Genomic DNA, 114093 nt, shown 5'->3' with positions numbered 1-114093 from the left:
CGGCAAAACCGCTCAACATCGAGGACCTGTCGTCGCAACGGCTTGGCGGCATGGCCGACAATTCCGGCAAAGGACCAGCCGATAAGGATCCCGTGGTCACCGGAGCCATCGTCCAATGATCGCTGGATTTCCAATGCGCGCCAAACTTCCGTCGGTCGGCAAATTGCTGAAGCGCCGCGCACGGACCGGCGAGGACGGCTCCATCGTGGTCGAAGGCGCGCGCAAGGCGACCGGCGGCAAGGCCAAGACCCGCATCGTGATGACGATGGCGGTGTTCTTCGGCATCTATTCGACCATCGCCGGGCGGCTGGTCTATCTCGGTTTCCAGTCCCCCGACATGTCGAATGGGCCGCAAAGCCGGGTGACGGCGTCGCGTCCCGACATCGTCGACCGCAACGGCGAGGTGCTGGCGACCGACATCAAGACGGCATCGCTGTTTGCCGAGCCGCGCCGCATCGTCGATGCCGACGAGGCGATCGAAAAGCTGTCGACCATTCTGCCAGATATCGACCCCGAGCAGACCTATCACAAGCTGAAGAGCGGCGCCGGCTTCGTCTGGCTGCAGCGGCAGCTGACGCCCAAGCAGCAGGCCGACATCATGCAGCTCGGCATTCCCGGAATCGGCTTTCGCACCGAAAAGCGCCGCTTCTATCCGGCCGGCGTGACCTCGTCCTACATTGTCGGCCTCACCAACATCGACAATCAGGGCATCTCCGGCATGGAGAAATACATTGACGAGCAGGGCTTAAGCGACCTGCAGGCCTCAGGCCTTGCGATCGCCAAGGATCTGAAGCCGGTTCAGCTGTCGATCGACCTGCGCGTCCAGCATGTGGTGCGCGACGAGATTGCCGCCGGCCTCGAGCGCTATCGCGCCATGGGCGCCGGCGCCGTCGTGCTCAACATCAAGACCGGCGAAGTGGTGGCGATGGCCTCGGTGCCGGATTTCGATCCGAACAATCCCTTCAATGCGCAGGACAAGGATCGGCTGAACCGCATGTCGGCCGGCCTCTACGAGATGGGCTCGACCTTCAAGAGCTTCACCTCGGCCATGGCGCTCGATTCCGGCAAGGCGAACATGAACAGCCGTTTCGACGCCTCGCACCCAATCCGGGTCGGCCATCAGGCGATCCACGATTTCCACGGCAAGAACCGCGTGCTGTCATTGCCGGAGGTGTTCCTTTACTCCTCCAACATCGGATCGGCGCGTGAGGCCGAAATGGTCGGCATCGAGGGGCACCGCGAATTCCTGCATCGCCTTGGCCTTCTGGACAGGATGCAGACCGAACTGCCTGAGGTCGCGCGCCCGACCGAACCGAAGGTCTGGAAACAGGTCAACTCCTTCACCATCGCCTTCGGCCATGGCGTGTCGACGACGCCGCTGCAGGCGGCCGTTGGCTGCGCGGCGCTGATGCAGGGCTACCTGATCCCGCCGACTTTCCTGGTCCGCAGCGAGCAGGATGCCATGGCGGTGGCCAAGAGAGTGGTCAGCGAAAAGACTGTGGAGGGCATGCGCTACCTCTACACGCTCAATGCCGAGAAAGGCTCGGCCAGAAACGCCAGAGCGCCCGGCTACCGCGTTGGCGGCAAGACCGGAACCGCCGAGAAGGTCATCAATGGCCGCTACTCGAAGGAACTGAATTTCAACACCTTCGTCGCCGCCTTCCCGATGGACGATCCGCAGTATCTGGTGTTTACGATCGCTGACGCTCCGCACCCGGAAAAGCCAGGAATGACCGACGTTGCCGCCAACAATGCGGGTGTCATGGCCGGAAACATCATCAGGCGGGCAGCCGCCATGCTTGGCGTGAAGCCAGATTTCAGCCATGAAAATGGCGCAACGCTGGTTTCCTATCAGTGATTCTTAGGGCGCGCCGGCAACTGCGCGCCATTTTGTTGAGATAAACGGGGTTCGATGCACCTGAGAGATTTAGCCGGTATCCTGCCTGTCGAGGGAACATCTTCCCGCGATGTGGAGGTAACCGGGATTTCGTCGGATTCCCGCACGGTCAAGACCGGCGTGGTCTTTTTCGCGCTCGCCGGCAGCAAGGCGGATGGTTCGGCCTATGCCGCCGATGCGGCAAAGCGCGGCGCAGCGGCGGTTGTCGTGGGCAAGGCCAGCGCCGTTTCCGGCCTGTCCGTCCCGGTGCTCAGCGTCGACGACCCACGCCTGGCGCTGGCGCTGAGCGCGGCACGTTTCTTCGGCAGCCAGCCGGAGACCATGGTCGCGGTTACCGGCACCGCAGGCAAGACCTCGGTCGCCGCCTTCACCAGGCAAATCTGGGAGCAGGCCGGCTTTGCCGCCGCGTCCATCGGCACCACCGGCGTGGTGGCGCCGGGCCGCAACGATTACGGTTCGTTGACCACACCCGATCCAGTGGCTTTGCACCAGTTGCTCAAGGAATTGGCGGAGGCCGGCGTCACACACGCCTCGATGGAGGCTTCCAGCCATGGTCTCGACCAGCGCCGTCTCGATGGCGTCAAGCTCGCCGCGGGCGGTTTCACCAATCTCGGCCGCGACCATATGGACTATCATCCGACGGTCGAGGACTACCATCGCGCCAAATTGCGCCTGTTCGACACGCTGCTGCCGAAAGGCGCGCCGGCGGTCATCTTTGCCGACGATCCGTGGTCGGCGCCGACCATTCAGGCTGCGCAGGCCGCGGGGCTCAAGGTGCTGACTGTCGGCCGCCATGGCGATTTCCTGCGCCTGAAGCGGGTCGAGCACGAGCGCCACCGCCAGCGCGCCGAGGTCGAAGCCGACGGCGTGCTCTACGAGATCGACCTGCCGCTCGCCGGCGACTTCCAGATCGCCAATGCCCTGGTTTCGGCAGGGCTGGCCATTTCCACCGGAACGCCGGTCGCCAAAGCTTTGATGGCATTGGAGAAACTTCAGGGGGCACCGGGACGGCTCGACCTTGTCGGCGCCACCGCCAATGGCGCGCCCGTCTATGTCGACTATGCCCACAAGCCGGATGCGCTGGAAAATGTGCTGGCCGCCGTGCGCCCGTTCACCACCGGTCGCGTCATCGTCGTGTTCGGCTGCGGCGGCGACCGCGACCGGGGCAAGCGGCCGATCATGGGCGAAATCGCCACGCGGCTGGCCGACGTCGTCATCGTCACCGACGACAATCCGCGCTCGGAAGTGCCGGAAACGATCCGTGCCGCGATCCTGGCAGCCGCGCCCCGCGCGATTGAAATCGGCGACCGCCGCAAGGCGATCCACGAAGCGGTCGCCATGCTCAAAGCGGGCGATACGCTGATCGTTGCCGGGAAGGGCCATGAAGAGGGCCAGACCATCGGCGCCGAGACGTTTCCCTTCTCCGACCACGAAGAAGTCCGCTCGGCGCTGCGGGAGCGGGCCGCATGAGCGTGCTCTGGACTTCCGAGGCGCTGGTCGACGCCATGGGCGGTCGGCCGCTCGGGCCGATGCCGGAGGGAATTTCGGGGATCTCGATCGACAGCCGCAGCCTGCAGCCGGGCGACGCCTTCTTCGCCATCAAGGGCGAGGCGATGGACGGCCATGACTTCGCGACCGCGGCGATCAAGGCCGGCGCCGGCGTGCTGATCGTTGCCGAGGGCAAGTTGCCGTCGCTTGGGCGGCTGACGGCGCCGATGATCGTCGTGCAGGATGTGCTGGCAGCACTGGAGAAACTCGGTGTTGCGGCCCGCGCCCGTTCCAGCGCAAAAATCATCGCGGTGACCGGATCGGCCGGCAAGACCACCACCAAGGAGGCGCTGCGTCATGTGCTGTCGGCCGTCGGCACGGTGCATGCTTCGGCGCAGTCCTTCAACAATCATTGGGGCGTGCCGCTGACGCTGGCGCGCATGCCCGGCGATTGCGACTATGCGGTGTTCGAGATCGGCATGAACCATCCGGGCGAGATCCGGCCGCTGGTCAAGATGGTCCGGCCACATGTGGCCATCGTCACGATGATCGCCGCGGCGCATCTCGGCTTCTTTAGAAATCTCGACGAGATCGCCAAGGCCAAGGCCGAGATTTTCGAAGGCATCGAGCCCGGCGGTGCGGCCTTGCTCAACCGCGACGATGCGCGCTGGAAGCTGCTCGACAAGATGGCGCGGACCGCCGGCGTCGAACATGTCTTTGGCTTCGGTGAGAATGCACGGTCGACCTACAAGCTGACCAAATGCGAGCTGCATGCCGATCATTCCGACATCACCGCCAGGATCGGCGGGCAGGATGTAGTTGCCCGGATCGGCGCGCCCGGCCGCCACATGGTGCAGAATGTGCTCGCCGTTCTTGGCGCGGCGCATCTCGTTGAAGCTGACATCGCAAAGGTGGCGGAAGCGCTGGCCGATCTCTCTGCGGAGCGTGGCCGCGGCAAGCGCCATATGCTTCGCCACCCCAAGGGACCGATCACACTGATCGACGAGAGCTACAACGCCAATCCGGCCTCGATGGCTGCTGCCATGGCGCTGCTCAACGCGACGCCTGTCACGGGCGAGGGCCGGCGCATCGCCGTGCTCGGCGACATGCTCGAGCTCGGCGACCATTCGGCCAAGCTCCATGCAGCCCTTGCCGAGTTGATCGTCGGCACCGGCACAAACACGGTCTTTCTCGGCGGTCCGGAAATGCGGGCGCTGGCAGACATCCTGCCCGACGAGATCAAAACGGAATACCGCGCCGGCGCCGAGGAATTGAAGCCGCTGCTTTTGTCGACGCTGAAGGCCGGCGACGTGGTGATGATCAAATCGTCGAAAGGCATCGGCTTTTCAAAGCTGGTCGAGGCCTTGCTCGGCAAATATCCGGCGGAAGCCGCAGGCACGAAACAGAACTAGTCCGGGGAACGGAATCGTATGTTTACATTGCTCGTCGATTTTGCGGACAAGGTCTCGGTCTTCAATGTCTTCCGCTACATAACTTTCCGCACCGGCGGTGCGCTGATCACCTCGGCGCTGATCGTCTTCATCTTCGGGCCGACCATCATCAATTCGCTTAGGCTGCGACAAGGCAAGGGCCAGCCGATCCGCGCCGATGGCCCGCAGACGCATTTCAAGAAGGCCGGGACGCCGACGATGGGCGGGCTGATGATCCTGTGCGGCATCGTCGGCTCGTCGCTTCTATGGGCGAACCTCTCCTCGATCTATGTCTGGGTGGTGCTCTTGGTGACGCTGGGCTTCGGTTCGATCGGCTTTTACGACGACTATCTCAAGGTAACCAAGCAGTCGCATCTCGGCTTTTCCGGCAAGGCGCGGCTGGCGTTGGAATTCGTCATCGCCGGCATCGCCGCCTGGGCGATCATGCATAATGGCCAGGCGCCGTTCTCGTCGTCGCTGACCTTCCCCTTCGCCAAGGAATTCATCATCAATCTCGGCTGGTTCTTCGTGCCGTTCTCTTGCTTCGTCATTGTCGGCGCCGGCAATGCGGTGAATTTGACCGATGGCCTCGACGGGCTGGCGATCGTGCCGATCATGATTGCGGCGGCATCCTTTGGCGTCATCGCCTACCTCTCCGGCAATGCGGTGTTCGCCGAATATCTGCAGATCCATTTCGTGCCCGGCACCGGCGAGCTGGCTGTCGTGCTTGGCGCCGTCATCGGCGCCGGCCTCGGCTTCCTCTGGTTCAACGCCCCGCCGGCGGCGATCTTCATGGGCGACACCGGTTCGCTGGCCATGGGTGGCCTGATCGGTACGGTCGCGGTCGCCACCAAGCACGAGATCGTGCTGGTCATCGTCGGCGGATTGTTTGTCGTGGAAATCCTGTCGGTCATCATTCAGGTCGGCTACTTCAAGATGACCGGCAAGCGCGTGTTCCTGATGGCGCCGATCCATCATCATTTCGAAAAGCTCGGCTGGACCGAAAGCCAGGTGGTGATCCGCTTCTGGATCATCGCCGTCATCCTGGCGCTGGTCGGCCTGTCGACCCTCAAGCTGAGATAGGAACCCGCTTGATCCCCGCCGCATCCTTTTCGGGCAAACGCGTTTCGCTCTTCGGGCTCGGTGGCTCGGGGATCGCCACGGCGCGCGCGCTGATCGAGGGCGGCGCCGACGTGCTCGCCTGGGACGACAATCCCGATAGCGTCGCCAAGGCCGCTGGCCAAAGCATTGCGACCGCCGATCTGCGCGGCGCCGACTGGTCGAAATTCTCGGCCTTCGTGCTCTCGCCCGGCGTGCCGCTGACGCATCCCAAGCCGCACTGGACGGTGGAGTTGGCGCGTGGCTCCGGCGTCGAGGTGATCGGCGATATCGAATTGTTCTGCCGCGAGCGGATTGCGCGCGCGCCTGATGCGCCGTTCATCGCTATCACCGGCACCAACGGCAAGTCGACGACCACGGCGCTGACCGCGCATATCCTCAAATCGGCAGGGCGCGACACGCAGATGGGCGGCAATATCGGCCGGGCCATCATGACGCTCGATCCACCGCAGGCTGACCGGGACTATGTCGTCGAGTGTTCGTCCTACCAGATCGATCTCGCGCCCTCGATCAACCCGACGGCCGGCATCCTGCTCAACCTGACGCCCGACCATCTCGACCGCCACGGCACCATGCAGCACTACGCTTCGATCAAGGAGCGGCTGGTCGCCGGCAGCGAGACAGCCATTGTCGGCGTCGACGATAGCTGGTGCGCGCAGATCGCCGACCGGCTGGAGAGGGCGGGCCGACAGGTGATCCGCATCTCCAAGCGGCTGCCGCTGACCGACGGTTATTTCGCCGATGGCTCCGATCTGATGGAAGCCGTGCATGGCCGCTACAGCCGCGTCGCCTTCCTCGAAGGCATCGGTTCGTTGCGCGGCCACCACAATGCGCAGAATGCGCTTGCCGCTGTTGCCGCCTGCCTCAGGGTCGGCTTGAGCCTGGGCGAGATCCAGGCGGGACTGGAGAGCTTTCCAGGCCTCGCGCATCGCATGGAGCAGGTCGGACGCAAGGACCACGTGCTGTTTGTCAACGATTCCAAGGCGACCAATGCCGATGCGGCGGCACCCGCGCTGTCGAGTTTTTCGCGCATTTACTGGATCGCCGGCGGACTGCCCAAGGAAGGCGGCATCGAGCCGCTGCGCGGTTTCTTCCCACGCATCGCCAAGGCCTATCTGATCGGCGAGGCGGCACCCGCGTTCTCGGCGACGCTCGGCGAAGCCGTGCCCTATGAAATCTCGGGCACGCTGGCCGCCGCGGTCGACCATGCCGCGAAAGACGCGGCCAAGGATGACAGCGGCGAGGCGGTGGTGCTGCTGTCGCCGGCCTGCGCCAGTTTCGACCAGTTCAAGAATTTCGAAGTTCGCGGCGAAGCCTTCAGGCAAGCTGCGAATGCTATCGAGGGCGTGAAACCCATCGGAGGGGCACGATAATGCAAAGCCGTCTCGACAAAAGCCCGGTTGCAACCTGGTGGTGGACGATCGATCGCTGGTTCCTGGCGGCGTTCCTGTCGCTGATGGGGCTTGGCATCGTCTTGTCCTTTGCGGCAAGCCCGGCGGTGGCCGAACGCATCGGCCTCGACAGTTTCCACTTTGCCACCAGGCAGATCATCTTCACCGTGCCGGCCCTCGGCGTGATGCTGGCGGTGTCCTTCCTGGAATCGCGGCAGATCCGGCGCATGGCGCTGATCATCCTGGGCATCATGCTGGTGCTGATGGTGGCCGTGCTCTACATCGGCGTCGAGGTGAAGGGCGCACGGCGCTGGGTGTCGTTTGTCGGCATGTCGATCCAGCCGTCGGAATTCCTGAAACCCGCCTTCGTCATCGTCTGCGCCTGGCTGTTCGCAGAACACAAGCGCCAGCCCGACATTCCGGGCAATTTGTTTGCCATGCTGCTGCTGATCCTGGTCATCTCGCTTCTGGTGGCGCAGCCCGATCTCGGCCAGACCATGCTGGTGACCGGCACCTGGGGCGTCATGTTCTTCATGGCCGGCCTGCCCTGGCTATGGATCATCGCGCTTGGCGCCACCGGCGCCGGCGGCCTGTTTGCCGCCTATACGGTGTTCCCGCACGTCGCCGCACGCATCGACAAATTCCTAACCGGCGAAGGCGACACGTTCCAGGTCGACATGGGCCGCGAGGCGCTGATCAACGGCCACTGGTTCGGCGTCGGGCCGGGCGAGGGCACGGTCAAGCGGGTCATTCCCGACGCGCATGCCGACTTCGTGTTTTCGGTCGCCGGCGAAGAGTTCGGGCTGATCATGTGCTTCTTCATCATGTCGATCTTCGCCTTCATCGTGCTGCGCGGCTTGAGCACGGCATTGAAGGAACATGATGATTTCACCCGCTACGCCGTCGGCGGTCTCGTCACCGTGTTCGGCCTGCAGTCGGTCATCAACATGTGCGTCAACCTGCAACTGATGCCGGCCAAGGGCATGACGCTGCCTTTCATCTCCTATGGCGGCTCCTCGCAGATCGCCATTGCCATCTCGATGGGCATGGTGCTGGCGCTGACGCGCAAGCGACCGGAAAAGCGCAAGCAGATGGGCTTTGCCCTGTCGCAGCGCGCCCTGCCGGCGGAGTGATATGGCGCGGGGTGTCATCCTTCTCGCTGCTGGCGGAACAGGCGGACATCTGTTTCCGGCCGAGGCGCTGGCGCATGAGCTGATCGAGCGCGGCTGGGGCGTGCATCTGGCGACGGACGACCGCGCCGAGCGCTTTGCCGGCCATTTCCCGGCCGCCGCCATCCATCCGATCCAGTCGGCGACGATGGGCTCGAAAAACCCTGTCGCGCTGCTTGGCGCGTTCTGGAAGATCTGGCGCGGCGTGCGCCAGGCCTCCGCCGTCATCGCCAGGATCAAGCCTGATGCGGTCGTCGGCTTTGGCGGTTATCCGACCTTGCCACCGCTCTATGCCGCGACGCGGCGCAAGCTGCCGACGCTGATCCATGAGCAGAACGCAGTGATGGGCCGCGCCAACCGGGCGCTGTCCGGGCGCGTCGATGCCATCGCCGGCGGATTCCTGCCGCAAGATGAAAGTGCCACAGGCGCCAAGACGGTGACGACAGGCAATCCGGTCAGGCCGCCAATCCTGGAGGCGGCCAAGACGCCCTACACCGCATCCAAAGGGGCGGATCCGTTCAGGCTCCTGGTGTTCGGCGGCAGCCAGGGCGCGCAGTTCTTTTCCGACGCCATGCCGACGGCGATCGCACTTCTGCCGGAGGCGCAGCGCAAGCGGCTGGTGATCACCCAGCAGGCCCGCGCCGACGACGTGGCGCGGGTGAAGGCCGGCTATGCGGCACTCGGCGTCCATGTCGAGGTCTCGCCCTTCTTCACCGACATGGCACAGCGCATGGGCGCGGCGCATCTGGTGATCTCGCGCTCCGGCGCCTCGACGGTTTCGGAGATCGCCGTCATCGGCCGGCCGGCGCTGCTGGTGCCTTATCCCTATGCGCTGGATCACGATCAGGCGGCGAACGCAGCCGCCCTTGCCGCGGCGGGCGGCGGCGAGGTGCATCCGCAATCGTCACTGTCGCCGGAGCGCATCGCGGCTCTCATTGGCGGGCTGATGGACACTCCCGAGCGGCTGACGGCCATGGCTGCCGGAGCGAAGTCGGCTGGCCGGCCGAACGCGGCACGGTTGCTCGCTGATCTCACAGAGGCTATTGCGTCCAGAAAAACCGTTTCGGATTTCAGGAAAGGGACGCATTGATGAAGATGCCGCAGACCATCGGCCTTGTGCATTTCATCGGCATTGGCGGCATCGGCATGAGCGGCATCGCCGAGGTTCTGCACAATCTCGGCTACAAGGTGCAGGGTTCGGACCAGGCCGACAGCGCCAATGTCCAGCGGCTGCGCGACAAGGGCATCGAATGCTTTGTCGGCCACAAGGCCGAGAATATCGGCGCGGCCGAAGTGGTGGTCGTCTCCACCGCGATCAAGAAATCCAATCCCGAGCTGAAGGCCGCGCGCGAAAAACTGCTGCCGATCGTGCGCCGGGCCGAGATGCTGGCCGAACTGATGCGCTTCCGCCAGGCGGTCGCGATCGGTGGCACGCATGGCAAGACCACAACCACGTCGATGGTGGCGACGCTGCTCGATGCCGGCGGGCTCGACCCGACGGTGATCAATGGCGGCATCATCAATGCCTATGGCACCAATGCCCGTATGGGCGATGGCGAGTGGATGGTGGTCGAAGCCGACGAAAGCGACGGCACCTTCCTCAAGCTGCCGGCCGAGATCGCCGTCGTCACAAACATCGATCCCGAGCATCTGGACCATTATGGCAGTTTCGACAAGGTGCGCGAGGCGTTCCGGCAATTCGTCGAGAACGTGCCGTTCTACGGTTTTGGCGTGATGTGCACCGACCATCCGGAAGTACAGGCGCTGGTCAGCCGCATCGAGGACCGCCGCGTCATCACCTATGGCGAGAACGCGCAGGCCGATGTGCGTTTCACCAACCACCGGATGGCCGGTGCCGTCTCGGCATTCGACGTGGTGATCCGCGACCGCAAGACCGGCGGCCAGACGACGATATCGGATCTGCGGCTGCCGATGCCCGGCCGCCACAACGTCTCCAACGCCACCGCCGCAATTGCGGTCGCGCATGAACTCGGCCTATCGGCCGAAGCGATCAAGAAAGGGCTGTCGTCCTTTGCCGGCGTCAAGCGGCGCTTCACCCACACCGGCTCGTGGAACGGCGTCGACATCTTCGACGATTACGGCCACCACCCGGTCGAGATCACGGCGGTGTTGAAAGCGGCGCGCAGCGCCACCAAGGGCCGCGTCATCGCCATTGCGCAGCCGCACCGCTTCACCCGGCTGCACGATCTGTTCGACGAGTTTTCGGTCTGTTTCAACGATGCCGACACGGTGATGGTGGCGCCGGTCTATGCGGCGGGCGAGGAGCCGATCGACGGCGTGACCTCGGAGGCGCTGGTGTCGCGCATCCGCTCCGGGGGCCATCGCGATGCGCGCTACGTCGAAACCCCTGCCGCGATTTCGCCCGTCATCCGCGCGTTGGCGAAACCGGGCGACTTCGTCATCTTCCTGGGCGCCGGCAACATCACCCAATGGGCCTATGCGCTGCCTGGGGAACTCGGCGGTACCGTCTCATGATGCGCGGCCAGGACCTGTTCGACAAACTTGGCGACCGGCTTGCCGGCCTGCGCGGCCGCATCACGCCCAATGCCGAGATGGACAAGATCACCTGGTTCCGCGCCGGCGGTCTGGCGGACGCCCTGTTCCAGCCGGCCGACGAGGAGGATCTGGCTGCCTTCCTGCGCGCCGTGCCGGAGGACATCCCGCTCACCATCGTCGGTGTCGGCTCCAACCTCCTGGTGCGCGACGGCGGCATTCCGGGTTTCGTCATCCGGCTTTCGGCCAAGGGCTTTGGCGAAGCCGAGGTGGTTTCGCCGACCGTCATCAAGGCCGGTGCTGCGACGCCCGACAAGCGCGTCGCGGCCGTCGCTTATGAGGCCGGTATTGGCGGCTTTCATTTCTATCACGGCATTCCCGGCGCCATCGGCGGGGCGCTGAGGATGAATGCCGGCGCCAATGGCGTCGAGACGCGGGAACGTGTCGTCGAGGTTCGGGCGCTCGACCGCAAGGGCAATCTCCACACCCTCAGCAATGAAGACATGGGCTATGCCTATCGTCACTCGGCCGCACCTGCCGGGCTGATCTTCACCTCCGCCGTTTTCGAAGGTGTTCTGGAAGACCAGGAGGCGATCAAGGCGGCCATGGACGCCGTCCAGACGCATCGCGAGACGGTGCAGCCGATCCGCGAGAAGACCGGCGGCTCGACCTTCAAGAATCCGGAAGGCACCTCGGCCTGGAAGGAAATCGACAAGGCCGGCTGCCGCGGGCTGATGATCGGCGGCGCGCAGATGTCGCCGATGCACTGCAACTTCATGATCAACACCGGAACAGCGACCGGATACGACCTCGAATATCTCGGCGAGACGGTGCGCGCCCGCGTGCTTGAAAATTCAGGCATCCGCCTGCAGTGGGAAATCAAGCGGCTCGGCAATTTCCGCCCCGGCCATGCCGTGCAGGAATTCCTCGGACAGCTTCTTTAGCGCAAGCTGAAGTTCATGTGATGCTTGAACTTCAAACGGTCTGAAACAACAGCGCCACCGTTGCTCCAAAGACTCACAACACGCTTTTTCCGGCCGTTTTCGCGGAAAGTGAATCTGTCGGAATCATAAGCACTTGCCAGCGAATCAACTCTCTGATTCTCTGCCTTAAAGCGTTTCCTGATTTGAGTCGTTCGACGCGTCGACCGCGTTTTCCGTCTGGGGGGGGCAACCTGCCGGGAGACTCGGACTCAATCTGGTCGCTGAATGCGTGGTTGCGGGCCCGCCGTGAGAGGGATGACGGGATATGAAGAACAAGCATGTGGCTGTCCTCCTGGGCGGATTCTCGTCCGAGCGGCCCGTGTCTCTGTCTTCGGGAAAGGCGTGTGCGGATGCGCTTGAGAATGAAGGCTACCAGGTTACCCGCGTCGATGTTGCGCGCGATGTCGGCGCCGTGCTCACCGAACTCAAGCCCGATGTCGTCTTCAACGCACTGCACGGCCCGTTCGGTGAAGACGGCACCATCCAGGGCATCCTCGAATATCTGGCCATTCCCTACACCCATTCGGGCGTGCTCGCCTCGGCGCTCGCCATGAACAAGGAGCAAGCCAAGAAGGTCGCCAAGGCTGCCGGCATCGCGGTGGCGGAATCGAAGGTTGCCAGCCGCTTTGCCATCCAGAACAAGCATCCGATGAAGCCGCCCTACGTGGTCAAGCCGGTCAATGAAGGCTCAAGCTTCGGCGTCGTCATCGTGCATGAAGGGCAGTCGCATCCGCCGCAGGTCATCGGCTCGTCCGAATGGAAATATGGCGAGACCGTCATGGTCGAGCGCTACATTCATGGGCGCGAGCTGACCTGCGCCGTCATGGGCGACGTGGCGCTCGGCGTCTGCGAGATCATTCCGACCGGCCATTCCTTCTACGACTATGATTCAAAATACGTCGCCGGCGGATCAAAACACGAAATCCCTGCTAAAATTTCATCAAATATTTACCAAAAAATACAGACACTGGCGCTCAAGGCACATCTGGCTATCGGCTGCCGGGGCGTTTCCCGATCGGACTTCCGCTATGACGACCGTCACTCCGAAAACGGCGAGATTGTCTGGCTCGAGATCAACACTCAGCCGGGCATGACGCCGACGTCTTTGGTGCCTGAAATCGCCGCCCAGGCCGGGCACTCGTTTGGCAAATTGTTGAGTTGGATGGTGGAGGACGCTTCGTGTCTGCGTTGAAATGGGGACAGGACAAGGGCAGGGGCGGCGCCGGGCCGGCGCTGTTCGGCATGCCGTTGTCGTTCGACCATTTCGTGCTGCCGCGCGTGCTGCGCCGGCCGGTGCGCGTGCTGGCGCGCCTGGGCGGCGGCGACTTCGTCGCGCCGCGCTTTTCCGCGGCCATCCTGTCGGCTTCGCTCATTGCATCAAGCAGCCTCTATGGCGCCATTCTCGGCGGTCATGCCGACGACATCGTCCAGAGCATCACCGCCCGGACCGGCTTTGCCGTCGACCAGATCAAGGTGGTCGGCAACCGCCAGACTTCGGAGATCGACATATTGGACCGGCTCGAGCTCGACGGCTGGACGTCACTGATCGGCTTCGATGCCGAGGCCGCGCGTGAACGTATTGATACCTTGCCCTGGGTCGAAGTGGCGGCGGTGCGCAAGGTCTATCCACATACGCTGGAAGTGCGTGTCGAGGAGCGCGAGCCCTTCGCGCTCTGGCAGCAGGGCGCGGAGCTTTCGGTCATCGAACGCTCCGGCGCGGTGATCGCGCCGTTCTCCGGCGGCAAGCAGGCGCTGCTGCCGCTGATCATCGGCACCGGCGCACCGGCCAAGGCGCCCGACTTCGTGGCCAAGATCAAGAAATTTCCCGAGCTCGCGGCTCGGGTCAAAGGCTATATCCGCATCGGCGAACGGCGTTGGGACCTGAAGCTGGAAAACGGCATCACGATCAAGCTGCCCGAGGATGGCGAGGATCAGGCGATCGCCGACCTGGTTCGGATGGACCACGACAACGGGCTTCTGACGCGGGACATCGCCGCCGTCGACATGCGCATCTCCGATCGCCTGGTGGTGCAGCTGACGCCGGAAGCGGCGACGCAGCGCCAGGCCGCGCTCAATGAAAAGCCGCAAAATCTGAAGCGCAAGTCGGGGACGAAGATATGAGCTGGCTTGGCGGCAACAGCGATGCCTCTTCGCGGCGTTCCGGCACGCTCACCGTGCTGGATGTCGGCTCGAGCAAGGTTTGCTGCGTGGTGGCGAAACTGAAGCCGCGCGAGGACGGCAAGCTGTTGCGCGGCCGCTCGCACCGCATCCAGGTAATCGGCATCGGCCACCAGAAATCGCAAGGCGTGAAGTCGGGCGTGGTCGTCGATCTCGACCGTGCGGAGCACGCCATTCGCCTGTCCGTCGACGCCGCCGAACGCATGGCGGGACTGACGGTGGATTCGCTGATCGTCAACATGACGGCGGGCCGGCTGAAGAGCGAAACCTATTCGGCCACGATCAATCTCGGTGGCCATCAGGCCGACGAAGCCGACATCAAGCGCGTGCTTGCCGCCGGCGCCAAGCAGGCGCTCAAGGCCGAACGCGACGTGATCCATTCGCTGCCCGTCGGCTTTTCGCTGGACGCCGAGCGCGGCGTGCGCGATCCGCGCGGCATGGTCGGCGACCAGCTCGGCGTCGATATGCATGTGCTGACGGGCGATGCCGCGCCGCTGCGCAATCTGGAGCTCTGCATCAACCGCTCGCATCTTTCGGTCGAGCGCATGGTGGCGACGCCCTATGCCAGCGGGCTTGCGGCCCTGGTCGACGACGAACTGGAAATGGGTGCGGCCTGCATCGACATGGGCGGCGGCACGACGACCATCTCGGTGTTTTCGGAAGGCAAATTCGTCCACGCCGATGCCATTGCCATCGGCGGCAATCATGTGACGCTCGATATGGCCAAGGGCCTGTCGACCTCGCTCGACGCCGCGGAGCGGCTGAAGGTGATGCATGGTTCGGCGCTGCCTGGCAGTGCCGACGATCGCGACCTGGTCTCGATCCAGCCGATCGGCGAAGACGGCGAGATGCCGCTGCAGATCCCGCGCTCGGTGATGACGCGCGTCATCCGCGCCCGCATCGACGAGACGCTGGAACTGTTGCGCGACCGGCTGAACAAGTCGGGCTACGGCAATGCCGTGGGAAAACGCGTCGTGCTGACCGGCGGCGCCAGCCAGCTTGCGGGTCTCCCCGAGGCGGCGCGCCGCATTCTGGGACGCAATGTGCGCATCGGACGCCCGCTCGGCGTGGCGGGCCTGCCGGAAGCTGCCAAGGGGCCGGCTTTCTCGACGGCGGTCGGGCTGCTGATCTATCCGCAGATGGCGAGCTTCGAGAGCCATCCGGCGAAAGGAATTTCCGGTCTCAGGATGACCGGGACGGGCGGAAAACTGCATCGCATGAGTCAGTGGTTGAGAGACAGTTTCTAATTGACGGGGACAGCCCCATAGGCGGCCGCGGCGGCGAAGCGGCGGGAAAGGCAAAGGACGGAGACAATGACGATCAATCTGCAAAAGCCGGACATCACCGAGCTCAAGCCGCGGATCACCGTATTCGGTGTCGGCGGCGGCGGCGGCAATGCCGTCAACAACATGATCACCGCGGGCTTGCGCGGTGTCGAGTTCGTCGTGGCCAACACCGATGCACAGGCGCTGACCATGTCGAAGGCCGAGCGGCTGATCCAGCTCGGCGCGCATGTCACCGAGGGGCTCGGCGCCGGCTCGCAGCCTGAAGTGGGCCGTGCGGCGGCGGAAGAGTGCATCGATGAGATCATCGATCATCTCTCCAACACCCATATGTGCTTCGTCACCGCCGGTATGGGTGGCGGCACCGGAACCGGTGCGGCTCCCGTGGTTGCCCGCGCGGCGCGCGAACGGGGTATCCTCACCGTCGGCGTCGTCACCAAGCCGTTCCATTTCGAAGGCCAGCGCCGCATGAAGACGGCGGATCTCGGCATCGAGGAGCTGCAGAAATGTGTCGATACCCTGATCGTCATCCCCAACCAGAACCTGTTCCGGCTGGCCAATGACAAGACCACCTTTGCCGACGCCTTCGCCATGGCCGACCAGGTGCTCTACTCCGGTGTTGCCTGCATCACCGACCTGATGGTCAAGGAAGGTCTGATCAATCTCGACTTCGCCGACGTGCGTTCGGTGATGCGCGAAATGGGCAAGGCGATGATGGGCACCGGCGAAGCTTCGGGCGAGGGCCGCGCGATGGCCGCCGCCGAGGCGGCGATCGCCAATCCGTTGCTCGACGAGACCTCGATGAGGGGCGCCAAGGGCCTGCTGATCTCGATCACCGGCGGCCGCGACCTGACCCTGTTCGAAGTCGACGAGGCCGCGACCCGCATCCGCGAGGAAGTCGACCAGGACGCCAACATCATCCTCGGCGCCACCTTCGACGAGGAACTCGAAGGCGTCATCCGCGTCTCGGTGGTCGCCACCGGCATCGACAAATCGGCAGCTGAAATCGCCGCGGCGCCGATCTCGATCCGGGCCGTGCCGCCGCAGCAGAAGCCGGTCAGCCGCCCAGCGGCTCCGGGGGCGGAAGGCCGTCCGGCACCGGTCCAGCAGCAGACCTATGAGCAGCGCGCGGCCGATCCGGTGGCCGAGGCGATCCAGCTTGCCGAGGCCAATGCGGCGGCAATGGCTCGTCCGGCGCCGATGGCCCAGGCGGAAGATTTCCGCCCGCAGAGCAAGATCTTCCAGGCCCCGCCTGCCCAGCCGCAGCCTGTCGTGCAGCAGGTGATGCAACCGGCGCCGATGCGGGAAATGCCGCAGCCGGTGGCTGCCGTACCGCAGCGCATGCCGCGGGTGGAGGATTTTCCGCCGGTGGTGCGGGCCGAGGTGGAAGCCAAGGGCCGTCCGGCCGACCATGAAAACAGCGGGCCGATGGGGCTGCTCAAGCGGCTGACCAACGGGCTGACGCGCCGCGAAGAAGAGCCGGCCCGGTTGCAGCCGGCACAGCCGCGCGAACCGAAACTGCGCCAGGCGGCGCCGGAAATGCGCCGCCTTGCCAGCCAGGATCCGCAGCTTTACGCGCCGCGCCGCGGCCAGCTCGACGATCAGGGCCGGTTGACGCCGCAGACCAGGTCGACCCAGGAAGACGACCAGCTGGAGATACCGGCTTTCCTGCGCCGCCAGGCCAACTGAGCCGTTAACGGTATGTAACACTTGTTAACAGGCAGACGAGAGATTGTCTGCCTGTTAACGTTTAAAGTGGTTTAATAACAAGGCGTTACGATGTGACGCTCAAGGTCTGTCGCGGTTACACAGAGTAAGAAACCGTGATTTGGAGTCTCCCTGACAGACCATTATCTTTGCCGCAGCACTTTCGGTGTGCTGGGATTCGGGGAAGTGGCCCTGCCTGCCGATAAAAAAGAGCCGCGCCTTTTGGGTTAAAGCGGACTTAGGCGTTTGGGCTATGGGGTTTGTCTTGCAAGACTATCAGACGACACTGAAATCGCGTGCAACGCTGACCGGTACCGGCGTTCACAGCGGCAAACCGGTCACCGTCAATTTCCTCCCTGCGGACGCCGACACCGGCGTGCTCTTCCACCTTTCGAACGGAAGCGAGAGCCGCGAGTTCCGCGCGCTGGTTGCCGAAGTCGGCGCGACCGATCTCTGCACCATGCTCGGCGATCCGGCAGGCGAGCATATCGCCACCGTCGAACATCTGATGGCGACGCTTTTCGGGCTCGGCATCGACAACATCGTCATCGAGATCGACGGTCATGAGGTTCCGATCCTCGATGGCAGTGCGGTGGCGTTCGTGGAAGCCATCGACCAAGCCGGCATCGAGACGCTGGCGGTCAAGCGCCGCTACATCAGGGTGGTCAAGCCCGTCCGCATCGAGAATGGCGCGTCCTGGGCCGAGTTCAGGCCCTATAGCGGCACGCGCTTCGAGGTCGAGATCGATTTCGAAAGCCCGGCGATCGGCCGCCAGCTATTCGCCTCCGACATCAACCCCGACATCTTTCGCCAGGATATCGCGCGCGCCCGCACCTTCGGCTTCATGAAGGATGTCGAGCGGCTGTGGGCGGCCGGCTATGCGCTGGGCTCCTCGCTGGAGAACTCGCTGGTGATCGGCGACGACAACCGGGTGATCAACATGGGCGGCCTGCGCTACCCCAATGAGTTCGCTCGCCACAAGACGATGGACGCGATGGGCGATCTGGCGCTGGCCGGCGCCCGTTTCATCGGTTGTTTCCGCTCCTATCGCGGCGGTCACCGGATGAATGCGGCTGCTTTGCGGCGGCTTCTGTCCGACCGTTCGGCCTTCGAGGTCGTCGAGACCACGCGCCGCGAGCGCGGCCGCACCGCCGAGATGAGCGCCGTCACCGGCCCTGTCTTTGCACCTTGGGTGATCTGATTCTTAACGATTTTCTGGCTTTCTGAGCGCGGGCTGGTGTTGCATGAATGCATCACCGGCGGGTGAAAGCGCATAGCGTTCGAGCCAACACCAAGTCGCCACAAAAATGTGCGATTGGCTAGACATAGCGTTGCTGGGCAAGGCAGTTATGGTTTATGGCTGCTGCCGTGTGTTAGGCGCATGTCGCTCAAAAGTGGGGATCAGTTTTGAGGGAACGCCATGCGAAAGGCATTGAACTAACGCCGAAAGGGCGCAATCCAATCATGTTCTTCAAGCGAGTTGGTCAATCGAAAGCGCCGTATCGGGCTGTTTTCCTGGCGCTTTCGGTGGTTGTGCCATCGCTGTTCCTCTCGGCCTGCATGTCGTCCGAGAAAGACGTCGACCTGTCGACCTATGTCGACCAGACCGAACCGGCCGACGTCCTTTACAATCAAGGCCTTGCCAATCTCAATGCCGGCCGCCTGGATGAGGCGAGCAAGAAGTTCGACGCCGTCGACCGCCAGCACCCCTATTCGGAATTCGCCCGCAAATCGATGGTGATGGGCGCCTTCGCCGACTATCGCGCCGGCCGTTATGACGAAGCAATCGGCTCGGCCAAGCGCTATCTGACGCTTTATCCGTCGACCGACGACGCGGCTTACGCCCAGTATATTATCGGGCTGAGCTACTACAAGCAGATCAAGGACGTCACCCAGGATCAGAAGGAAGCACGCCAGACCGTGCAGACGATGCAGGATCTGGTGACGCGCTGGCCGACGTCGGAATATGTCGACGACGCCAAGGAAAAGATCCGTTTCGCCAACGACCAGCTGGCCGGCAAAGAGATGCAGATCGGCCGCTATTATCTCGAGCGGCGCGAATACATTGCTGCCGTCAAGCGCTTCCGCAACGTGGTCGAGAACTATTCCAACACCCGCCATGTCGAAGAGGCGCTGGCGCGTCTGGCCGAAAGCTACTACGCGATGGGCTTGACCTCGGAAGCGCAAACCGCCGCTGCGGTGCTCGGCACCAATTATCCCGACAGCCAATGGTACAAGGATACCTACAAGCTGTTGCAGAGCAACGGGCTTGAGCCGCGCGAGAATGCCGGATCGTGGATATCCAAGGCCGGCAAGCTGATCACCGGCGCCTGACGCCCGAGCATCGACTGAGGCGGACGCGCTTTTCGGATTGATCCGACGCTCAAACAAAAAGATAGTGCGGCGCTGCGACTCCATCGGTCGCATGCCGCTTCACAGCGGTTCAGTGGTTTGATTGAGGCGCTGAACCGTCCTAACTTTTTGTTCTACGCAATTCCGGACGGAAAACCGCTACGCACTTTTCCTGGAATTGCTTGAGGTCCGGGTTCTGATGCTTTCCAGACTGTCGATCCGCGATATCGTCCTGATCGAGAAGCTGGATATCGACTTCCAGCCCGGCCTTTCCGTGCTGACCGGTGAAACCGGCGCCGGCAAATCCATCCTTCTCGACGCGCTGTCGCTGGCGCTTGGCGCCCGCGGCGACGCCTCGCTGGTGCGGCACGGTGCTGCCCAGGGCCAGGTCATTGCCGTCTTCGATGTGCCGCGCAACCACCCGGTGCGCGCGCTGCTGGCCGAGAACGCCATCGAGGATGACGGCGACATCATCCTGCGCCGGCTGCAGACGGCGGATGGCCGTACCCGTGTCTTCGTCAACGACCAGCCGTCCAGCGTCACGCTGATGCGCGACATCGGCCACGCGCTGGTCGAGATCCACGGCCAGCATGACGAGCGCGCCCTGGTCGATCCAGGCGCGCATCGCGAATTGCTGGACAGTTTTGGCGGCCATCTCGGCGCCGCCCGCGCGACCGGCGAGGCGTGGCGCTACTGGCGTGGCGCCGAGCAGGAGTTCGTCAGGCACCGCGCCAAGGTCGAGGCGGCGGCGCGCGAGGCCGATTACGTCAGGGCCTCGGTGGCGGAACTGGCAAAGCTCGATCCGCAGCCCGGCGAAGAGACACAGCTGGCGGAATTGCGTGCAACGATGATGCGGGCGGAAAAGATCGCCTCGGAAATACACGATGCACAGGATGTGCTGTCAGGCCCGTCCTCGCCATTGCCGCAACTGGCCAGCCTGCTGAGGCGCCTGCAGCGCAAGGCCAGCGAAGCGCCGGGACTGCTCGAGGATGTGGTGAAGTCGCTGGACGAGGCGATGCTGTCGCTGGATGCGGCGCAATCGGGCGTCGAGGCGGCACTGCGCGCCACCGAATACGACCCGCAGCGGCTGGAGAAGGCGGAGGAGCGGCTGTTTTCGCTGCGTGCGGCCTCACGTAAGCACAGTGTGGCCGTCGACGATCTGGCGCAACTGCGCGACACCATGTCCGCCGATCTCGCCGATCTCGATGCCGGCGAGGGGCGCCTGCATCTCTTGGAGAAGCAGGCCGCCGCCGCGCGGGAAGCCTACGATATTTCCGCAGCCCAGCTGTCCTCGCTTCGCCACGCCGCCGCGGTCGGGCTGACCAAGGCTGTCATGGCCGAGCTGCCAGCGCTGAAGCTGGAACGGGCCGAGTTCATCGTCGGGCTGACCAGCGATGGCGAAAACCGCACGGAAGAGGGCATCGACCAGGTCGAGTTCTGGGTGCGCACCAATCCCGGTACCAGGCCCGGCCCGATGATGAAGGTCGCCTCCGGCGGCGAGCTGTCGCGCTTCCTGCTGGCGCTCAAGGTGGCGCTGGCCGACCGTGGCTCGGCGCCGACATTGGTCTTCGACGAGATCGACACCGGCGTCGGCGGCGCAGTGGCCGATGCGATCGGCCAAAGGCTGGCTAGGCTGTCGAAGCGCGTGCAGGTGCTGTCGGTCACGCATGCTCCGCAAGTGGCGGCACGTGCTGCGACGCATTTCCTGATCTCCAAATCCGGCGGCTCGGACAAGGTTGCCACTGGCATTGCCGAGATGGACCGGGCGGCGCGCCAGGAAGAGATCGCACGCATGCTGGCCGGCGCCACCATCACCGAAGAGGCGCGCGCAGCCGCGGAACGGCTGCTGCGCGAGAATATTGCTGCAGCGTAGTCGTCGCAAGGCTTTCGGACTGAGTCAGGATATGGCTCCATCCCGCTGTTCAGGAATGCTTTTTCCGAAATCCTGATTTATGGTGCCTCGCCACTGTCCAGGGACCGCTGCATGTCTGAAAAACCAGTCGAATCGTTGAGCGAAAGCGAAGCCGCGGATGAGCTCCAGCGGCTGGCCGAGGAGATCGCCGGTCATGACCGGCGCTATCATGCCGAGGACGCGCCGACGATTACGGACGCAGAATATGACGCGCTGCGGCGGCGCAATCTTGCCATCGAGGAGCGCTTTCCCGGTCTGGTGCGCGAGGATTCGCCCTCGCTGCGGGTCGGCGCCGCGCCGGCGGAAGGCTTTGCCAAGGTGCGCCATGCGGTGCCGATGCTCAGCCTCGCCAAGGCCTACACAGACGAGGACGTCACCGATTTCATCGAGCGTGGCCGGCGCTTCTTCGACCGCGACAAGGACCTCGACATCGCGTTTACGGCCGAGCCGAAGATCGACGGCCTGTCGGCGTCGCTGCGCTATGAACGCGGTGTGTTCGTGCAGGGTGCTACGCGCGGCGACGGCACTGTAGGCGAGGACATCACCGCCAATCTCAGGACCATCGCCGACATCCCCGCCAAGCTGAAAGGATCGGGCTGGCCCGAGACCATCGAGATCCGCGGCGAGGTCTACATGACCTATGCGGAATTCGAGGCACTGAAGGCCCGCTCGGCGGCGGTGGGCGGCCAGGACTATGTCAATCCGCGCAATACGGCAGCGGGCTCCTTGCGACAGAAGGATGCGTCCGTCACCGCCAGCCGCAATCTTAAATTTTTTGCCTATGCCTGGGGCTATACGACAGCGGATCCGGCGCCGACCCAATATGATTCGGTGCAGAAATTCGCCGAATGGGGGTTCAAGGTCAGCCCATTGATGGTGCGGGCGAAGTCTGTCGAGGAGCTGATCGCGCACTACCACAAGATCGAGGAGCTGCGTTCGTCGCTCGGCTACGACATCGACGGTGTCGTCTACAAGGTCGACCAGCTGGAATTGCAGCGTCGCTGGGGCTTTGTCACCGGCGAGCCGCGCTGGGCGGTTGCGCATAAATTCCCGGCCGAACAGGCGATGACGACGGTGCAGAAGATCGACATCCAGGTCGGCCGTACCGGTACGCTGGCGCCGGTGGCGCGGCTAGCGCCCGTCACGGTCGGCGGCGTGGTGGTCGAAAACGTCACGCTGCACAATGAGGACTACATCAAGGGCTTCGACAGCAACGGCCTGCCGATTCGCGACGGCATCGATGTCCGCATCGGTGACACGGTTGTCATACAACGGGCGGGCGATGTCATTCCGCAGATCGTCAGCGTCGTCGTCGACAAGCGGCCGGCTGATGCGGTGCCTTATGAATTCCCGCACATTTGTCCGGTCTGCGGCTCGCCGGCGACGCGCGAAATCAACGAGAAGACCGGCAAGGAGGATTCGCGCCGGCGCTGCACCGGCGAGCTGATCTGCGCCGCGCAGGCTGTGGAGCGGCTGCGTCATTTCGTGTCGCGCGGCGCGCTCGACATCGAGGGGCTGGGCGCCGAGAATATCGACCTGTTCTTCAATTCGGGACTGGTCAAGACCGCCGCCGATATCTTCACCCTCAGGGATCGCCGCCCGGCCGTCACCAGGGCGCTGGCCGAGCGGCGCGAGGAGCAGGCCAGGCTGCGCGAGGCGGCATCGGGCAAGGCGCGCAAGAATGTGCGCGGTGTCGAGGACCGCAATTATGAAGGCCTCGACAAGCTGTTCGCGGCCATCGATTCGCGCCGCGAGCCGGAGCTCGACCGCTTCATCTTCGCACTCGGCATCCGCCATATCGGCGAAACGACGGCGGCCGTGCTTGCGCGGACGTTTTCGACCGTCGAGGAGCTGATCCGCGTCGGCAAGGAAACGGCGGCGGCTGAGGATCCGCACAGCGTCTTCCCCTCCATCAACGGCATTGGCGATACAGTGATCGATGCGTTGCGCGATTTCTTCGGCAATGAACGCAATGACGACGTGCTCGACAGACTGCTCGAACAGGTCAAGCCGAAGCCGTATGTCGTCACCGTGTCGACCGACAGCGAGGTTGCCGGCAAGACCATCGTCTTCACCGGCACGCTGGAAAAGATGACACGCTCCGAAGCCAAGGCGATGGCCGAACGGCTCGGCGCCAAGGTGGCGGGTTCGGTGTCGACGAAGACCGATCTGCTGGTGGCCGGGCCGGGCGCCGGCTCCAAACTGAAGCAGGCCAGCGAACTCGGCGTCGAAGTCATCGACGAGGACACCTGGCTGCAACGGGTCGGCAAGGCGTGATGGCCGGTTCGTTCAAAGGGTTCGGGCAAAAGGCCATACCGTTCCTCAAGGCGCTCGACTTCCACCAGAGCCGCGAATGGTTCCAGGAAAACCGCGCGCTTTACGACAGCGAGTTGCATGAGCCGTTCTGCGATCTGGTCGAGACGCTGACCGAGCGCTTCGCGGCGGCGGGTCTGGGCTTGCGCGGAGACCGCAAGAAGTCACTGTTTCGCATCAACCGCGACGTGCGCTTCGCCAAGGACAAGCGGCCCTACAACCAGCATTTGTCGGCCATGCTGTCGCCGGATGGCACCAAGATGGAGCAGGGCGTGTTCTTCGTCTATGTCGGGATCGACCGCTGCTTTGCCGATGTCGCCTGGTGGAATCCGGAGCCGTCCCTGCTGCTGGCGATGCGCAAGGCGATCGTCGCCCGGCCGGCCGAGTTCCGAAAACTGCTCTCAACGCTGAAGAAAAACGGCTTCGAACTTGAAACCGAGGGCCGCATGAAGCGCACGCCGCGTGGCTTCGAGCAGGTCAACGAACCCGATCTTGTCGACGCCATCCGCAACCGGCACTTCTATGTCCAGCACATGATCGATCCGGCTGGAATTCACGCGCCGACGCTGGTCGACGAGCTTGTCGATTTCGCCTTGCGCGCCAAGCCGCTGCTCGACTGGGGCAGGGCGATCCAGGGCACGGCACCGCGGAGCTAAATCAGCCCGGCGCACTGCACGGCTACATCCGCATCAAAAGACCACCGTCGACTGCCAGTTCGATGCCGGTGATGTAGCTTGCCGCATCGGAAAGCAGGAATAGCGCGGCATTGGCCATGTCCTGCGGCGTGCCGATGCGGCCGAGCGGCGCATAATTGGCAACGGCCGCGCGTTTCTCCTCGGTGTCCCAGCGCGCCTGCAGCGGCGTCAACGCCATGCCCGGGCAGATCGAATTGGAGCGGATGCCATCGCCCGCCAACTGCATGGCGAGCGACTTCGACAGCGCACAGACGCCGGCCTTCGATGCCTGGTAGGCATCCTGCGGGGTCGGATCGCCGCGATACCACTGGATGGTGGAGAAGTGCACCATGGCGCCGCCGCGTCCGCCGGCCCGCATATGGGGAACCACCGCCCGCGCGGTGTGGACGAAGGATTTCAGATTGATGTTGAAGACCTGGTCCCAGACATCGAGGTCCATCTCGAGGGCCGATTTGTCGCGATCGAACCAGAGCACGCCTGCGACATTGGCGAGATAATCGATGCCGCCGCGCTCGCGGCCCGCGGCGTTGATGGTCTGCTCGACGAAGGCGGCGTCGGTGAGGTCGCCCTGGGCAAAGGTGAGCCGGTCGTCATAGGCGGCAAGCGACGCCGGACGCGGCTTGACGTCGATGGCGGTGACCGAGGCGCCGGCATCGAGCAGCGCCAGCGAGATCGCCTCGCCCATGCCGCCACCGGCGCCGGTGACGACCGCGTGCCTGCCGGTGAAATCATAAGCGATCATCCGAACCCCTCATTTGTTTTTACAACATCAGTTTCGCTGATTTGTTGGCTCAAGCGAATTCGTCTGACTTTTCAAACGCCGGCTCCTACATACCAGCGCGAGATGGGAATGTGACATGTCGGCAGAGACCTTAAGCGAAAATTCCGTGGCCAGCGACTTCTGGGACGGCGTGCGGCTGTCGATGCCGGTGGTTGTCGCCGCGGCGCCATTTGGGCTGCTGTTCGGCGCCATCGCCGTCGACAACGGCTTTTCCGTTCTCGAAGCTTTCTTGATGAGCGCGCTGATCTTCGGCGGCGCCAGCCAGATGGTCGGCATCGAATTGTTCGGCCAGCATGTCGCGCCATGGCTGATCGTGCTGTCGATCTTCGCGGTAAACTTCCGTCACGTGCTTTACTCCGCCAGCATCGGCCGGCGAATCGCGCACTGGCCGGTTATCAGCCAAGCGCTGGGCTATTTCGTGCTCACCGATCCGCAATTCGCGGTGGCCGAGCGTAAGGCCGAAGCCGGCGAGACCGTTGGCTTTGCCTGGTACATGGGGCTTGGCCTGCCGGTCTATGTGTTCTGGGGGATCGAGAGCGCGCTGGGCGCGGTGTTCGGCAAGCTGATCCCGGACACGCATGCGCTCGGCATCGACTTCCTGCTGCCGATCTATTTCCTCGGGCTGGTCATGGGCTTTCGCAACCGGCCACTGTGGCTGCCGGTGGTGATCGCCAGCGCCGCGGCGTCGATCATTGCCTACAAAACTGTGGGATCGCCATGGCACGTCTCCATCGGCGCCGTTGCAGGCGTGCTTCTGGCCGTCATCCTGCCGCCGCACCATAGCGGTGTGGAGGCAAAACGATGAGCGCGACCTTGTGGATCATCATTGCCGGCGCGATCGCCACCTATCTCACCCGCGTCGGCGGCCATCTGGTAATCTCGCGCTTCGACCACATCCATCCACGCGTCGAGGCTGGCTTGAACGCCGTGCCGGCGGCGGTGTTGACGACGCTGGTGGCGCCCGCCGCACTCAGTGCCGGACCGGCGGAATGGGCGGCGCTGGTCGTCGCCGCTGTGGTCTCGCTGCGCGGCGGCCTGATGGCGATGTTTCTGGCCGGGGCGGTGGTGCTGGTCCTCGCGCGGCAGTTTGTGGCATAGGGCGCCTGCGCGCGGAACAATTTCGAACTGTCGGCGCCGCCCCTCATTGCCCTGCCGGGCGTTCGTCACTCGAAAAGCCAAGCAATTGGCTTTTCGTCCGCTTCGCGGACCGCTCCTCACCTCCCCGTATAGTGACGGGGAGAAAGAAGCTCATTTCAGATCTTGGCGTCGTGCGGCAGCGGCGCTGTCGCTTTCTCCAGCCAAGCCAGCGTCTCGCCGTCGAGCATCGGGCCGATCTCGGCCAGCACCCAGGCATGGTAAGTATCCAGCCAGTGCAACTCCTCGCGCGTCAACAGGTCGGTGCGGATCAGCCTGATATCGATCGGCGCCAGCGTCAGCGTCTCGAAACCGTGCATGGCGATGTCGCCGCCCTCCACCTGTTCAGCCGGTGTCACCAGGATCAGGTTCTCGATGCGGATGCCGTAGGAGCCTTCCTTGTAATAGCCGGGCTCGTTGGACAGCATCATGCCGGCCAGCAGCTTTTCGGTGCCGGTGCGGGCGATGCGCTGCGGCCCTTCATGCACGGCCAGATACGAGCCGACGCCGTGGCCGGTGCCGTGGGCAAAGTCGCAGCCATGCTTCCACAGCGCCATGCGCGCCACTGCGTCGATTTCCGAGCCGCGCGTGCCGGCGGGAAAGCGCAGCGTGGAAATGCCGATCATGCCCTTCAGCACCAGCGTAAAGCGCTCGCGCATCTCCTCGGTCGGCTGGCCGATCGGCACCGTGCGGGTGATATCGGTGGTGCCGTCCTGATACTGGGCGCCGGAATCGAGCAGGAACAGCTCGCCCTTTGCCAGCTCGCGGTTGGTGGCGCGCGACACGCGGTAGTGCATGATGGCGCCGTTCGGACCGCTGCCGGAAATGGTGTCGAAGGAGACGTCGCGCAGCGGCATCTGCGTTTCCTCGCCGGTCTGCCGGCGCACCTCCTCCAGCTTGGTGACAACGGTTATTTCGTCGAGCGTGCCCGGCTTTTGCCGTTCCAGCCAGCACAGCAGTTTCGCCACGGCCGCCCCGTCTCGGCGGTGCGCCGCGCGGCTGCCGGCGATTTCCGCCTGGTTCTTGGTGGCGCGCGGGATGCGGGCGGGATCGGCTGCAGAAACAAATGTGCCGCCATTGTCTTCGACCAGCATTCTCAGCTTGTCCGCCGCCAGCACCGGGTCGAGCGCGATCTTGGCGCCGCCCTTGGCAAGGGTAACGACCGCCGCCTCGAATTCGCCGGGCTCGTGCAGATCGGCGAGTTGGGTGAGATAGGCGGCGACCGTGCGCGAAAACTTGCGCTGGTCCATGAACAGCTGGTGCTTGCCGTCGGCGGCAAGGATCGCGAAGCCGAGCGCCAGCGGCGTGTGCGGCACGTCACCGCCACGGATGTTGAAGGCCCAGGCGATCGAGGAGGGGTCGGTGAGCACGGCGTGCGTCGCGCCCTCCTTGCCGATTGCCGCCACCAGCCGCGCCAGCTTGTCCTTGGCGAGTTCCCCGGCAAAGCCGATCGGGTGGATTTCGACCGGCGCCACGGGCGGCGCCGGCTGATCCTTCCAGATGATGTCGATCGGGTTCCTGTCGAGCGGCACCAGCGTCGCGCCGGATTGCTCGGCCGAGGTTTTCAGCGCCTTGACCTCAGCGATCGTGTGCAGCCACGGGTCGAAGCCAAGCCTGGCGCCCTTGCCGAAATTGTCCTTGATCCAGGAGGCCGGCGGGTTGTCGACGAGACTCTCGATCGCAAAAATGTCGAGATCGACCTCGTGGCGCACTTGCAAGGTATAGCGGCCATCGACGAACATGAAGGCGCGGTCACGCTGCACAAGTGCTACGCCGGCCGAGCCGCTGAATCCGGTCAACCATTTCAGCCGCGCCGAGCGATCGGCGACATACTCGCCCTGGTGCTCGTCGGCGCGCGGCACCAGGAAACCGTCGAGGCCATTATCCGCCAGCCATCGCCGCAGCAACGTCACGCGCGGCTTGCCGACGCTGGGGTCGCCTGCGGAATCGAAGGTCTGGAACATGGTATGCCTCCTGTATCGGGCGCGACCGTAGCGCATGACCCGGAAAACCGGAATCAATTTTCGCCAATCGCAACAGGCTCGGATTGGTCCAAAGCGCGTTGCGTCTCAGTGCTTCAGGTGGATCGTCACCCAGCCTTCGCGATGCAAGGTCCTGACATGCCGGAAATTCTGGCCGACATAGGCCGAGATCACCGCATTGCACTGCCGCTCGAGGATGCCGGACAACACGATCGAGCCGCCGAGGCTGATGTGCCTGGCCATCTCAGGCGCCAGCCGCATCAGCGGCCGCGCCAATATGTTGGCGACGATGAGGTCGAAAGGCGCGCGCTTGCCGAAGATCGGGTGGTGGAAGCCGGGCGCCGTCACCGTTTCGACCAGCGCCTTGACGTGGTTGAGGCGGGCATTGGCGGCGGCGACCCTGACGGCGATCGGATCGATGTCGGTCGCCAGCACCGGAATATGCGCCAGTTTGGCGACGGCGATCGCCAGCACCGCGCTGCCGGTGCCCAGGTCGAGGGCATTCCTGGGACGTTCGCGGCGCACGACCCGTTCCAGCATTTCGAGGCAGCCGGCAGTGGTGCCGTGATGGCCGGTGCCGAAGGCAAGGCCGGCCTCGATCTCGATGGCGAGTTCGCCGCTGTGGCGCTTCCGGCGGTCATGCGCGCCATGGACGAAGAAACGTCCAGCGCGCACCGGCTTCAGTCCCTCCAGCGAGCGCGCCACCCAGTCGATGTCGGGCAAAACCTCGCGCTCGATCGGCTTCGACAGGGACAGTCCGGCAAGGCTGTCCCTTAGCCGCGCCTCAACCGCGTCGACATTGCCGTCGGTGTAGAGCGAAACCTCATAGATGTCGCGATCTTCATCGACTTCGAGCACGGCGATCGGCAGGCCTTCATCCTCGAAAGCCGGTTCGAGCGCGGCAAAGATGCGGTCGGCCTCGATCTTCCCAGCGATGAAGTGGAGCCTGGTCTGACCCATCAGCTGGTCTCTTGTTTGAGCATGATCTCTGGACAACACTTTTCTGTCCGAGAAAACCGGAATCCACGTTTCGGGATCATGCCTAGCCTGCCGCCAGCCGCTTCAGCTTGGCGATCGCGGTATCGGCGCTTTCGCCATAGGCTATGGTGCCCGAAAACTCGCCCTTGGCGTTGAGCAGCAGCGCGGAGGCGGTGTGGTCCATCGTGTAATCGCCGTCGCCGGTGTCGACCTTCTTCCAGTAGATGTTGAAGGACTTCGCCATGGCGTGCACCTTGTTGGGATCGCCCGATATGCCGACGATGCGGTCGGAGAAATTGCTGACGTAAGTGTTCATCACCGGCGGCGTGTCGCGCTCTGGATCGACTGTAACGAAGTAGGCGTTGAGGTTCTTGCCGTCGTTGCCCAGCGTCTTCAGCCAGCCGGCCATTTCGAACAAAGTGGTCGGGCAGACTTCCGGGCAATGGGTGAAGCCGAAGAAGACGATGCTGGGTTTTCCCCGAAAGGCGGCTTCGGTGATTGGCGCGCCTTTCTGGTCGACCAGCGTGAATGGCGCGCCATACGGTTCGCCACCATAGTGGCCGCGATAGAAGTCAAAGGTGAGCCAGCCGATGCCCGCCGCCATCAGAACGAGAATGCCGACCAGAATTGAACGCATCATCAGTAATTGTCCGTAGCAGAAATCATCGAGCGCCGGATCGGCGCCTCTCTGCCGGCAGTCTTAGCCGGTCGCAGGGGGCAAGGCAAAGATGCCGCGTTGCCGCAACCGGGCTGGACGCTACCTTGCAAACAGCTGGCCCTTATCCCACCTGAGACCGGCAAACCGAACCTGAGGAGGCTCCCTTGCAAAGACGGACTGGGCAGAGACGGATTGGGCAGAAACTGATCGGCGGCGCGCTGGCCGCATGCATTGCCCTTGGCGCCGGTGCCGCCGCGGGAGAGGAGGTCGGCAAGGTCGGCGTCGATTGGGTCGGCAACGACATCATCGTCGATGCGATCAAGGACCCCAAGATCGACGGCGTGACCTGCCATGTTTCCTATTTCGACCGCAGCGTCATCGACCGGCTGCACAAGGGCAACTGGTTCGAGGATCCGTCTGATTCCTCGATCTCCTGCCGCCAGACCGGACCGATAACCATCGGCGACATCGACATGAGCGAGGGCGGCGAAGAGGTGTTCAAGCAAGGCATCAGCCTGATCTGGAAGAAGCAGGTGGTGAACCGCATCTACGACAAGAAGAACGAGACGCTGATCTATCTCTCGCATTCGCGCCAAGTACAGGACGGCTCGGCGAAAATGTCGGTGACGACCGTGCCGCTGTTCGGCCAGAACGTGGTGTGGACCGGCGGCAAGCCGAAATAGCCGGTCGGAGCCGACGCACGATCCACCCGCCTGCGGGTCCGATCGCGACGCGACAATTGCTTCCGCAATTGCGCGGGGGTAAATCCGCCAGATGGACCGTACCGAAAACCTCGTCCTGAAAGATCCGGAGCCGCGCATCCATCCGACCGCGGAGCTGAAAGCGTGCAAGCTTGGCCGCTATGCCTCGATCGGCGAACGGGTGGTGCTGCGCGAGGTCAATGTCGGCGATTTCTCCTATTTCGAGCGCCACGCCGAGGCGATCTACACGACGATCGGAAAATTCTGCTCGATCGCCGCCAACAGCCGCATCAATGCGCTGGAGCATCCGATCGAGCGGATCACGCAGCACAAGCTCAGCTACCGGCCGAACGAGTATTTCCGCTGGCTGGGCGTCGACGCGGCGTTCCGCGCGCGGCGGCAGGCCAAGGCGGTCGGCATCGGCAACGATGTCTGGATCGGCCATGGCGCCGTTATCATGCCCGGCATCAGCATCGGGAATGGCGCGATCGTCGGCGCCAATTCGGTGGTGACGCGGAATGTACCGGCCTACACAATCGTCGCCGGCGTACCGGCGAAGCCGTTGCGCATGCGCTTTCCCTCCGAGATCGCGGCGCGGATCGAAAGCCTCGCCTGGTGGGACTGGCCGCCGGAGAAACTCGCCAAAGCGGTTCCCGACATGCAGGCCTTGCCGATTGAGGATTTCCTCGATCGCTGGGAGCAAGAGCATTCCTGAGAGCTCGCCGCGCGTGCGCGGTTTCATCGACTGGCTGGCCGAAATCCTGGCGCCAAAATTCTGAACGGCACGTGTCGGGAAGAGTTCCGCCGGTCTGCGGCAACGCAACGAACCCCTTCCGCCATGCGGGGGTGGCGCAGCGGAAGGGGCTTGGAGACAAATCCGCGTGAAGCGGACGGAACAGGTTTTTTGGCCTGCATGGTGACTAATGGCAACAAACCGATAAGGCGGCTTTTCAAGGCGCTGCGCCTTTGGCGTGCATACAATTGCATCAGCGATGCCCTCTGCGACAGGGAACCGGAAGCGGCTGCCGGTTGTTTATTGCTGGAGCGATGAATGGGCGTCGGTCAGTTTATCGCGCTTGAGCCGTCGAGGATGTGAATGATCGAAAAGCTGTTTACCAGAATCGCCAACACCGTTTCGCACTTGGCGGGCCTGCCGCCGACTTTCATCGCCTGTTGCGCCATCGTTATCGTCTGGGCGGTAAGCGGGCCATTCTTCGGCTTTTCCGATACGTGGCAGCTCGTCATCAACACGGGAACGACGATCATCACCTTCCTGATGGTGTTCCTGATTCAGAACACCCAGAACCGCGACGGCGCCGCGGTTCAGGCCAAGCTCGACGAACTGATCCGCGTCAGCGAGGGCCACAATCATTTCATCGGCATCGAGCACCTGACCGAATCCGAGGTCGAGGAGATCAGAGACAAATGCGAGCGGGCGGCAAAACGCCATGACCACGAGCTCGCCGAACTGGCGGGCAAGAAGGCCGTCGCGCAAAAGCGCACCGCGAAAAAACGCGCGCCCGCCTGAGTCTCGGCTTTGGCTGAGTTCGACGATCAGTTTCCCATAAAGGCCGCGAAAGCGTCCTTATGGTCGGGGTGCCAGCGCGAGAGAGCAGGCCGGTTCTCGATGATGTCGCCGATCGCCCAGGCCATGCGCTTTTCATCGGTCGGCCGCATCACCTCATTGTCGGGGCACAGGATGTAGAAGTCCCCACGCGCCAGCGAAGCCAGCATGAAGTCGACCACCTGCTCGCCGGTCCAGGCGCCAGCGGGTTTTTCGACCGCTCCTTCGGTGAGGCCGGTGAAGGTGAAGCCGGGAATGAGAAGATGCGCCGCGACCTTCGCGCCCGGCTCGTTGCGCAATGCGTGCGCCAGGCCTTCGGTGAACGTCTTCAATGCCGATTTGGAGACGTTGTAGGCGAGATTGCCGGGTGGCGTGGTGATGCCTTGCTTGGAGCCGGTGTTGATGATCAGGCCCGGCTCTCCGGAGGCCAGCATGGCCGGCGCAAAGGCCTCGACGCCATGTACGACGCCCCAGAAATTGATGTCGATCAGCCGCTTCCACGCGTCGCCGTTCTCCCACGGTTTTCCCGGATTGTTGCCGACGCCGGCATTGTTCATCAGCAGCGATACGGCGCCGAAAGCGGCATGCGTCTTTTCTGCCAGCCGACCGAGTTCGTCGGCCTTCGAGACGTCTGTGGCGACGGCAAGCACGGCATTCTCGCCGGCGATCGCGGCGACTGCCTGGCGGGCCGCATCGAGGCGCGCGCCGCCAATGTCGGCCAGCACCAGTCTCATGCCCATAGCCGCCAGCCTTTTGGCCGCGGCAAGCCCGATGCCGCTGGCGCCCCCTGTGATGACGGCGACGTTGCCTCGGCTGAGGGCGGGCAAAGCGGATTGGATTTCGGCGTCGGAGGTCATGATCTTTTTCCTAGGGTTCGGGTGGCGCCGAACTTAGCGCGGGACGCGCATCGTGCAAGGCCGTCCCGCGTGTTCGGGTTGACCGCATCAACGGCGGCTGTGCATGCTGCTGCCGAACAGGGAGACTGCCGATTGACCGACTGGGTTGCGATCCTGAAGGAGCAGACCGCCACCGGCGACCAGATGGGCCGCGAGGTGCCGCAGATGCTTGCCAATCCGGACATAAGCGAAGCGCAGGTGAAGACCTTGTTTTCGGCACTCGAAAAACAGGCCGAGTTCGTCGAGAAATTGCGCATGGCGCTGGAAAAATTCGGCCATGATTTTTCGATCATCAAGGCGGCCGAGCGGCTGGAGGAGCGCTATGCCGACCTTGCGGCGTCGGTTGCCGAAAAGCTGAAGGCGATGCGCAAGTAGAGACGTCCTACGCTACTTTTCCAGCACCCGCGAAAAACGCGTGTCCGGCACGAACCAGACGGCGGCCACCAGCACAAAGATCGCAACGCCGATCCATTGGTTGACGAAGGCAAGCGGGACGGCTGCGGCGTAGAGGGCCACCGAGATCTTGCCCTTGCGGTCATTGCCCAGCGCCTTGGCGAAGGCGGTGTCGTTGCCGTGCAAATGGTGCAGCTTGGTGGCGAGAAAGGTGTAGGCGACCGCGCACAGCACCAGGTCGATGCCATAGACGGCGACGGGGACCGGCGCGAAATGGTTCTCGCCCATGAAGGCCGTCGTCGCCGGCATCAGCGACAACCAGAACAGAAGGTTGAGGTTGGCCCACAGCACGCGGCCGTCGACCCTTTGGACGGTGTGGAACATGTTGTGCAGATTGTTCCAGTAGATGCCGACATTGATGAACGACAAGACATAGCTGAAAAAGATCGGCCACAGCGGCAGAAGCGCTGAAAAATCCTCGCCATGCGGCACTTTCAGCTCCAGCACCATGATGGTGATGATGATGGCGACCACCCCATCGGTGAATGCCTCGACTCTACCTTTTCCCATGGATTCTCCCTCTCGATGGAAAGAAAGACGTTAAGCGAGGACTTCGGGCAAGACCATCCTGACAAGGTTGTCAGGATGAAGTTCGGCGCGTGGAACGGCCATCCTTACATGGACGTTGGGGCGCAATTGGGCGGTGGGCGATTGGCCGGAGGTTGCCATGACCAGCTATGCCGAGACCACGACGCGCGACAACGGATTCGATGGCCGGCCCGCGATGGCCGCGGTTGCCGCCATGATCGCCGCGCTGTTCGCCGGCAGCACGGTGCTGACGCCGCTTTACGTCATCTACAAGCAGGCCTTCGGTTTCTCGCAGATCACGCTGACGCTGGTCTACGCCGTCTATGTCGTCGGCAATCTCGGCGCATTGCTGATGTTCGGGCGCTTGTCCGACGGCATTGGCCGCCGTCCTGCGGCGCTGGCGTCGATGGCCATAGCGGTGGTCAGCGCGGTGGTGTTCCTGCTGGCCGAGAACGTCGCATGGCTCGATGTCGCCCGCATATTGAGCGGCCTTGGCATCGGCGTCGGCGCGGGGACCGGCACGGCCTGGCTTGCCGAATTGATCGAAGGTAAGGACAAATCGCGCGCGGCAATCATCGCCACCAGCACCAACTTCGTTGGCCTTGGCCTCGGCGCGCTGGCATCGGGCCTGCTCGCCGAATATGCGCCCTGGCCGTTGAGACTAACGTTTGCGGTCTATCTTGCCTTGCTGGTGGTGGTGACGCTGCTGATCTGGCGTACCCGCGAAACCGTGTCCCGGCCGGGCAGGCTGACCGACGTTTCGTTGCGGCCACGGCTATCGGTGCCGAGCGATATCCGCGCTGCCTTCGTGGCGCCGGCGGTCACCGGTTTCGGCGCCATGGCGCTGGTCGGCTTCTATGCAGCCCTTGCGCCGAGCATCCTGGCGCAGCAACTGCATGTGGCCAACCATGCCGAGGCCGGCGCGCTGTTCTTTGAACTGTCGATCGTTGCGGCCGCGACCATTCTGGCCACGACCCGACTGTCCAGCCGCGCCGGCATGCTGGCCGCGCTGGCGCTGATGATCCCGGCCGTAGGGCTGATGGTTGCTGCTCAGTTTTTCGCGTCGATGTCCCTGATGGTTGCCGCCACCGCTGTGTGCGGCGTGGCGGCGGCGCTCGGCTATCGCGGCGGCCTGCAGGTGGTGAACCAGATCGCACCTGCCGAGCGTCGCGCCGAATTGGTGTCGGCGTTCTTCATCTGCTGCTTCTGCGGCAATGCGCTGCCGGTGATCGGCATTGGGCTGCTGTCGAGTTGGGCCACTCCGACGACGGCAAGCTTGGCCTTCTCCGGCATGATCACGCTGTTCTCTGTCGTAGCGCTGGGGTTCGGCGTCAAATACGCGCGCTGAGCCTCACCCGTTTGGCGTCCCGGGCGCCATGTTTGCCCGTCCGCGCGGGATGCCGAGGCCGGTGTCGGGCGGCTCGCCGGCGGCAGGCCGATCCTCGATCATGTGCATGGTGCGCCAGCGGCCGAAGCGGTAGTAGGCGGCGGCCAGCACCAGCGAGGTGATCGATCCCGCCGGAAAGCTCCACCACAGCGCCTCCTCGCCGATCACGCCGCGCATGAAATAGGCAAAGCCGGTGCGCACGACCAGCACCGAGATCACCAGAATGATCAGCGGCGGCATCACGGCACCGGTGGCGCGCACGGTGGCGAACAGCACGATGGTGACGCCGAACAGGATGAACGACCAGGACGCCACCTTGTTGATGTGGGCTGCAATGTCGATTGCGGTGCTGTCGCGGCTAAGGAACAGGCCGAGCACCGGCCTGTCGAAGAGGAACAGCAGCGCCACCAGGGCGCCGGTGAGCACCAGGTTGAAGCCGACGCCGGACGCCGCGATGCGACCGATGCGGTCCCAGCGCCCGGCGCCGACATTCTGGGCCGCCATCGACGAGACTGCGGCTCCGATCGCCAGTGCAGGCATCTGGATATAGGTCCACAGCTGCGCTGCGATGCCGTAGGCGGCGGCGACCTGCGAGCCGTAGGAGTTGACGATGCCCATGACGGTCAGCGCCGCCGCCGAAATGACGATCATCTGCAGGCCCATCGGCACGCCCTTGAAGACGACGATCCTGAGCAGCGCCGGATCCGGCCGCAGCAGAGCGAGGTTGGCGCCGGCGAGCCGCAGCGGATGCTTTCTGGCATAAAGCACGACGAGGATGGCGATCACGCTCACTGTCTGGCCGATCAGCGTCGAGGTGGCGGAGCCGGCGATGCCGAGCTCGGGGAAGGGGCCGATGCCGCGAATGAGCAGCGGATTGAGGATGATGTCGAGCACGACGGCGAGCGCCATGAAGAAGAATGGCGTGCGCGAATCACCCGCACCGCGCAGCACCGTCATGACGAAGGACAGAAGATTCATCATCGGCACGGCGACGAAGATGATACGCAGATAGGAGCGCGCCAGCGGCAGCGCATCGGGCGGGGTGCCCAGTGTGTTGAGGATGGCGTCGACCCAGATCCAGCCGCAGACGGCGAAGATAGCCGAGACGAGGAAGAAGAAGCTGGCGCTGGTGCCGACGATGCGCCGCGCCTCGGGCAGGTCGCGGGCGCCGACCGATTGCGCCACCAGGATGGTCGCGGCCATGCCGATCCCGAACACGGTGCCGAGAATCAGGAACAGCACCAGATTGGCGTTTGAGGTCGCCGTCAGCGCCGATTCACCGAGGAAGCGGCCGACCCAGACGGCGTTGATCGAACCGTTGAGCGACTGCAGCACATTGGAACCGAGCACCGGAAGCGCGAACAACAGCAGCGTGCGAGGGATTGGGCCGCTGGTGAGATCGCCGGTGCGCCGGCGCGGTGGTATTTTTTCGTCCATGGGCTGTTCGGCGAAGGTTCATCTCAAAGTCCGCCCGGCAATGATCGCCGATTTAACGGACAAGGTCGATGCGGCATCGGAACATCAAGCTTAACGCGGCTGAGGCGATCAGGTTCTCAAAGCTTGCGTAATGGGCTATGGGTCATCGCCGCGAGGGGCCGCAAACCGGGGGGATCATGTCCGACAATCCATTATTTTCCGAGCGCCTGAATAGGCGCGCGTTTCTGGGAGCATCCGCTTTGGGTGCCGCTGCCATGGCACTTTCGGCCTGCACAACCACTGATGTGGCAGTACCGCCGACGCCGGCGCCGGCACCCGCACCCGAGCCCGCTTTCGGCGATGCCGCCACCATGTATTCGGCGCGCGTCGATGAGGGCTTTTCATTGCCGGCAATCCCCGTGGCCAAGCTCGATCCGAAGTTCGTGCGCCAGATCGTGGACGATCCGACCGGCGAAAAACCCGGCACGATCGTCGTCGATACATCCGAGCATTTTCTCTATCTGGTGCGCGACGGCGGCAAGGCAATGCGCTATGGCGTCAGCCTCGGCAAGGCCGGGTTTGGCTGGACCGGCAGCGCCGTGATCCAGGCGCGCAAGAAATGGCCGGTGTGGACGCCGCCGCCGGAAATGATCCAGCGCCGGCCGGAACTGGCGAAATATAAGGACGGCATGCCGCCGGGACCGCAGAGCCCGCTCGGCGCGCGTGCGCTCTATCTGTTCCGCGACGGCAAGGACACGATGTACCGGCTGCACGGCACGCCGGAATGGGATTCCATCGGCAAGAACGCGTCGTCGGGCTGCGTGCGCTTCATGAACCAGGACATCATCGACCTCTACAGCCGGGTCAACGGCGTAGCCCAGGTCTATGTGCGCCCGAACCTGTCGGCCGCGGGCAAGATCATGGCTGTGTCGAGCCGGACCGCCGAGCCGATCGATGCCGGCGTGCCAAGGGATGCGGAGATTTTGAAATAGGTGCCTTCACGGCATCGCTGATCGCCGACAGACGGTTAGAGGCGGACGCGCCGGGCGCGTCCGCCTTTCCGTATACGGCTACTTGTTGGCGAGGCCCGGAAGCGTGACCTGATAGACCAGGAACATGGTGTCGACATCGGCGCCGTCGTCGGCCTTGTAGGGCGCGCCGACCTGAAAACCGTCTTGGGTGAGAAAGTCGTTATCGTTGCCGACGAACAGGAAATAGTCGTCGGGCAGCGCCGGATCGAGCAGGCTGACCACAGACATTGCTTCCCACTTCTCCGAGAGATTGTTCTTGTCGTTCGGCTTGCCGTCATGCAGGCCGAAACGGCCGAGTTCCTTGTTGTCGTTGATGTCGATGAACGGCGTCAGCTTGGCCGGCGTCACCGAGGGGTCGAGCACGCCCTTGGGCGCCAGCGGCTTGTCGGCGGCATCGAAGGCGCCGCCGGCAATGTCGGTGGCGCCAGAGACGTCGACGACGAAAATCTGGCGCAGCAGCGAAGTATCGCCCTTCACCCCCTGGCCGTTTCCGCTGTCGCGCGCCAGCATCAGGAAGGTCTTGTCGGACAGCGCCACGATTTCGCTCTGCGCGGCGACCTTGGTCTTGTCCTTGGCGTCCTTGAACACCGGCAGCGGCACGGCATATTCATGCACCAGCTTGAGATGGGCCGGGTCGGAGGCGTCGTAGACCAGCGCGCGGGTGTTCTGGCGCGTCGCGGGCGAATCGCCGCCATCCTGGCGGGGCGCCGACTGCAGCACAGTGATCAGCGACTTGCCGTCCGGCGTCAGCGCCATGCCTTCGAGGCCTTGATTGTTCTGGCGGCCGGTTTCGGGATCCTTCGGATCGGGTTCGGCTGCACCGGGGCCCGGATTGTCGGAGGCGAAGTTCGGCGCGCCCTTGCGCATCGGCACCAAAGCGGCGGGCGGCTGCGTTGCCGACAACAGATGGCCGTCGGCCGAGAAGCGGTAGATGTTGGGGCCGTATTCGTCAGAGATGAACATGGTGCCGTCGGGCAGCCGCGCGATCGCCTCATTGTCGAGCGCCAGCTTGCCATTGGCCTCGGGCAGGATCGGCAGGTCGCCATTGGCCGCGCGCACGCCGTTGAGCGGATCGAGGCCGGTGGCGTCAGCGCCCTTGTCGTCGGTGAGGAGCAGGGAATCGGCAAGCGTCGCCTTGACGCCTGTCTGTTCCTGGCCGGAGGTGGGCGTGGCGCCTAGTGCGGCCGGCGTGAACTCGATGCGAATAGTGTTGAGGCGCGGCCGGTAGTCGGTGGTGCCGACGACATTGTAGCCGCGGTCGGGCAGCAACCAGAGCGAGCCCTTGTAGCCGTCCGCGCCACGGGTCCAGCTTGCGGCGTCGATCGACATGCCGGAGCCGGAGCCGAAGGTCTCGCCGAACTTGTCCTTCTGATCGGCCGGGATGCGGCCGACGCCGACCAGGCCCTTGTTGACGAAGCCACCAACGGTGGCTGTGCTGTCGGCAAGGGCAGGGGTCAGGGCGGTAAACAGCGCCAGCGCGGCGCCGAGCGACACGGTTCGGTGCGAGATTTTCATGGAGATCCTCTTTGTGACAAGCCTTGAGCGGCGCAAAGGGGCCACCGCATCGCATCGACGATGTCGCCCTCTCGCAAAGCGGTCTAGGACGCGAACATGATACTTGCGTGACAGAGCGGGCCTCTTCCTTCTCCCTTGTGGGAGAAGGGAGAGACGCACTATCAATCGCTGTCGCGCGCGATCAGCTCCAGCGGCCAGACTTCGCGGATGATGCGCGGACCTTCCGGGCCGGCAAAGGCGGGAAGCGAGGCCAGCAGCATTTCGGCCAGCCGCCGGCCCATCGGCTCCAGCGACGGACGGAAGGCGGTCAGCGCCGGTGAAAAGTAGCGGCAGAGCGGCGTGTCGACGATGACGATCACCGCGATGTCGTGGCCGGGCCTGATGCCCATCTCGGCCAGTGCCTTGCAGCCGCCGAGCGCCATTGCGTCATTGTTGAAGATGATGGCTGTGGGCCGGTCCTTGGAGAGCATCACGCGCGGCGTCACCTGGTAGCCTCCGGCCTCGTTGATGAAGCCGTCGGCGATCAGGCCGGGGTCGACTTCGATGCCATGCCGCTCCAGCGCCTTGCGGTAGCCGTCGAGGAACAGGTAGCCGAAGTTGAGATCAAGCGAAGGGCGGATGGCGGCAATGCGGCGGTGGCCGCGCGCGACCAGCCGGTCGACGGCTTCATCACCCGCCCTCTCGAAATCTATATCGAGCGAAGGATAGGTGTCGTCGCCGGATTGACTTCGGCCAAGCGTGGCGAAGGGAAAGCCGGCCTTGCTGAGATAGTCGATCCGATCGTCTTCCCGCCGTGTATTGGCCAACACGACCGCGTCGGCCCGGCGCGTCTCAACCACGCGGCGCAGCCTCTCCTGCTGATATTGGCCGGGCTCGCCCATGACGACCATCAGATCCAGGTCATCCTCGGCCAGTCGGCCCTGCAGACCGATCAGGAACGGGATGAAGAACGGTTCGCCATATTGCTGGTCGCCCGGATGCGGCTGCAGCATGAAGGCGATCGAATGGGTGGTGCCTTGCCGCAGGCTGCGGCCGGACTGGTTGGGCGAATAGTTCAATTGCTTGGCGGCGGCGAGCACGCGCTGGCGGGTGTCGGCATTGACGTCGGCGCGGCCGTTCAACGCCCGCGACACGGTGCCGATCGAAATGTTCAGGTGACGCGCTAGGTCATGGATACTGGACGCCAAGGACAGTTCTCCCCCTGTCTTGGCTAGCACCGGCTGCCGCCCAGGCCAAGGCTTCGGGATGATTTTCGCTGACAGCCGATTGACATTCTACGCCATCGGGTGTGTTCTCGTAAACGTTTACGGAGAAACGTTTACGGTGATGCCGGAAATGCCGTGACATTCGGTCTGGAGGGACCGGACGGGAGGAATGCCGGATGATGAATGCCGTCCTCGTCGGCTGTGGTGCGATGAGCAAGGCCTGGCTCGATGCCGCGAGGCAGATCGACGGGCTGGCCATTGTCGGCCTTGTCGATCTCGACGCCGAACGGGCGAAGGCGAGGGCGCACGAATACGGGCTCGACGGCGCGGTAATCGGCACCAGCCTCGACGCGGTGCTCGACCAGACCAGGCCCGACGCGGTGTTCGATGTCGTGGTTCCAGCCGCCCGGCGTGATGTCGCCTTTGCCGCCTTTGCCCATAATTGCCATCTGCTGACGGAAAAGCCGCTGGCCGATACTCCGGAAAATGCGCGCGCCATCGTCGATGCGGCGCGTAACGCGGGGCGCGTCCATGCGGTCGTGCAGAACCGCCGCTATGTCGCCAATGTCCGGCGCATAAGGCGCTTTCTCGACTCCGGCGCCATCGGCAAGCCAACCAGCATCCATGCCGACTTCTTCGTCGCGCCGCATTTCGGCGGCTTTCGCGAGGAGATGGCGCATGTGCTCTTGCTCGACATGGCGATCCACACATTCGACGCCGCCCGCTACATGGTCGCAGGCGATCCCGCCGGCGTCTATTGCCAGGAATGGGATCCGGCGAATTCCTGGTACCGGCAGGGCTCGTCGGCCAGCGCTATCTTCGATCTCGGCGGCGGCAAGCGCTTCACCTATGCAGGCTCCTGGTGCGCGGCGGGCTTCCGCACCAGTTGGGAGAGCACATGGCGCATCGTCGCCGAGCACGGCAGCCTGCTCTGGGACGGCGAGGACGGACTGAAGGCCGAGGTTGTGTTGTCGGTCCGCGACGGCCTGTTCGACCTGACCCAGCCCATCACAGTACCGCCGCTCGATTCCGCCGACCGCGTCGGCGGTCATCTCGGCATCATCAAGGATTTCATGCACGCCATCGAGACCGGCAGCGAGCCGGAAACCCGTGGCAGCGACAACATCAAAAGCCTGGCCATGGTTTTTGGCGCCATCGAAAGCGCCGAGACCGGACGGCGCGTCGCAATCACACAGGAAGCATCATGATGCCAAACCCGCTTCTCGACATCCGGATCGGCACCATGGTGCGGGCCAATCTCGAAGACCCGGCCGCCTACATCAAAGAGATTCTGCCGCTCGGCTTCGAGAGCATCCAGCCCTTCTTCTGGCAGACGCTGGGCGGCAAGGATTTGGCGCGGCTCGCCGGTGAGATTGGCGAGGCGATCGGCGATGCCGATGTCGCCGTGTCGTCGATCGGCGTGTTCGGCAATCCGCTGGAGGATGGCGAGGTCGATCGCGGCGTGCTCGCGGCCTGGGAAACCGTCATCGACAATGCGCATCTGTTCGGCGCTTCGATCGTCAGCGGCTTCACCGGACGTCTGCGTGGCAAGAAGCTGACAGACAGCCTGCCGCGCTTCCGTGAGGTTTGGGGTCCGCTGGCCAGGCGCGCCGCAGACAAGGGCGTGCGCATTGCCTTCGAAAATTGCGCCATGGATGGCAACTGGGCGGCCGGCGACTGGAACATCGCCCACAATCCGGACGCCTGGGAGCTGATGTTCAACGAATTGCCCGACGAGAACCTCGGCCTGGAATGGGAGCCCTGCCATCAGCTGGTCTATCTCATCGACCCGATACCGCAGATCCGCAAATGGGCGCCGCGCATCTTCCATGTCCACGGCAAGGACGCGACGGTGCGCTGGGATGTCATCGGCGAGCACGGCGTGTTCGGCAAGCTGCCCTTCGTGCAGATGCGCACACCCGGTTTTGGCGACAGCGACTGGACGCGGGTGATCAGCGAATTGCGGCTGGCCGGTTACAAGGGCGCCATCGACATCGAGGGCTGGCACGACCCGGTCTATCGCGGCGACCTCGAAATCACAGGCCAGGTGCGCGGGCTGGAATACCTCAAGCAATGCCGGGGAGGAGCGACCTACCTGCCGAACCCAGCGTGACCGAGGGCCGGTGGGAGGAGCCGGCCTGACAGATTGCCAAGCACTGCCGACAAGCACTGCCGAAAAGCGAACGACGAACCCCTCGGCTCACCGAGGACAAAAGGGAGGAACGTGCATGAGCATCGCAATGAGAACGACACTTCTGCGCTCGACCGTCGTGGCCGCCGCCACGGCGCTGTGCGCTGCCATCTCCACTCTGCCGGCGCAGGCGCTCGACGCCCAGTGGTGCAAGGATGTCCACATCCGCTTTTTCGTCGGCGGCGCCGAGGGCGACGCTTTCGGCACCATCGTCTACAATGGCGCCAAGCAGGCGGCGTCCGATCTCGGGCCGAAGGTCGACTACATCTTCTCGCAGTGGGACGTCGAGAAGATGGTGCAGCAATTGCGTGAGGCCGTCGCCGTGAAGCCAAACGGCATTGCCATGATGGGCCATCCGGGCGACGCCGCGATCATGCCGCTGGCCGAACAGGCGCATAAGGACGGCATCAAGATGATGTACCAGAACGTGCCGGTGCCGAAGGTGGTGGACGCGTTCGGCGGCGGCTATGTCGGCGCCCAGCAGGAGCAGCAGGGCCGCGCGCTCGGCGTCGAAGCGTTCAAGCTCGGCAATCTCAAGTCCGGCGACAAGGCGATCATGATCGGCCCGTTCGAGAACGAGGCCCGCGGCGCGCGCGAGCGCGGCACGGTGGCAGCACTCAAGGAAGCCGGCGTCGAGGTCATCCAGCTGTCGTCGCCGCCGAGCGGCGAATGGGCGTCCGACCCCAATCTGGCGATACCGGTGATCACCGCGGCCCTGCTCAACAATCCCGACGTCAAGGCGGTCGGCTATCCCGGCGGCCAGATGCTGGGCAACGTCGCCACCTACATGCAGGCGGCGGGACGCAAGCCCGGCGACATCTTCAACTTCGGCTTCGATACCAGCCCGCAGATCGTCGAGGCGTTCAAAGGCGGCTGGGTGCAGCTGACGGCTGATCAGCAGCCGTTTCTGCAAGGCTATCTGCCGATCCTCAGCCTTTGCCAGCAGGTGGTGCTGGGCCTGGCGCCGATGAATGTCGACACCGGGGCGGGCTTCGTCACGCCGCAGAATTACGAGATCGTCGCCGAGCTTGCCAAGCAGGCGCTGCGCTGACCTCCCAAACTGCCGGCTGGGCGCAAGCCCGGCCGGCAGGACCGCCGGCACCAGGCCGGGATGATACCACAGGAGCGAGGATCGCCATGGCCGAACGCATCATCGAACTGCGCGACATCAGCAAATCCTATGGCCAGGTCTATGCGCTGGGCGGGGTCAATCTCTCGGTCGACCGCGGCGAGGTGGTTGGCTTGATCGGTGACAATGGCGCCGGCAAATCGACGCTGATCAAGATCCTGTCCGGCGTCGTCAAGCCGACCAGCGGCGAGATCCTGGTGCGCGGCAAGCCGGTGACCGGCTGGAGTGCGGCACGCTCGCGCGACGCCGGCATCGAGACGGTTTTCCAGGACCGGGCGCTGGCCGTGCAGCAGACCATCGTGCGCAACATCTTCATGGGCCGCGAACTCACCGGCTTCATGGGCTTTCTGAAGGTCAATAAAGAGATAGAGGAGGCGAGCCGGCTGATGCGCGAGATCGGCTTTACCTCGAAAGTGTTCACGCCGCATTCGATCGTCGGCCAGCTCTCCGGCGGCGAACGCCAGGGCGTGGCGATCGCGCGCGCCATCTACAAGCAGGCGGAGCTGATCATCCTCGACGAGCCGACGACGGCGCTGTCGCTGACCGAGACCGCCAAGGTCTTCCATTTCGTGCGCCAGGTGCGGGCGAGCGGGCGCTCGATCCTCTTCATCGGCCACAACATCCATCATGTCTTCGACATCGCCGACCGCTTCGTGGTGATTGACCGCGGCAAGGTGGCGCTGACCGCCGATCGCACCGAGGTCAAGTCGGCCGAAGAGCTGATCAACTTCATGGAAGACGTTGCGCATCCCGGCGGATTGCCGGGGCTGCACGAGGCCGGCGACGCGGAGAGGGCAGCACGATGAGCAAGACCATGGAACCCGATCTGCAGAGCCCTCTCGGCGGCAAGGCAGCCCGACCCGAGTGGAAGCACCCGTCCGACCATTGGCTGCGCGGTTTCGTCATCGACAACCGCGCAGCGCTCGGCACGCTCGCCGTGTTCATCATCATGATGGCGGCGTTCCTGATCGCCAACCCAACCGTGTTCACCACCTGGTATCTCTACAGATCCGTGCTGACCACGCTGCCCGTTGCGCTGTTCGTGGTGGTGCCGCTGGTCTTCGTCGTCACCTGCGGCGAGATCGACCTGTCGTTTCCCGCAACCATGGGCTTTGCCTCCTGGGTGTTCGCGCTGGTGGTGCAGGCCGGCTACGATCCGTTTCTCGGCATCGCAGCGGCGATTCTCACCGGCACGCTGCTCGGCTTTCTCGTCGGATCCCTGGTCGTTTATGGCGGGCTGTCGTCGCTGATCGCCACGCTCGGCATGAATTTCCTGCTGCGGGGACTGATCCAGATCATCAACGAGGGCAGATCGACCGCATTGACCGGTCTCAGCGACAGCTGGGCGTACACCATCTTCTCCGGTCAGGTGTGGGGTTTTCCGGTACAGGTCTTATGGGCACTCGCCTTCGTCATTTTTTCGGCAATGCTCTACAACCGGCACCGCTTCGGCGCGCAGGTGAGGGTCGTCGGCGACAACCCCGACAGCGCCCAGCAAATGGGCATCGACGTCAAGCGTGTGCGGGTGAAAGTGTTCATCTTCACCGGCATCGGGGCCGCGATCGCCGGCACGTTTTCGGTGATGATCAACTTCACCTGGTGGCCGACCGCGGGCGACGGCTATCTCTTGCCGGTGCTGGCTTCGGTGTTCGTCGGCGGCACGCCGACCTGGGGCGGCATCGGTACGGTTGCCGGTGGAGCGATCGGCGCGGTCACCGTGTCGTTCATCCAGACCGGCGTCGTGGCGGCGGGCCTGAGCGGCTTCTACGTCCAGTTCTTCAACGGGCTGATCATCATCCTGTCGCTGCTGGGGCACAAGTGGAACCAGGCGCGGTACAGGTGAGGGGCGGGCTAAATTGACGGGGACGCTCATGTTGCGGACCGCATGCCCCGACGACTGGGCAGACGCCCGTCGCTTCGTCATTCTAAGGCGGAGCAGGAGCGAAGCTCCGTCGCGTAGACCCTGGAATCCATTCCGCGACCTTGGCGTGCAGCTGCGCAGGATTCCGCACCGTGGCAACGCGTTGAAGACGCGGGATGGATCCTCGGGTCTACGCTGCGTCGCTACGCTCCTTGCTCCGCCCGTGGATGACGAGGCGGGGAGGGCTCCGCCAGACTACAACAATGTGGTCGCTTGTAGGACAACAGGACAAGCGGGCGCTCACACCGCCGCCACAAACCCGTCCAGCACGCGTTTCTGGCCGGCCTTGTCGAAGTCGATGGTCAGCTTGTTGCCTTCGATGTTGGAGATGTTGCCGTTGCCGAATTTCTGGTGGAAGACGCGGTCGCCGACGCTGAAGGGCGACGGCGTGTCGGCGACGGATTTGGCGACCAGTTCGCCGTCAATGGTGCGGCCTTTGACGCTGGTTCGGCCGGCGCCGTAGCCGGAGTCGGTCTCGCCATAGCCGATGCGCTCGACCTGGTGGCCGGAGCGCGAGCCCCAGTTGCGGTCGGTCGCCTCGGTGCGGTTGGCCTGCGCGCGCTGCCAGCCGGGCGTCGCATAGGTGTTGGAGAAGGCGCCGGATTTTTCCGCGCCGACATTGTCGAAGCGCGAGGCGCCGTAGGGGTTCTGCCGCCCTGCGCCCTGGCCGCCACGGCCCGACGCGAACGAACCGCCGCCATAGGAATTGCCGTAGCCGCCATAGGAGTTGCCGCTTTCGGCGACCTCGACATGGGCTTCCGGCAGTTCGTCCAGAAAGCGCGACGGGATGGTCGACTGCCACAGGCCGTGGATGCGGCGGTTGGAGACGAACCACAGATGCAGGTTCTTCTTGGCCCGGGTCAGGCCGACATAGGCGAGACGGCGCTCTTCCTCCAGGCCGGAGCGGCCGCCTTCGTCCAGCGCGCGTTGGTGCGGGAACAGGCCTTCCTCCCAGCCGGGGAGGAACACGGTCTCGAATTCGAGGCCCTTGGCCGAATGCAGCGTCATGATGTTGACGGCGTCAAGCTCGGCGTTCTGCTCGGCGTCCATGACCAGGGCGACATGTTCGAGGAAGGAGCGCAGCGATTCATACTCCTCCATGGAGCGGATAAGCTCTTTCAGGTTTTCCAGCCGGCCCGGCGCCTCGACCGAGCGGTCGTTCTTCCACATGTCGGTGTAGCCGCTCTCCTCCAGAATGGTCTCGGCGAGTTCGGTGTGCGGCGTGGTTTCCAGCGCCTTCTGCCAGCGCTCGAAATTGGCCGCCACTTCGCGCAAGGCCGCGCGGGGCTTGGGCTTCAGCTCGTCGCTTTCTGCGAGCTTGGCGGCTGCCTCCAGCATCGGGATGCGCAAGCTCCGCGCCGTGTCGTGGATCTGGCGGATGGTGGCTTCACCCAGGCCGCGCTTGGGGACATTGACGATGCGCTCGAAGGCGAGGTCGTCGGCGCCCTGCGCGACGACGCGGAAGAAGGCCAGTGCATCGCGGATTTCCATGCGCTCATAGAAGCGCGGGCCGCCGATGACGCGGTAGTTGAGGCCGAGCGTGACGAAGCGATCCTCGAATTCGCGCATCTGGAAGGAGGCGCGGACCAGGATGGCCATATCATTGAGCTTGTGCTTGGCACGCTGGTAGGTCTCGATGGTCTCGCCGACGGCGCGCGCCTCCTCCTCGGAATCCCAGGCGGCGTGGACATGCACCTTCTCGTCGTCCTCGGCGACCTTCTCGGTGAACAGCGTCTTGCCGAAGCGGCCCTCATTGTGGGCGATGAGGTGCGAGGCAGTGCCGAGGATGTGCGCGGTCGAGCGATAATTGCGCTCCAGACGGATGATGGTGGCGCCGGGAAAATCCTTGTCGAAGCGCAGGATGTTGTCGACCTCGGCGCCACGCCAGCCATAGATCGATTGGTCGTCGTCGCCGACGCAGCAAATATTCACGCTCACGGGCTGTTCCGCGCCTGCCGGCGCGGGCCCTCCGCGGGGGCCTCGCAACGGCTCGGACGCCCGGTCGGGCTTGCGGCCTTCGGCCGGAACATTCCAGCGGTAGGAGGTGTTTGGTCTAACGTAGTTACCTTCTTCCGAAGGATCGTCTTTTGACGCCGCAGGTTTGTAGTTGCCCGCCTCAGTTCGATCAGGAGTCCTGGACGGGCTAGGACTTGGAACGCGGCCACCTGGAACGCCACTTCTTGGCGGTTGTGGCTCACTTGGCGGTTGTGGCGCACTTGGCCTTTGCGCCAGCAGCCGCAGCCACATGTATTGCGCGGTGTTGGTGTCCTGGTACTCGTCGACGAGGATGTATTTGAAGCGCTTGTGGTAGTCCTTCAGCACGTCCGGATTGGCGCGGAAGATGCGGATCGGGTGGCAGAGCAGATCGCCGAAGTCGCAGGCGTTCAGCGTCTTCAGCCGCTCCTGATAGGCCTTGTATAGTTCCCGGCCCTTGCCGTTGGCGAAGCTGCGGGCATCGCCCTCGGCAATGTCGGCCGGGCCTTGGCCCTTGTTCTTCCAGCCGTCGATCATCTGCGCGAACTGCTTGGCCGGCCAGCGCTTGTCGTCGAGGCCTTCGGCCTGGATCAGCTGCTTGATCAGCCGTACGACGTCGTCGGTGTCGAGGATGGTGAAATCGGATTTGAGCCCGGCCAGCTCGGCGTGGCGGCGCAAGAGCTTGACGCCGATGGAGTGGAAGGTGCCGAGCCACGGCATGCCCTCGACGGCTTCGCCGACGAGATGGCCGATGCGCTGCTTCATCTCGCGCGCGGCCTTGTTGGTGAAGGTCACCGCCAGGATCTGCGAGGGGAAAGCCCTGCCGGTGGCCAGGATATGGGCGATGCGGGTGGTCAGCACGCGGGTCTTGCCGGTGCCGGCGCCGGCCAGCACCAGGACCGGGCCTTCGGTGGTTTCCACCGCCAGCCGCTGCTCGGGGTTGAGGCCGTTGAGATAATCGGGTGCGCTGTTGGGTCCGCTGCGGGCCGCCATGGCGCGCGCGGCTATGCCCGACGGGGCCGCGGGCCGCGCATTGGGTTCGTCGAAAAAGGGCATTTCTTCCGCAAAGCCGGACATCTCCCCCGAATGTAGTGATTCGGGAGCGAAAGACCAGAAGTGTCTACGTTTTGTTCTGCTAAAGTGCCCGATACTGCGGCTCAGGCCTTTCGGTAACCGAGCGCGACGAACAATCGATGTCCGAACGAGCGCGCTTCCTCTGTCATCACCATGCCAAAGGCCGTCAGCATCTGGTCGTAATAGCGGCTGCCCGCGGGTGACGCCAGGAATGTCGAGTACAGTCTGAGATCGCCGAGCGGGAGATCCCGGTACGTATAAGCGCTACCCTGCATGGCATTCTGTTCGATGTTCTGGCGAATTTTCACGGATTGCTGACGCACCAGCGCCATGATCTGTTCGTCCGACAGAGGCTTTCCGGCTGCGCCCAGCATCCCCGTAACCATCGCGTAGCTCATGTTCAGCGCTATCGCCTCGCCGGTGTCGACAGCGCTGATATCGTCGATGATCTTGCGGTACAATTCGAGCCGGGCTGGATCCTTGGTCGGAAGCTCGGCGAGGATTTGCTTGCCCTCTGTCTTCTTGCTTTGCCTGCCTTCCGGGCCAGACGACTGAATTTCCAAAGCGGTGACGTGCTTGCCCAACGGGGAAGCGTAAAACGCTGCGAGGTCGGACAGATCGGTGGCCGACAGCCTGTCCGCCATCCGCGATTCGATGGCAGTCTCCATTTTGACTGCGTCGAAGGCGCCTTCCAGCGCGACCGACAAGGCGTCCTGGAAATTTGCCGGTAACGGTTCGGGTATGGATTTCGTGGCTGCGGCGATGCCGGGACCGATGCCCATCAGCATCTCGTGAAAGCCGTTTGCCTTGTTGATCTCGCTCAGCGTCTGTGCCGGCGCGGCCACTGTGCCGGCCGTGAGCGCGACGAAGCTACAGAGGACAAGGACTACTCGCGTCAGAGGCGAGGCGAATGACATCACTCTGGTTGCTCCTGATGGTTGGTCGAAAGCAGACTGCTGGAAAACCCGGATGCCGGCAAGGCGGGATTGCCACCTGGGCGTGTGGCCTCGAAAAAAACGCCCTGTGCGCGGAGCCTGCGGCATGGCCGTTTGGTTTCGCCATGGATCGCTCCCCGGCGGCTTGACAGGCACGGCGGGCGGGAGAAGGTTGTACCGCCGGGGGCAGGATTGGCATACCTTTGCCCATGGCCGCGCCGCGGAATGCGCATCAGTCGAAGGAGTATCGTCTTGGCTGTCGTCATCACCTCCCTCATCCTGTTCCTCATCGGCCTCGCGCTTGGCGGCGGCGGCGTCTGGCTCGCGATGCTGGGCGGCAGCTGGTACTATGTCGTCACCGGTCTCGCCTTCCTCATCGCCGCATGGCTGCTCTTCCGGCGCAAATCGACGGCGCTCTGGCTCTACGCGGCGATCGTGCTCGGCACGCTGGCCTGGGCGGTGTGGGAAATCGGCTTCGACTGGTGGGAACTCGGACCGCGCGGCGGCATCATCGTGCTTCTGGCGCTGTGGCTGCTGACGCCTTGGGCAAGGCGGGGCCTGATCGGCCCCGACGCGCGCGCGCCGCTCATTCTGGCCGTGCTCGCATCGCTCGCCGTCGCCGGTTATTCGATGACGGCCGATCCCAAGGACATCGCCGGCGACCTCAGCGCCGACAAGGTGACGCCGACTGCCGATCTCGGCGGCAATGTGCCTCCGGGCGAATGGCATTTCTACGGCCGTACGCAATTTGGCCAGCGCTATTCGCCGCTCGACCAGATCACGCCCGACAATGTCGCCAAATTGCAGCCGGCCTGGATCTACCAGACCGGCGACGTGAAAGGGCCGGACGATGTCGGCGAAACCACCTACCAGGTGACGCCGCTGAAGGTGGGCGATGCGCTCTATATCTGCACGCCGCACAATTTCGCCATCGCCATCGATGCCGCCACCGGCAAGGAGAAATGGCGTTTCGATCCCAAGATCAAGCTCGACAAGGACCGCCAGCACCAGACCTGCCGCGGCGTGTCCTATTATGCCGATGCAAAGATCGCCGCCGGCCAGCCTTGCGCGACGCGCGTCTATCTGCCGACCTCGGATGCGCGGCTGATCGCGCTCGACGCCGCCAACGGCCAGGTCTGCCCGTCCTTCGCCGAAGCCGGCACGCTCAATTTGTTGACCAACATGCCGTATCCGAAGTCGGGCTATTATTACTCGACCTCGGCGCCGCTGATTGCGGGCGGCAAGATCATCATCGGCGGCGCGGTCAACGACAATTATTCGACGCAAGAGCCGTCCGGCGTCATCCGGGCCTTCGACGTCGACACCGGCGCCCTGGTGTGGAACTGGGATTCCGGCAATCCGGACCAGACAACGCCGCTGGCGGCAGGCCAGACCTACACCCACAACTCGCCCAACATGTGGTCGACGGCAAGCGCCGACGAGAAGCTCGGCCTGCTCTATGTGCCGCTCGGCAACCAGACGCCGGACCAGCTCGGGATGGGCCGCAGCGCCAATGTCGAGAAGTTTTCCTCCTCGATCACCGCGCTCGATCTGGCCACCGGACAAGTGCGCTGGGTGCGGCAGACCGTGCATCACGACCTCTGGGACATGGATGTGCCGGCACAGCCGACCCTGGTCGACATCACCACCGCTGCCGGCGTCGTTCCGGGCCTGGTTGGACCGACCAAGCAGGGCGACCTCTACGTGCTCGACCGGCGCAGCGGCGAGCCGATCATCCCGATCAAGGAAGTGCCGGCGCCGGGCGGCGCTGTCGAGGGCGATCACACGTCGCCGACGCAGCCGGTCTCGGATCTCTCCTTCAATCCGAGGCCGCTGACCGGCGCCGACATGTGGGGCATCACCATGTTCGACCAGCTGGCCTGCCGGATCGAATTCCAGGGCCTGCGCTACGAGGGCCGCTACACCCCGCCATCGGTGCAGGGGTCGCTGGTCTATCCCGGTAATTTCGGCACATTCAACTGGGGCGGCGTCGCCGTCGATCCGGTGCGGCAGGTGATGTTCGGCATGCCGACCTATCTGGCGTTCAAATCGCAGCTCATTCCGCGCGACCAGGTGCCGCCGCCGGATGAGGGGCGCGGCAGCGAGCAGGGGCTGAACCGCAATGAGGGCGCACCCTATGCGGTGGTGATGGGGCCGTTCCTGTCGCCGCTCGGCGTGCCCTGCCAGGCGCCGCCATGGGGCTATGTGGCGGGAGCGGACCTCAGAACCGGCAAGATCGCCTACAAGCACCGCAACGGCACCGTCTACGACATGACGCCGTTGCCCTTGCCGCTGAAGGTCGGTGTTCCCGGCATTGGCGGGCCGATGATCACCGCCGGCGGCGTCGTCTTCCTGGGCGCGGCGGTCGACGACTATCTGCGCGCCTATGACCTGACATCGGGCAAGCAGCTTTGGCAGGCCAGGCTGCCGGCCGGTGGGCAGTCGACGCCGATGACCTACACCGTCGCCGACGGCCGCCAGTTCGTGGTCATCGTCGCCGGCGGCCATGGCTCGGTCGGCACCAAGCCCGGCGACTATGTGATGGCCTATACGCTGCCGAAGTAGCAGCGATGTGACTTAGGTAAGTGATCGGCCCGGCAGATATTCTGGCAATGTCGCGCCGCCCCTCATCTGCCTGCCGGCATCTTCTCCCCGTATAGTGACGGGGAGAAGGGGCAGCTTCAGCGTTGGCGCCCTTTCCTGCAACGCTGGCGATTGGCGAAATCATCGATGACGGCATCCTTCTCCCCGTCACTATACGGGGAGAAGTGCCCGGCAGGGCGATGAGGGGCAGCAGCAGCCTTGGTCAGCTTGCGTAAGAGATGGCCTTTGAGGCTGGGCACGGAGCCCAGTACTTCATTGGTTAGCTGCGGCCCTGTTTCGGCCTGCTGGATCAGCGTGGTGCCGGCCGACGCCGGTCGACGCGGACCTTCACCATCCGAGCGGCGGCTGCGGCAGCAGCGGAGCGCATTGCCAGCAAGGCAGCAACAGCAAGCACGAGCGCGCTTGCAAGGATCGGAGTAGACAAGGTCATGGCGTTGTTCCTTCTCGTCGGGCTCGCCGCTACGAGCGAGACCATCATCAGCTTCCTTCCATATTGTGGCGGCACCATCGACATTCTCTGAAATGACCAAAATGTGATGGGCGCGTTCGGCGGGGCGGCCGCATCGTTCGATGGCGCAAGCGTCACCCATCCGAGACTGGACCGTGCGAGCTTGCACCCTATCTTGATCCGCGAGTCATCCCGGAGTGACCGCGAGGTCATCCCGGAGTGACCATGAGGTCATCCCGGAGTGACCGTGAGATCATCTCCTAACGAGGAGCACGCCATGACGAAACCCACCGCCGAAGCCGTCAAACCTGCCAAACCTGCCATCACCCAGGCGATGATCGATGCCTATGACGAATACACGCATCTGACGCTCGACCGCCGCCGCTTCATGGAACAGCTGACCAGGCTTGCCGGATCGGGCGCGGCGGCGGCCGCGATCGCGCCGCTGCTTGCGGCGAATTCGGCGCAGGCGGCAATCGTCGCCGACAACGATCCGCGCGTGAAGGCTGAAGATATCACCTATTCCGGCAGCAGCGGTGAGATGAAGGGCTATCTGGTCAGGCCGGCGGACCAGTCCGGCAAGCTCGGCACCGTCATCGTGGTGCATGAGAACAGGGGGCTCAACCCGCATATCAAGGATGTTGCGCGGCGCGTTGCGCTGGAAGGGTTCGTGGCGCTGGCGCCGGATTTCCTGTCGCCGCTCGGCGGCACGCCCGCTGACGAAGACAAGGCGCGCGACATGTTCACCAAGCTCGACGCCAGCCAGGTCACCGCCGATGGCCTGGCGACCATCGCCTATCTCAAGGGCGAGAAGGACGGCAACGGCAAGGTCGGTGCTGTCGGCTTCTGCTGGGGCGGCGGCACGGTCAACAATCTGGCGGTCAACGCGCCCGATCTCGCCGTCGGCGTCGCCTATTACGGCATGCAGCCGAAGGCCGAGGATGTGGCGAAGATCAAGGCGGCGCTGTTGCTGCACTATGCCGGGCTCGACGAGCGCATCGACGCCGGCATCGATGCCTACAAGAAAGCGCTCGACGCCGCCCATGTCGAATACACGCTCTATGTCTATGACGGCGTCAACCATGCCTTCAACAACGACACCTCGGCCGCGCGCTACGACAAGAAGGCAGCCGATCTCGCCTGGGGACGGACGATCGCTTTCCTCAAGGAGAAGCTGGCGTAGGCTTCAGGCCGCCGACGACGCCCATACGCTTTCATAGGCCGGCGACAGCGTAAAACCGGCCGGCAGCACCGAGACCGGGGGCGGGCGCCGCACGCCCTCCTGCAGATAGCGCAACGCCGACACCAGTCCGTTCATCGTGTAGGGCTTGGCGATGACGCCGATCGCGCCGGCGAAATGGTCGGGGATGCGTTTTGGATTGGCGGTCATGAACACCACCATGGAACGGTTACCCTCGCGGATATGCTCGGCAACCTCGACCCCGGTTGGTCCGTCGGCGAGGTGGATATCGACAAAGGCAATATCGGCATCGGCGGTATCAATCATACCTCTTGCTTCGGCCAACGATGTCGCCCAACCCACAACGCTGTGGCCGGCTTCCTCGACGAGGCTTTCCAGTTCCATCGCCAGCAACGCCTCATCCTCGACGATCAGGACCTTGAGCGGTTCGTTCATGACAGCTTCCCTTTCTGCTGCGGTTCGTTCGGCATCGAGATGACGACCTTTGTGCCCGGGCCGGCGTCGCGCCATTCGATGTCGGCATGCAACTGACGGGCAAGCGACTTGATCAGCCGCATGCCGAAAGAAGCATCGCCACTGGCCTCGGCCATGCCGACGCCGTCATCGGAAACCTCGATGTTGAAGTGGCCGTCGGGCTGGCTCATCTTGATGCCGATGCGCCCCGCGGTGGTGCCGTCCGGCTTTTCCTTGAAGGCATGCTTCAGCGCGTTGGTGACAAGCTCATTGACCATCAAGGCAACAGGCGTGGCTTTTTCGGCCGGAATGACGATGGGTTCGAGGTCCAGCGTCGGCTTGATCTCGGCGCGTCCGGATGCGGTCAGCAGGTCGGTGACCAGATCCCTGGCGAAATCCGAGACATCGAAGCGGCTGACATCCTTTGACTGGTAGAGACGGCGATGCACCGTGCTCAGCGCCTCGATGCGCTCCAGCATGGTGGCCAGCGATCGCTTTGTCGCTTCATCCTTGATTGCCCGGCTTTGCATGATGATCAGCGAGGAGATCATCTGCAGGTTGTTTTTCACCCGATGGTCGACCTCGTGCAGCAGCGTGGTCTGCGCCTCAAGGGCGGCCTCAAGCTCGCGCGTGCGTTCCTTGACAGCCTTTTCAAAGCGGTTCTTGTCGGCGGTGATGCGATCCTCCGAGCGCTTGCGATCGGAGACATCGAGCTGTGAGGCAAAGAAGAACAGGAGTTCGCCTTTGTCGTTGGAAACCGGGCTGATGTAGAGCGCATTCCAGAATGTCGAGCCGTCCTTGCGGTAGTTCAACAGATCGATGGCGATATCGGTTCCCGCTGCTATCGCGTCGCGCACGCTAGCCACAGCTGCCTTGTCTGTCTCTGGCCCCTGCAGGAAGCGGCAGTTCTTGCCCATGACCTCGTCGCGCTCGTAGCCGGTCAGGCGCAGGAACGCGTCATTGGCAAAGACGATCGGATTGTCCGCCTGACGGGGATCGGTGATGACCATCGACATGCGGGTGGCGCGGATGGCGGCCGCGAACGGATCGCCCTTGCCGTGCTCGGCATGCAGATTGTCCGTCATGTGCCATGCGTCGGCCGGTTCCCTGGTCCTTTTCCAGTCCATGCTTTCACTCCAAGCCGTTTTTCAGGGGTCACAACGGCTTAGACGTGGAATTGGTTCAATCTTGATCTTCTTGTCGCAGGCAGCCGTTTGCGAAACCGAATCGCCGGTTGCGCAAACTGTCGAAATGAACGGTTTTTGAAGGTTGTCGGATGCAGCCGATTCGCTGAAAGCGGGGCTGGCGCAGACCTTTGGAAATGATCAGGTCGCAATGGTCCGTGGCGGCGCTCGCCGGTGGCGGCTTTCTCAGAACAGCGGAAACATCAGGCGTGGCCACGCTTCATGCGCGCCTGCTTCAGGATGGCGCGCCAGCGGATCATGTCGAAGGGGATAGGCTCGTTGTTGTTGGCGATGTGGAAGATCTCGTTGTTGACGTTCTTCAACGAGCGCCAGAAATCATAGTCGGTGATGCGCGGATCGGCAGCCAGCCTGTCCACCTCGACCTTGATGTCGGTTTTCATGCACGTTCCTCGAACCGCCTGTTGCCCGCCGCCCGCGTCACAACTCGCATGGCACCGTTCTCAAACGGTCAGCTGAGTCGTTCAATGGCCCAAATGGCTTGTTCACGTTAAAACCTTGGTAAGGTTAACGCGGGCGCGGCAGCGCTTCAAGCGGTCCTGCGGCGAATACCGATCGAACGGCCGGCGCGCTCGGGCATCGGCAGTGCAGAATGGGCGGCGCGCATGGCTTCCACCTTGGCCTGCACATCGGCGGGGAAGGGCGCGACTTTCGGCCCGGACATGTCGACATGCAGCGACAGGGTTTCGGAGGTGGCGGCAAGCCAGCCATCGACATGGCGGATTTCCTGGTAGGCCCTCAGCCGCTTGTCGTCGTGATCGATCAGCTGGAAGGATACGACGACCTTGTGTTCGAGGTGCAGTTCCTGGACATAGCAAACATGGACTTCGGCCGTGTAGATGGTCAGGCGCCGCTCTTCGACATAGTCCAGCCCCATGCCCATCGCCTCGAACGCCTCATCCGAGCAGCGGTCGAACAACACGTTGTAATAGGCCATGTTGAGATGGCCGTTGTAGTCGATCCAGTCCTTCTCGATGTCCATCGGTTTGGAAACTAAGGGGGCGGGAACAGGCATGGAAAGTTCCTTGTTCTGGTGCTGGACAGAGCGCGGCAGTCGAGACTACGCATCCATAATCGCATAACAAGCGTGGACGCTGGTCCATTCGCGGAGGAATTCATGGCTCTGAGCGACCTCAATCCGGTCGAACGCAACGAGGAAGGCATCGCCGCCGTGCTCGGCATTCTCAAGCAGCAGCTCGGCGAACGCTTCCAGACAGGCGCGGCGATCCGCTCGCAGCATGCGCATACCACCACCTATATTCCGACGCAGGCGCCTGACGGTGTCGCGTTCTCGGAGACGACAGAAGAGGTGCAGGAGATCGTACGTGCCTGCGCCGCGCACCGCGTGCCGGTCATCGCCTTCGGCGTCGGTTCCTCGCTGGAGGGCCACACCAACGCGCCGGGTGGCGGCATCTCGGTCGACACCTCGCGCATGAACCGCATCCTGTCGGTCAACCCCGAGGATCTCGACTGCACGGTCGAGCCTGGCGTAACGCGCGAGGATTTGAATCGGCACCTGCGCGATACCGGCCTGTTCTTCCCCATCGATCCCGGCGCCAATGCTTCGCTCGGCGGCATGGCGGCAACGCGGGCCTCCGGCACCAATGCGGTGCGCTACGGCACGATGCGTGAAAACGTGCTGTCGCTGACGGCCGTCATGGCCGATGGCGAGACGGTGACGACCGGCAAGCGGGCGAAAAAGAGTTCGGCCGGCTACGATCTGACGCGGCTTCTGGTCGGCTCGGAAGGCACGCTCGGCATCATCACCTCGCTGACCTTGAAGCTGCAAGGCATTCCGCAGGCGATCTCCGGCGGCGTCTGCCCGTTTCCAAACCTCGAGGCGGCCTGCAACGCGGTCATCGCGACCATCCAGATGGGCATTCCGGTGGCGCGGATCGAACTGGTCAATGGACTGCAGATGCGGGCGATGAAGAATTACTCGAAGCTCGATTATCCCGAGAGCCCGTGCCTGTTCGTCGAGTTCCACGGCAGCGATGCCGGCGTCGCCGAACAGGCCGAGACCTTCGGTGCCATTGCTGAAGACAATGGCGGCGGGCCATTCCTTTGGACCAGCGTCGCCGAGGAGCGCACGAAACTCTGGAAAGCCAGGCACGATGCTTATTGGGCGTCGCTGACGCTACGGCCGGGCGCCAAGGGCCTTTCGACCGATGTCTGCGTGCCGATCTCGCGGCTGGCCGAATGCGTTGCCGAAACCGAGGCCGACATTGCCGAGATGGGCCTGGTTGCGCCGATCGTCGGCCATGCCGGCGACGGCAATTTCCATGTGCTGGTGCTGATGGACGTCAACGACCCCAAAGAGATCGCGCTGGCGGAGAAATTCGTCTCGCGGCTGAACATGCGGGCGATCGCCATGGACGGCACCTGCACCGGCGAACACGGCATCGGCCAGGGCAAGATCGGCTTCCTGCGCCATGAGCTCGGCCATGGTGTCGACATCATGCGCTCCATAAAAAAAGCGCTCGACCCGCAAGACATCATGAACCCGGGCAAGATATTACCTGCATAGCCGAAATGTGAGGAGCGGCAATGGATACCCTGATTATAAGGGCATCGCTTGGCAAGACACTGTTACTGCTGTCGGCCAGCCTCTTCTTTGTCCTGGCCTGCGCTTTCCTGATTTATGTCTCCGAGGACGGCGACACCGCCGGCCTTTGGTGGTGCGTGGCCTTTTTCGGGCTGGTCGCGTTGGTGTTTGCCTGGCAGCTTGTGCGGCCGCAGATTCTGGTGCTGAACGGACAAGGTTTCAGTCTCGGCGGAGGCCTTGTTCGATCGCCCAACCTGGTCCCCTGGAAGAATATCGAAAGCTTCTTCGTCGTCCATCGCCGGCGCAGGATAGGCGATATGATCGGGTACAATTTCGCACCGGGGGTCAAGAAAAGCTCCGTCATGGGCAGCGTGACCAAAAGCCTCGGCGCCGAAGCCGCATTACCGCAGGGCTGGACATTGTCGCCCGAGGAGATGGTGGTGCTGCTGAACGAATATCGCCGACGGGCCATGGCAGGATAGTCTCTTGCGCACAGGCCGGACCGCGGTCAAAGGCGTCCAAAAATCTCTGCTCTTCCAGATACATCAGAGATCAAGCAACTCTGGATGAATTGCCTCTTTATCGACACGCTGATGCGGGTAGAGTGCGGCTGACTTTCAATCAACCCGTTCGGAGCTGATGCTCGCACGCCTGTTCGTGATCTTCGGTGGCTTGTTTGTGCTGGTGCTGGTTGCGGCGCTGGTGGTGCCGTATTTTGTCGATTGGACCGGGTACCGCGCCCAATTCGAGCGCGAGGCGAGCGCCATTCTCGGCCGCAAGGTGACGGTGCAAGGCGACGCCACGGCGCGGCTGTTGCCGTTCCCCTCGGTGACCTTCTCAAACGTCACGGTCGCCGGCGGCCCCGGCGGCCAGCCGGCAATGACCGTCGAGACCTTTTCGATGGACGCGGAACTGGCGCCGTTCCTGCGCGGCGAAGTGCTGATTTTCGACATGCGGCTGGTGCATCCGAAGGCGACGATCGACATCGCCGATAACGGCACGGTCGACTGGGCGATACGGCCGTCCTCGCCCTTCGATCTCAACCAGATCTCGATCGAGAAGCTCACGGTGACGGAGGGAGAAATTGCGCTCCGCCATGCCGCAGGCGGGCGCAGCCATCTGATTTCCGAGATCAATTCGACCATCTCTGCCAAGTCGCTGGCCGGGCCGTGGCGCATGGACGGAACGTTGCTGCTCGACGGACTGCGTTCGACGGTTGCGGCTTCGACCGGCAAGGCCGAAGGCAGCGGCCAGATGCGGCTGAGGCTCAAGGTCGATCCCGATGCCTATCCACTGGTCATCGAAACCGACGGCAATGCAGGCATCGTCAATGGGGCTGCCGTCTATTCCGGCCAGTTCAAGATTTCCGGCAACGACAAGAATTCGGCTACGCTGCGCGGCAGCGATGGTGAGGTTGTCGAGATCAATACGGGCAAGGTCAGCGCCGGCAAGCCCGATCCGGGCTTCCGGCTGAACGGCAAGTTCTCGCTTGATCACCAGAAGCTCGGCGTCGACGAATTCCGCTTCGAGACCGGGCCGCTCGACAATCCCTACACAGCCGACGGCAAGGCTTCGGTCGATCTCGGCCTTAGGCCGAACTTCGCCATCGAGGCCAATGGCGCGCAGGTGCAACTGGACGAGGCGGTGGGCGCTGAGAAGGGCGTCGGCCTGACGCTGGACCAGCGCATTGCCGGAATCGAGCAGGCGCTGCTCGAACTGCCGAAGCCGAGCATCCCCGGCACTGTCGAGGTCAAGCTGCCGGCGGTGGTGGCCGGCGACACCACGGTGCGCGACGTGCATCTCTCGGCCGAGCCGGTCGAGGGCGGCTGGTCGGTGAAATCGCTGGCCGCGACCTTGCCCGGGCGCACGACGCTGGAAGCCAGCGGCATGCTCAGCGTCGAAGATCATTTCGGTTTCAGCGGCTCCATGCTGCTGGCGGTGGCGCAGCCTTCCGGCTTTGCTGCCTGGTTGTCGAAAGATGTCGACGAGGCGATCCGCCGGCTGCCGGCCGCCGGCTTCAAGGCCAAGGTGGAGCTGTCGGAGAAGCGCCAGGCGTTCAGCGATCTCGAACTGATCCTCGGCAAGTCGAAGTTCACCGGCCGCATCGATTCCAACCAGCCCGACGACGCCAAGTCCTCGGTGCTGATGCGGCTCGAGGGCGGCGAACTCGATGTCGACGGGCTGACGGCCTTCGCCTCGATCTTCGTCAGCCACAAGGGCGCCAACCGCTTTTCCGACCGTGACCTCGATTTTCAGATCAAGGCAGGGCCGGTCAATGCCGGCGGGCTCACCGCCGACACTGTCGATACCGCGCTCCGGCTCCGCGACGGGCTGCTCGAAATCGACCGGCTGTCGATTGGCGGCCTTGCCGGCGCCTCGATCAGCGCCACCGGCCGGATCAAGGATTTTCCCGCAAGCCCGACCGGCAAGCTCGATGCCTCGGTGGTCGCCGTCGATCTGAAGCCGCTGATCGACATTGCCGCGCAACACTATCCCGACAATCTGATGCTGAAGGGACTGGCTGGCCGCACGGCCGCCTATCCTGAACTGTTCCAGGACGCGCGCGTCGATCTGGTGGCGAGCGCCGCCGACAATGGCGACGGCACCACCGGGCTGGCGGTGAGCGGACAAGGCAAGGCCGGCGGTTCGGGCTTTTCGGCGTCGCTGTCGGGCAAGGGGGCCGTAGGCCAGTTGCTTGACGCGCCGGTGACGCTGACCTTCAACGCCAAAAATCCCGACGCCACGGCGCTGCTGGCGCTCTACGGCCTGCCGGCGCTGCCGCTCGGCATGCTCGGCCAGGCAAGCACCGATATTTCGGCGAAAGGCACGCTCGGCGGCGGCCTGGCGACGAGCTTCAATTTCGCCGCCGACGACTTCAAGGCGACGTTCGACGGCACCGTTGCTCAGACGCCGCAAGGCGCCACCGCCAAGGGCAAGATCGGCCTCGACGCCTCCGACATCGAGCCTTGGCTGATGACGACCGGCGCCGGCCTGCCGGGCATGGGAACGGGCACCTCGACCTCGCTCAGCGCGGATGCCGATTTCGGCAGTGGCCTGCTGGTGTTGAGCGGTCTCAGCGGATCCATCAACGAGTCGGAGATTTCGGGCGACGTCAACATCGATGCGAAGCAGGGGCTGCCGCATTTTGCCGGTGCGCTGGCGCTCGACGAACTGGACCTCGACCCGATTGCGGTTGCGCTGTTCGGTGACCAGTCGTTCCTCAGCAGCAACGCGAACTGGCCGACGGCGCCATTCAGCCAGAAATCCAGCCTGCCGTTCAGCGCCGATCTCGATCTGACGACGGCGACGCTTGCCGCCGGACCGCTGGCGACAGCCTATGATGCGTCGCTGTCGTTGAAACTGGACCAGGAAGGCATCCGCGTTTCGGACCTGAAGGCAAAACTGCTCGGCGGCGCGCTCACCGGATTGTTCGAGTTGAAGAACACAGACGGCACGGGGCTGTTCTCCGGCCAGATGAGGCTTGCCGGCGCCGACCTGGCGACTGTGCTGCCGGCTGCCGGATTGAGTGGCAACGGCGATTTCTCGACAGGGCTGTCGACCAGCGGCAAATCGGTCGACGCGATGATTGCCGCACTCTCCGGCTCGGGCACGGCGGCGCTGAAAGGCCTCACCATTGCCGGCGTCAATCCCGATGCCTTCGGCGCGTTGATTGCCAAGGCCGATGCGATCGGGCGCGACATCGACGTGGCCAAGACCGCGGGCTTTGCACCTGAGATCGCTGGCGACGGCAGCTTTGCTGCCGGCGATGCCGACATCGCCTTCACGGTCGCCGGCGGCACGTTGCGGGCACCACCGATCAAATTCGAAAACCAGGCGGCGACGCTGTCTGCCGACATCACGGCCGACCTCAACACCGGCACCGTCGCCACCAAGGGCGCTGTCACCTACATGCCTGGCGACGAGGCGCTGATCGGCTCCGATCCGACGGTCAATTTCAGCGTCGATGGGCCGTTCGGGGCGCTGAAGAAGCAGTTCGACAGCGAGCCGCTGGCGCAATTTTTGACCCAGCGCGCGCTGGAAAAGGAGCAGCAGCGGGTCGAGGCTATGCAGGCCGCACTGCTCGAGAAGCAGCGGCTGCGGCGCGAGGTGCGCTACTACGCCGCCCTGCAGACCGAGCGCGACAACGCCGCCGAGGAATTGCGCAAGCAGGAGGAAGCGGCACGGCTCAAAGCCGAGGCCGACGCCAAGGCGAAGGCACAGGCCGATGCGAAGGCACAGGACGAAGCGGATGCCAAGGCCAAGGCGGATGCCGAAGCAAAGGCCGATGCCGATGCGAAAGCGCAGGCAGAGGCTGACGCAAAGGCCAAGGCAGATGCGGACGCGAAAGCCCAGGCGGAAGAGCAGGCTGCCGAAGACGCCGCCAAGGCCGAGGACGAACGGAAGAAGGCCGAACAGGCTCGGATCGCTTCGCAGGAAAAAGCCAGGCTGGAGGCCGAGCGCAAGGCTCAGGAGCAGGCGCCGAAGGTCGACCGCTCACTTCCCGGTGTCAGTGACGGTTCGGCCCCGGCGCCGCCGAAGCCCAGGACAAATCCGTTCTCCGTCGACAATCTGCTGAAGTCGCTGGGCAATTAGGCACCCGCATCGCCGACGGCACCGGTCCGCGACTTGCGGACTATTGCTTGTGACGGGTCAGCAGGCGTCCCAGCATCGGTTCGATGCGCTTGAGCTCATCGAGATGCGCGGCGGACAATTCGGCAAGACGGTCTTCGGCGTGTTCGGTCAAGCTTTGCGGTCGAACTCACCGGCAACACCCATGTGCTGGTGCCGTTGATCGCCGCTTGCGCGGCGCTCACGCGGTCACCGTGCTGTTGATGAAGCGGTCGATCCTGACGGAAAAGATTGCCAGGCGAGGGCATCATCTGGTTCGCGAATATCGTGTCGATCCCTTCGCGCTGACCAGGGTGCGCGAGGTCATGACCGCGCAGGTGGAGAGCGTGCCGGCGACGATGACGCTACATGGCGCAGCCGCCTTCCTGACCGCGCCCCAGACGCGGCATCCGAGCTTTCCCGTCGTCAGCGAAGACGGCCAGGTGCTTGGCGTCATCGATCCGCCGGCGATCCTGCGCTGGAGGCGCTCGGGCAAGCACCGCACCACGACGCTTGGCGAATTGCTTGACGGCGGCAAGCTCACGCTTGCCTATCCGGACGAGTATCTCGAGGGTCTTTCCGACAAGCTGCTGATGGCCAATGTCTCGCATCTGCCGGTTGTCGCGCGCGAGGACGCGCGGCTGGTCGGCTATGTCGGCTGGAAAGATCTGATGCGCGTCCGGTCGAAGAAGCTTGCCGAGGAACGCGATCGCTCGACGCTGCTGGGATTTGGCACCCGCCGCAAGAAACAGGATGCGGTCATAAAGGCCTAAGAAGTTCTGGCGCCGCGCTTGGCCCAGTCCAGCACGTGGAGCCTGAGGGCCGACGACAGATTCGCATCTCGCGGCCTTGTTTCGTCGATTTCGGCGACCAGGGCAGCAAGCGTCAGCTTGCGCGCGGCGGCGATGGCGAGGAGATCGTCGTAAAAGGGTTTTTCGAGGGAATAGCTGGTGCGATGACCGCGGATGGTCACCGAGCGTTTTTCGACCGGGCTCACCGCAGGCGGTCCATCAATCGCCCTGGTCTTCCGGGCGTTCGCGGCGGTGGCCGGCGACGAATTTTTCGGCCTTGTCCAATGTCAGCCGGTCACGAGTTCTTTCGGCTTTGGAACGGCCGTGCAGAGCGCGGTTCTCGCCGGCGAGCTTTTCCTTTTCGGTGCGCGCCTTCTGCTTGCGGACCTGGCGAAGGTTGACGATTTCGCCCATGTCGCGCCGTCCGTCCCGCTACTTCTTGCGGAAGGCGTCGAGCGACACGACGTCGGCGCCCTTGCCGGCGGCGGCATCGGCCACGGCGGGCTTTTTCTCCGCCTCAGTGGCAGCTGCCTTCTTCTCGGCCTTCGGCTTTTTCTCGGAGACGATAGCCAAAGGCTCGGCAGCCGGCTGGGCGGCTGCATCGTCTTCCGCCGGGACGTCGGTCTTAACGTCGAATTCGAGTTCGAAATTGACCGATGGGTCGTAGAAGCCGCGTACGGCCGAGAACGGGATTTCCAGCTTCTCCGGCACGTCGGAGAAGGACAGCCCGACCTCGAAGCCGGTATCGGTCACCTTGAGGTCCCAATACTGGAACTGGATGACGATGGTCATCTGTTCGGGATAGCGCTCGCGCAGCCTGGAGGACACCCGCACGCCCGGCGCGCCGGTCAGGAATGTGATGAAGAAATGATGATTGCCGGGAAGGCCGGTGCGCGCGACTTCGGCCAGGACCTTGCGCATGACGCCGCGCAACGCCTCCTGGGCCAGAATGTCGTAGCGGATGTGGTCGTCGGCCATGTGCTGGTCGGGTTCCGTTGAATCGTCCGCATAGCTGTAATCAAGCTTGAGCGCGGCGTAAACCGGATATAGATCGCTGATGCGCCGAAGCGAAGCCCGTAACGGACGATTTGATCGCCTGCTTTGGCGTTCAGGCGCTGGCCAGCTGTTTTTCCACCGCTGCCGCTGATCTGCGCTTGCCGAAGGCGCGCAGAAATGTGCGCACGCCGTGGGTCGCGGATTGCAGCACTTCATCTTCCGACGGCATGCCGCCGAGCATGAAGGTGGTCTGCAGTTCGGCGTTGGCTAGCGCCAGGAACTGGCGTGCGGCGACATCGGGATCGTCGACCGCGAGATGGCCGGCATGGGCGAGGCGGGCAAAACGGGCGGCAAGTGCCGGCCAGGTCCGGCCCGGCCCCTGGTCGCGCCATTCGGCGAAGAGCTCGGGATAGCGCTCGCCTTCGGTCTGGATCAGCTTGCGCAGGAAGCGTCCGTCGCGGTTGCAGATGCAGTTCTGATTCATGCGCACGGCAAAGCCAATCAGGTCGGCTTCCAGATCCTTCGGCTGGTCTGGGAAAGAGGCGAAGGTGGCGAAGATGCCGGCATTGCAGCGCTCCGTCAGATCGCGCACCACAGCCATGAAGAGCTTTTCCTTGTCGCGGTGGTGATTATAGATGGTCTGGCGCGACACGCCGGCCTCCACCGCGATCAGGTCGATATTCGCGCCGGCAAAGCCTTCCCGGCAAAAGACCGAAGCCGCCGCATCGATAATCGACATACGCTTGGCCTCGTGGCCGCGTGGCGGGAAAATGTCAGGAGAAACGGCAAGCTTCATAGAAATCTATATAGAGGTGATTGACGAATTAGACAAGGCTGTCTAAATTTGTGGACACAATAAATGGGGAATTCGCTCCGTAGAGACGAATAATCTCGCTCTGAGCCGTCGGATTTCAAAGGGATGGAACGTCCTAGGGTTAGTCGTCGCGTTGGCGGCGCCAACCAGACTTGAAAGAAGCCTTTATCATGAGTCCCAAATTCCTCCGCATCGCGGTCGTGCTCGGCCTGTTGTCCGCTATCGGCCCCTTCGCCATCGACATGTATCTGCCGGCGTTGCCTTCGATCGGCGAAGATCTGCATGCCGGCACCGCCGCCGTTCAGATGAGCCTTTTGATCTTCTTCCTGTCGATGGGCTTCGGCCAGATCGTCGTCGGACCGATCTCCGACATGGTCGGCCGCAAGCTGCCGCTTTACGGCGGCCTTGCGCTGTTCATGGTCGGCGGTATCGGTTCGGCCATGAGCCCGACCATCGAATGGCTGATCGCCTTCCGCTTCCTGCAGGGACTGGGCGCCAGCGCCGGCATGGCGGTGCCGCGCGCCATCGTGCGCGACCTGCACACCGGCACCGAAGCCGCCAAGCTGATGTCGCTGCTGATGCTGGTGTTTTCGGTGTCGCCGATCCTGGCGCCGCTGACCGGCAGCCAGATCATCGAGAATTTCGGCTGGCGCGCCGTGTTCTGGACGGTGACGGGCGCGGCCCTGCTGGCCACCATTCTGCTGGCGACCTCGCTGAAGGAGACGCGGCCGGCGGAAGAACGCGTCGGTTCCTCCTTCGGAACCGCACTCGCCGGCTATCGCTTCCTCATGGGTGACCGCAATTTCCTCGGCCTGGTGGCGATCGCCGGCTTCGGCATCGCCAGCTTCTTCGTCTACCTCTCGAGTTCGTCCTTCATCCTGATCGACCATTACGGGCTGTCGCCTTCCGTCTACAGCGTGTTCTTCTCGATCAATGCGGTGGCCTTCATCGGCATGTCGCAACTGACGGGGATGCTGTCGGAGCGCTTCGGGCTGAAGCGCGTCGTCTGGGTGGCGGTGACCGGCTATGCCACGACGATGGTGGTGCTGTTCGCAGTCATGGCGACCGGCGTCGACCGGCTCGATGTGATGGCGGCACTGCTGTTCGTCGGCTACGGCTTCCTCGGCCTGGTCATCCCGACGACGTCGGTGCTGGCCATGGAAGAGCATGGCGAGATCGCCGGCACGGCCTCGGCGCTGATGGGCACGCTGCACTTCGCCATCGGTGCGCTGGCGATGGGCGTCGCCGGCATCTTCTTCGACGGCACCCCGCTGCCCATGGTGGCCGGCATCACGCTCTGCGCCGTAATCTCGTTCACGCTGGCCAAACTGACGCTCGGCCGCTCGCGCGAAGCCGTTGAAGCGCCGGCCGAGTAAGCTGACCGCAATCGACCGGAAAGGCCGGGTCATCCCGGCCTTTTTCACGTCTGGGGTAATCCGGCCCCGGCCAGAACCACGGCCTTCGACCGACGCCAGCGGCAAATTGCACCAGCTCATGGCTCAATTTGGTGTAGGCTTCGCGTCCCATCGTCATGCGAAATCCGGCCAGCGGCAGCCGGCATTGCGCCTACGATATCGAGGAGGGGAGAAGTGGAGGTTTCTGTTGCCAGGTACCTCCGAACCCCGCCTACAAGTGCGAACCTCTAGGGCTTGATTTGAAGCTATCGCACCGCTTACGCGGCGAGACGTGCTTCCGCATAGTTGTCATTTGCAACTACAGGTTTAGCCCGATGACGGTGGTACCATGCCGGGCAAAAGTACGATCTTTACACCTTCGTCGATCCTATTTCGCCCCCAGCAACAGCCGCTCTGATCACAGAGCGGTTCTTGGTGGAGGCGCCGGGTACCGCCCCCGGGTCCGAACGGCTTATTACATCGCCCATTTATCGCCATAGTCGGTCAAGCCGACAAAACGAATATAGGGGGGCGGCGCACAAAATGAAAGGCCGCAATGACACTTCTTGGCCGCACCAAACTGCGGCGCCGAGGGTTGACTCGCGCGCGGTCTCAACCGAAGCTTTGCGATGGTGAGGAGCATCGACATAGCGCACAAGTTGCGGCAGCGCGCCACAGCCCTCATCGATCGGATCCCGTGGCGCCGACATGGGGAAATTTGATGGCCGATTATCTCGCAGACGTGAAGAAATACGACGCCGCCGCAAATGCCGATGTGGTTGCCAAGATTGTGAAACATCTGGGCATCGCGCTGCGCAACCGCGATTCCTCGCTGGTATCCTGCACCGACCCCAAGGAATTGGAGCGCGTCAAGACCAACTGGGTTGCCAAGAAACTCGGCGTGACCGACGGGGCGAAAGCCGACTCTGCGATCGAGAAGACCTGCAAGGCGTTGGCCGCCGACAGCTCCAAGAGCCGCGTGACTTTCTACTATCTGGTCGCCAAGGATCTGGGCAAGCTCGGCTCTTTGTAGAGATTATTGCCGATAGGCAGAGCGCGCGTTTGATTTTGCTCCTCACCGGAGATCAGCACCGCCCCTCATTGCCCTGCCGGGCATTTCTCCCCGTATAGTGACGGGGAGATAGGGCTGACCGCAGCCTTGGCTCTCTCTCTCTCTCTCTCTCTCTCTCTCTCTCTCGAACGCTTGTGATTGGCGAAACCGCTGATCACAGCGCCCCTCTCCCCGTCCCTATACGGGGAGAGGATGCCGGCAGGCAGGTGAGGGGCAGCGCTAACCCTTGAAGAGTGATGGGGCAAGCCGCGTTCTGGTCCTTTTGCTGTGTTCGGCCGGCGGCCAGTCGGTTATGATGGCGGTAATCCCGAATCGAGGCGAAGCCGATGCGCCAGTATCTCGACCTTTTGCAGCATGTGCTGGACAATGGCGCCGACCGTGGCGACCGCACGGGCACCGGCACGCGTGGGGTATTCGGGTACCAGATGCGCTTCGACCTGTCGCGCGGCTTTCCCGTCACCACCACCAAGAAGCTGCATCTGAAGTCGATCATCCATGAACTCCTGTGGTTCCTGGCCGGCGACACCAACATCAAATACCTTAGAGATCATGGCGTTTCGATCTGGAACGAATGGGCCGACGAGAATGGCGATCTCGGCCCGGTCTATGGCAAGCAGTGGCGCTCCTGGCCGGATGGCCATGGCGGGTCGATCGACCAGATTGCCAATGTTCTGAAGGAGATACGCAGGAATCCGAATTCACGCCGGCTGATCGTTTCGGCGTGGAACCCGGCCGAAGTGGAGGCGATGGCGCTGCCGCCCTGCCACTGCCTGTTCCAGTTCTACGTCTCGGACGGCAAGCTGTCCTGCCAGCTCTACCAGCGCTCGGCCGACATTTTTCTCGGCGTACCCTTCAACATCGCTTCCTACGCGCTGCTGACCCTGATGGTGGCGCAGGTGACCGGGCTGAAGCCCGGCGAGTTCGTCCATACGCTGGGCGATGCGCATCTCTATTCCAACCATTTCGAGCAGGCGCGCGAGCAATTGCGGCGCACACCCAAGGCGCTGCCGACGCTGTGGATCAATCCGGAGGTGAAGGACCTGTTCGCCTTCCGCTTCGAGGATTTCCGGCTGGAAAACTATTTTGCCGACGCTTCGATCAAGGCGCCGATCGCGGTCTGATCCGTCCACCGTCAATCAATTCCGACCCTCAATCGATGTCGACCATGACGTCGGTTGCCTTGATCATGGTATAGGCTGCTTGCCTTTTTCGAGCTTGAGATCGGCAACGGCCTCGTTGGTGATCGAAGCGTGACGACGGAGCCGGCGACATCACCGCGGACAGGCGAGGTGCTTTGACGATCTCGACGATCGTTCCCTTGAGGATGTTGCGGGCGCTGATCTTCATCGGAGTTCCTTTCCGGGTTTCGGTGCACGTCCAAACCAGAACAATCGATGCCGAACATACGCTTTCGCAGGAGGCGGCCTTCCCTTGTTATATTCATCCAGATATATCGGTCGGCAGGAGTCGAGCCAGCAGATTTCAAGCCCAGGGAGAGTTTTCATGTTGGGGCACAAAGGTTTTGGTATGAGGGCAATCGCGATTGGCGGCTTTGCCGTAGCTCTGATGGCCGTGATGCCGGCGGCTCACGCGGGAGACAAGGTGATCGTGTTTGCCGCAGCCAGCCTCAAGGACGGGCTCGACGCCGTCACCAAGGCCTGCGAAGCCGATGTCGGTGAAGCGGCGACCGTCTCCTACGCCGCGAGCTCGGCGCTGGCCAAGCAGATCGAAAGCGGGGCGCCCGCCGATGTGTTCATTTCGGCCGATCTCGACTGGATGAAGTACCTCTCCGACAAGAGACTGACCAAGCCGGAAACCGAGGTGAAACTGCTCGGCAACCAGATCGTGCTGGTGGCGCCACAGGATTCCAAGGTTGAGACCAGGATCGAGAAAGGCTTCGACCTGGCCAAGCTGGTTGGCGACGGCAGGCTTGCCATGGGCGACGTCAAGGCGGTGCCGGCCGGCAAATACGGCAAGGCGGCACTTGAATCGCTCGGCGTCTGGTCGTCGGTCGAAGGCAAGGTGGCGCAGGCCGAGAATGTGCGCGCCGCGCTCAAGCTGGTTTCAACGGGCGAGGCCGCGCTCGGCATCGTCTATGCCACCGACGCGCATGCCGACAAGGGAGTCAAGGTGGTCGGCACCTTCCCGGAGGATTCGCACCCGCCGATCATCTATCCGGTTGCCGAGACCACCGATTCGAAGGACAAGGATACGCCGGCCTTCCTGAAGTGCCTGCAGTCCGCCAAGGCGGCGGAACTGTTTAGGGATCAGGGTTTCACCGTGCTCACGCCGAGCAATTAAGGTAGCGGCTGAGTATGAACTGGCTGCTGGACCTCACTCCCGACGAATGGAATGCGGTCCGGCTGTCGATCAAGGTGGCGACGGTGGCGATGCTGTTCAGCCTGCCGCCGGGCATCTTGATGGCGCTTTTGCTGGCCCGCGGAAAATTCTGGGGCAAGACGCTGCTCAACGGTGTGGTTCACCTGCCGTTGATCCTGCCGCCGGTGGTGACAGGTTATCTCTTGCTGCTTACCTTCGGCCGGCGCGGGCCGGCGGGAGCGTTCCTGGCCGAGCATTTCGGCATCGTCTTCTCGTTTCGCTGGACCGGCGCCGCACTGGCCTGCGGTATCATGGGCTTTCCCCTGATGGTGCGGGCGATCCGGCTGTCGATCGAGGCGGTCGACCGCAAAATGGAGGCAGCGGCGGGAACGCTCGGCGCCAACCCGGTTTGGGTCTTCGCCACCATCACGCTGCCGCTGATCCTGCCCGGGCTGATCGCCGGCTCGATCCTGTCCTTCGCCAAGGCGATGGGCGAGTTCGGCGCCACCATCACCTTCGTCTCCAACATTCCCAACGAGACGCAGACGCTGCCTTCGGCGATCTACACCTTCACGCAGGTGCCTGGCGGCGATGACGGGGCGCTCAGGCTGACGCTGATCTCCATCGTCATCTCGATGGCCGCATTGGTAGCCTCGGAAGTGCTGGCGCGGCGCGTCGGCCGGCGGATGGACATCGAATGAGTGTGCTGGTGGACATCAGCCATCGGCTCGGCGATTTCGCCATCGACGCGCATTTCGAAAGCGCCGGGCGGCTGACGGCGCTGTTCGGGCCCTCGGGCTCCGGCAAGACGACGCTGATCAACGTGATCGCCGGCCTGATCCGGCCGACCAAGGGCCGTATCGCGGTCGACGGCCGTGTGCTGGTCGACACCGATGCCGGCATTTTCGTGCCGAAGCACAAGCGCCGGATCGGCATCGTGTTCCAGGACGCGCGGCTGTTTCCGCATATGAGCGTGGCCGGCAATCTGCGCTACGGCCGCTGGTTCACGCCGCCGGCGGAGCGCTATGCGGATATCGACGCGGTCGTCGAACTGCTCGGCATCGGTCCACTGCTCGACCGGCGACCGGCAAAGCTGTCGGGCGGCGAGAAGCAGCGCGTGGCGATCGGCCGGGCGCTGCTTGCCAGCCCGAAACTGCTGTTGATGGACGAGCCGCTGGCCTCGCTCGACGATGCGCGCAAAGCCGAGATCCTGCCCTATATCGAGCGGCTGCGCGACGAGACCAAGCTGCCCATCGTCTATGTCAGCCATTCCGTCGCCGAGGTGGCGCGGCTGGCCAGCGACGTGGTGGTGATGGCGCAAGGCAAGGTCGCTGCCTCAGGCCCGACCGGCGCGATCATGCAACGGCTCGAATTGCTGCCGGCCGAGGAACGCGGCGAGGGCGGCGCGGTTCTCGACACCAAGGTGCTGCGCCATGATGAGATCTTCGGGATGACCGTGCTCGGCTCGGCGGCGGGCGAAATCCGGGTGCCGCAATTGGCGGTCTCGGTCGGCGCGCCTGTGCGCATCCGAATCCGCGCCCGCGACGTGATGATCGCCACCGAACAGCCGAAAGGTCTCAGTGCGCTCAACATCCTGCCGGGCGCCATCGTCGCAATCGGCTCGGGCGAGGGGCCGACGGTCGAAATCGGCATCGACTGCAATGGCGAAACCGTGCTTGCGCGCATTACCGAACAATCCAGGCAGGTACTGAACCTTCAACTCGGCGGCAAGGTCTTCGCGGTGATCAAGACGGTCAGTTTCGACCGTGCCAACACCGGCGCCGGGCTGCCGGCCGAAGCGGATGGCTGATAACCGCTATATCGTTTTGGAATAGCGCTATGGGTCGAGAGGGGCTAGTGTGACTGTGGAGGACAAGAGATGCCGTCGCTGAGCCTGCGGATAAATCTCGATCCGGACGGGCGCATAGGTCCGGGCAAGATCGAATTGCTGGAGCAGATCGCCACTTTCGGCTCGATCTCGGCTGCGGCACGCGGCATGGAGATGTCCTACAAGCACGCCTGGGATCTGGTGGAAGATATGAACCGTGTGTTCGGCAAGCCACTGGTCGCGGCGCAGACCGGCGGCAAAAAGGGTGGCGGCGCACAGCTGACCTCAGTTGGCCTTGCAGTTGTCAGCCGTTTTCGCGCTATCGAGCGCGCTGCGGCGGCAGCGGCGGCCACGCATATGGACGCCTTGCAGGCGGAGATCGATGCTGGGTGAGGGTTGAAGCTTGCGATCCGTCACACCCCCCTCTGTCCTGCCGGACATCTCCCCCGCAAGGGGGGAGATCAGCTAGCCCGTAGACGGGCGCTAATCTGTTAGGCGATTGGCGAAATCCTCCGTGACGGCCAATCTCCCCACTAGAGGGGGAGATGTCCGGCAGGACAGAGGGGGGCGCGAAGGAACTCGACCTTTGAGCGCGCTATTCCTCGGGCTCTCCTGCTTTACGCAGCAGATAGGTGTCCATGATCCAGCCCTTTCTTTTCCGGGCTTCTTCTCTCGTCCTCTCAATCTCCTCGCCGACATCACCCAGGCGACCGGAAACGATGATCTCGTCCGGTGTGCCGAGATAGGCGCCCCAATGGATGATCAGATCCTTGTCTGCCAGCGTGTTGAAGGCGCATTTGCCGTCGAGCATGACCACGGCGCTGCCGGCATTGTGCGGCATGCCTTGTTCGGCGAGGCGGCGGCCGGTGGTGATCAGCACGGGGTCGCCGATGCGGTTCAGCGCCATCTTGTGGCCGGCGGCTAGCGCCTGGACGGCGGTGATGCCGGGAATGACCTCCAGTTCGAATGCGACATTGCCCCTCAGTCGTACGCGCGCGAGGATGCGCAGCGCGCTGTCATAGAGCGAGGGGTCGCCCCAGATCAGGAAGGCGCCGCAGCCGTCCTCGGCAAGTTCGTCGCGGACCAGGCTCTCATAAATCTGGGCGATGGCCTCGTGCCAGTCATCGACGGTTGAGCGATAGGAAGGCGCCGGCTCGGCGCGCACCGGCACGTCGAACTCGACGCGGCGCGATTTCGGATTGCTGACGAAACGGTCGCAGATATGGCGGCGCAATTCGGCAAGGTCGTTCTTCTTCGCCCCCTTGTCGGGGATAAACAGGACGTCCGCCCGGTTTAGGCCTGATATGGCCTGCACGGTCATATGGTCGGGATTGCCGGCGCCGATGCCGATGACGAGAAGCTTGCGCATGACGCGAACTCCTGCCCGATCGAAACCTGTTAGTCCAGACCGCCGATTGGCGTGTCCAGACACTGTGGCGTCCTGCTGGGAGACGGAAGGCTTTGAAACGCCACATTGAAACGGCTAGGGTCGCGGCATTCTTGGCGAGGGGCTTCGATGTTGCAATATGTTCTGTCCGTAGCGCTGGCGCTTTTAGCCGTGCCCGCGCTGGCCAATGATACGACCGCCGAACTCGGCACAGGTGGCCTGATCCTGTCGCGTAGCGACGCGGTGTCGATGCAAAGCGAGGATCTCTATATCTCGCCGGAAAAGATCACGGTCGACTACGTCTTCCACAACAACACCGACAAGGATGTAAATGCCATCGTCGCTTTTCCGCTGCCGGACATCGAAGGCAATCCGGAGGAAATGCCGGCCATCCCGGAAAACCAGAGCGACAATTTCCTTGGCTTCGAGGTGACGATCGACGGAGCGCCGGCAAAGCCGCAGCTCGAGCAGAAAGTGTTCGCTGTCGGCATCGATATCGGCGCCGATCTGAAGGCGCAGAACGTGCCGTTCAATCCGTTCGGCGATGCGGCCAAGGCGGCCCTGGCGAAGCTGCCGAAAACGGTCGCCGAGGATTGGGAAAACCGCGGCATCATCATCGAGGATACGGGCAGCGACGGTACCGAGGCGAACAAGGTCTATACGCCGTGGTGGCAGTTGCGCTCGACCTATTGGTGGCGCGCGATATTTCCGGCCAACAAGGATGTCCACGTCTCGCACCGCTACAAACCGAGCGTCGGCGGCACGTCATCGGTGAGTTTCTTCTATAACGGCAAGTTCACCGAGGGCAGCCAGTACACGACCTACAAGACCCGCTACTGCATGGACGACAGCTTCGAGAATGCGGTGCGGCAGGCCGCCAAGGCCGACGGTTATCCGCATTTCTACGAGAACCGCATAGCCTATATCCTGACCACCGGCGGCAACTGGGCCAATGGCAGCATCGGCAAGTTCAAGCTAACCGTCGACAAGGGCAATCCGAAAGCGCTGATCTCGTTTTGCGGCGACAATGTCAAGAAGGTCGGGCCGACGACCTTCGAGACGGCGGCGCAGGATCTCTATCCCGAGCACAACATCGACATATTGCTTTTGGAGCCGTCGGATGACGGCGCCGGGGGAGCCAACTGATGGACGTCGCGATCTATGTCGCCATTGCGCAGAACGGCGTCATCGGGCGCGACGGCGGCTTACCGTGGCGGCTGTCCACCGATCTCAAGCGCTTCAAGGCCGATACGATGGGCAAGCCCGTCATCATGGGCCGCAAGACTTATGAAGGCATCGGCCGGCCGCTGCCGGGCAGGTTGAACATCGTGGTGACCCGCGACAAGGCCTGGCGCGCCGAGGGCATCGAGGTAGCGCACTCCCTGGAGGCCGCGATCCAGCTGGCCACGGTGCGCGGGCGTTGCATGGCCGGCGTCGACGAAATCTGCATCATCGGCGGCGGCGAGATCTATGCGCAGGCGCTGCCGCTGGCAGACCGGCTGCACGTCACCCATGTGCTGGCGGCGGTCGATGGCGACGCGCATTTTCCCGACATCGATCCGGATTTGTGGCGCCTTGTCAGCGCTCAGGACGTTCCGGCCGGTGAAAAGGACAGCCATGCGACGCGCTATTCGGTTTACGAGCGACGCCGCGGCGTGCATTGAGACGATAAAAGGGTCGCGAACGTCCAAAACGGACATGCTCGGCAGCGGATCGCGTTGAAAGCGCATCGCTGCGTCCCTATAGAAGAACAACTGGATTTGCGCCGCAACGTCGGCGCTGAGGGAATCCCAAGCGAAAGGACATTCATGCCCTGGAACGACAAGAGCGGCGGCGGCGGCCCATGGGGCGGCGGCGGCAACAATCAGGGACCCTGGGGGCAGGGACCGAAGGGGCCTAGCGGCCCGCCGGGGTCACCTCCCGATCTCGAAGACATCATCCGCCGCGGCCAGGACCGGCTGCGGCGCGCGCTGCCCGGTGGCGGCGGCGCCAGCCCGGCCGTCTTTGCGCTGATCGCAGCGGCTCTGATCGTGCTGTGGGCGTTCAAGGCGGTCTACACCGTGCAGCCGGACGAGGTTGCGGTCGAGCTGCGCTTCGGCAAGCCGAAGGCGGAGCTGTCGCAGCCGGGTCTGCATTTCCATTGGTGGCCGGTCGAAACCGTCGAGACGGCCAACATCGCCGAACAACTCGTCGATATCGGTGGTGGCGGCGCGACGAGCGGCAACTCGTCGGGGCTGATGCTTACCGGCGACCAGAACATCGTCAACGTCCAGTTTTCGGTGGCCTATCAGGTCTCCGATCCGCGGGCCTATCTGTTCGACGTCTCCGACCCAGAAGGCATGCTGCAGCAGGTCGCAGAGAGCGCCATGCGCGAAGCGGTCGGCCGGCGACCGGCCCAGGACATCTTCCGCGACGACCGTCAGGGCATTGCCGCCTCGGTGCGTGAAATCATTCAGACGACGCTGGACGGCTACAAGGCCGGCCTGAATGTCAACGCGGTTTCGATCGAGGACGCGGCGCCGCCGCGTGAAGTGGCCGACGCGTTCGACGAAGTGCAGCGCGCCGAGCAGGACGAAGACAAGTTCGTCGAGCAGGCCAACCAGTATTCCAACCAGAAGCTTGGCCAGGCGCGTGGCGCCGCGGCGCAGATCCGCGAGGACGCGGCAGCCTACAAGAACCGTGTCGTCCAGGAAGCCGAAGGTGAGGCGCAGCGCTTCATCTCGGTCTATGACGAATACGCCAAGGCGCCCGATGTGACGCGCCGGCGGCTTTATCTGGAAACGATGGAGAAGGTGCTGAAGGATTCCAACAAGGTGATCGTCGAACAGGGCAATGGGCAAGGGGTCGTTCCCTATCTGCCGCTGCCGGCACTGCAACCGAAGGCGCCGCCGCCTGCGACCACGGGAGGAGCCCAGTGATGGCCAATCGTCTTCCCATCATCGCGGTCATCGCGGCCGTGCTTCTGTTCCTGCTCTACTCCTCGGTCTTCGTGGTCAATGCGCGCCAGCAGGCACTCGTGCTGCGGTTCGGCGAGATTGTCGACGTCAAGAATGAACCCGGCATCTATTTCAAGGCGCCTTTCGCCTTCTTCGACGCCGACAGCGTGCAATTGATCGAAAACAGGGTGCTGCGCTTCGATCTCGACAACATCCGCGTCCAGGTTTCGGGCGGCAAGTTCTACGAGGTCGACGCTTTCATCGCGTACCGCATCTCGGATCCGCGCGTGTTCCGCTCAGCCGTGTCCGGTCAGATCACACTGGCCGAAGCACGACTGAGGACGCGTCTCGATGCGGCGCTGCGCCGTGTCTACGGTCTGCGCGACTTCGAGGCGGCGCTTTCGGAAGAGCGGGCCGTGATGATGCGCGAAGTGCGCGATCAGCTTCGGCCCGACGCCACCTCGCTCGGCCTGCAGATCGAGGATGTGCGCATCCGCCGAACCGATCTGACGGCCGAGGTCTCGCAGCAGACCTTCGACCGCATGAAGGCCGAACGTTTGGCCGAGGCCGAACGGCTGAGGGCACGCGGCAAAGAGGCCGCGCAGCGCATCACCGCCCGCGCCGACCGCGAAGTGGTGGAAATCGTCGCCGAAGCGCGCAAGGAATCGGAAATCCTGCGTGGTGAAGGTGAAGCCCAGCGCAGCGCGACCTTTGCCGACGCCTACAAACGCGATCCGGCGTTCTTCGACTTCTACCGGTCGATGAATGCCTATGGCACGGCGCTGGACAACTCCGGGACGACGATGGTGCTGTCGCCAAACTCGGAGTTCTTCCGCTTCTTCCGCAATCCGGACGGGACGGACGCGAAGCCGGCGGCGCCTGCGGCTCCGGCGACGGCACCTGCCGCGCCGGCGACGGCACCTGCCGCGCCGGCTGCACAACCTGCACCCGCCCAGTAGGGCGGTGCAGGATTTCCTTGCGGCCATAGGCCTGGTCCTCGTCGTAGAGGGTCTGGTCTATGGCGGCTTTCCCGGCCTTGCCAAACGTCTTGCCGGCGAAGTGCTGTCGACGCCGGAAATTGCGCTGCGCATCGTCGGGCTGGTGGCGATCGCCATCGGCGTCGGCATCGTCTGGTTGGTGCGTGGCTGAGGACCGCTGATCTGCAATTCCAGGAAAGTGTGAGCGGTTTTCCGTCCGGAATTGCGTAAAAGCAAAGGGATCGAACGGTTCGCCGTTTCCGCGAAACGGCGAACCGTTCTAAGGTGTAACGGAGGATTTATCCTCCTGATGTGGCCATAGCCGCAAACGTGCCGTATTTCTTGCCAACATGACGCGACGCGGCGTTTTGCCGAAGCGCTTTTCTTTTCTGCAATCCGGGAGGCTTTCGATGACATCCAACACCCTTCTGCGCGCGGCGCGGCGGACGTTCATCGCAGGTGCTGCGGCACTTCTGGTCGGCGCGCTTGCCGTTCCAGCTTTCGTGACGCCGACGATGGCCGCGGACGGACCGGCTTCGGTTGCCGACCTCGCCGAAGGCCTGCTCGGTGCGGTGGTCAACATCTCGACCTCGCAGACCGTGAAGGGCACGGAAGGTCCGGGCGCGGTGCCGATGCCGCAGCTGCCCGAGGGTTCGCCGTTCCAAGATTTCTTCGACGACTTCTTCAAGAACCGTGGCGGCGACAAGGATGGCGGCGCGCAAAAGGTACAGTCGCTGGGCTCCGGCTTCGTGGTCGACGCCGAGCAAGGCATTGTCGTCACCAACAACCACGTCATCGCCGATGCAGACGACATCGAGGTGAATTTCTCCGACGGCGTGACGCTGAAGGCGACGCTGGTCGGCACCGACACCAAGACCGACGTGGCGGTGCTCAAGGTCGACCCGAAGGGCCACAAGCTGACGGCGGTGAAATTCGGCGATTCCAACAAGATGCGCGTCGGCGACTGGGTGATGGCGATCGGCAATCCGTTCGGCCTTGGCGGCACGGTGACGGTCGGCATCGTCTCGGCCCGCAACCGCGACATCAATTCCGGCCCCTACGACGACTTCATCCAGACCGACGCCGCCATCAACCGCGGCAATTCCGGCGGGCCGCTGTTCAACAGCCTGGGCGAGGTCATCGGTATCAACACGGCGATCATCTCGCCGTCGGGCGGCTCGATCGGCATCGGTTTCTCCATCCCCTCGCAGCTTGCCTCGGGCGTCGTCGACCAGCTGCGCCAGTTCGGCGAGACCCGTCGCGGCTGGCTCGGCGTGCGCATCCAGCCGGTGACCGACGACATCGCCGAGAGCCTCGGCATGGCGACCGCCAAGGGCGCGCTGGTGGCCGGCGTCATCAAGGGCGGACCGGTCGACAACGGCACAATTCTCGCCGGCGACGTCATCATCAAGTTCGATGGCAAGGACATCCATGAAATGCGCGACCTGCCGCGCGTCGTGGCGGAAAGCCCGGTCGGCAAGGCGGTCGACGTGATCATCGTGCGCAAGGGCGTCGAGCAGACGGTGAAGGTGACGCTCGGCCGGCTTGAGGACGGCGAGAAGGTCGCTGCCGGTGAGGACGGCACTACCGATGAGGACAAGGGCGGCGACAAGGCGCCCGCGGTCTCCACGGCCTCGGTGCTCGGCATGACCGTCGGCGAGCTCAATGACGACACACGGAAAAAATTCGGCATCGCGGCCGACGTCTCCGGCGTCGTCATCACCGACGTCACCAAGGATTCGGCCGCCGCCGAGCGCGGCATCCAGGCCGGCGAGGTGATCACCGAAATCGCCCAGGAATCGGTCGCGACCCCGAAGGACGTGATGGACCGGATCGGCGCGCTGAAGGAGCAGGGCCGCAAGAATGCGCTCTTGATGCTGGCGTCCAAGACAGGCGAGTTGCGCTTCGTGACGATCCGGATGGATTGAGTCCGGTCAGGCCTGCAACGATCTGATTTCGAAATGAAAAGGGCGGCTAGTTAGCCGCCCTTTTTCTTGCCTGCCAGTCCTTGCGCGACAGGGTGTAGAGGACATGCCGCTTGAGGTGCGGGTGGCTGTCAGGGATGGATGGGTGGTCGAAATCGCGAGCCGGGTCAGGGCTCATGCCAAGACGCTCCATGACGGCCGTCGAGCGGCGGTTGGCCGCGACGGCGAAGGAGACGATCTCGTCCCGGTCAAGCGTCTCGAAGCCAAAGGCGAGCCAGGCTTCGGAGGCCTCCGTGACATAGCCCTTTCGCCAGAATTCCGGCGCCAACCGCCAGCCGATCTCGATCGTATCGGAGGGCAGGGACGGCACGTGATCGGTCTTTAAGAGGCCGACGAAGCCGATGCATTCCCCAGTCGCGGCGATCTCGGCGGCGGCAAAACCAAAGCCGTCCTCGGCGATCCAGCCCCGAAACTCGTCCATCTTGGCATCCGTCTCGGCGCGGTCGCGGCGGAACGGAAAAAATTCCATCACCCGCTCGTCGGAGTTGATGCGATGGAATAGTTCGCGGTCGCGCTCTTCCCAGTTGCGCAGGATGAGGCGCTCGGTGCGCATCGGTTTCATTGGGCGAACTCTTCCTGGCGGTAGCCCTGGAGATAAAGCAGTGCGGTGAGATCGCCATGGTCGATGCGGACCTTGGCTTCGGCAGCAACGGCCGGCTTGGCGTGGAGCGCGACACCGGTGCCGGCCAGGCGGATCATGTCGAGGTCGTTGGCGCCGTCGCCGACCGCAATCGCATCGAATGGGGTCAGGCCGAGGCGGGCCGAGATATCGTTCAGCGCATCGGCCTTGGCGGCACGGCCGAGGATCGGCTCGGCGACAAGGCCGGCAAAGCGCCCGTTCTCCTCGATCAGGCGGTTGGCACGGTTTTCCTGGAAGCCGAGCATGGCGGCGACACGGCTGGTGAAGACGTCGAAGCCGCCCGAGACAAGCGCCGTCCAGGCGCCATTGGCGCGCATCGTCCGCACCAGGGCGCGGCCGCCCGACGCCAGCGTCAGGCGGTTCGCGATGATGCGGCCGACGACGGCGGCATCGAGGCCTTTCAGCAGCGCCACGCGTTCACGCAGCGCCGGCTCGAAAGCGATCTCGCCGTTCATCGAGCGTGCCGTGATGGCGGCAACGCGGTCCTTGACGCCGATCTCGTCGGCGAGTTCGTCGATGCATTCCTGGTCGATCATGGTTGAATCCATATCGGCAAGCAGGATTGTCTTGCGGCGGCTTTCGGCCTGCTGAACGATCACGTCGACCGGCTCGGAGCCAAGTGCTGTGCGCAAGGCGGCACTTGCCTCGGCGGCTTCTGCCCCCTCGGGCAGCACCAGGTCGCAGGCGACGCCATCGCCCAGCCAGCGAACAGCGCTTGCACCGACCGACCGTGAGGCGATATTCGCAAGCGAGGCCGACATCGCGCGGCGGAGGGGGTGGGACACAAGCGTGGCAATGAGCGGCATCGAGACTTCCAAGCAGCTAGGCGAGGGCGGGCAGGCGGGCGAGGGCCGCGTGAAGAACGCGATCCTGATAGCCGGGCCGACAGCCAGCGGCAAGTCGGCGCTGGCGCTCGATCTCGCCGAGCGCAAGGGCGGCGTCATCGTCAACACCGATTCCATGCAGGGCTATTCGGTGCTCGATGTGCTGACGGCGCGGCCGAGCGCCGCCGAACTCGGCCGCGCGCCGCACTTTCTCTATGGCCACGTGCATCCCTCCACCGCCTATTCCACCGGCGCCTGGCTGCGCGACGTGATGAAGCTGATCGATGACGGCACGCTCGCCCGACAGCCCGACGACGCCGCCTTTGAACGTCCGGTGATTTTCGTCGGCGGCACCGGGCTCTATTTTCGCGCACTTGCCGAGGGCATTTCGGAAATGCCCGACATTCCGCAGCAGGTACGCGACCGCTGGCGCTACGAGTTAAAGGAGCAAGGCGCAGCCAAGCTGCACCGCATCCTGATGCATGAGGATTCGGCGGTCGCCATGCAGCTGAAGCCGACCGACGGCCAGCGCATCGTGCGGGCGCTGGAGGTGCTCGATGCATCCGGCCGCTCCATCCTCGAATGGCAGGCAGCACGCGGCCGGCCGCTGATCGACCGCGACAGCGCTCGGTTCTTCGTTATCGAGCCGGACCGCGCCGCCCTTGTCGAGCGGATCGAAACAAGGTTCGACCGCATGCTCGATCTCGGCGCGCTCGATGAGGTCAAACGGCTTGCGGCGCTTGGCCTCGATCCCGAGCTGCCGGCGATGAAGGCGATCGGCGTTCGCGAACTTTCGGCCGCCATGGCCGGTGACATCAGCTTTCCTCAGGCCATCGAGCGCTGCAAGGCAGCGACGCGGCAATATGCCAAACGGCAAACGACGTGGTTTCGCCATCAGCTGGGACCGGAATGGCTGAGATTGCGGCCCGGCGACGGCCTGCAAGCCGTGATTTGATTTTCGTGCTGCTAATACAATTAAAGAAACAGAAGTAGGAATGAACATTCCCGCTCCGGTTGTCTGGATTAACCGTCCGTAAGGCGCCGGCATGCCATAGATCCGGGGGGTACTTTTCCAACGGGGAGCAGATGCGTTTCCACAAGGCGGAATCCGCATTTTTCGTCTTTATTTTCGTGATCCTGGCCGCAGGCCTGGTGACGCTTTATGCCTATGGTCAATTGCAGTCCATCGCGGTCGGTCACGATACGACTTCCCGGGTCGAGAGGATCGCTTATCTCAACACGCTGCTGTTTGTCACCGGGGTGCTGCTGGCGACAGCGCTGTTCTTCGGCGTGTTCTTCATCTACCCGTTGATCCGTAGGCAGGCGACGGAAGAGGGCAAGCTGCGCGCCATGACGGTTTCGCTCAGCGCCCGCTCGGAAACGCTGCAGCATGCGGCATTGACCGACGGCCTTACCGGCATGCAGAACCGGCGCTATTTCGACGATGCGCTGAAGGAATATCTCGAGGAATTCCGCCGCATCGAAAAGCCCGTCGGGCTGATGATCCTCGACCTCGATCATTTCAAGCAGGTCAACGACACGCATGGCCACGATGTCGGCGACGAGGTGCTGAGGGCAGTCGCCAATTGCCTCAAAGGCATGACGCGCTATCACGACGTGGTGGCGCGGCTCGGCGGCGAAGAGTTCGCCGTTGTCACCCCCAACATGGACGCGGAGTTGTTGGGGAAGTTCGCCGAACGCATCCGCAAGGCGATTGCCAACATGTCGGTGCTGTCGGGCAATGTCCGCCTCAAGATCACCACCAGCGTCGGTCTTGCCGTCTGGGATCGGAAGGAAACGGCCGAGGAATTCTACCGCCGCGCCGACCGCCAGCTCTACGAGGCGAAGAGGCAAGGCCGCAACCGCGTCTGCGCCTAAATCCCGGCATTAAATCCGTGAGGCTGGCCGTTTGATGCCGTCTTCTGCGCTTCCGGCCTTCGCCGGCCGAAGCACTCATGAGGTGGTGGCGGCAGCTATGGCTACGGCCGGCGTAGGCCGGTGCTCACGGACTCAATGTCCGCTCCGCTCCGGTTCTCGAAGTCGACACCGACCGACTCAGCCTGACGAATTTTCTGGCGTGATTTACCCAAGCTGGCTGACGAAGCTGATCTCGGAAGTTGACGCGGCTTGCCGGTGGCCAGAAGGGTGTGCAGGCTAATCGTTCTGCGGGCGCATGCCGAAGGTTGTGGGCTTGAGGCCGTAGCGCAGGTCGAAATCGTCGTCCGGCTGGACGCGCTGGGCGGTCGCCGGCTTGCGGTAATCGGGATCGCCGGCCTGGCGGCCGGAATCCACTGCTTCGGCGAAGGCCATCTGCTGCTGCGGTTTCGGGACGTTGCGCAGCCGCTCGACGATGGCGGCGAGATCGACGTCGTTGCCGTCCTGCGAGAACTCGTCCTGCTCTCGCTTGGCGGTGCCGGGGATCAGGTTCTCCGCCAGTTTTTCGAACTTCAGCCGCATGGTCGTCGCCACGCCTTCACCGAAGGCGATGGCTTCGCGCTGGCCCATGGAGGACAGGAAGGCCAGCGTCGAGGCGGAGGAATCGGCGATCGCCGAGCGGATGATTGCCTGGTCCTGCTCGTTGGCCAGCCGCATGGCGAAAAAGGTCGAGCATTGCGACAGGATGGTCGGATCGAGTTCACCCGGGCGCTGGGTGACGACGCCGAGATAGCAGCCATATTTGCGGCCTTCCTTGGCGATGCGCGACAGTGCATGCCTTGTCGGGGCGAAGCCAAGGCGTGGATCGGCCGGCATGTAGCGGTGCGCTTCTTCGCACAGCAACAGCAGCTTCAGCCGGCCCTCGCTCCACAGCGCAAGGTCGAACGCCAGGCGCGCCAGCACCGAACAGACGGAGTTGACCACTTCGGACGGCATGCCGGCCATCTCGAAGCAGGTCACCGGGCGGCCATGATGCGGCACACGGAAAATATTGCCGATCGTCTCGTGGATCGTGTCCTCGATCAGCCGCGAATTGAACATGAAGCGATAGCGCGGGTCGGACGCGGCAGATTCGATGCGCGTCTTCAGCGATTTCAGCGTCGGGCGGTCGTTCTTGCTTTCCAGGAGGCCCATGCGCTCGTCGATCTGCTTGATGAGATCGACCATTCGGTAGGGCACCGGTGTGTCGGCGGTCAGCGCATCGCTGCCGCGGCGCACATAGGAGCCTGAATTGGGATTGCGATAGAGGTTCTTGGCGGCGGGGATCAGGTCGCGCAGGACATCGACTTCTTCCGGCACGACCTCTCGGCCGCGAAACAGCACTTCGGCGAATTCTTCGAGCCTGAACATCCAGAACGGCAGGTCAAGCGTCTTGGAATCGACCCGGACGCAGAACTCAGGCAGGGACGCCGCGAATTCATTGTGCGGATCGAGGATGAGGATGCGCAGATCGGGCCGGGCCGCGATCGATTTGCGCAGCAGCAGCGAGACGGCGGTGGATTTGCCGACGCCGGTTGTGCCGACAACGGCAAAATGGCGCGCCAGCGTGTCCTCGATAGCGATGTTGGCGTCGATCGACTCATCCTGCGACAGCGTACCGATGGTGATCGAATGACGCCCGGCGAGATCGTAGACCGCCTGCAGATCACGGGTACGGATGCGGTGCGCTATGGCGCCGATATGCGGATAGGTGGTGATGCCGCGGTCGAACACCGGTTTGGCCCCCGGTTCGGCGCCGTCGCGCACTTCGCCGATCAGCTCGACGCTGACCTCGATGGGATTTTGTCCCTCATTGCTCCAGGCGCGATCCGATTTGCCGATTTCGTAGACCAGACCAACGGTGCGCGATGTCCCGAGATTGATGGAGATCATCTTGCCGACGGTCCACAGGCCGGTGACCGCTCCTTCGATGTCGTCGGCATAGGCGCTGATGGTGGCGCGCGCACCGTCGCACTGCACGACGTTGCCGAGAATGCGCTTGTCGCTCTGCTCTGCGCGGCGGCGCTCCTGCGAGGTCGGTTCGCCGACGGAGGCTTCGCGCTCGACAAACATACGATCCGATCCCCATTCCCGTGGAGCCTCGATCCTACACAGACGGGGTTAAGGTGGCGTGATGCGGGATGGTGTAGCAGGGGTTAACCCGTCAGCGAAAATTCAACCGGCCGGCCTCTTCCCCCAATCCGAAGATTCGATATATTGGACGAATGACTGATATAGCGAATGACATGTCGGCCACGATAGGCAGACGAATCCACGCCGAAAGAGCCTTGCGGGACTGGTCGTTGGCCGACCTGGCGAACCGCTCCGGCGTCTCCAAAGCCATGCTCAGCACCATCGAGCGCGGCATGACCAGCCCGACGGCCGCGCTGCTGGTGCGCATCGCCGCTGCTTTCGGCATGACGCTGTCGACGCTGATTGCACGCGCCGAGCAGCAAGGTGGCGGCCTGCTGCGCGAGAGTGAGCAGCCGGTTTGGCGCGACCCCGGTACGGGCTATGTCCGTCGGCATCTGTCGCCGGTTTCCGACACGCCGCTCGAATTGATCCGGGTGCAGTTGCCGGCGGGCGCCAATGTGAGCTTCCCGGCGGCGTCCTATGCCTTCATCAAGCAGCAGATGTGGCTGATCTCCGGGCGACTTGAGTTCACCGAGGGCGATGTCGTGCACAGGCTCGAGCCCGGCGACTGCCTGGCGCTCGGCGCGCCGTCGGACTGCACGTTCCATGCCGTCGGACCGCAGCCGGCCGACTATCTGGTCGCGCTGGTCAGGGGCTGAAATCGTGGCAAGACGTCCCAAGCGCTACGACAATGGCGGACCGCCGCTCGATGATTACAAGGGTCCGCCATGGGGCAAGGGCGATCCCTACATCTTCCTGGCCTGGCAGGCAGCGCATGCCAAGGCGTGGAAGGCGCCAAGCCGTGACGTGATGCTGATGCGCATGGAAAAGGCCGAGCGGCTTGGCCTGACCTATGAGGAATACACGCTCGAAATCCTCGAACGCGGGCTGCATCTGCAGCCGAAAGACACCGATCGCATCGCCGCGATCAAGGCGAGACGAAAGCGGCGCCGCGTCGCGCGTCTGGATTAGCAAGGGAAAGTGCAGGTGAGTCCCATCGAAATCAGGCCGCTGACTGCGGGAACGCGCGACATGCTGGCCGACCTCCTGATCGAGACGGTCGCGGCCGGCGGCTCCGTCAGCTTCATGCATCCCTTATCCAGGCAAGCGGCGGAAACTTTCTGGGGCAACTCGTTGGTGGCAGCAGAGAGAGGTGAAAGAGCGGTGCTGGGTGCATGGAAGGGCGAGGTTCTGGTCGGCACCGTGACCGTGCTGCTCGACTTTCCTGATAATCAGCCGCACCGGGCCGAGATCGCCAAGCTGATGACCCGCGTCGAACACCGCGGCAAAGGCATGGCGAGCCGGCTGATGCGGGCGGCAGAAACGCTCGCCGTCGAGAAAGGCCGCACGCTTCTGGTGCTGGACACCGCAACCGAGGAGGGCGCTTCCGGCCTTTACGAAAAACTCGGCTTCACGCTCACTGGCGAAATACCGGACTTTGCCTTGAAGCCCCATGGCGGGCTGACCGGCACGCTCATCTACTGGAAGCGCATCGGCGGCGCTGCCTAACCCATATGATGAACCTCTTGCAGCGCGTAGACCGGCGTCGCGATGCCTTCCATGCGGGCCTTCAACTGCAACGCCAGGAACTGCGAATAGTGGCGCGACTGATGCAGATTGCCGCCATGGAACCACAGCGCCTCCTGTTGCGTCGGCTTCCACATGTTGCGGAGCTCGCCTTCCCAGGGGCCTGGGTCCTTGGTGGTGTTGGAACCGAGGCCCCAGCATTTGCCGACCTTGTCTGCGACCTCCCGTGAGATCAAATCGGCCGCCCAGCCGTTCATCGAACCATAGCCGGTGGCGTAGACGATGAGATCGGCCGGCAGTTCCGATCCATCGCTGAGCAGGACCGAATGCTCCTTGATCTCCTTCACGTCGACACCGCTTTTCAGCTTGATCGACCCGTCGATGATCAGGTCGGATGCGCCGACATCGATGTAATAGCCCGAGCCGCGCCGCAGATATTTCATGAACAGGCCGGAGCCGTCATCGCCCCAGTCAAGCATGAAGCCGGCCTTCTCCAGGCCCTTGTAGAATTTGTCGTCGCGCTTCTTCATCTCGGCATAGGCCGGGATCTGGAATTCGTGCAGGATCTTGTAGGGCAGGGAGGCAAAGACGAGGTCGGCCTTGGCTGTGGTCATACCGCTCGCGACCGCCTTTTCCGAATAGAGGGAGCCCAGGCCGATCTCCATCAGCGTGTCCGACTTGACGATGTGCGTGGTCGAGCGCTGCACCATGGTGACGTCGGCGCCGGCCTCCCAAAGGGCTGCTGCAATGTCGTGGGCGGAGTTGTTCGAGCCGATGACGACAGCTTGTCTGCCGACATAGGCATCGGGTCCCGGATGCTTCGAGGAGTGATGCTGGTCGCCCTTGAATGTGTCCATGCCCTTGAAGTTCGGCATGTTGGCCTTGCCGGATTGCCCCGTGGCCAGCACCAATTGTTTCGGCTTCAGCGTGATGTCCTTGCCGTCGCGGCGCACCACCACCGTCCATTCCTTCTTGCTGTCGTCATAGACAGCGCTCATGGCCTCGGTCGACGACCAGTAGTTCAGCTCCATTACCTTGGCGTACATTTCCAGCCAGTCGCCGATCTTGTCCTTGGGCGCGAAGACCGGCCAGTTCCTGGGAAAGTCGATATAGGGCAGATGGTCGTACCAGACCGGATCGTGCAGGCAGAGCGATTTGTAGCGCTTGCGCCAGCTGTCGCCGGCCCGTTCGTTCTTCTCGACGATGATGGTCGGCACGCCGAGCTGCCGCAGCCGCGCGCCGAGCGCGATGCCGCCCTGGCCGCCGCCAATGATGAGCGTATAGGGCTGCGTCTTGAAGCCGAGTTCGGCGGCCTCCTTCTCGCGCTCCTCCTTCCAGGTCGGGCGGTTCTTGCCATGGCCGTGCTTGGCGCCGAGCGGGCGGTCGAAGCCGGCCGGCTCCTCATGGCCCTTGAGCTCGACCATGGTGGTGAGCAGCGTCCAGATCTTGCCGTCCTTCAGCCGGATGTGGCCGAAGCCGCGCGCCACGGACGTTTCGAAACTGATCCAGCCGTCGAGCATGCCATCGTTTTCAGTGGCGTCCTCGCCCTTGGCGATCGCCCAGTTCGATGGGTTGGTTTTCGCCACCTGGCTCACCAGCATGTCGCGCACCTGGTCGCGGCCTTCCATGGTCTTGATGTTCCAGGTGAAGCTGACGAGATCGCGCCAAAAACAATCCTCCTGAAAGCAGGCGACCGCCTTGTCGATGTCGCCGGCGGCGAGTGCCGCGCCGAAGCGATCGAGCAGGTCGGAAAGCTTCTTGTTGGGGGCCTTGTCGAGCATTGAATTTCCTCCGCGATTTTTCCTGGCCGCCTTTAGCGAGCGGAACCCTGCCGAAGCTTGACGTCCGGCCTGGCGCAGTATCGCGACAAATTATGCGCCGCGTCACGTCGTCCAATAGTTTGCCGCGTATTCAGGGGCTTATCGGGAAATCGGGACGCCGAAGACCGTTGCGAACCAGCGGCGGACCGCTTCTTCGGCCGGGCTCAGATGCGCGCCCGAAGGTGCGGTCAGATAGTGGCCGGCACCGCTCGACAGCGTAAAGCCGGACAGGGTGACGAGAGATCCTTCGCGCAGTGCCGCGTCGGCCAAGGTCGCGATCCCAGCACCATGCCGGCGCCGTGCTTCGCCGCCTCCAGTGCGGTAACGAAACTGTCGAATTTGTGCGTGGGCCCGAGCGCCGGCTTCATCCGGGCGACGGCGAACCACTCGCCCCACATTTCCCGCGCGCCGACCACTGTAAGTCTCGGCAATCCTGTCCAATCCTTGGCCTTTGCGATATTTGGCGACGCCATCGGCGTCAAGGTTTCGCGGGTGAGGCGGTCGGCCTGCCGTCCGGCAAAGGAGCCGGAGCCAATGCCGAATCGGATGTCGAGACCCACAAAGCGCTCGCCGTAATCGGCCGGTGTGTGGATGGTCTCGATCTGCAGCTGGACGAAGGGCAGGTCCTTGGCCATTTGCGGCAGCTTTGGCGCGATCATCAGCACGGCAAACGAGATCGGCGAGCGTATCGTCACGCTCTGGACGGTCTTGGGTTCGAACAGCTCGCGCGTGCTGTTGGCGATCACGGCAAAGGCCGATTGCAGATGCGGCAGGTAGGCGGCACCCTCCGGCGTCAATTCGACGCCGCGCGCCAGGCGGATGAACAGCGGCTGCTTCAACCGCTCTTCGAGAGAACGGATGTGCTGGCTGACCGCAGCCTGGGTCAGGCCAAGCTCGGCCGCGGCGGCGGTGAAATTCGACAGCCGCGCGGCGGCCTCGAAACTCCGCAGCCAGTCAAGCGGGGGCAAGGGCAAGGTTGTTTCAGTCATAAACAGTTTATGGCCTTTGGCCGCAAAATGATAATTTGAGTTATGCCTTCAACATCATCACGATGCAACCGGAAACCCTGCGGAGTTGGCTGCGGGGCGCAGCGGACAGGAACGGATCCCCATGCTTACCCAGGCGCTGATCGGCGACGAAGGAAGAACGATCGACCTCGGGTGGAAGGACGGCGCGCGCACTCGCTTTCACGCCATGTGGTTGCGCGACAATGCGCTCGACGACAAGACGCGCAGCGCCGGCAACGGCCAGCGGCTGATCACCATTCTCCACATTCCCGCGCAGACATGGATCGGCGCAGCCGCGATCAAGGGCGATGCGCTTGAAGTCAGTTTCGAACCGGAGGGAAAGACGGTGCGCTTCCCCGCGGCCTGGCTGAGCGCCAATGCCTATGATCGCGATGCCGCCCGACAGCCCGGCTGGACAGGCGAGGGCACCGTGCGATGGACCAGGGCCTCTATGCAGAATTCGGTGCCGCGCGCCGGCTATCTCGCTGCCAGCCGCGACCGCGCCGTCTTGCGGCAATGGCTGTCGGCGGTGAAGACCTACGGCTTCGCGGTGATGGACGATTTGCCGGCCGAATCCGGGGCGCTGTGCAAAGTGTCCGATCTGTTCGGCTATATCAGGGAGACCAATTACGGCCGATGGTTCGAGGTGCGCGCCGAGGTCAATCCAACCAATCTGGCCTACACCAATCTTGGCCTGCAGGCGCATACCGACAATCCCTATCGCGATCCGGTGCCGACCTTGCAGATCCTGTCCTGCATCGAAAACACGGTGGAGGGTGGCGAATCCAGCGTTGTCGATGGTTTTGCCGTGGCGGCCGCGCTGCAGGCCGAAAACCCCGAAGGCTTCCGGCTGTTGAGTTCATACCCGGCGCGCTTCGAATATGCCGGCTCGTCGGGCGTGCGATTGCAGGCCAAGCGGCCGATGATCGAGCTCGGGCCGGATGGCGAACTCATCGCCATCCGCTTCAACAACCGCTCGCTGGCGCCGACCGTCGATGTGCCGTTCGCGGAGATGGAGGCCTACTACGCCGCCTATCGCCGGTTTGCCGAACTGATCGAGGATCCGTCCTTCGAAGTGACCTTCAAGCTCGAGGCGGGCCAGGCCTTCATCGTCGACAACACCCGCGTCATGCATGCCCGCAAGCAGTTCTCCGGCGCCGGCAAGCGCTGGCTGCAGGGCTGCTACGCCGACAAGGATGGCCTTTTGTCGACGCTGTCGGCGATCGAACACGAATTCAAGGAAGCAGCGGAATGAGCAGCCAGGATTTGAACGCGAGCAACATCGTCGAATTCATCGCCGATATTTTCGAACGCCGAGGGGCTGAATCCTATCTCGGCGAACCCGTCACCATGTCGGAGCACATGTTGCAGGGCGCCTGGTTCGCCGAAAAGGACGGCGCGCCCGATGTGCTGGTGGCGGCAGCACTGCTGCACGATATCGGCCACTACACCAGCGAGTTCGGCACCTATTCGCCCGACGATGTCGAGGACAAGCATCATGACGAAGCCGGCGGCGAGGTGCTGGCGCCGTTCTTTCCACCGGTGATCGTCGAATGCGTCAGGCTGCATGTCGCGGCCAAGCGCTACCTCTGCGCTACCGACCCCACCTATTTCGGCAGGCTGTCGCAGGCCTCGGTCCACACGCTGTCGCTGCAAGGCGGGCCGATGAATGCCGAAGAGGTGGCCGAGTTCCGCAAGAACCCGTTCCACGAGGAAGCGGTGCGGGTTCGCATCTGGGACGAGGCCGGCAAGATCGCCAACATGAAGACCCGGGCATTTCGCGACTACATGCCGCTGCTGCAGCGGGTTGTCCGCGACTTCGCCAATCGCGCCTGATCGCAATCCGGGGAAGGAACGGCATATGCACCGTTTCGACGGCAAACATGCGCTAACCGTATGCCGCCGCAGACTTGCCGCGAGCGTCTGCGTGGGCAGGCGCTCGCGCCTCGCTGCCGATCCCTACCGGTGACGAGCCTTGTCACCGCGGATTTTATTGCGACATCCGTCGGCGCGGCCCAAGATCAGTAGGTCAGACTTCGGTGTATATTTGACTCAGACGAAGGTCTGAGAATCGAGCTGCAAGCACGAAAGGAGAGTTTCCTCAGCGTTTGTGAGCCGCAATTTTGGGCTGTTCATTCTTGAATACCGTGACACATCATGATGTGATGGTGGCATGAATGGAGAAAGGCAGCCCCTGTTTTCATCCGTGCGTCGCCGGGCGTACTTTAGCTTGCGCGTATTCGCGGCGGTTGCGGTGACGATGCCGGTGCTTGGTCTGCGGTTGAGCCATGTCGACGGTTACAAGATCGAATTCGCCGCTGCCAGCGCCAAGAGCGGAAACAATGGCAATGGTAACGGTGGTGGCAACGGTAGTGGTAACGGTAATGGCTCAGGCGGCAACGCCGGGAATGGCAACGCCAACGGAAAGGGAAAAAATGGTGCCGGCGACAACGCCGCCGGTAGCCAAGCTCCCAGTAGCCAAGTCAATGCCGCTGGCGACACGGTGACGGTACAGGGCGCCAAAATCCAGGTCGTGCATCGCGATGGATTCAGCGAAAGCATCGAGGCCGGCCGCTTCACTATGAAGGATCCGCTTGGAAGGACAATTGTCGAACGCGCCGTAAGGGCCTCCGACATTGCTCGTCTGAAAGGGCTGTAACTGTTGGTTCGCCAACCAGCATCCGACCTTCAGACAAGCCCCGATCTCCCTATACAAGACCCGTTTTGGGCGCGTGCATAAGAATGGCTGCTTCGGTGCGGTTTCGCACCTTTAGCTTTTGAAATATCCGAGTCATGTGGTGTTTTACCGTTTTCTCCTGCAGGTTGAGACGTTTGGCGACTTCTTTATTGCTCAGTCCTTCGCCTACCAAGGAGATTATCCCAAGCTCGCGTCCCGAGAGATTGGCAACGAGATCGGTTGTGCGCTTTTCCGGCCGGATCAGTTCATTCAAAAGCTGCGCTGACAGGGTCGGCGAAACATATTTTTTTCCTGCGGCTATATAAGTCAGCACCTCGGCCAGCGATGCCGCCCCAATCCCTTTCAGCACATATCCGCGTACGCCCAGCCTGAGCGCCGTTGCCAAATCGGCGTTCGCCTCCGAGACGGTGAGCATGACGATCTTGCAGTCAGGCTGAGTTGCAAGAATATTTTCCGCTGCCGCCAGACCCCCTCCCGGCAAACTGATGTCTAGCAGCAATATGTCGGGATTTGCCAAGGCCGCAAGCTGTTCGGCATCCGTCGCGGTTTCGCCCGCACCAACGACTTCGAAGCCGCCGATTTCGGCGAGGCTGCGAGCCACACCCTCGCGAAACAGCGGATGATCATCAACAATGGCAATCCTTATGGGAGCGGTCATTTCTGGTCCTCGATGTTGAGCGTTATGGTCAGCCGGGTCCCCCTGGGGCTCGAAAAGGTCTCGAAGTGACCTCCGATACTTTCGATACGTTCCCTCATACCGGCGAGTCCAAGTCCTTCACACGATCCCGACTGGAATCCAGGGCCGTGATCAAGCACTTGAATGAGGAGCTTGCCCTGCGTCACTCTCGCCTTGACAGCCTGCCCCTTGCCCAGACCGTGTCGCCAGGCATTGTTCAGCCCCTCCTGCGCGAAGCGAAAGATGCTTATTTTCTCGGACGTCCCCAGGTCGGGCAGGCGAGATGGCAGTGAAAGCGATACGGAGGAGGCCGTCCGGCGTTCATGTTCGGCAACCGCAAGCCGCAATATCTCCGCGACTGTCGAAGCTTCGATCTGTGGCAGCACGAGGCCGGTGCAGATGGCGCGGATCTCCCGCATCGCCTCGTCCAACGTATGATGGATATCGGCGATCTCGGTCTTCCGGTGGCTTGGGGATGCGGCGGGATCGAGCAGCAGAGGGCTGTCCATGCGCAGCGCAGCCAGTGCGACCAGCTGAGCTGGACCGTCATGCAAATCAGACCCGATGCGACGCAAGTAACGCTCGTTGATTGCCGTTGCGCGGCGCGACGCCTGCTGGACGCGCTCCCGCAAAGCGGAATTCTGCTCCAAAAGCAACTGAAGTTCGGCCACTTGTGTCTCAAGCGCTGAACGCTGCGTTTCGATAGTGCTGCTGCCGCGAAGCACGATTCCCGAGAGCATCGCCAAGGCGACCGCGGTCGCGCCAGCCACGAGCAGCCAGCTCGACCATAGTGCCGAGTTTAAAGTGCCCTGAAGATCGTCGGCTATCTCGTAGAACTCGGAAACGGCCACAACATCGCCCGACCACGGCTCTCGAACCGGATTGTAGATCTCGAGCAGCGAGGCGGTGGGGCTCTTCCGTTCCTTCCTTTCATTTTCGTCCAGATCATTGAATTGCGCCACCACGTTTCCACCGAACGCATGCAGCAAGTTCGCATTTGGCTCGAAGGTCTGGCCGATAAGAGCCGCGTCTTTGGCGTACAGCACCTTGCCATCACGCCGCCAAAGCACGAACGACGCCAGTTTTTTGCCGAGAGCACCCTGGTCCAGGGTTTCATCGAGCGCCCGTTTAACGGTGTCGCTGAGCTGCTGGCTTTTGCGCATATCCGGCAGGATTGGCGCGATGACACTGTCGACGTAAAGCGCGGTCGTGCTTGCAGAGTTGCGGATCACTCCATCTCGTATTTGCGAGGTGACCCATAGGCCGACGACCAGCATCAGCGACAGCAGCCCAATGCTTCCGACTATGATGAACTGCCAAGCCAACGATAGCCTGTTCCAGTTTTGATAGAGACTATCAATGTAGCGCACGTCTCAACCGACCCCGCGACTTTGGCCGCGCCAAAATGCCTAAGCCATCCTACATCTAGAACGGTCGATGGTGCGAGCAAGCGCTAGGTTGAATTGCCGGGGAAACCGCAATTTCAGGGCATGATCCCACCGCCACCCGCGGGGAACGGCGGTGGGATCAGCGTTACTGTATGATCTTGACGATCTTCCGCGTGCCGGGGTCGACCAGCACGGTTCGCCCGTCGACCACAACGTAGCGATACTTGACGCTCGGCACTTCATGCAGTTCCACCGTGTCGGGAATGGCGGTCCCCACGTTCAATTCGACACCTGGAATCTTCACCGACGCAAGGGGCTGCTTTTTCACGTATTCGCGCACAACCGTTTCCTGCTCCGGCGCGATGATGACGTCTTGAGCGGCAACTACGCCCGCGCTCGCGAGCAGCAAGAATCCGGCAATTGCGGTCGACTGGTACATGGTCGTCATGATTCTCTCCTTCATCAACGCTCATGCATCTTGCGCGAGCTCGATTCCGATACGGTGGTTGTTGGTGAGGTTGATGCACACCGGGAGCCGAACGGGCTTTTCGCGGCTGCGTTCCCGCGTGGGGCTTCGGTCCGGGCGTCATCGGGCCAATGGACGATAGGGGGAGGGACCAAAGTCTGGTGCCAGGCTGTAGAGGTCCTAGAGCCTCCTCAGGGCGGAACACAGGGTTCTCGGCATCGTTGAGATCAGCACTTGTGGGAGGCGTTAATGGACAACAGCGTCCATCAGGCACGATGGTTGCTCTTGCCTGTTTTCGGGGTAGCCATCCTGGTCATGACGACGGGAGTACTTCTAAGCTTGTGAGGCTGGTGTCATCGCTATGGGATCGCAAGCTCAGGAAAAAATAAAATGTTGCGTTGCATTAATTGTTTGATGCAATTTATAGGTGATTGTTGCAAAATTACTGCCAACATTCACTGGTCTTCTTAGAAACCCGATTTTATTCACAAAATGTGGAACAAAGTATTTTTGGCAGAGTTGGCTAGGCTGAGGGACCGACTCTTTAAGGAGAAAGCAGATGAAACATGTGTTGATCACGAGCATGATTGCGCTTGGCGTCGGGTGCGGCGCCGCGATCGCCCAGACCCAGGCCGTGCAGCCGAGCGGTGGCGACAACTGCGCCGCCGGCGCGGCCGATTGCCAGAAGGGCGGCAAGGCCGGAGAACAGGCGCAAGGCAAGATGAAGTCACAGACCGATCAGAATGCACAGGGCCAGGCTGGCGCCACGACCGATCAGCAGGCTCAGGGCAAAGCCAAGCTCAAGACGGATGAACAGGCACAGGGCAAGGCCGGGACCAGTACCGAGCAGAATGCTCAGGGTCAGGCCGGCGCCACGACCGGTCAGCAGGCTCAGGGCAAGGCCAAGCTCAAGACGGATGAACAGGCCCAAGGCAAGGCCGGGACCAGCACCGAGCAGAATGCTCAGGGCCAGACCGGCACCAGCACCGAGAAGCAGGCTCAGGGCAAGGCCAAGCTCAAGACCGATGAACAGGCCCAAGGCAAGGCCGGGACCAGCACCGAGCAGAACGCTCAGGGCCAGACCGGCACCAGCACCGAGAAGCAGGCTCAGGGCAAAGCCGGGACCAGCACCGAGCAGAACGCTCAGGGCCAGACCGGCACCAGCACGGACCAGCAGGCCCAGGGCAAGGCCGGGACCACCACCGAGCAGAACGCTCAGGGCAACACAAACGTCCAGACCGACCAGGGCAATACGGCCTCGATCAACAACGTGACAGTCGAGCAGAAGACGCAGGTCACGCAGATCATCCACGAGACCAGGGTTGAGCCGGTGAAGAACGTCGACTTCGACATTTCGGTCGGCATCGAGGTGCCGCGGCACAAAGTGCGCCTGCACCGTCTGCCGGCGCGCATTGTCAAGATCGTCCCGGCTTACGAATCCTATGAGTACTTCGTGCTGGCCGACGGGCGCATCGTCATCGTCGACCCGGATACGTACAAGATCGTGCTGATCCTGACGTGACACGGCAGTGGCTCTTGTTCCCGGCGCGGTGCGATTGAGGGGTATCGTATGCGCCGCGGTGGCCCGCCGACCAGAGGCGGCGGGCCACTTGCTTTGTCTTTCGCATCGCGCGTTTTTCCCGTTGACACCTTGCCTTTCACCCTCGTAGTGTCCGCCACGATGAAAAAGGCACTCATTCTCGTAGGAAAGCGCGTGGGCAAGGCGGTGTAACCGCCGGGCGAAAACCTCCCATGCGCAACACACAGGCTCCCATCGGGGGCCTTTTTTATTGCCCGAAACACGACTAAACGACCAGCAATCGCCTCATGGCTAGAAGTACGGGACCAGACCGATGAGCAACGGACAGAACGAACGGCGCGAAATGCCAAACAGGGAAATGACTGGCGCCGAAATGGTGGTGCAGGCGCTGAAGGACAATGGCGTCAAGCATGTCTTCGGCTATCCCGGCGGCGCGGTGCTTCCGATCTATGACGAAATCTTCCAGCAGGACGAGGTCGAGCACATCCTCGTCCGCCACGAGCAAGGCGCAGGGCATGCGGCCGAAGGCTATGCCCGCTCGACCGGCAAGGCCGGCGTCATGCTGGTGACCTCCGGCCCGGGCGCCACCAATGCGGTGACGCCGCTGCAGGATGCGCTGATGGATTCGATCCCGCTGGTCTGCCTGACCGGGCAGGTGCCGACTTCGCTGATCGGCTCCGACGCGTTCCAGGAGTGCGACACGGTCGGCATCACGCGCCCCTGCACCAAGCACAACTGGCTGGTGAAGGACGTCAACGAATTGGCCGCCACCATCCATGAGGCCTTCCATGTCGCGACGACCGGCCGCCCCGGCCCGGTGGTGGTCGACATTCCGAAGGATGTGCAGTTCGCCAAAGGCATCTATGTGCCGCCGCAGGCGGCGCCGCGCACCAGCTACCAGCCGAAGGTCCAGGGCGACCTGGAAAAGATCAAGGCCGCCGTCGAACTGATGGCCAGCGCCAAGAAGCCGATCATCTATTCGGGCGGCGGCGTCATCAACTCCGGTCCGGAGGCCAGCCATCTTCTGCGCGAACTGGTCGACCTCACCGGCTTCCCGATCACCTCGACGCTGATGGGCCTCGGCGCGTATCCGGCATCGGGCAAGAACTGGATGGGCATGCTGGGCATGCACGGCACTTATGAAGCCAATATGGCGATGCATGATTGCGACGTGATGATCTGCATCGGCGCGCGCTTCGACGACCGCATCACCGGACGGCTGACCGCCTTCTCGCCCAACTCGAAGAAGATCCACATCGACATCGATCCATCGTCGATCAACAAGAACGTGCACACGGAAGTGCCCATCATCGGCGATGTCGGCCGGGTGCTGGAGGACATGGTGCGGCTGTGGCGGGCGAGCGCCAAGGCCGACAAGAAGGCGCTCCATCCCTGGTGGGAGCAGATCGCCAAATGGCGCGCGCGTGACTCGCTCGCGTTCAAGATGAACCACGATGTGATCATGCCGCAATATGCCATCCAGCGGCTCTACGAACTGACCAAGGACATGGACACCTACATCACCACCGAGGTCGGCCAGCACCAGATGTGGGCGGCGCAGCACTATCATTTCGAGAAGCCGAACCGCTGGATGACGTCGGGCGGGTTGGGCACGATGGGCTACGGTCTGCCGGCTGCGCTCGGCGTGCAGATCGCGCACCCGGATGCGCTGGTCATCGACATCGCAGGCGATGCCTCGGTGCAGATGACGATGCAGGAGATGAGCGCGGCGGTGCAGCACAATGCGCCGATCAAGATCTTCATCCTCAACAACCAGTATATGGGCATGGTGCGCCAGTGGCAGCAGCTGCTGCACGGCAACCGTCTGTCGCATTCCTACACCGAAGCGATGCCCGACTTCGTCAAGCTGGCCGACGCATATGGCGGCCATGGCATTCGCTGCGAGAAGCCGGACGAGCTGGACGATGCGATCAAGGAGATGATCGCGGTGAAGAAGCCGGTGCTGTTCGATTGCCGGGTGGCGACGCTCGCCAACTGCTTCCCGATGATCCCGTCGGGCAAGGCGCATAATGAAATGCTCCTGCCCGACGAGGCGACCGACGAAGCCGTGGCCAACGCCATCGACGCCAAGGGCAGGGAACTGGTCTAGGTCCAAGCCGGGGCAGGGCTGTCGCGAGAAGCCGTGCGCAAACAGAGAATTAGCTCAAAGTCTGAAATCGAGATTCATGTCATGAACGCACAGCTTCAACCGACCGGCTCCGCCTATTTCATCGCCAAGGAAACGGAAAAGCCGGAGAACCACACGCTCTCCGTGCTGGTCGACAATGAGCCCGGTGTGCTTGCCCGGGTCATCGGCCTGTTTTCCGGCCGCGGTTATAACATCGAGAGCCTCACCGTCTCCGAGACCGAACACGAGAAGCACCTGTCGCGCATCACCATCGTGACGCGCGGCACGCCGCATGTGCTGGAGCAGATCAAGCACCAGCTCGAACGCATCGTACCGGTGCATCGCGTCGTCGATCTCACCGTGCGCTCGCACGAGTTCGGCCAGGAGCGGCCGCTGGAACGCGAGTTGGCGCTGGTCAAGGTCGCCGGCACCGGCGAAGCCCGCGTCGAGGCGCTGCGTCTGGCGGACGCTTTTCGCGCTTCGGTCATCGACGCCAACACCGAGCACTTCATCTTCGAGATTACCGGCAAGGGTTCGAAGCTCGACCAGTTCATCGCCATCATGAAGCCGCTCGGCCTGGTCGAGATCTGCCGCACCGGCGTGGCGGCGATGAACCGCGGCCCGCAAGGGATGTAGTCTCAGTCCAACTATTTTACCGGCTTGGGATCGACCTTGCCGCTCGCCAGATTCTTACTCTCCCTTTTGATCGGGCGCGATACCGGACAGACGTCCTGGACGAAGCCGTTCAGCGTGTTAACCAGATTGTTCTGGACCAGCGAGTAGCGGATGAATTGTCCCTGCCGCTCCCTGGCGATGAGGCCGGCCGTCTCCAGGATGCTCAGATGCTGCGAGATCGACGGCTTCGACATGTCGAAGCGCGCCGCGATCTCGCCCGCGGTCAGCGAGGAGTGGGCGAGATAGGCGAGGATCTTGCGCCTCGGCTGCGATGACAGCGCCTCGAACACGCGCTGTATGGCGCTGCTTGCCCCGATAGCCGTGTCGCCATCCGCTGCATTGTCTTCGATCACAGCCTGCCTCTGTCGTTTCGCTTCCGGTATTTAGTCTATTGCCTAAATACCTAAATCGGAATAGTAGATAGTTAGCTTATTGCCTAAATAAGCGCCGGCGCGCCGGAAGGCAAGGCTCTTTGGTCCGGAAATGTTTCCTGCAGAGGAGGGGTACCGATGAAGACCATATCCACAGGCAGAATGATCTCGCAGCCCTTGAGCGATGCCGAAGATGGCGAGGTCGTCTGGATGCCGGCCAAGTCGATCTGGGTCGGTGCGATGACGCTGATTGCGTTGGTGTTCGGGCCGCTGACCTTCAGCTGGAGCGCTTTCGCCCTGTTCGTAGCGACGACGGCGGTGACGATCTGCGCCGGACACTCGGTCGGCATGCATCGCCTGCTCATCCATCGCTCGTTCAAGGTTCACATCTGGCTCAAACACGCGCTGGTCTATCTCGGCACGCTCGTCGGCATGGCCGGTCCGTTCGGCATGATCTATGCGCATGACATACGAGACTGGGCGCAGCGCCAGACGGCTTGTCACGACCTGCACGCCCACCGCCGGCCTTTCTTCACCGACGCTTTCTGGCAAATGCATTGCGCCGTAGCGTTGCGCAATCCGCCTGACTTCGTCATCGAGCCGTCGATCAGAAACGACCGCTTCTACAAATTCGTCGAGCGGACCTGGATGCTGCAGCAACTGCCGTGGGCGATCCTTTTCTTGCTCCTCGGCGGGTGGAGCTGGGTGGTCTGGGGCATTGCGGTGCGTATCTCCGTGTCGCTGACCGGGCATTGGCTGGTCGGGCATTTCGCACATCGCAGCGGGCAGCAGGGCTGGCGCGTCGATGGCGTTGCCGTGCAGGGCTACAACCTGCCGCGTTTCGGCCTGGTGACCTTTGGCGAGAGTTTCCACGGCAATCACCATGCGTTTCCCGAATCCGCAAAGCTCGGCCTGGAACGCGGGCAGATCGATCTCGGCTGGCTCTTCATCCGCATCCTGGCTGCCCTCGGCCTCGCGCATGGCGTGAAGCTTCCCGGGAACACGCCGAGGCGCAAAGGCCTGCGGCGTGTGGCTGGCCGTCAGGAGGCCGCCGCCGCTCCCAGCCTGTTGTCGGCGCGGGCCCACGGCAGGTAGACTGTGCCGGCCTGGCTGGCTCGGGATAGGCGGATCACGGCGGAGCGCTTTGGACCAATGGAATGAGGTTGCGTCCAGCGCTCTGTCGATTTAAGTCAGCATTGCTGACCTTTGTGAGCCGTCATGACCCTCGACGCTTTCCTTGCCCTTTTGGTCTACGCCTTCGTGACCTCGATCACGCCGGGGCCGAACAACCTCATGCTCTTGGCGTCGGGCGTGAATTTCGGCCTGGTCAGAACCATTCCGCATATGCTGGGCATCAGCATGGGTTTCCTGGTGCTGTTGCTTGCTGTCGGCTTTGGCCTGGGCGCGGTGCTTACGGCGTTTCCGGCCTTGCACACCGGATTGAAGATCGCCGGCGCTGCCTATCTGCTCTATCTCGCCTGGAAGATCGCCATGTCGCGCTCGCTGTCCAGCAAGGGTGAGACGGAGGCACGGCCGATGCGGTTCATCGAGGCAGCCGCATTCCAGTGGGTCAATGCGAAAGCCTGGGTGATGGCGATCACCGCCATGGCCGTCTACTCCAATCCGGACCACCCGTTCCTGTCGGTGGCGCTGATCGCGATCGCCTTCACCGTCGTCAACCTGCCGAGCGTCTCGATGTGGGCCGGTTTCGGCACAGCGCTGCGCGGGTTCCTGTCGGATCCGGTGCGGCTGAAATGGTTCAACATCGCCATGGGCGTGCTCTTGGCGGCGACGCTCTGGCCGATGCTGAAATAGACGCATCCCGCCTGAGATCTCAACCGCATCCTGGCTGGTTTTCCGACTGCTGAGCCGGCTGCATAGTCATTGTGCAGTGCACATTAAATCTTCGTAATGCCGTGTTTTGGCCCTTTTCCGACAAATGTGCGTCCTATCTACTTCGGCGAGATCGCGGCAAGGCGCCGTGATTGCGTAGAATGAGACCACCGGGTTCGGCGTGTCGGATCATAGGGCTTTTAGTCGATGCGCGGTAAAGTCGTTCTGGCGGTGGTGGTGGCAGCGGCCTGTGTCGCCGCGGCATGGGTCTATTTTTCGCCGGCGGCGATGAGCAGTCTGCAGCAGATGCTGCCGGGCGCCAGGCAGACGGCAGCGGCGGACAAGCCGGCTGGATCGGACAAGGCTTCGGCCGACAAGGCAGGGGGCAAATCCGGCGCCGGCGGCAATGCCGCCCGTTCGGCCTCGATCGTCTCGGCCACCGCGACAACGGCCGATTTTCCGATCCGCCGTTACGCCATCGGCTTCGTGTCTTCGCCGGCCGTGGTCAACATCAACGCCCGCGTGTCCAGCCAGATCGTATCGATCGACGTCAGGGACGGCCAGATGGTGAAGGCCGGCGACCTGCTGTTCTCGCTCGACGACAGGGCGCTCAAGGCGCAGCTTGCCAAGGATCAGGCGACGCTCGCCAAGGACCAGGCGCTGCTAACCAGTTCGGGCTCCGACCTTCAGCGCGCCAAGGATCTCGTCGCCAAGCAGGCCGGCACGCAGCAGACTTACGATCAGGCGGTGGCGGCGCAAAAGGCTGCCGCGGCGACGGTCGATGCCGACAAGGCGACGATCGACGCCGACAATGTCCAGCTCGGCTTTGCCAGCATCAAGGCGCCGATTGCCGGCCGGCTGGGCGCGGTCAACGTTTCGGTCGGTGACCTCGTCACCTTGAGCAACGGCAACTCGAGCACGGCCACGCCGCTGGTGACGATCACCGAGATGGATCCGCTGCAAGTCAACTTCAACCTGCCGGAGAGCAACCTGGCGCTGCTGCACAAGGCGCTGGCCAACCCGCAGCAAGGCGCGGTGACGCTGACCAAGGATGGCGATCCGACGCCGATCGGCAACGGCACGCTCGACTTCGTCGATTCCAGCGTCGACACCGCGTCCGGCACCATCGCGACACGGGCGAGCATTCCCAACGCCGATCTTTCACTGTGGCCCGGGCAATATGTGAATGTCGTGCTCGACGCTGGCATCATGCCGCAGATGACATCCATCCCAACCGTTGCCGTGCAGCCCAGCCAAAAGGGACCGTTCGTCTATGTCGTCAAGCCCGACAACACGGTCGAGATGCGACCGGTGCAGGTGGCGCTGACCGAAGGCGAAAACAGCGCCATCAGCGAGGGCGTCAAATCAGGCGAGAAGGTGGTGGTCGAGGGCCAGACCAGGCTGAAGGACGGCGCCGCCATTCACGAAGGCAAGGCGGCCAGCGGTGATCAAGCTGCTTCCAAGGTCGCCGAGGCCGGCAAGGCGGCTGCCCAATGATTTCCGAATTCTGCATACGCAGGCCTGTCGCCACGCTGCTGATGTCGTTCGCCCTCGTGCTGGGCGGGCTGTTTGCCTACAAGTTCCTGCCGGTGGCGGCGCTGCCGAGCGCCGAATTCCCGGTCGTCAACGTCTCGGCCACCCTGGCCGGCGCTTCGCCCGAAACCATGGCCACTTCGGTGGCGACGCCGCTGATCAAGCAGTTCGCCACCATCGCCGGCATCGATTCGATCTCGACCAGCAATTCGCTGGGACGCACGTCCATTGCCATCCAGTTCGTGCTCAACCGGGATATCGACGCGGCGGCCGCCGACGTGCAGGCGGCGATCGCGCGCACGCAGCGGCAGTTGCCGCCGGAGATGACGTCGCCGCCGAGCTATCGCAAGGTCAATCCGGCCGACGCGCCGATCCTTCTGATGTCGCTGGTCAGCGACACGGTTCCGCTCACCGACCTCGACGCCTTCGCCGAAAACGTCATCTCGCCCTCGCTGTCGACCATCGACGGCGTGGCGCAGGTGTCGATCTTCGGCCAGCAGAAATATGCGGTGCGCGTGCAGATCGACCCGACGGCGCTGGCGGCGCGCGGCATTTCGATCGACCAGCTGCAGACGGCGATCGCCTCGGCCAATTCCAACACGCCGCTCGGGGTCTTGCAGAACGACAAGCAGCAGCTGACCATCACGGCCAACACGCAGCTCACCAATGCCGCCGGGTTCTCCAACCTCATCATCGCCACCAAGAACGGCCATCCGGTGCGGCTGGGCGAGGTGACGCGCGTCATCGACTCGGTCGAGACCACGACGACCGCAAGCTGGTACGACGGCACGCGCGCCATCATCCTGGCGGTGCAGCGCCAGCCCGACGCCAACACGGTCGACGTCGTCGACAAGGTCAAGGCGATGCTGCCGTCGTTCAAGGACCAAATGCCGGCCGCCGCCGACATCAAGCTGCTCAACGACCGTTCGACCTCGATCCGCCAGGCCGTCGACGACGTCCAGTTCACGCTGCTTCTGACGATCGCTTTGGTGGTGACGGTGATCTTCGTCTTCCTGCGCCGGGTGACCGCAACCATCATTCCGGCCGTGGCGGTGCCGATCTCGCTGATCGCGACGCTCGGCGCCATGTTCCTGTTCGGCTTTTCCATCGACAACATCTCGCTGATGGGCCTGACGCTCGCAGTCGGCCTCGTCGTCGACGACGCCATCGTCATGCTGGAAAACATCTTTCGCCACATGGAGGAGGACGGTCTCTCGGCCTTCGATGCCTCGCTGAAAGGCGCGCGCGAGATCGGCTTCACCATCATCTCGATCTCGATCTCGCTGGTGGCGGTGTTCATCCCCGTGCTTTTGATGGGCGGCGTCATAGGCCGCATCTTCAACGAATTCGCCGTCGTGGTGACGGTCGCCATCCTGGCTTCGATGTTCGTGTCGCTGACACTGACGCCGATGCTGTGTTCGCGCTTGCTGTCGGTGACCAAGGCCGATCGCGACAAGCATGCCCCCGGCCACAAGCACGATATCGTCACCCGCGGCTATGACCGGCTTTTGACCTTCTGCCTGCGCCACACTTTTCTGGTGTTCCTCGTCTTCGTCGGCACGGCGGCAGGGTCGGTCTGGCTGATCGAGGTCTCGCCGAAAGGCTTTTTCCCGCAAGAGGATATCGGCCAGATCTCGGTGACGACGATCGCCAGGCAGGACATCTCCTACGACGCCATGGTCAAGCTGCAGAACCAGGCGGCAAGTGTCTTCTCGCGTTCGCCCTATGTCTCGCATGTGGCCTGGTCAGCCGGCGGCGGCAACAATGCGCTGAACCAGGGCCAGCTCTATGTGCAGCTGAAGGACAAGAGCCAGCGCCCCGACATCGATAAGGTGCTGTCGGATCTGCGGCGGCAGCTGGCCGTCGTGCCGGGGATCGATGCCTATATGCAGCCGGTGCAGAACCTGCGACTTGGCGCGCGTTCTTCCGCCAGCGCCTACCAGCTCGTCGTTCAGGGCCTCGATACCGGCCTGACCGACACATGGGCGCAAAAGCTCAACGATGCGATGGCGGCCGATCATGCGAATTTCACCGACGTCACCAGCGATCTGCAGAACAATTCATTGCAGGCGACGCTGGTGGTCGATCGCGACAAGGCGGCGTCGCTCGGCATCGACACCGACACGCTGCGCTCCAGTCTCTATGGCGGCTTCGGCACGGAGCAGGTCTCGACGATCTTCGGCTCGGCCGACAGCTACGAAGTCATCATGGAGCTCGATCCCAACATCGAATGGTCGCCCGAGCGCATGCTGGCCATCCAGGTCAGGACGGCAAGCGGCAGCCTGGTGCCGCTCGGCGCCTTTGCCCGCGTCGACCGCACCGCCGGCGCGCTGACGGTCAACCAGCTCGGCCAGCTGCCCGCGGTGACCATCTCCTACAACCTGCCGCAAGGCGTGGCGCTGGGCGACAGCACGGCCCGCATCGCCGCGCTGAAGGAGCAGATCGGCATGCCGCCGGCGATTTCGACCAGCTTTGCCGGCACCGCCAAGACCTTCCAGGACTCGCTGGCCAATCAGGGCCTGCTGATCGGCGGCGCCATTCTGACCATCTATATCGTACTCGGCATCCTCTATGAGAGCTTCATCCATCCGCTGACCATTCTGACCGGCCTGCCTTCGGCGGTGCTGGGCGCCGTGGTCGCGCTGCGCTTTGCCGGCATGGACCTGTCGGTGATCGCGGTGATCGGCATCCTGATGCTGATCGGCATCGTCAAGAAGAACGGCATCATGATGGTCGACGTCGCGCTGGAGCTGCGACGAGAAGGCATGTCGGCCAAGGAGTCCATACACAAGGCGTGCCTGATGCGTTTCAGGCCGATCATGATGACGACGTTGGCGGCGCTGATGGGCACGTTCCCGATCGCGCTCGGCACCGGCGCCAGTGCTGAGCTGCGCCAGCCGCTCGGTGTCGCGGTGGTTGGCGGTCTCCTGGCGTCGCAGGCGCTGACGCTGTTCGTCACCCCTGTCATCTATGTCTATTTCGAGAATTTCTCCGGCTGGCTGGTGAGCTTCTTCTCTTCGAAAAAGAACAGGCCGGAGCTGCATGCGGTCGAGAGCGGCGAGCAGGCCTCGCTGTTCGCTCCCGAGGATCGGCTCGAGCCGCAAAGGGCCGCCGCCGAATAGGCGATAGCCCGTGGCCCAAGCTGTCATGCTTGCGGCCGCGTGCCGCCGATCCTAATCTGAGGTCATGTCCCATGATCATGACCACGACAACGAACTCGACTCGTTTGCGGCGCGCGTGCGCGCGCTGGAAACTATCCTCACCGAAAAAGGCTTGATCGATCCGGCGGCGATCGACGTCATCGTCGACACTTACGAGACCAAGATCGGGCCGCGCAACGGCGCCAGGGTGGTGGCGAAAGCCTGGAGCGATCCGGCCTTTGCCGAGTGGCTGAAGCGCGACGCGACGGAAGCGATCGCGTCGCTGAGCTATAGCGGCCGCCAGGGCGAGCACATGCAGGCGGTGTTCAACACGGACGAGACGCACAACCTCGTCGTCTGTACGCTGTGCTCCTGCTATCCGTGGTCGGTACTTGGGCTGCCGCCGGTCTGGTACAAGGCGCCGCCCTATCGCTCGCGGGCGGTGATCCATCCCCGCGGCGTGCTCGAAGAGTTCGGGCTGACCTTGCCGGCGGAGAAAAACATCCGCGTCTGGGATTCGACTGCCGAACTGCGCTATCTCGTGGTGCCGATGCGGCCTGGCGGTACCGAAGGCTGGAGTGAGGACCAGCTCGCCGAACTGGTGAGCCGCGATGCGATGATCGGCACGGCGGTGGCGAGAGAACCGGCATGAACGGGCCGCAGGATCTCGGTGGGCAGATGGGTTTCGGGCCGGTCGCGCCCGAAAAGGACGAACCGTATTTTCATGCGGATTGGGAGAGGCGGGCGCTCGGCGTGACGCTGACTGCCGGCGCCATGGGCGCGTGGAACATCGACGAGAGCCGGCACGCCAGGGAATCGCTGCATCCGGCCGTCTATTATTCCTCAAGCTACTACCAGATATGGATCAAAGCGCTCGAGGTGCTGCTGAAGCGCCATGGCTTCGTCAGCGAGCGCGATCTGACGGAAGGTCGGGCGGTCGATCCGGCGGCGACGCCCAAAAGGGTGTTGAAGGCCGAAAACGTTCCGGCGGTGCTGGCCAAGGGCAGTCCCTGCGACCGGCCGGTCGAGACGGCGCCGCGCTTCAAGGCCGGCGACCCGGTGCGGACAAGGAATTTCAATCCCACCGCCCACACGAGGCTGCCGCGTTATGCGCGCGGCAAGCACGGAGTGATCGAGGCCGTGCGTGACGGTTTTGTGTTCCCCGACAGCAACGCGCATGGAAACGGTGAAAACCCGCAATGGGTCTATACCGTGGTTTTCGATGGCTCGGAAATCTGGGGCGAGGGCGCCGACTCGACGCTGACCGTCTCGATCGATGCTTGGGAGAGCTATCTTGAGCCGGCCTGAAGGTGCATTGCCGGCGGGTCTGGACGAACCGGTATTCGCCGAACCCTGGCAGGCCGAAGCCTTCGCCATGACGGTGGCGCTGCATGACAAGGGCCTGTTTTCGTGGAGCGAATGGGCCGATGCGCTGTCGGCGCAAGTGAAGAAGCCGGGCGCCGCAAGCGATGGCCACGATTATTACGAGCATTGGCTGGCGGCGCTGGAAACGCTGCTGGCGGCCAAGGGCGTCGCGGGCAAGAGCGATGTCGACACGCTCGCCGCCGCCTGGGAACGCGCCGCGCATGCAACCCCGCATGGCAAGCCGATTTTGTTGGAGAACGATCCCGGCCTGGGCGGCTAGGCTGCGCGCAGCCAAAAGATCAATTTAGCCCTCCGTTATCTCAGTGGCTACGATTGCCCGGACCGACGATTTGAAGGAAGCCTGTCGGGCGGGCATCGAAGCGGAATCGGCTTGATTCCCTTTATATCGCCGGCTTATTTCAATGGATGGAAACTCATTTTCTTCATGTCAGAAAAACGGGCGGCAGCGCTGTTCGTGCCGCTTTGGAGCCTATCAGCGCCGAATACAATATAGCGCTGTGGGGCCACCAGAAATACCTGCCTGATGTGCCGTCTGGCGACAAGATCATCTTCGGCATTCGCCATCCTGTGACCCGGTTTGCCAGCGGCTTTAATAGCAGGCTTCGCAAGGGTCACCCTAGAAACAACAGCGAATGGACTGAAGACGAGCGTTTCGCCTTCGCGCATTTCGGAACTCCGGATGACCTCGCCAGATCCCTGTCTTCGACGGACGGATCGCACAAAGCCATGGCACAGAAAGCCATGGGCTGCATCAATCATGTCAGGCATCGCTATGCCGATTGGTTCGTGTCACCAGCGTACCTCGAAAGTCGAGAGCAAGACATCCTGATGATCTGGCACCAACCCGACCTTAACGACGACTTCAACGTCCTGAAGGCCCGCCTCAGTCTGCCGGAATCGGCAACGCTGCCGGCTGATCCAATTCTCGCGCATCGCAACCCGGACGGATTTTCGTCCTATCTCAGCCCCGACGCCATCGCCAATCTATCGGAGTGGTACGCCGCCGACATCGACCTGTTCCAAGCGTGCATGAGGATCAGGTCTCGCATTTTGTAGAAATGACGTGATCGATTGTTCTCTTTACGTTCTTGTTTGCGCCTGATAGCCTGAGCCACCGGAGGCGTTGAGTTCGCCACCGGTGGCGGTCGGTATGGTGGCGGCTTGTCTTTCCCTTGCGAATCCGGTCTCTCGCGCTGATGGAATTCTCTCCCCAACAGGACGAGGCTCTGAAAGCGGTGGCGCGCTGGCTGAAAGAGGGCCGGCCGCAGGTCTTCCGGCTGTTCGGCTATGCCGGCACCGGCAAGACCACGCTGGCGCGCTATTTTGCCGAACATGTCGACGGCCAGGTGCAGTTCGCCGCCTTCACCGGCAAGGCGGCGCAGGTGCTGCGCTCCAAGGGCGCAGTCAATGCCCGCACCATCCATTCGTTGATCTACCGGCCGAAAGGCGAGGAATCGGTGTCGGACGAGGTGACCGGCAAGACCTCGATGTCGCCGACCTTCTCGCTCAATCGGCAAAGTCCTATTTCACGGGCGAAGCTGGTGGTCATCGACGAATGCTCGATGGTCGACGAGCAGCTTGGCCGCGACCTTCTGAGTTTTGGCACGCCGATCCTGGTGCTTGGCGATCCGGCGCAGCTGCCGCCGATCTCGGGCGGCGGCTTTTTCACCGAGCATGAGCCGGATGTGCTCTTGACCGAAATCCACCGCCAGGCGCGCGACAATCCGATCATCCAGCTGGCGCTCGACGTGCGCGAGGGCCGCGAGTTCATGCGCGGCGACTACGGCACCGCGCAGGTCATCGGCAAGGAGGACGTCACCCAGGAGTTGGTGCTGAAGGCGGACCAGGTGTTGGTCGGCACCAACCGAACACGCCGCCGCTACAATCAGCGCCTGCGCGAGCTGAAGGGTTTCAATGCCGATTATCCGCAGGCCGGAGACAAACTGGTCTGCCTGCGCAACGACCCCGCCAAGGGCCTGCTCAACGGTTCGCTGTGGAAGGTAATGACCTCGTCGCGCGAAACGGTGAAGCCGGGCATCAACCTTCTGGTCTCGCCCGAGGAGGACGATCCCGACCGCGGCGTCGCCAAGATCAAGCTGCTCAAGTCGGCTTTCGAGGATCCGGACGCCGATATCCCCTGGCAGCAGAAGAAGCGCTTTGACGATTTCGACTATGGCTACGCGCTGACCGTGCACAAGGCGCAGGGTTCGCAGTGGAACGATGTCGTGCTGTTCGACGAGAGCTGGGCGTTCAAGGAAACCCGCCAGCGCTGGCTCTATACTGCCATAACGCGGGCGGCAGAGCGGCTGACGATTGTTAGATAGCTGGCGTTAGATAGCCGGCGTCAGGTAGCAGCCGGCGCAGCAGGGCTGAGTGGCGTCGCACCCAGCCATTGCCAGGCATCCGCTTCATCCTCGGCCGCGAAGTGCCTGAACTCGATGGGTGGCGAAGCCGGAAGGAAGTTCCGCGCATCCGCTATCCAGTCGGGCTCACCGATCGTCGCGCACCGGGCGATATGCTCTAGCGCATGAACCGTACCTTGTTTCAGCGTCTCGTCGTCCATATCGATCCAGTCGACGCCCTCATGGTCGACCAGCCGCACCAAGACGTCGATCCTCGGGTGCAGCGCGTAGGCAGCCTCCAGCAATCCGAACAGATTTTCGCCGTCGGCGGCCGATACATGGCCGACGACGTCGATGGCGAAAAGGTCCTCACGGTCGGTTTCGAGGCGGCGGATCGCGGGCACGGATTGGAGAAAATTCATTGGCTGGGTTCCCCCTTGCGAGCAGATGTCATCACTGGAACACCCGAAAGCCCCTGTCTGTTCCCATCAAAGGCAGTATAGATGCGCTGCACAAACAGCCGGACCTCACGCCATGCCCGCGAAACTCTCGGTCAATCTCAACGCCATCGCCATGCTGCGCAACCGCCGCGACCTGCCGTGGCCCAGCGTCACCGGGCTCGGCCGCCTGGCGCTGGCGGCCGGCGCGCACGGGCTGACGGTTCATCCGCGGCCCGACGAGCGCCACACCAGGCATTCCGACCTGCCGGAGATCCGGGCGCTGATCGACGACGAGTTTCCCAAGGCGGAGTTCAACATCGAGGGCTACCCGACCGAGGATTTTCTGGCGCTTGTGGAAAGGCACCAGCCGGAGCAGGTGACGCTGGTGCCCGACGATCCGGCGCAGGCGACATCAGACCATGGCTGGAACTTTGCCGCCGAGGCGGCGTTCCTTAACCCGATCGTCAAGCGTCTGAAAAAAGGGGGCTTCCGCGTGTCGCTGTTTTCCGATCCGGATCCCACCGGCGTCAATGCCGCGCGCGACACCGGCGCCGACCGCATCGAGCTCTATACCGGGCCCTACGGCAGCTACCATTCCGATTCCGCCAAGGCGCGGAAGGAGCTGGAAAGATTGGGAAAAACCGCGGATGCCGCAGTCGCCGCCGGGCTCCAGGTCAATGCCGGGCACGATCTGGTGGTGAACAACCTTCCGGCATTGGCAAAGCGCATTCCGGCATTGGCCGAAGTGTCTATCGGACACGGGTTGACAGCCGATGCGTTGGAGTATGGCATGGCCGGCACGGTGGGGCGGTTTCTGAAGGCTTGCGGTTGGTAGCGGTGGAAGGCTCGTGTCGAAGGTGATATCGCATGACAGCAAGCAAGGCGCACCGCGCGGTGATCGGGGAGTAGTCGATGGCTCTTTCCAGCATCGGTAGCGAGGCTGAACCCGTCGAACAACCGAACCACTCCCACACTGAACAGCACAGCACCAAAGTTCTGATGCTGGGCGCGCTTGGCGTCGTCTATGGCGATATCGGCACCAGCCCGATTTATGCCTTCCGCGAGGCGCTTCACGCTTCGCCTGGTACCGACACGCGTATAGATGTCCTGGGCGTGCTGTCGCTGATCGTCTGGGCGCTGACGATTATCGTCACCATAAAATACGTCGCTTTCGTGCTTCGCGCCGACAACAAGGGCGAGGGCGGCACGCTGTCCCTGATGGCGCTGGCGCGCAGCGCCTATCCAAAAGGCGCCAAGCTTATCCTCGGCATCGGACTTTGCGGGGCGTCGCTTTTTTTCGGAGACGCTATCATAACTCCGGCCATTTCCGTGCTGTCGGCAGTTGAGGGCCTGGAAGTGGTGACACCGACGCTGGAGGCCTATGTCGTTCCGATCACCTTGGTCATCCTGGCATTTCTGTTCTCCGTGCAGCGCTTCGGCACGGGGAAGGTGGCGGCAGTATTCGGGCCGGTGACGGCGCTATGGTTCCTGGCCATCGGCGTTTCCGGGCTCTACCACCTGATGGATGATCCTTCGGTGCTGTTGGCGATCAACCCGTATTATGCGATCGCCTACTTAGCCGGCACGCCGACCGCCGCTTTCGTGACCGTTGGTGCAGTGTTCCTGGCGGTAACGGGGGCCGAGGCGCTTTATGTCGACCTTGGACATTTCGGGCGCAAGCCGATCGTGCTCGCGTGGTTTTCCGTGGTGTTTCCTTGCCTGCTGCTCAACTACTTCGGCCAGGGCGCCTTTGTATTGGCGAATGGCGGCAGGCCGACCAATCCATTCTTCGAGATGTTGCCGGATTGGGCGCTGATGCCAATGGTCGGCTTGGCAACGGCCGCCACCGTGATCGCCAGTCAGGCGGTGATCTCGGGTGCTTTTTCGCTGGCACGTCAGGCAGTGCAACTCAACCTGCTGCCCCGCATCGAGGTGCAGCACACGTCCGAAATGCAGAGCGGCCAGATTTATATGCCGCGCGTCAACCTGCTCATCGCCATGGGAGTGATGCTGCTGGTTGTCGGCTTCGGCAGCTCGAGTTCGCTGGCTTCCGCTTACGGAATTTCGGTGACCGGCGAGATGCTGATGACAACCATTCTGCTGTTCGTTGTCATGCGCAATTTGTGGAAATGGCAGCTTGGGCTCGCCCTGGCATTGGCGCTGCTGTTCGGCACCATCGACATGGGTTTCTTCCTGGCGAATGTCGTCAAGATCGTGGAAGGCGGATGGGTGTCAATATCCGTTGCCTGCCTCATGGGGCTGATCATGACCACCTGGATACGCGGCAGCCGCTATCTCTTCGACAAGACCCGGCGCAACGAAATCCCGCTCGATTTCCTCGCCGGCAATCTGCTGAAGAAGAAGCCGCAGCTGGTGTCCGGCACCGCCGTGTTCCTGACCAGCGATCCGCAAAGCGCGCCGACAGCGCTGATGCACAGCCTGAAGCACTACAAGGTGCTGCACGAGCAGAACGTCATTCTGTCGGTGGTCACCGCACCGCAGCCGCTGGTGCCCGACAGCGAGCGGGTCAAGATGGAGACAGTCAACGAGTTGTTCATGCGGGTGACGCTGACCTTCGGCTATATGGAGCAGCCCAACATTCCGCGCGCGCTGGCGATCTGCCGCAAGCAGGGCTGGAAGTTCGACATCATGACGACGTCGTTCTTCCTGTCGCGGCGCTCGCTCAAAGCATCGCCCAATTCCGGCATGCCGGTGTGGCAGGACAAGCTGTTCATCGGGCTCGCCCGCTCGGCGGCCGATGCGACGGAGTATTTCCAGATCCCGACCGGACGTGTGGTCGAGATCGGCACGCAGGTGGCGATCTGAGGTTTCCGGCAGCCTTTGACGCCACGCACCGGTCATTGCGGGGCAAGCCCTGCGCTGGGAACATGGTAGCCCTACCGTCACGGCACTTGATATTGCATCACAGCAAGCGTAGAGCACCGCGCGCTTATCGGAGTGTCGTCCATGGCCCTTACCAATGCTGGTATTGAGGCAGAACCCGTCGAACAATCGAGCCATCCCGAAATCGAACAGCACAGCACCAAAGTTCTGATGCTGGGCGCGCTCGGTGTGGTCTATGGCGACATCGGCACCAGCCCGATCTACGCCTTCCGGGAAGCGCTTGTTGCGTCCTCCGGCGGCGAAATCGCCGAGCGCGGCGATATTCTGGGCGTGCTGTCGCTGATCATCTGGTCGTTGACGATTATCGTCACCATCAAATACATCATGTTCGTGCTCAGAGCCGACAACCGAGGCGAGGGCGGCGTGCTGTCGCTGATGGCGCTGGCGCGCGGCAGTTTCCCGACCCGCTCGGCGATCATCCTGGCCATCGGTGTTGTCGGCGCGTCATTGTTCTTCGGTGACGCCGTCATCACGCCGGCAATCTCGGTGCTTTCGGCGGTTGAAGGCATGAATGTCGTTACCCCGACCTTCCAGCCCTACGTCGTGCCGCTGACGCTGGTCATCCTGGCGATCCTGTTTTCGGTGCAGCGCTTCGGGACCGGCGGTGTGGCGCTGATCTTTGGCCCGATCACGGCGGTCTGGTTCCTGGCTATCGGTCTTTCGGGCTTGAACCACATCATCGCCGATCCCGAAATCCTGTGGGCGGTCAGCCCGCACTACATCGTCGCCTTCCTGATCAATTCGCCCGATGTCGCCTTCGTCACCATCGGCGCCATCTTCCTCGCCGTCACCGGCGCCGAAGCGCTTTATGCCGATCTCGGCCATTTCGGCCGCAAGCCCATCGTGCTCGCCTGGCTGGCCATCGTGTTTCCCTGCCTACTGCTAAACTATGCCGGGCAGGGCGCTTTCGTGCTGGCGAAGAACGGTCACGTCGGCCATCCATTCTTCGAGATGAACGAAGGCTGGACGCTGATCCCGATGGTGGTATTGGCAACCGCGGCGACGGTTATCGCCAGCCAGGCGGTCATCTCCGGCGCCTTCTCGCTGACCCGGCAGGCGGTGCAGCTCAATATGCTGCCGCGCCTCGAAATCCTGCACACGTCGGAACGGCAGTCGGGCCAGATCTACATGCCCCGCGTCAATGTTTTGCTGGCGTTGGCGGTGATGTTGCTGGTCGTCGGTTTCGGCGAATCGAGCAAGCTGGCCTCCGCCTATGGCATCTCGGTGACCGGCAACATGCTGGTGACGACGGTGCTGCTGTTCG

The 114093-nt window shown here is 63.2% G+C and carries 105 protein-coding genes, 1 other RNA gene and 2 pseudogenes (1 of these 108 only partly in view); 74 read left to right on the top strand and 34 right to left on the bottom strand.

Features of this window, described 5'->3' with window-relative positions; genetic code table 11:
• The 19 genes from ftsL to NKI64_RS11635 form a co-directional block, all read left to right on the top strand.
• Nucleotides 1-119, top strand: the 3' portion of a protein-coding gene (gene ftsL / locus NKI64_RS11725) for a cell division protein FtsL (protein ID WP_023682142.1). It extends 274 nt beyond the left edge of the window; the window shows 119 of its 393 coding nt (coding positions 275-393); its start codon lies off the left edge, out of view; the stop codon is at nt 117-119.
• 14 nt (nt 120-133) lie between these two features.
• Nucleotides 134-1858: a peptidoglycan D,D-transpeptidase FtsI family protein gene (locus NKI64_RS11720; protein WP_023682141.1), complete on the top strand. Its 1725-nt coding sequence runs from the start codon at nt 134-136 to the stop codon at nt 1856-1858.
• A gap of 54 nt (nt 1859-1912) precedes the next feature.
• On the top strand, nt 1913-3367 hold the full coding sequence (locus NKI64_RS11715) for a UDP-N-acetylmuramoyl-L-alanyl-D-glutamate--2,6-diaminopimelate ligase (protein ID WP_023688028.1): 1455 nt from the start codon (nt 1913-1915) through the stop codon (nt 3365-3367).
• Nucleotides 3364-4797 carry a UDP-N-acetylmuramoylalanyl-D-glutamyl-2,6-diaminopimelate--D-alanyl-D-alanine ligase gene (locus NKI64_RS11710; RefSeq protein WP_352668061.1) on the top strand — a complete coding sequence of 478 codons (1434 nt, stop codon included), beginning with the start codon at nt 3364-3366 and terminating at the stop codon, nt 4795-4797. Before NKI64_RS11715 ends, NKI64_RS11710 begins: the two co-directional genes overlap by 4 nt.
• Before the next feature lie 18 nt (nt 4798-4815).
• On the top strand, nt 4816-5898 hold the full coding sequence (gene mraY / locus NKI64_RS11705) for a phospho-N-acetylmuramoyl-pentapeptide-transferase (protein ID WP_023668273.1): 1083 nt from the start codon (nt 4816-4818) through the stop codon (nt 5896-5898).
• Nucleotides 5899-5906: 8 nt separating this feature from the next.
• The gene (gene murD, locus NKI64_RS11700; protein WP_352668059.1) at nt 5907-7307 is read left to right on the top strand and encodes a UDP-N-acetylmuramoyl-L-alanine--D-glutamate ligase; all 1401 of its coding nucleotides are present in this window, start codon (nt 5907-5909) and stop codon (nt 7305-7307) included.
• Nucleotides 7307-8458 (top strand): putative lipid II flippase FtsW, encoded by a 1152-nt coding sequence (gene ftsW, locus NKI64_RS11695; RefSeq protein ID WP_023668275.1) that lies wholly within the window; start codon nt 7307-7309, stop codon nt 8456-8458. Before murD ends, ftsW begins: the two co-directional genes overlap by 1 nt.
• Nucleotide 8459: 1 nt before the next feature.
• Nucleotides 8460-9584, top strand: a complete 1125-nt coding sequence (gene murG, locus NKI64_RS11690; RefSeq protein ID WP_023668276.1) for an undecaprenyldiphospho-muramoylpentapeptide beta-N-acetylglucosaminyltransferase — start codon at nt 8460-8462, stop codon at nt 9582-9584.
• Nucleotides 9584-10990 (top strand): UDP-N-acetylmuramate--L-alanine ligase, encoded by a 1407-nt coding sequence (gene murC / locus NKI64_RS11685; protein WP_023668277.1) that lies wholly within the window; start codon nt 9584-9586, stop codon nt 10988-10990. The genes murG and murC overlap by 1 nt, the downstream gene beginning before the upstream one ends.
• The gene (gene murB, locus NKI64_RS11680) at nt 10987-11952 is read left to right on the top strand and encodes a UDP-N-acetylmuramate dehydrogenase (RefSeq protein WP_352668056.1); all 966 of its coding nucleotides are present in this window, start codon (nt 10987-10989) and stop codon (nt 11950-11952) included. The genes murC and murB overlap by 4 nt, the downstream gene beginning before the upstream one ends.
• 304 nt (nt 11953-12256) lie before the next feature.
• The gene (locus NKI64_RS11675) at nt 12257-13183 is read left to right on the top strand and encodes a D-alanine--D-alanine ligase (protein WP_023744604.1); all 927 of its coding nucleotides are present in this window, start codon (nt 12257-12259) and stop codon (nt 13181-13183) included.
• Nucleotides 13171-14112: a cell division protein FtsQ/DivIB gene (locus NKI64_RS11670; RefSeq protein ID WP_023725356.1), complete on the top strand. Its 942-nt coding sequence runs from the start codon at nt 13171-13173 to the stop codon at nt 14110-14112. The genes NKI64_RS11675 and NKI64_RS11670 overlap by 13 nt, the downstream gene beginning before the upstream one ends.
• Entirely contained in the window at nt 14109-15416 is a 1308-nt protein-coding gene (gene ftsA / locus NKI64_RS11665) for a cell division protein FtsA (RefSeq protein WP_023688034.1), read from the top strand. Before NKI64_RS11670 ends, ftsA begins: the two co-directional genes overlap by 4 nt.
• A gap of 66 nt (nt 15417-15482) precedes the next feature.
• The gene (gene ftsZ, locus NKI64_RS11660) at nt 15483-17141 is read left to right on the top strand and encodes a cell division protein FtsZ (RefSeq protein ID WP_023756376.1); all 1659 of its coding nucleotides are present in this window, start codon (nt 15483-15485) and stop codon (nt 17139-17141) included.
• Between the two features lie 271 nt (nt 17142-17412).
• Entirely contained in the window at nt 17413-18360 is a 948-nt protein-coding gene (gene lpxC, locus NKI64_RS11655; protein WP_023668283.1) for a UDP-3-O-acyl-N-acetylglucosamine deacetylase, read from the top strand.
• 263 nt (nt 18361-18623) lie between these two features.
• A complete protein-coding gene (locus NKI64_RS11650) occupies nt 18624-19493 on the top strand; it encodes an outer membrane protein assembly factor BamD (protein WP_023668284.1) in 870 nt (289 codons plus the stop codon).
• A gap of 217 nt (nt 19494-19710) precedes the next feature.
• Nucleotides 19711-21384: a DNA repair protein RecN gene (recN, locus tag NKI64_RS11645; RefSeq protein WP_023753531.1), complete on the top strand. Its 1674-nt coding sequence runs from the start codon at nt 19711-19713 to the stop codon at nt 21382-21384.
• Between the two features lie 111 nt (nt 21385-21495).
• On the top strand, nt 21496-23700 hold the full coding sequence (gene ligA / locus NKI64_RS11640) for an NAD-dependent DNA ligase LigA (protein WP_023749130.1): 2205 nt from the start codon (nt 21496-21498) through the stop codon (nt 23698-23700).
• On the top strand, nt 23700-24392 hold the full coding sequence (locus NKI64_RS11635) for a DUF2461 domain-containing protein (RefSeq protein WP_023712440.1): 693 nt from the start codon (nt 23700-23702) through the stop codon (nt 24390-24392). Before ligA ends, NKI64_RS11635 begins: the two co-directional genes overlap by 1 nt.
• 22 nt (nt 24393-24414) lie before the next feature.
• Here the strand turns inward: NKI64_RS11635 and NKI64_RS11630 are convergent, their stop codons facing one another.
• Nucleotides 24415-25173 carry an SDR family NAD(P)-dependent oxidoreductase gene (locus NKI64_RS11630; RefSeq protein ID WP_352668051.1) on the bottom strand — a complete coding sequence of 253 codons (759 nt, stop codon included), beginning with the start codon at nt 25171-25173 and terminating at the stop codon, nt 24415-24417.
• Nucleotides 25174-25288: 115 nt separating this feature from the next.
• Here NKI64_RS11630 and NKI64_RS11625 point away from each other — a divergent pair, with 115 nt between their 5' ends.
• Both NKI64_RS11625 and NKI64_RS11620 read left to right on the top strand, forming a co-directional pair.
• Nucleotides 25289-26017 (top strand): AzlC family ABC transporter permease, encoded by a 729-nt coding sequence (locus NKI64_RS11625; RefSeq protein ID WP_023668289.1) that lies wholly within the window; start codon nt 25289-25291, stop codon nt 26015-26017.
• Entirely contained in the window at nt 26014-26310 is a 297-nt protein-coding gene (locus tag NKI64_RS11620; protein ID WP_023741691.1) for an AzlD family protein, read from the top strand. Before NKI64_RS11625 ends, NKI64_RS11620 begins: the two co-directional genes overlap by 4 nt.
• Nucleotides 26311-26465: 155 nt before the next feature.
• Here NKI64_RS11620 and NKI64_RS11615 read toward each other — a convergent pair whose 3' ends face one another.
• From NKI64_RS11615 to NKI64_RS11605, 3 genes are all read right to left on the bottom strand, one after another.
• Nucleotides 26466-28310 carry an aminopeptidase P family protein gene (locus tag NKI64_RS11615; RefSeq protein ID WP_352668048.1) on the bottom strand — a complete coding sequence of 615 codons (1845 nt, stop codon included), beginning with the start codon at nt 28308-28310 and terminating at the stop codon, nt 26466-26468.
• A 105-nt stretch (nt 28311-28415) separates the two neighbouring features.
• Nucleotides 28416-29288: a 50S ribosomal protein L11 methyltransferase gene (locus NKI64_RS11610; protein ID WP_023682125.1), complete on the bottom strand. Its 873-nt coding sequence runs from the start codon at nt 29286-29288 to the stop codon at nt 28416-28418.
• Nucleotides 29289-29370: 82 nt separating this feature from the next.
• Nucleotides 29371-29946, bottom strand: a complete 576-nt coding sequence (locus NKI64_RS11605) for an SCO family protein (RefSeq protein ID WP_352668046.1) — start codon at nt 29944-29946, stop codon at nt 29371-29373.
• Nucleotides 29947-30128: 182 nt separating this feature from the next.
• On the opposite strand from NKI64_RS11605, the gene NKI64_RS11600 reads away from it, so the two are divergent.
• From NKI64_RS11600 to NKI64_RS11590, 3 genes are all read left to right on the top strand, one after another.
• On the top strand, nt 30129-30647 hold the full coding sequence (locus tag NKI64_RS11600; protein WP_352668044.1) for a CreA family protein: 519 nt from the start codon (nt 30129-30131) through the stop codon (nt 30645-30647).
• Between the two features lie 91 nt (nt 30648-30738).
• Nucleotides 30739-31380, top strand: a complete 642-nt coding sequence (locus NKI64_RS11595; RefSeq protein ID WP_023688044.1) for a DapH/DapD/GlmU-related protein — start codon at nt 30739-30741, stop codon at nt 31378-31380.
• A gap of 381 nt (nt 31381-31761) precedes the next feature.
• Nucleotides 31762-32193 carry a low affinity iron permease family protein gene (locus NKI64_RS11590; protein ID WP_023750938.1) on the top strand — a complete coding sequence of 144 codons (432 nt, stop codon included), beginning with the start codon at nt 31762-31764 and terminating at the stop codon, nt 32191-32193.
• Nucleotides 32194-32219: 26 nt separating this feature from the next.
• Here the strand turns inward: NKI64_RS11590 and NKI64_RS11585 are convergent, their stop codons facing one another.
• Nucleotides 32220-33086, bottom strand: a complete 867-nt coding sequence (locus NKI64_RS11585) for an SDR family NAD(P)-dependent oxidoreductase (RefSeq protein ID WP_023682121.1) — start codon at nt 33084-33086, stop codon at nt 32220-32222.
• A gap of 132 nt (nt 33087-33218) precedes the next feature.
• On the opposite strand from NKI64_RS11585, the gene NKI64_RS11580 reads away from it, so the two are divergent.
• Complete coding sequence (locus tag NKI64_RS11580; RefSeq protein WP_023668298.1) at nt 33219-33500, top strand: hypothetical protein; 282 nt, start codon at nt 33219-33221, stop codon at nt 33498-33500.
• Nucleotides 33501-33512: 12 nt separating this feature from the next.
• Here the strand turns inward: NKI64_RS11580 and NKI64_RS11575 are convergent, their stop codons facing one another.
• Nucleotides 33513-34088 carry a TMEM175 family protein gene (locus NKI64_RS11575; RefSeq protein WP_023682120.1) on the bottom strand — a complete coding sequence of 192 codons (576 nt, stop codon included), beginning with the start codon at nt 34086-34088 and terminating at the stop codon, nt 33513-33515.
• A gap of 157 nt (nt 34089-34245) precedes the next feature.
• Here NKI64_RS11575 and NKI64_RS11570 point away from each other — a divergent pair, with 157 nt between their 5' ends.
• Nucleotides 34246-35454, top strand: a complete 1209-nt coding sequence (locus NKI64_RS11570) for an MFS transporter (RefSeq protein ID WP_352668041.1) — start codon at nt 34246-34248, stop codon at nt 35452-35454.
• A gap of 3 nt (nt 35455-35457) precedes the next feature.
• Here the strand turns inward: NKI64_RS11570 and NKI64_RS11565 are convergent, their stop codons facing one another.
• On the bottom strand, nt 35458-36930 hold the full coding sequence (locus NKI64_RS11565; RefSeq protein WP_352668038.1) for an MATE family efflux transporter: 1473 nt from the start codon (nt 36928-36930) through the stop codon (nt 35458-35460).
• A gap of 176 nt (nt 36931-37106) precedes the next feature.
• Here NKI64_RS11565 and NKI64_RS11560 point away from each other — a divergent pair, with 176 nt between their 5' ends.
• Nucleotides 37107-37901 carry a L,D-transpeptidase gene (locus NKI64_RS11560; protein WP_023705536.1) on the top strand — a complete coding sequence of 265 codons (795 nt, stop codon included), beginning with the start codon at nt 37107-37109 and terminating at the stop codon, nt 37899-37901.
• A gap of 78 nt (nt 37902-37979) precedes the next feature.
• Here the strand turns inward: NKI64_RS11560 and NKI64_RS11555 are convergent, their stop codons facing one another.
• Nucleotides 37980-39455 carry an esterase-like activity of phytase family protein gene (locus NKI64_RS11555; protein ID WP_023688051.1) on the bottom strand — a complete coding sequence of 492 codons (1476 nt, stop codon included), beginning with the start codon at nt 39453-39455 and terminating at the stop codon, nt 37980-37982.
• A gap of 161 nt (nt 39456-39616) precedes the next feature.
• Nucleotides 39617-40642, bottom strand: coding sequence for a LacI family DNA-binding transcriptional regulator (locus tag NKI64_RS11550; protein ID WP_023688052.1), 1026 nt, complete (start codon nt 40640-40642; stop codon nt 39617-39619).
• Nucleotides 40643-40836: 194 nt separating this feature from the next.
• Between NKI64_RS11550 and NKI64_RS11545 the strand changes: the two genes are divergently transcribed.
• The 5 genes from NKI64_RS11545 (at nt 40837) to NKI64_RS11525 (ending at nt 45823) form a co-directional block, all read left to right on the top strand.
• Nucleotides 40837-41868 carry a Gfo/Idh/MocA family protein gene (locus NKI64_RS11545; protein WP_352668035.1) on the top strand — a complete coding sequence of 344 codons (1032 nt, stop codon included), beginning with the start codon at nt 40837-40839 and terminating at the stop codon, nt 41866-41868.
• The gene (locus NKI64_RS11540; protein WP_352668032.1) at nt 41865-42773 is read left to right on the top strand and encodes a sugar phosphate isomerase/epimerase family protein; all 909 of its coding nucleotides are present in this window, start codon (nt 41865-41867) and stop codon (nt 42771-42773) included. Before NKI64_RS11545 ends, NKI64_RS11540 begins: the two co-directional genes overlap by 4 nt.
• Before the next feature lie 115 nt (nt 42774-42888).
• Entirely contained in the window at nt 42889-43902 is a 1014-nt protein-coding gene (locus NKI64_RS11535; protein ID WP_352668030.1) for a substrate-binding domain-containing protein, read from the top strand.
• 86 nt (nt 43903-43988) lie between these two features.
• Nucleotides 43989-44786 carry an ATP-binding cassette domain-containing protein gene (locus NKI64_RS11530; RefSeq protein WP_023668308.1) on the top strand — a complete coding sequence of 266 codons (798 nt, stop codon included), beginning with the start codon at nt 43989-43991 and terminating at the stop codon, nt 44784-44786.
• A complete protein-coding gene (locus NKI64_RS11525; protein ID WP_023682111.1) occupies nt 44783-45823 on the top strand; it encodes an ABC transporter permease in 1041 nt (346 codons plus the stop codon). The genes NKI64_RS11530 and NKI64_RS11525 overlap by 4 nt, the downstream gene beginning before the upstream one ends.
• A gap of 318 nt (nt 45824-46141) precedes the next feature.
• Here NKI64_RS11525 and NKI64_RS11520 read toward each other — a convergent pair whose 3' ends face one another.
• Entirely contained in the window at nt 46142-48952 is a 2811-nt protein-coding gene (locus tag NKI64_RS11520) for an ATP-dependent helicase (RefSeq protein ID WP_023712456.1), read from the bottom strand.
• 80 nt (nt 48953-49032) lie between these two features.
• A complete protein-coding gene (locus NKI64_RS11515) occupies nt 49033-49866 on the bottom strand; it encodes a DUF2059 domain-containing protein (RefSeq protein WP_023712457.1) in 834 nt (277 codons plus the stop codon).
• 243 nt (nt 49867-50109) lie between these two features.
• On the opposite strand from NKI64_RS11515, the gene NKI64_RS11510 reads away from it, so the two are divergent.
• Nucleotides 50110-52449 carry a glucose/quinate/shikimate family membrane-bound PQQ-dependent dehydrogenase gene (locus tag NKI64_RS11510; protein WP_196814830.1) on the top strand — a complete coding sequence of 780 codons (2340 nt, stop codon included), beginning with the start codon at nt 50110-50112 and terminating at the stop codon, nt 52447-52449.
• Nucleotides 52450-52565: 116 nt separating this feature from the next.
• Here NKI64_RS11510 and NKI64_RS11505 read toward each other — a convergent pair whose 3' ends face one another.
• Nucleotides 52566-53078, bottom strand: a complete 513-nt coding sequence (locus tag NKI64_RS11505) for a hypothetical protein (protein WP_352668027.1) — start codon at nt 53076-53078, stop codon at nt 52566-52568.
• Nucleotides 53079-53213: 135 nt separating this feature from the next.
• Here NKI64_RS11505 and NKI64_RS11500 point away from each other — a divergent pair, with 135 nt between their 5' ends.
• On the top strand, nt 53214-54119 hold the full coding sequence (locus NKI64_RS11500) for a dienelactone hydrolase family protein (protein WP_023682108.1): 906 nt from the start codon (nt 53214-53216) through the stop codon (nt 54117-54119).
• Nucleotides 54120-54122: 3 nt separating this feature from the next.
• On the opposite strand, the gene NKI64_RS11495 is transcribed toward NKI64_RS11500, so the two are convergent.
• The 5 genes from NKI64_RS11495 to NKI64_RS11475 form a co-directional block, all read right to left on the bottom strand.
• Entirely contained in the window at nt 54123-54572 is a 450-nt protein-coding gene (locus NKI64_RS11495; RefSeq protein ID WP_023668313.1) for a response regulator, read from the bottom strand.
• Nucleotides 54569-55717, bottom strand: coding sequence for a histidine kinase dimerization/phosphoacceptor domain -containing protein (locus NKI64_RS11490; protein ID WP_023753522.1), 1149 nt, complete (start codon nt 55715-55717; stop codon nt 54569-54571). The genes NKI64_RS11495 and NKI64_RS11490 overlap by 4 nt, the downstream gene beginning before the upstream one ends.
• Before the next feature lie 55 nt (nt 55718-55772).
• Nucleotides 55773-55991 carry a hypothetical protein gene (locus tag NKI64_RS11485; protein ID WP_155929625.1) on the bottom strand — a complete coding sequence of 73 codons (219 nt, stop codon included), beginning with the start codon at nt 55989-55991 and terminating at the stop codon, nt 55773-55775.
• The gene (locus NKI64_RS11480; RefSeq protein ID WP_013531006.1) at nt 55978-56175 is read right to left on the bottom strand and encodes a hypothetical protein; all 198 of its coding nucleotides are present in this window, start codon (nt 56173-56175) and stop codon (nt 55978-55980) included. The genes NKI64_RS11485 and NKI64_RS11480 overlap by 14 nt, the downstream gene beginning before the upstream one ends.
• 146 nt (nt 56176-56321) lie before the next feature.
• The gene (locus tag NKI64_RS11475) at nt 56322-56807 is read right to left on the bottom strand and encodes a thioesterase family protein (RefSeq protein ID WP_023699589.1); all 486 of its coding nucleotides are present in this window, start codon (nt 56805-56807) and stop codon (nt 56322-56324) included.
• A 102-nt stretch (nt 56808-56909) separates the two neighbouring features.
• Here NKI64_RS11475 and NKI64_RS11470 point away from each other — a divergent pair, with 102 nt between their 5' ends.
• The 4 genes and pseudogenes from NKI64_RS11470 to NKI64_RS11455 form a co-directional block, all read left to right on the top strand.
• Complete coding sequence (locus NKI64_RS11470) at nt 56910-58319, top strand: FAD-binding oxidoreductase (RefSeq protein WP_023725338.1); 1410 nt, start codon at nt 56910-56912, stop codon at nt 58317-58319.
• Nucleotides 58320-58339: 20 nt separating this feature from the next.
• The gene (locus tag NKI64_RS11465; protein WP_023667425.1) at nt 58340-58819 is read left to right on the top strand and encodes a hypothetical protein; all 480 of its coding nucleotides are present in this window, start codon (nt 58340-58342) and stop codon (nt 58817-58819) included.
• A 157-nt stretch (nt 58820-58976) separates the two neighbouring features.
• The gene (locus NKI64_RS11460) at nt 58977-62930 is read left to right on the top strand and encodes an AsmA family protein (protein WP_352668022.1); all 3954 of its coding nucleotides are present in this window, start codon (nt 58977-58979) and stop codon (nt 62928-62930) included.
• 153 nt (nt 62931-63083) lie between these two features.
• Nucleotides 63084-63718 (top strand): annotated as a pseudogene (locus tag NKI64_RS11455) (CBS domain-containing protein); the annotation flags it as partial.
• On the opposite strand, the gene NKI64_RS11450 reads toward NKI64_RS11455, so the two are convergent.
• From NKI64_RS11450 to NKI64_RS11435, 4 genes are all read right to left on the bottom strand, one after another.
• Entirely contained in the window at nt 63715-63942 is a 228-nt protein-coding gene (locus tag NKI64_RS11450; RefSeq protein WP_023714750.1) for a ribbon-helix-helix domain-containing protein, read from the bottom strand. The pseudogene NKI64_RS11455 and the gene NKI64_RS11450 sit on opposite strands and share 4 nt — an antisense overlap.
• 13 nt (nt 63943-63955) lie before the next feature.
• Nucleotides 63956-64150, bottom strand: coding sequence for a DUF4169 family protein (locus NKI64_RS11445; protein ID WP_023699586.1), 195 nt, complete (start codon nt 64148-64150; stop codon nt 63956-63958).
• An 18-nt stretch (nt 64151-64168) separates the two neighbouring features.
• Nucleotides 64169-64714, bottom strand: coding sequence for an SspB family protein (locus tag NKI64_RS11440; RefSeq protein WP_023667419.1), 546 nt, complete (start codon nt 64712-64714; stop codon nt 64169-64171).
• Nucleotides 64715-64844: 130 nt separating this feature from the next.
• Nucleotides 64845-65528 (bottom strand): TetR/AcrR family transcriptional regulator, encoded by a 684-nt coding sequence (locus NKI64_RS11435; RefSeq protein WP_023668320.1) that lies wholly within the window; start codon nt 65526-65528, stop codon nt 64845-64847.
• 188 nt (nt 65529-65716) lie between these two features.
• On the opposite strand from NKI64_RS11435, the gene NKI64_RS11430 reads away from it, so the two are divergent.
• Nucleotides 65717-66922, top strand: a complete 1206-nt coding sequence (locus NKI64_RS11430) for a multidrug effflux MFS transporter (protein WP_023682099.1) — start codon at nt 65717-65719, stop codon at nt 66920-66922.
• Between the two features lie 212 nt (nt 66923-67134).
• Here NKI64_RS11430 and ssrA read toward each other — a convergent pair.
• Nucleotides 67135-67493: a transfer-messenger RNA gene (gene ssrA / locus NKI64_RS11425) on the bottom strand.
• A 168-nt stretch (nt 67494-67661) separates the two neighbouring features.
• Here ssrA and NKI64_RS11420 point away from each other — a divergent pair.
• Both NKI64_RS11420 and NKI64_RS11415 read left to right on the top strand, forming a co-directional pair.
• Nucleotides 67662-67973: a DUF2853 family protein gene (locus NKI64_RS11420; RefSeq protein WP_023668323.1), complete on the top strand. Its 312-nt coding sequence runs from the start codon at nt 67662-67664 to the stop codon at nt 67971-67973.
• Between the two features lie 365 nt (nt 67974-68338).
• Nucleotides 68339-69133 carry a thymidylate synthase gene (locus tag NKI64_RS11415; protein WP_023714748.1) on the top strand — a complete coding sequence of 265 codons (795 nt, stop codon included), beginning with the start codon at nt 68339-68341 and terminating at the stop codon, nt 69131-69133.
• A gap of 28 nt (nt 69134-69161) precedes the next feature.
• Here the strand turns inward: NKI64_RS11415 and NKI64_RS11410 are convergent.
• Nucleotides 69162-69359: pseudogene (locus tag NKI64_RS11410) on the bottom strand (TOBE domain-containing protein).
• A 159-nt stretch (nt 69360-69518) separates the two neighbouring features.
• Here NKI64_RS11410 and modA point away from each other — a divergent pair.
• The 4 genes from modA (at nt 69519) to NKI64_RS11390 (ending at nt 72552) form a co-directional block, all read left to right on the top strand.
• Nucleotides 69519-70313, top strand: coding sequence for a molybdate ABC transporter substrate-binding protein (gene modA / locus NKI64_RS11405; RefSeq protein ID WP_155927182.1), 795 nt, complete (start codon nt 69519-69521; stop codon nt 70311-70313).
• Between the two features lie 14 nt (nt 70314-70327).
• Entirely contained in the window at nt 70328-71032 is a 705-nt protein-coding gene (gene modB / locus NKI64_RS11400) for a molybdate ABC transporter permease subunit (protein ID WP_023668326.1), read from the top strand.
• Complete coding sequence (gene modC / locus NKI64_RS11395; protein WP_352668018.1) at nt 71029-72141, top strand: molybdenum ABC transporter ATP-binding protein; 1113 nt, start codon at nt 71029-71031, stop codon at nt 72139-72141. Before modB ends, modC begins: the two co-directional genes overlap by 4 nt.
• 69 nt (nt 72142-72210) lie before the next feature.
• A complete protein-coding gene (locus NKI64_RS11390) occupies nt 72211-72552 on the top strand; it encodes a winged helix-turn-helix domain-containing protein (RefSeq protein ID WP_023667411.1) in 342 nt (113 codons plus the stop codon).
• Nucleotides 72553-72754: 202 nt separating this feature from the next.
• On the opposite strand, the gene cobF is transcribed toward NKI64_RS11390, so the two are convergent.
• Nucleotides 72755-73528, bottom strand: a complete 774-nt coding sequence (gene cobF / locus NKI64_RS11385; protein ID WP_023667410.1) for a precorrin-6A synthase (deacetylating) — start codon at nt 73526-73528, stop codon at nt 72755-72757.
• A gap of 147 nt (nt 73529-73675) precedes the next feature.
• On the opposite strand from cobF, the gene NKI64_RS11380 reads away from it, so the two are divergent.
• The 6 genes from NKI64_RS11380 (at nt 73676) to NKI64_RS11355 (ending at nt 79387) form a co-directional block, all read left to right on the top strand.
• Nucleotides 73676-74692 (top strand): DUF4424 domain-containing protein, encoded by a 1017-nt coding sequence (locus NKI64_RS11380; RefSeq protein ID WP_023690904.1) that lies wholly within the window; start codon nt 73676-73678, stop codon nt 74690-74692.
• Entirely contained in the window at nt 74692-75210 is a 519-nt protein-coding gene (locus NKI64_RS11375) for a dihydrofolate reductase (RefSeq protein ID WP_023667408.1), read from the top strand. Before NKI64_RS11380 ends, NKI64_RS11375 begins: the two co-directional genes overlap by 1 nt.
• A 144-nt stretch (nt 75211-75354) precedes the next feature.
• Nucleotides 75355-76464: an FtsH protease activity modulator HflK gene (gene hflK / locus NKI64_RS11370; protein WP_023682090.1), complete on the top strand. Its 1110-nt coding sequence runs from the start codon at nt 75355-75357 to the stop codon at nt 76462-76464.
• The gene (hflC, locus tag NKI64_RS11365) at nt 76464-77441 is read left to right on the top strand and encodes a protease modulator HflC (protein WP_023682089.1); all 978 of its coding nucleotides are present in this window, start codon (nt 76464-76466) and stop codon (nt 77439-77441) included. Before hflK ends, hflC begins: the two co-directional genes overlap by 1 nt.
• A 4-nt stretch (nt 77442-77445) precedes the next feature.
• Nucleotides 77446-77631 carry a DUF2065 domain-containing protein gene (locus NKI64_RS11360; protein ID WP_023668333.1) on the top strand — a complete coding sequence of 62 codons (186 nt, stop codon included), beginning with the start codon at nt 77446-77448 and terminating at the stop codon, nt 77629-77631.
• A gap of 238 nt (nt 77632-77869) precedes the next feature.
• Nucleotides 77870-79387, top strand: a complete 1518-nt coding sequence (locus NKI64_RS11355; protein WP_023668334.1) for a DegQ family serine endoprotease — start codon at nt 77870-77872, stop codon at nt 79385-79387.
• A 46-nt stretch (nt 79388-79433) separates the two neighbouring features.
• Here NKI64_RS11355 and NKI64_RS11350 read toward each other — a convergent pair whose 3' ends face one another.
• Both NKI64_RS11350 and serB read right to left on the bottom strand, forming a co-directional pair.
• Nucleotides 79434-80006 carry a GNAT family N-acetyltransferase gene (locus tag NKI64_RS11350; RefSeq protein WP_023699045.1) on the bottom strand — a complete coding sequence of 191 codons (573 nt, stop codon included), beginning with the start codon at nt 80004-80006 and terminating at the stop codon, nt 79434-79436.
• The gene (serB, locus tag NKI64_RS11345; RefSeq protein ID WP_023705524.1) at nt 80003-80890 is read right to left on the bottom strand and encodes a phosphoserine phosphatase SerB; all 888 of its coding nucleotides are present in this window, start codon (nt 80888-80890) and stop codon (nt 80003-80005) included. Before serB ends, NKI64_RS11350 begins: the two co-directional genes overlap by 4 nt.
• On the opposite strand from serB, the gene miaA reads away from it, so the two are divergent.
• Together miaA and NKI64_RS11335 are read left to right on the top strand one after the other, a co-directional pair.
• The gene (miaA, locus tag NKI64_RS11340; protein WP_023705523.1) at nt 80880-81863 is read left to right on the top strand and encodes a tRNA (adenosine(37)-N6)-dimethylallyltransferase MiaA; all 984 of its coding nucleotides are present in this window, start codon (nt 80880-80882) and stop codon (nt 81861-81863) included. The two genes, serB and miaA, sit on opposite strands and share 11 nt — an antisense overlap.
• A gap of 131 nt (nt 81864-81994) precedes the next feature.
• The gene (locus NKI64_RS11335; protein ID WP_023690907.1) at nt 81995-82786 is read left to right on the top strand and encodes a GGDEF domain-containing protein; all 792 of its coding nucleotides are present in this window, start codon (nt 81995-81997) and stop codon (nt 82784-82786) included.
• A 276-nt stretch (nt 82787-83062) separates the two neighbouring features.
• Here NKI64_RS11335 and NKI64_RS11330 read toward each other — a convergent pair whose 3' ends face one another.
• Nucleotides 83063-84895 (bottom strand): ATP-binding protein, encoded by a 1833-nt coding sequence (locus NKI64_RS11330; RefSeq protein ID WP_352668014.1) that lies wholly within the window; start codon nt 84893-84895, stop codon nt 83063-83065.
• 152 nt (nt 84896-85047) lie between these two features.
• On the opposite strand from NKI64_RS11330, the gene NKI64_RS11325 reads away from it, so the two are divergent.
• From NKI64_RS11325 to NKI64_RS11315, 3 genes are read left to right on the top strand one after another with little or no spacing between them, the layout of a single operon-like run.
• Nucleotides 85048-85614: a helix-turn-helix domain-containing protein gene (locus NKI64_RS11325; RefSeq protein ID WP_352668012.1), complete on the top strand. Its 567-nt coding sequence runs from the start codon at nt 85048-85050 to the stop codon at nt 85612-85614.
• Between the two features lie 4 nt (nt 85615-85618).
• Nucleotides 85619-85927: a hypothetical protein gene (locus tag NKI64_RS11320; RefSeq protein ID WP_352668010.1), complete on the top strand. Its 309-nt coding sequence runs from the start codon at nt 85619-85621 to the stop codon at nt 85925-85927.
• 15 nt (nt 85928-85942) lie between these two features.
• Nucleotides 85943-86464: a GNAT family N-acetyltransferase gene (locus NKI64_RS11315; protein ID WP_352668008.1), complete on the top strand. Its 522-nt coding sequence runs from the start codon at nt 85943-85945 to the stop codon at nt 86462-86464.
• Here the strand turns inward: NKI64_RS11315 and NKI64_RS11310 are convergent.
• Together NKI64_RS11310 and NKI64_RS11305 are read right to left on the bottom strand one after the other, a co-directional pair.
• Complete coding sequence (locus tag NKI64_RS11310) at nt 86461-88263, bottom strand: NAD(P)-binding domain-containing protein (protein WP_352668006.1); 1803 nt, start codon at nt 88261-88263, stop codon at nt 86461-86463. The genes NKI64_RS11315 and NKI64_RS11310 overlap by 4 nt on opposite strands.
• 227 nt (nt 88264-88490) lie before the next feature.
• Nucleotides 88491-89291, bottom strand: a complete 801-nt coding sequence (locus NKI64_RS11305; protein WP_352668004.1) for a LysR family transcriptional regulator — start codon at nt 89289-89291, stop codon at nt 88491-88493.
• 121 nt (nt 89292-89412) lie between these two features.
• Here NKI64_RS11305 and tmpA point away from each other — a divergent pair, with 121 nt between their 5' ends.
• The 3 genes from tmpA (at nt 89413) to NKI64_RS11290 (ending at nt 91968) form a co-directional block, all read left to right on the top strand.
• Nucleotides 89413-90564, top strand: a complete 1152-nt coding sequence (gene tmpA, locus NKI64_RS11300) for a 2-trimethylaminoethylphosphonate dioxygenase (RefSeq protein WP_352668001.1) — start codon at nt 89413-89415, stop codon at nt 90562-90564.
• Nucleotides 90561-91145, top strand: a complete 585-nt coding sequence (gene tmpB, locus NKI64_RS11295) for a (R)-1-hydroxy-2-trimethylaminoethylphosphonate oxygenase (protein WP_023707734.1) — start codon at nt 90561-90563, stop codon at nt 91143-91145. Before tmpA ends, tmpB begins: the two co-directional genes overlap by 4 nt.
• Nucleotides 91146-91539: 394 nt before the next feature.
• Entirely contained in the window at nt 91540-91968 is a 429-nt protein-coding gene (locus NKI64_RS11290) for a hypothetical protein (RefSeq protein ID WP_023731683.1), read from the top strand.
• A 49-nt stretch (nt 91969-92017) separates the two neighbouring features.
• On the opposite strand, the gene NKI64_RS11285 is transcribed toward NKI64_RS11290, so the two are convergent.
• The 3 genes from NKI64_RS11285 to NKI64_RS11275 form a co-directional block, all read right to left on the bottom strand.
• Nucleotides 92018-92665: a LuxR C-terminal-related transcriptional regulator gene (locus NKI64_RS11285; RefSeq protein WP_023668347.1), complete on the bottom strand. Its 648-nt coding sequence runs from the start codon at nt 92663-92665 to the stop codon at nt 92018-92020.
• A complete protein-coding gene (locus NKI64_RS11280; protein WP_023690914.1) occupies nt 92662-94053 on the bottom strand; it encodes a sensor histidine kinase in 1392 nt (463 codons plus the stop codon). The genes NKI64_RS11285 and NKI64_RS11280 overlap by 4 nt, the downstream gene beginning before the upstream one ends.
• A 163-nt stretch (nt 94054-94216) precedes the next feature.
• Entirely contained in the window at nt 94217-94519 is a 303-nt protein-coding gene (locus NKI64_RS11275; RefSeq protein ID WP_023731684.1) for a DUF1236 domain-containing protein, read from the bottom strand.
• 577 nt (nt 94520-95096) lie between these two features.
• Here NKI64_RS11275 and NKI64_RS11270 point away from each other — a divergent pair.
• The 3 genes from NKI64_RS11270 (at nt 95097) to ilvN (ending at nt 98841) form a co-directional block, all read left to right on the top strand.
• Complete coding sequence (locus NKI64_RS11270; RefSeq protein WP_352667999.1) at nt 95097-96059, top strand: DUF1236 domain-containing protein; 963 nt, start codon at nt 95097-95099, stop codon at nt 96057-96059.
• A 331-nt stretch (nt 96060-96390) separates the two neighbouring features.
• Nucleotides 96391-98187, top strand: coding sequence for an acetolactate synthase 3 large subunit (locus NKI64_RS11265; protein WP_023668351.1), 1797 nt, complete (start codon nt 96391-96393; stop codon nt 98185-98187).
• Nucleotides 98188-98268: 81 nt separating this feature from the next.
• Nucleotides 98269-98841, top strand: a complete 573-nt coding sequence (gene ilvN, locus NKI64_RS11260) for an acetolactate synthase small subunit (protein ID WP_023668352.1) — start codon at nt 98269-98271, stop codon at nt 98839-98841.
• Nucleotides 98842-98852: 11 nt separating this feature from the next.
• Here ilvN and NKI64_RS11255 read toward each other — a convergent pair whose 3' ends face one another.
• On the bottom strand, nt 98853-99233 hold the full coding sequence (locus NKI64_RS11255; RefSeq protein WP_023702997.1) for a metalloregulator ArsR/SmtB family transcription factor: 381 nt from the start codon (nt 99231-99233) through the stop codon (nt 98853-98855).
• Between the two features lie 156 nt (nt 99234-99389).
• Here NKI64_RS11255 and NKI64_RS11250 point away from each other — a divergent pair, with 156 nt between their 5' ends.
• The 9 genes from NKI64_RS11250 (at nt 99390) to NKI64_RS11210 (ending at nt 109467) form a co-directional block, all read left to right on the top strand.
• A complete protein-coding gene (locus NKI64_RS11250) occupies nt 99390-100346 on the top strand; it encodes an acyl-CoA desaturase (protein WP_023714739.1) in 957 nt (318 codons plus the stop codon).
• Nucleotides 100347-100469: 123 nt separating this feature from the next.
• A complete protein-coding gene (locus tag NKI64_RS11245; RefSeq protein WP_023688075.1) occupies nt 100470-101066 on the top strand; it encodes a LysE family translocator in 597 nt (198 codons plus the stop codon).
• 225 nt (nt 101067-101291) lie between these two features.
• A complete protein-coding gene (locus NKI64_RS11240) occupies nt 101292-102581 on the top strand; it encodes an efflux RND transporter periplasmic adaptor subunit (protein WP_352667996.1) in 1290 nt (429 codons plus the stop codon).
• Entirely contained in the window at nt 102578-105739 is a 3162-nt protein-coding gene (locus NKI64_RS11235) for an efflux RND transporter permease subunit (protein WP_352667993.1), read from the top strand. The genes NKI64_RS11240 and NKI64_RS11235 overlap by 4 nt, the downstream gene beginning before the upstream one ends.
• 64 nt (nt 105740-105803) lie before the next feature.
• Entirely contained in the window at nt 105804-106409 is a 606-nt protein-coding gene (gene nthA, locus NKI64_RS11230; protein WP_352667991.1) for a nitrile hydratase subunit alpha, read from the top strand.
• A complete protein-coding gene (gene nthB / locus NKI64_RS11225) occupies nt 106406-107065 on the top strand; it encodes a nitrile hydratase subunit beta (protein ID WP_352667990.1) in 660 nt (219 codons plus the stop codon). Before nthA ends, nthB begins: the two co-directional genes overlap by 4 nt.
• Entirely contained in the window at nt 107052-107402 is a 351-nt protein-coding gene (locus tag NKI64_RS11220; protein WP_352595382.1) for a nitrile hydratase accessory protein, read from the top strand. The genes nthB and NKI64_RS11220 overlap by 14 nt, the downstream gene beginning before the upstream one ends.
• A 146-nt stretch (nt 107403-107548) precedes the next feature.
• Complete coding sequence (locus NKI64_RS11215) at nt 107549-108199, top strand: hypothetical protein (protein WP_352595385.1); 651 nt, start codon at nt 107549-107551, stop codon at nt 108197-108199.
• A 140-nt stretch (nt 108200-108339) separates the two neighbouring features.
• A complete protein-coding gene (locus NKI64_RS11210; protein ID WP_023668361.1) occupies nt 108340-109467 on the top strand; it encodes an ATP-dependent DNA helicase in 1128 nt (375 codons plus the stop codon).
• A gap of 20 nt (nt 109468-109487) precedes the next feature.
• On the opposite strand, the gene NKI64_RS11205 is transcribed toward NKI64_RS11210, so the two are convergent.
• Entirely contained in the window at nt 109488-109907 is a 420-nt protein-coding gene (locus NKI64_RS11205; protein WP_023682069.1) for a SpoIIAA family protein, read from the bottom strand.
• A gap of 112 nt (nt 109908-110019) precedes the next feature.
• On the opposite strand from NKI64_RS11205, the gene NKI64_RS11200 reads away from it, so the two are divergent.
• The 3 genes from NKI64_RS11200 to NKI64_RS11190 all read left to right on the top strand — a co-directional run.
• Nucleotides 110020-110760, top strand: a complete 741-nt coding sequence (locus NKI64_RS11200) for a pyridoxine 5'-phosphate synthase (RefSeq protein ID WP_352546289.1) — start codon at nt 110020-110022, stop codon at nt 110758-110760.
• Nucleotides 110761-110837: 77 nt separating this feature from the next.
• Nucleotides 110838-112751 (top strand): potassium transporter Kup, encoded by a 1914-nt coding sequence (locus tag NKI64_RS11195; RefSeq protein WP_352519585.1) that lies wholly within the window; start codon nt 110838-110840, stop codon nt 112749-112751.
• Between the two features lie 141 nt (nt 112752-112892).
• Nucleotides 112893-114093, top strand: a 1201-nt coding sequence (locus tag NKI64_RS11190) for a KUP/HAK/KT family potassium transporter (RefSeq protein ID WP_352667986.1), incomplete at its 3' end; no start/stop codon positions are given.

The organism is Mesorhizobium sp. M0478 (genome assembly GCF_040321305.1).
Lineage (GTDB): Bacteria > Pseudomonadota > Alphaproteobacteria > Rhizobiales > Rhizobiaceae > Mesorhizobium.
Note: the sequence above shows the minus strand (reverse complement) of the source record. Positions and strands in the feature narration are given on the sequence as shown.

Coding starts and splice junctions, on each gene's coding strand:
- NKI64_RS11720 (WP_023682141.1), top strand. CDS start 134: ATGCGCGCCAAACTTCCGTCGGTCGGCAAATTGCTGAAGCGCCGCGCA.
- NKI64_RS11715 (WP_023688028.1), top strand. CDS start 1,913: ATGCACCTGAGAGATTTAGCCGGTATCCTGCCTGTCGAGGGAACATCT.
- NKI64_RS11710 (WP_352668061.1), top strand. CDS start 3,364: ATGAGCGTGCTCTGGACTTCCGAGGCGCTGGTCGACGCCATGGGCGGT.
- mraY (WP_023668273.1), top strand. CDS start 4,816: ATGTTTACATTGCTCGTCGATTTTGCGGACAAGGTCTCGGTCTTCAAT.
- ftsW (WP_023668275.1), top strand. CDS start 7,307: ATGCAAAGCCGTCTCGACAAAAGCCCGGTTGCAACCTGGTGGTGGACG.
- murG (WP_023668276.1), top strand. CDS start 8,460: ATGGCGCGGGGTGTCATCCTTCTCGCTGCTGGCGGAACAGGCGGACAT.
- murC (WP_023668277.1), top strand. CDS start 9,584: ATGAAGATGCCGCAGACCATCGGCCTTGTGCATTTCATCGGCATTGGC.
- murB (WP_352668056.1), top strand. CDS start 10,987: ATGATGCGCGGCCAGGACCTGTTCGACAAACTTGGCGACCGGCTTGCC.
- NKI64_RS11675 (WP_023744604.1), top strand. CDS start 12,257: ATGAAGAACAAGCATGTGGCTGTCCTCCTGGGCGGATTCTCGTCCGAG.
- ftsA (WP_023688034.1), top strand. CDS start 14,109: ATGAGCTGGCTTGGCGGCAACAGCGATGCCTCTTCGCGGCGTTCCGGC.
- ftsZ (WP_023756376.1), top strand. CDS start 15,483: ATGACGATCAATCTGCAAAAGCCGGACATCACCGAGCTCAAGCCGCGG.
- lpxC (WP_023668283.1), top strand. CDS start 17,413: ATGGGGTTTGTCTTGCAAGACTATCAGACGACACTGAAATCGCGTGCA.
- NKI64_RS11650 (WP_023668284.1), top strand. CDS start 18,624: ATGTTCTTCAAGCGAGTTGGTCAATCGAAAGCGCCGTATCGGGCTGTT.
- recN (WP_023753531.1), top strand. CDS start 19,711: ATGCTTTCCAGACTGTCGATCCGCGATATCGTCCTGATCGAGAAGCTG.
- ligA (WP_023749130.1), top strand. CDS start 21,496: ATGTCTGAAAAACCAGTCGAATCGTTGAGCGAAAGCGAAGCCGCGGAT.
- NKI64_RS11635 (WP_023712440.1), top strand. CDS start 23,700: ATGGCCGGTTCGTTCAAAGGGTTCGGGCAAAAGGCCATACCGTTCCTC.
- NKI64_RS11630 (WP_352668051.1), bottom strand. CDS start 25,173: ATGATCGCTTATGATTTCACCGGCAGGCACGCGGTCGTCACCGGCGCC.
- NKI64_RS11625 (WP_023668289.1), top strand. CDS start 25,289: ATGTCGGCAGAGACCTTAAGCGAAAATTCCGTGGCCAGCGACTTCTGG.
- NKI64_RS11620 (WP_023741691.1), top strand. CDS start 26,014: ATGAGCGCGACCTTGTGGATCATCATTGCCGGCGCGATCGCCACCTAT.
- NKI64_RS11615 (WP_352668048.1), bottom strand. CDS start 28,310: ATGTTCCAGACCTTCGATTCCGCAGGCGACCCCAGCGTCGGCAAGCCG.
- NKI64_RS11610 (WP_023682125.1), bottom strand. CDS start 29,288: ATGGGTCAGACCAGGCTCCACTTCATCGCTGGGAAGATCGAGGCCGAC.
- NKI64_RS11605 (WP_352668046.1), bottom strand. CDS start 29,946: ATGATGCGTTCAATTCTGGTCGGCATTCTCGTTCTGATGGCGGCGGGC.
- NKI64_RS11595 (WP_023688044.1), top strand. CDS start 30,739: ATGGACCGTACCGAAAACCTCGTCCTGAAAGATCCGGAGCCGCGCATC.
- NKI64_RS11590 (WP_023750938.1), top strand. CDS start 31,762: ATGATCGAAAAGCTGTTTACCAGAATCGCCAACACCGTTTCGCACTTG.
- NKI64_RS11585 (WP_023682121.1), bottom strand. CDS start 33,086: ATGACCTCCGACGCCGAAATCCAATCCGCTTTGCCCGCCCTCAGCCGA.
- NKI64_RS11575 (WP_023682120.1), bottom strand. CDS start 34,088: ATGGGAAAAGGTAGAGTCGAGGCATTCACCGATGGGGTGGTCGCCATC.
- NKI64_RS11570 (WP_352668041.1), top strand. CDS start 34,246: ATGACCAGCTATGCCGAGACCACGACGCGCGACAACGGATTCGATGGC.
- NKI64_RS11565 (WP_352668038.1), bottom strand. CDS start 36,930: ATGGACGAAAAAATACCACCGCGCCGGCGCACCGGCGATCTCACCAGC.
- NKI64_RS11560 (WP_023705536.1), top strand. CDS start 37,107: ATGTCCGACAATCCATTATTTTCCGAGCGCCTGAATAGGCGCGCGTTT.
- NKI64_RS11555 (WP_023688051.1), bottom strand. CDS start 39,455: ATGAAAATCTCGCACCGAACCGTGTCGCTCGGCGCCGCGCTGGCGCTG.
- NKI64_RS11545 (WP_352668035.1), top strand. CDS start 40,837: ATGATGAATGCCGTCCTCGTCGGCTGTGGTGCGATGAGCAAGGCCTGG.
- NKI64_RS11540 (WP_352668032.1), top strand. CDS start 41,865: ATGATGCCAAACCCGCTTCTCGACATCCGGATCGGCACCATGGTGCGG.
- NKI64_RS11535 (WP_352668030.1), top strand. CDS start 42,889: ATGAGCATCGCAATGAGAACGACACTTCTGCGCTCGACCGTCGTGGCC.
- NKI64_RS11530 (WP_023668308.1), top strand. CDS start 43,989: ATGGCCGAACGCATCATCGAACTGCGCGACATCAGCAAATCCTATGGC.
- NKI64_RS11525 (WP_023682111.1), top strand. CDS start 44,783: ATGAGCAAGACCATGGAACCCGATCTGCAGAGCCCTCTCGGCGGCAAG.
- NKI64_RS11520 (WP_023712456.1), bottom strand. CDS start 48,952: ATGTCCGGCTTTGCGGAAGAAATGCCCTTTTTCGACGAACCCAATGCG.
- NKI64_RS11515 (WP_023712457.1), bottom strand. CDS start 49,866: ATGTCATTCGCCTCGCCTCTGACGCGAGTAGTCCTTGTCCTCTGTAGC.
- NKI64_RS11510 (WP_196814830.1), top strand. CDS start 50,110: ATGCGCATCAGTCGAAGGAGTATCGTCTTGGCTGTCGTCATCACCTCC.
- NKI64_RS11505 (WP_352668027.1), bottom strand. CDS start 53,078: ATGGGTGACGCTTGCGCCATCGAACGATGCGGCCGCCCCGCCGAACGC.
- NKI64_RS11500 (WP_023682108.1), top strand. CDS start 53,214: ATGACGAAACCCACCGCCGAAGCCGTCAAACCTGCCAAACCTGCCATC.
- NKI64_RS11495 (WP_023668313.1), bottom strand. CDS start 54,572: ATGAACGAACCGCTCAAGGTCCTGATCGTCGAGGATGAGGCGTTGCTG.
- NKI64_RS11490 (WP_023753522.1), bottom strand. CDS start 55,717: ATGGACTGGAAAAGGACCAGGGAACCGGCCGACGCATGGCACATGACG.
- NKI64_RS11480 (WP_013531006.1), bottom strand. CDS start 56,175: ATGAAAACCGACATCAAGGTCGAGGTGGACAGGCTGGCTGCCGATCCG.
- NKI64_RS11475 (WP_023699589.1), bottom strand. CDS start 56,807: ATGCCTGTTCCCGCCCCCTTAGTTTCCAAACCGATGGACATCGAGAAG.
- NKI64_RS11470 (WP_023725338.1), top strand. CDS start 56,910: ATGGCTCTGAGCGACCTCAATCCGGTCGAACGCAACGAGGAAGGCATC.
- NKI64_RS11465 (WP_023667425.1), top strand. CDS start 58,340: ATGGATACCCTGATTATAAGGGCATCGCTTGGCAAGACACTGTTACTG.
- NKI64_RS11460 (WP_352668022.1), top strand. CDS start 58,977: ATGCTCGCACGCCTGTTCGTGATCTTCGGTGGCTTGTTTGTGCTGGTG.
- NKI64_RS11445 (WP_023699586.1), bottom strand. CDS start 64,150: ATGGGCGAAATCGTCAACCTTCGCCAGGTCCGCAAGCAGAAGGCGCGC.
- NKI64_RS11440 (WP_023667419.1), bottom strand. CDS start 64,714: ATGGCCGACGACCACATCCGCTACGACATTCTGGCCCAGGAGGCGTTG.
- NKI64_RS11435 (WP_023668320.1), bottom strand. CDS start 65,528: ATGAAGCTTGCCGTTTCTCCTGACATTTTCCCGCCACGCGGCCACGAG.
- NKI64_RS11430 (WP_023682099.1), top strand. CDS start 65,717: ATGAGTCCCAAATTCCTCCGCATCGCGGTCGTGCTCGGCCTGTTGTCC.
- NKI64_RS11420 (WP_023668323.1), top strand. CDS start 67,662: ATGGCCGATTATCTCGCAGACGTGAAGAAATACGACGCCGCCGCAAAT.
- NKI64_RS11415 (WP_023714748.1), top strand. CDS start 68,339: ATGCGCCAGTATCTCGACCTTTTGCAGCATGTGCTGGACAATGGCGCC.
- modB (WP_023668326.1), top strand. CDS start 70,328: ATGAACTGGCTGCTGGACCTCACTCCCGACGAATGGAATGCGGTCCGG.
- modC (WP_352668018.1), top strand. CDS start 71,029: ATGAGTGTGCTGGTGGACATCAGCCATCGGCTCGGCGATTTCGCCATC.
- NKI64_RS11390 (WP_023667411.1), top strand. CDS start 72,211: ATGCCGTCGCTGAGCCTGCGGATAAATCTCGATCCGGACGGGCGCATA.
- cobF (WP_023667410.1), bottom strand. CDS start 73,528: ATGCGCAAGCTTCTCGTCATCGGCATCGGCGCCGGCAATCCCGACCAT.
- NKI64_RS11380 (WP_023690904.1), top strand. CDS start 73,676: ATGTTGCAATATGTTCTGTCCGTAGCGCTGGCGCTTTTAGCCGTGCCC.
- NKI64_RS11375 (WP_023667408.1), top strand. CDS start 74,692: ATGGACGTCGCGATCTATGTCGCCATTGCGCAGAACGGCGTCATCGGG.
- hflK (WP_023682090.1), top strand. CDS start 75,355: ATGCCCTGGAACGACAAGAGCGGCGGCGGCGGCCCATGGGGCGGCGGC.
- hflC (WP_023682089.1), top strand. CDS start 76,464: ATGGCCAATCGTCTTCCCATCATCGCGGTCATCGCGGCCGTGCTTCTG.
- NKI64_RS11355 (WP_023668334.1), top strand. CDS start 77,870: ATGACATCCAACACCCTTCTGCGCGCGGCGCGGCGGACGTTCATCGCA.
- NKI64_RS11350 (WP_023699045.1), bottom strand. CDS start 80,006: ATGAAACCGATGCGCACCGAGCGCCTCATCCTGCGCAACTGGGAAGAG.
- miaA (WP_023705523.1), top strand. CDS start 80,880: ATGAGCGGCATCGAGACTTCCAAGCAGCTAGGCGAGGGCGGGCAGGCG.
- serB (WP_023705524.1), bottom strand. CDS start 80,890: ATGCCGCTCATTGCCACGCTTGTGTCCCACCCCCTCCGCCGCGCGATG.
- NKI64_RS11335 (WP_023690907.1), top strand. CDS start 81,995: ATGCGTTTCCACAAGGCGGAATCCGCATTTTTCGTCTTTATTTTCGTG.
- NKI64_RS11330 (WP_352668014.1), bottom strand. CDS start 84,895: ATGTTTGTCGAGCGCGAAGCCTCCGTCGGCGAACCGACCTCGCAGGAG.
- NKI64_RS11325 (WP_352668012.1), top strand. CDS start 85,048: ATGACTGATATAGCGAATGACATGTCGGCCACGATAGGCAGACGAATC.
- NKI64_RS11310 (WP_352668006.1), bottom strand. CDS start 88,263: ATGCTCGACAAGGCCCCCAACAAGAAGCTTTCCGACCTGCTCGATCGC.
- NKI64_RS11305 (WP_352668004.1), bottom strand. CDS start 89,291: ATGACTGAAACAACCTTGCCCTTGCCCCCGCTTGACTGGCTGCGGAGT.
- tmpA (WP_352668001.1), top strand. CDS start 89,413: ATGCTTACCCAGGCGCTGATCGGCGACGAAGGAAGAACGATCGACCTC.
- tmpB (WP_023707734.1), top strand. CDS start 90,561: ATGAGCAGCCAGGATTTGAACGCGAGCAACATCGTCGAATTCATCGCC.
- NKI64_RS11285 (WP_023668347.1), bottom strand. CDS start 92,665: ATGACCGCTCCCATAAGGATTGCCATTGTTGATGATCATCCGCTGTTT.
- NKI64_RS11275 (WP_023731684.1), bottom strand. CDS start 94,519: ATGACGACCATGTACCAGTCGACCGCAATTGCCGGATTCTTGCTGCTC.
- NKI64_RS11270 (WP_352667999.1), top strand. CDS start 95,097: ATGAAACATGTGTTGATCACGAGCATGATTGCGCTTGGCGTCGGGTGC.
- NKI64_RS11265 (WP_023668351.1), top strand. CDS start 96,391: ATGAGCAACGGACAGAACGAACGGCGCGAAATGCCAAACAGGGAAATG.
- ilvN (WP_023668352.1), top strand. CDS start 98,269: ATGAACGCACAGCTTCAACCGACCGGCTCCGCCTATTTCATCGCCAAG.
- NKI64_RS11250 (WP_023714739.1), top strand. CDS start 99,390: ATGAAGACCATATCCACAGGCAGAATGATCTCGCAGCCCTTGAGCGAT.
- NKI64_RS11245 (WP_023688075.1), top strand. CDS start 100,470: ATGACCCTCGACGCTTTCCTTGCCCTTTTGGTCTACGCCTTCGTGACC.
- NKI64_RS11240 (WP_352667996.1), top strand. CDS start 101,292: ATGCGCGGTAAAGTCGTTCTGGCGGTGGTGGTGGCAGCGGCCTGTGTC.
- NKI64_RS11235 (WP_352667993.1), top strand. CDS start 102,578: ATGATTTCCGAATTCTGCATACGCAGGCCTGTCGCCACGCTGCTGATG.
- nthA (WP_352667991.1), top strand. CDS start 105,804: ATGTCCCATGATCATGACCACGACAACGAACTCGACTCGTTTGCGGCG.
- nthB (WP_352667990.1), top strand. CDS start 106,406: ATGAACGGGCCGCAGGATCTCGGTGGGCAGATGGGTTTCGGGCCGGTC.
- NKI64_RS11215 (WP_352595385.1), top strand. CDS start 107,549: ATGGAAACTCATTTTCTTCATGTCAGAAAAACGGGCGGCAGCGCTGTT.
- NKI64_RS11210 (WP_023668361.1), top strand. CDS start 108,340: ATGGAATTCTCTCCCCAACAGGACGAGGCTCTGAAAGCGGTGGCGCGC.
- NKI64_RS11205 (WP_023682069.1), bottom strand. CDS start 109,907: ATGAATTTTCTCCAATCCGTGCCCGCGATCCGCCGCCTCGAAACCGAC.
- NKI64_RS11200 (WP_352546289.1), top strand. CDS start 110,020: ATGCCCGCGAAACTCTCGGTCAATCTCAACGCCATCGCCATGCTGCGC.
- NKI64_RS11195 (WP_352519585.1), top strand. CDS start 110,838: ATGGCTCTTTCCAGCATCGGTAGCGAGGCTGAACCCGTCGAACAACCG.